The sequence below is a fragment of the Thermolongibacillus altinsuensis genome (assembly GCF_004341205.1).
GTDB lineage: Bacteria > Bacillota > Bacilli > Bacillales > Anoxybacillaceae > Thermolongibacillus > Thermolongibacillus altinsuensis.
In genome coordinates this window covers 1-115,343 of sequence record NZ_SLUL01000003.1, presented here as the reverse complement: position 1 = coordinate 115,343, position 115,343 = coordinate 1, and the positions used below count along the sequence as shown (strand labels likewise).

The 115,343-nt window shown below is 41.2% G+C and carries 112 protein-coding genes and 3 other annotated features (1 of these 115 running past the window's edge); of the genes, 23 read left to right on the top strand and 89 right to left on the bottom strand.

Features of this window, described 5'->3' with window-relative positions:
* The 16 genes from EDD69_RS03475 to msrA form a co-directional block, all read right to left on the bottom strand.
* Positions 1–95, bottom strand: the 5' portion of a protein-coding gene (locus EDD69_RS03475; protein WP_424565327.1) for a hypothetical protein. 1,099 nt of this gene lie to the left of the window's left edge; only the first 95 of its 1,194 coding nucleotides appear in the window; the start codon lies at positions 93–95; its stop codon lies beyond the left edge, outside the window.
* Positions 96–227: 132 nt separating this feature from the next.
* Positions 228–542, bottom strand: a complete 315-nt coding sequence (trxA, locus tag EDD69_RS03470) for a thioredoxin (RefSeq protein ID WP_132947576.1) — start codon at positions 540–542, stop codon at positions 228–230.
* A 156-nt stretch (positions 543–698) separates the two neighbouring features.
* Positions 699–1,676: an electron transfer flavoprotein subunit alpha/FixB family protein gene (locus EDD69_RS03465; protein WP_132947575.1), complete on the bottom strand. Its 978-nt coding sequence runs from the start codon at positions 1,674–1,676 to the stop codon at positions 699–701.
* A 15-nt stretch (positions 1,677–1,691) separates the two neighbouring features.
* Positions 1,692–2,465 (bottom strand): electron transfer flavoprotein subunit beta/FixA family protein, encoded by a 774-nt coding sequence (locus tag EDD69_RS03460; RefSeq protein ID WP_132947574.1) that lies wholly within the window; start codon positions 2,463–2,465, stop codon positions 1,692–1,694.
* A gap of 59 nt (positions 2,466–2,524) precedes the next feature.
* On the bottom strand, positions 2,525–3,298 hold the full coding sequence (locus EDD69_RS03455; protein ID WP_132947573.1) for an enoyl-CoA hydratase: 774 nt from the start codon (positions 3,296–3,298) through the stop codon (positions 2,525–2,527).
* Between the two features lie 42 nt (positions 3,299–3,340).
* Positions 3,341–3,922 carry a TetR/AcrR family transcriptional regulator gene (locus EDD69_RS03450; protein ID WP_132947572.1) on the bottom strand — a complete coding sequence of 194 codons (582 nt, stop codon included), beginning with the start codon at positions 3,920–3,922 and terminating at the stop codon, positions 3,341–3,343.
* Positions 3,923–4,018: 96 nt separating this feature from the next.
* Positions 4,019–5,695 carry an AMP-binding protein gene (locus EDD69_RS03445; protein ID WP_132947571.1) on the bottom strand — a complete coding sequence of 559 codons (1,677 nt, stop codon included), beginning with the start codon at positions 5,693–5,695 and terminating at the stop codon, positions 4,019–4,021.
* A 199-nt stretch (positions 5,696–5,894) separates the two neighbouring features.
* Positions 5,895–6,302 carry a DUF350 domain-containing protein gene (locus tag EDD69_RS03440; protein ID WP_132947570.1) on the bottom strand — a complete coding sequence of 136 codons (408 nt, stop codon included), beginning with the start codon at positions 6,300–6,302 and terminating at the stop codon, positions 5,895–5,897.
* Between the two features lie 14 nt (positions 6,303–6,316).
* Complete coding sequence (locus tag EDD69_RS03435; RefSeq protein WP_132947569.1) at positions 6,317–8,671, bottom strand: endonuclease MutS2; 2,355 nt, start codon at positions 8,669–8,671, stop codon at positions 6,317–6,319.
* 17 nt (positions 8,672–8,688) lie between these two features.
* Entirely contained in the window at positions 8,689–10,416 is a 1,728-nt protein-coding gene (polX, locus tag EDD69_RS03430; RefSeq protein ID WP_132947568.1) for a DNA polymerase/3'-5' exonuclease PolX, read from the bottom strand.
* A 105-nt stretch (positions 10,417–10,521) separates the two neighbouring features.
* Positions 10,522–11,061 carry a CvpA family protein gene (locus EDD69_RS03425; RefSeq protein ID WP_132947567.1) on the bottom strand — a complete coding sequence of 180 codons (540 nt, stop codon included), beginning with the start codon at positions 11,059–11,061 and terminating at the stop codon, positions 10,522–10,524.
* Positions 11,054–11,329, bottom strand: coding sequence for a cell division protein ZapA (zapA, locus tag EDD69_RS03420; RefSeq protein ID WP_132947566.1), 276 nt, complete (start codon positions 11,327–11,329; stop codon positions 11,054–11,056). Before zapA ends, EDD69_RS03425 begins: the two co-directional genes overlap by 8 nt.
* A 239-nt stretch (positions 11,330–11,568) precedes the next feature.
* The gene (gene pheT / locus EDD69_RS03415; protein ID WP_132947565.1) at positions 11,569–13,983 is read right to left on the bottom strand and encodes a phenylalanine--tRNA ligase subunit beta; all 2,415 of its coding nucleotides are present in this window, start codon (positions 13,981–13,983) and stop codon (positions 11,569–11,571) included.
* A gap of 14 nt (positions 13,984–13,997) precedes the next feature.
* Complete coding sequence (gene pheS, locus EDD69_RS03410) at positions 13,998–15,032, bottom strand: phenylalanine--tRNA ligase subunit alpha (protein WP_132947564.1); 1,035 nt, start codon at positions 15,030–15,032, stop codon at positions 13,998–14,000.
* A gap of 44 nt (positions 15,033–15,076) precedes the next feature.
* Positions 15,077–15,313 (bottom strand) — a binding site (T-box leader).
* Between the two features lie 52 nt (positions 15,314–15,365).
* Positions 15,366–16,121 (bottom strand): TrmH family RNA methyltransferase, encoded by a 756-nt coding sequence (locus EDD69_RS03405; protein WP_132947713.1) that lies wholly within the window; start codon positions 16,119–16,121, stop codon positions 15,366–15,368.
* Positions 16,122–16,124: 3 nt separating this feature from the next.
* On the bottom strand, positions 16,125–16,652 hold the full coding sequence (gene msrA, locus EDD69_RS03400) for a peptide-methionine (S)-S-oxide reductase MsrA (protein WP_132947563.1): 528 nt from the start codon (positions 16,650–16,652) through the stop codon (positions 16,125–16,127).
* Between the two features lie 86 nt (positions 16,653–16,738).
* On the opposite strand from msrA, the gene sspI reads away from it, so the two are divergent.
* Complete coding sequence (gene sspI / locus EDD69_RS03395) at positions 16,739–16,948, top strand: small acid-soluble spore protein SspI (protein WP_132947562.1); 210 nt, start codon at positions 16,739–16,741, stop codon at positions 16,946–16,948.
* A 92-nt stretch (positions 16,949–17,040) separates the two neighbouring features.
* On the opposite strand, the gene EDD69_RS03390 is transcribed toward sspI, so the two are convergent.
* The 12 genes from EDD69_RS03390 to speD form a co-directional block, all read right to left on the bottom strand.
* Positions 17,041–18,126 (bottom strand): M42 family metallopeptidase, encoded by a 1,086-nt coding sequence (locus EDD69_RS03390; protein WP_132947561.1) that lies wholly within the window; start codon positions 18,124–18,126, stop codon positions 17,041–17,043.
* Positions 18,127–18,183: 57 nt separating this feature from the next.
* A complete protein-coding gene (locus EDD69_RS03385) occupies positions 18,184–18,672 on the bottom strand; it encodes a dUTP diphosphatase (protein WP_132947560.1) in 489 nt (162 codons plus the stop codon).
* A gap of 59 nt (positions 18,673–18,731) precedes the next feature.
* On the bottom strand, positions 18,732–19,091 hold the full coding sequence (rplT, locus tag EDD69_RS03380) for a 50S ribosomal protein L20 (protein ID WP_132947559.1): 360 nt from the start codon (positions 19,089–19,091) through the stop codon (positions 18,732–18,734).
* Between the two features lie 19 nt (positions 19,092–19,110).
* A complete protein-coding gene (rpmI, locus tag EDD69_RS03375; RefSeq protein ID WP_132947558.1) occupies positions 19,111–19,311 on the bottom strand; it encodes a 50S ribosomal protein L35 in 201 nt (66 codons plus the stop codon).
* Positions 19,312–19,330: 19 nt separating this feature from the next.
* Positions 19,331–19,876: a translation initiation factor IF-3 gene (gene infC / locus EDD69_RS03370; protein WP_132947557.1), complete on the bottom strand. Its 546-nt coding sequence runs from the start codon at positions 19,874–19,876 to the stop codon at positions 19,331–19,333.
* A 35-nt stretch (positions 19,877–19,911) separates the two neighbouring features.
* Positions 19,912–20,054 (bottom strand) — a sequence feature (ribosomal protein L20 leader region).
* A 120-nt stretch (positions 20,055–20,174) separates the two neighbouring features.
* The gene (thrS, locus tag EDD69_RS03365) at positions 20,175–22,106 is read right to left on the bottom strand and encodes a threonine--tRNA ligase (protein ID WP_132947556.1); all 1,932 of its coding nucleotides are present in this window, start codon (positions 22,104–22,106) and stop codon (positions 20,175–20,177) included.
* A gap of 326 nt (positions 22,107–22,432) precedes the next feature.
* The gene (ytxC, locus tag EDD69_RS03360) at positions 22,433–23,275 is read right to left on the bottom strand and encodes a putative sporulation protein YtxC (protein ID WP_132947555.1); all 843 of its coding nucleotides are present in this window, start codon (positions 23,273–23,275) and stop codon (positions 22,433–22,435) included.
* A 66-nt stretch (positions 23,276–23,341) separates the two neighbouring features.
* Positions 23,342–24,283: a primosomal protein DnaI gene (dnaI, locus tag EDD69_RS03355; RefSeq protein WP_132947554.1), complete on the bottom strand. Its 942-nt coding sequence runs from the start codon at positions 24,281–24,283 to the stop codon at positions 23,342–23,344.
* Between the two features lie 12 nt (positions 24,284–24,295).
* The gene (locus tag EDD69_RS03350; protein WP_132947553.1) at positions 24,296–25,708 is read right to left on the bottom strand and encodes a replication initiation and membrane attachment family protein; all 1,413 of its coding nucleotides are present in this window, start codon (positions 25,706–25,708) and stop codon (positions 24,296–24,298) included.
* 47 nt (positions 25,709–25,755) lie between these two features.
* Positions 25,756–26,226 carry a transcriptional regulator NrdR gene (gene nrdR, locus EDD69_RS03345; RefSeq protein ID WP_132947552.1) on the bottom strand — a complete coding sequence of 157 codons (471 nt, stop codon included), beginning with the start codon at positions 26,224–26,226 and terminating at the stop codon, positions 25,756–25,758.
* 86 nt (positions 26,227–26,312) lie between these two features.
* Positions 26,313–26,711, bottom strand: coding sequence for a cytosolic protein (locus EDD69_RS03340; RefSeq protein WP_132947712.1), 399 nt, complete (start codon positions 26,709–26,711; stop codon positions 26,313–26,315).
* 66 nt (positions 26,712–26,777) lie between these two features.
* A complete protein-coding gene (gene speD / locus EDD69_RS03335) occupies positions 26,778–27,152 on the bottom strand; it encodes an adenosylmethionine decarboxylase (RefSeq protein ID WP_091702459.1) in 375 nt (124 codons plus the stop codon).
* 384 nt (positions 27,153–27,536) lie between these two features.
* Between speD and EDD69_RS15215 the strand changes: the two genes are divergently transcribed.
* Positions 27,537–27,677 carry a hypothetical protein gene (locus EDD69_RS15215; protein ID WP_165871717.1) on the top strand — a complete coding sequence of 47 codons (141 nt, stop codon included), beginning with the start codon at positions 27,537–27,539 and terminating at the stop codon, positions 27,675–27,677.
* Here the strand turns inward: EDD69_RS15215 and EDD69_RS03330 are convergent.
* The 12 genes from EDD69_RS03330 to EDD69_RS03275 form a co-directional block, all read right to left on the bottom strand.
* The gene (locus EDD69_RS03330; protein WP_132947551.1) at positions 27,670–28,701 is read right to left on the bottom strand and encodes a glyceraldehyde-3-phosphate dehydrogenase; all 1,032 of its coding nucleotides are present in this window, start codon (positions 28,699–28,701) and stop codon (positions 27,670–27,672) included. The genes EDD69_RS15215 and EDD69_RS03330 overlap by 8 nt on opposite strands.
* A gap of 118 nt (positions 28,702–28,819) precedes the next feature.
* Positions 28,820–29,425, bottom strand: coding sequence for a dephospho-CoA kinase (coaE, locus tag EDD69_RS03325; protein ID WP_132947550.1), 606 nt, complete (start codon positions 29,423–29,425; stop codon positions 28,820–28,822).
* A 9-nt stretch (positions 29,426–29,434) separates the two neighbouring features.
* Positions 29,435–30,058, bottom strand: a complete 624-nt coding sequence (gene ytaF, locus EDD69_RS03320; RefSeq protein WP_132947549.1) for a sporulation membrane protein YtaF — start codon at positions 30,056–30,058, stop codon at positions 29,435–29,437.
* 114 nt (positions 30,059–30,172) lie between these two features.
* Positions 30,173–30,994 (bottom strand): DNA-formamidopyrimidine glycosylase, encoded by an 822-nt coding sequence (gene mutM / locus EDD69_RS03315; RefSeq protein WP_132947548.1) that lies wholly within the window; start codon positions 30,992–30,994, stop codon positions 30,173–30,175.
* A gap of 14 nt (positions 30,995–31,008) precedes the next feature.
* Positions 31,009–33,636: a DNA polymerase I gene (gene polA, locus EDD69_RS03310; RefSeq protein ID WP_132947547.1), complete on the bottom strand. Its 2,628-nt coding sequence runs from the start codon at positions 33,634–33,636 to the stop codon at positions 31,009–31,011.
* Between the two features lie 187 nt (positions 33,637–33,823).
* Complete coding sequence (gene pnpS / locus EDD69_RS03305) at positions 33,824–35,587, bottom strand: two-component system histidine kinase PnpS (RefSeq protein WP_132947546.1); 1,764 nt, start codon at positions 35,585–35,587, stop codon at positions 33,824–33,826.
* Positions 35,580–36,296, bottom strand: coding sequence for a response regulator transcription factor (locus EDD69_RS03300; protein WP_132947545.1), 717 nt, complete (start codon positions 36,294–36,296; stop codon positions 35,580–35,582). Before EDD69_RS03300 ends, pnpS begins: the two co-directional genes overlap by 8 nt.
* Positions 36,297–36,375: 79 nt before the next feature.
* Positions 36,376–36,843 carry a MaoC/PaaZ C-terminal domain-containing protein gene (locus tag EDD69_RS03295; RefSeq protein ID WP_132947544.1) on the bottom strand — a complete coding sequence of 156 codons (468 nt, stop codon included), beginning with the start codon at positions 36,841–36,843 and terminating at the stop codon, positions 36,376–36,378.
* A gap of 74 nt (positions 36,844–36,917) precedes the next feature.
* Positions 36,918–37,856: a malate dehydrogenase gene (gene mdh / locus EDD69_RS03290; RefSeq protein WP_132947543.1), complete on the bottom strand. Its 939-nt coding sequence runs from the start codon at positions 37,854–37,856 to the stop codon at positions 36,918–36,920.
* Between the two features lie 24 nt (positions 37,857–37,880).
* Positions 37,881–39,155, bottom strand: coding sequence for an NADP-dependent isocitrate dehydrogenase (icd, locus tag EDD69_RS03285; RefSeq protein WP_132947542.1), 1,275 nt, complete (start codon positions 39,153–39,155; stop codon positions 37,881–37,883).
* A 74-nt stretch (positions 39,156–39,229) separates the two neighbouring features.
* Positions 39,230–40,348, bottom strand: a complete 1,119-nt coding sequence (gene citZ / locus EDD69_RS03280) for a citrate synthase (RefSeq protein ID WP_132947541.1) — start codon at positions 40,346–40,348, stop codon at positions 39,230–39,232.
* Positions 40,349–40,629: 281 nt separating this feature from the next.
* Positions 40,630–41,082: a DUF441 domain-containing protein gene (locus EDD69_RS03275; RefSeq protein ID WP_132947540.1), complete on the bottom strand. Its 453-nt coding sequence runs from the start codon at positions 41,080–41,082 to the stop codon at positions 40,630–40,632.
* A gap of 101 nt (positions 41,083–41,183) precedes the next feature.
* Here EDD69_RS03275 and ytvI point away from each other — a divergent pair, with 101 nt between their 5' ends.
* Complete coding sequence (gene ytvI, locus EDD69_RS03270) at positions 41,184–42,299, top strand: sporulation integral membrane protein YtvI (protein WP_132947539.1); 1,116 nt, start codon at positions 41,184–41,186, stop codon at positions 42,297–42,299.
* A gap of 27 nt (positions 42,300–42,326) precedes the next feature.
* Here the strand turns inward: ytvI and EDD69_RS03265 are convergent, their stop codons facing one another.
* The 8 genes from EDD69_RS03265 to dnaE form a co-directional block, all read right to left on the bottom strand.
* The gene (locus EDD69_RS03265; RefSeq protein ID WP_424565326.1) at positions 42,327–42,725 is read right to left on the bottom strand and encodes an FxsA family protein; all 399 of its coding nucleotides are present in this window, start codon (positions 42,723–42,725) and stop codon (positions 42,327–42,329) included.
* A gap of 52 nt (positions 42,726–42,777) precedes the next feature.
* Positions 42,778–44,538 carry a pyruvate kinase gene (gene pyk / locus EDD69_RS03260; protein ID WP_132947538.1) on the bottom strand — a complete coding sequence of 587 codons (1,761 nt, stop codon included), beginning with the start codon at positions 44,536–44,538 and terminating at the stop codon, positions 42,778–42,780.
* A gap of 48 nt (positions 44,539–44,586) precedes the next feature.
* The gene (gene pfkA / locus EDD69_RS03255; RefSeq protein ID WP_132947537.1) at positions 44,587–45,546 is read right to left on the bottom strand and encodes a 6-phosphofructokinase; all 960 of its coding nucleotides are present in this window, start codon (positions 45,544–45,546) and stop codon (positions 44,587–44,589) included.
* 234 nt (positions 45,547–45,780) lie between these two features.
* Positions 45,781–46,758 carry an acetyl-CoA carboxylase carboxyl transferase subunit alpha gene (accA, locus tag EDD69_RS03250; RefSeq protein ID WP_132947536.1) on the bottom strand — a complete coding sequence of 326 codons (978 nt, stop codon included), beginning with the start codon at positions 46,756–46,758 and terminating at the stop codon, positions 45,781–45,783.
* Positions 46,749–47,615, bottom strand: a complete 867-nt coding sequence (accD, locus tag EDD69_RS03245) for an acetyl-CoA carboxylase, carboxyltransferase subunit beta (protein WP_132947535.1) — start codon at positions 47,613–47,615, stop codon at positions 46,749–46,751. The genes accA and accD overlap by 10 nt, the downstream gene beginning before the upstream one ends.
* Before the next feature lie 81 nt (positions 47,616–47,696).
* The gene (locus EDD69_RS03240) at positions 47,697–48,314 is read right to left on the bottom strand and encodes a FadR/GntR family transcriptional regulator (RefSeq protein WP_132947534.1); all 618 of its coding nucleotides are present in this window, start codon (positions 48,312–48,314) and stop codon (positions 47,697–47,699) included.
* Positions 48,301–49,527 carry an NADP-dependent malic enzyme gene (ystJ, locus tag EDD69_RS03235; protein ID WP_279388129.1) on the bottom strand — a complete coding sequence of 409 codons (1,227 nt, stop codon included), beginning with the start codon at positions 49,525–49,527 and terminating at the stop codon, positions 48,301–48,303. The genes EDD69_RS03240 and ystJ overlap by 14 nt, the downstream gene beginning before the upstream one ends.
* A gap of 120 nt (positions 49,528–49,647) precedes the next feature.
* Positions 49,648–52,908: a DNA polymerase III subunit alpha gene (gene dnaE, locus EDD69_RS03230; protein ID WP_132947532.1), complete on the bottom strand. Its 3,261-nt coding sequence runs from the start codon at positions 52,906–52,908 to the stop codon at positions 49,648–49,650.
* Positions 52,909–53,021: 113 nt separating this feature from the next.
* Between dnaE and ytrH the strand changes: the two genes are divergently transcribed.
* Complete coding sequence (ytrH, locus tag EDD69_RS03225; RefSeq protein ID WP_132947531.1) at positions 53,022–53,363, top strand: sporulation membrane protein YtrH; 342 nt, start codon at positions 53,022–53,024, stop codon at positions 53,361–53,363.
* Complete coding sequence (gene ytrI, locus EDD69_RS03220; RefSeq protein ID WP_132947530.1) at positions 53,360–53,860, top strand: sporulation membrane protein YtrI; 501 nt, start codon at positions 53,360–53,362, stop codon at positions 53,858–53,860. Before ytrH ends, ytrI begins: the two co-directional genes overlap by 4 nt.
* Before the next feature lie 24 nt (positions 53,861–53,884).
* On the opposite strand, the gene EDD69_RS03215 is transcribed toward ytrI, so the two are convergent.
* Entirely contained in the window at positions 53,885–54,835 is a 951-nt protein-coding gene (locus tag EDD69_RS03215; protein ID WP_132947529.1) for a DHH family phosphoesterase, read from the bottom strand.
* Positions 54,836–54,936: 101 nt separating this feature from the next.
* On the opposite strand from EDD69_RS03215, the gene EDD69_RS03210 reads away from it, so the two are divergent.
* A complete protein-coding gene (locus EDD69_RS03210; RefSeq protein ID WP_132947528.1) occupies positions 54,937–55,242 on the top strand; it encodes a YtpI family protein in 306 nt (101 codons plus the stop codon).
* A gap of 21 nt (positions 55,243–55,263) precedes the next feature.
* On the opposite strand, the gene EDD69_RS03205 is transcribed toward EDD69_RS03210, so the two are convergent.
* Both EDD69_RS03205 and EDD69_RS03200 read right to left on the bottom strand, forming a co-directional pair.
* A complete protein-coding gene (locus EDD69_RS03205) occupies positions 55,264–56,571 on the bottom strand; it encodes a CBS domain-containing protein (protein ID WP_132947527.1) in 1,308 nt (435 codons plus the stop codon).
* Between the two features lie 89 nt (positions 56,572–56,660).
* The gene (locus EDD69_RS03200; RefSeq protein ID WP_132947526.1) at positions 56,661–57,338 is read right to left on the bottom strand and encodes a metal-dependent hydrolase; all 678 of its coding nucleotides are present in this window, start codon (positions 57,336–57,338) and stop codon (positions 56,661–56,663) included.
* Between the two features lie 109 nt (positions 57,339–57,447).
* Between EDD69_RS03200 and EDD69_RS03195 the strand changes: the two genes are divergently transcribed.
* The gene (locus EDD69_RS03195; RefSeq protein WP_132947525.1) at positions 57,448–58,539 is read left to right on the top strand and encodes a M24 family metallopeptidase; all 1,092 of its coding nucleotides are present in this window, start codon (positions 57,448–57,450) and stop codon (positions 58,537–58,539) included.
* A 23-nt stretch (positions 58,540–58,562) separates the two neighbouring features.
* Here EDD69_RS03195 and EDD69_RS03190 read toward each other — a convergent pair whose 3' ends face one another.
* Positions 58,563–59,321 carry an SDR family oxidoreductase gene (locus EDD69_RS03190; RefSeq protein WP_132947524.1) on the bottom strand — a complete coding sequence of 253 codons (759 nt, stop codon included), beginning with the start codon at positions 59,319–59,321 and terminating at the stop codon, positions 58,563–58,565.
* Positions 59,322–59,420: 99 nt separating this feature from the next.
* Positions 59,421–59,558 (bottom strand): hypothetical protein, encoded by a 138-nt coding sequence (locus EDD69_RS15210; RefSeq protein ID WP_165871716.1) that lies wholly within the window; start codon positions 59,556–59,558, stop codon positions 59,421–59,423.
* A 109-nt stretch (positions 59,559–59,667) separates the two neighbouring features.
* On the opposite strand from EDD69_RS15210, the gene EDD69_RS03185 reads away from it, so the two are divergent.
* On the top strand, positions 59,668–60,123 hold the full coding sequence (locus tag EDD69_RS03185) for a universal stress protein (protein WP_132947523.1): 456 nt from the start codon (positions 59,668–59,670) through the stop codon (positions 60,121–60,123).
* A 24-nt stretch (positions 60,124–60,147) separates the two neighbouring features.
* Here the strand turns inward: EDD69_RS03185 and argH are convergent, their stop codons facing one another.
* Positions 60,148–61,527, bottom strand: a complete 1,380-nt coding sequence (gene argH / locus EDD69_RS03180; protein ID WP_132947522.1) for an argininosuccinate lyase — start codon at positions 61,525–61,527, stop codon at positions 60,148–60,150.
* Positions 61,524–62,732: an argininosuccinate synthase gene (locus tag EDD69_RS03175; protein WP_132947521.1), complete on the bottom strand. Its 1,209-nt coding sequence runs from the start codon at positions 62,730–62,732 to the stop codon at positions 61,524–61,526. Before EDD69_RS03175 ends, argH begins: the two co-directional genes overlap by 4 nt.
* A 329-nt stretch (positions 62,733–63,061) precedes the next feature.
* On the opposite strand from EDD69_RS03175, the gene EDD69_RS03170 reads away from it, so the two are divergent.
* The gene (locus EDD69_RS03170) at positions 63,062–63,376 is read left to right on the top strand and encodes a hypothetical protein (protein WP_132947520.1); all 315 of its coding nucleotides are present in this window, start codon (positions 63,062–63,064) and stop codon (positions 63,374–63,376) included.
* Positions 63,377–63,412: 36 nt separating this feature from the next.
* Here the strand turns inward: EDD69_RS03170 and EDD69_RS03165 are convergent, their stop codons facing one another.
* From EDD69_RS03165 to EDD69_RS03145, 5 genes are all read right to left on the bottom strand, one after another.
* Complete coding sequence (locus tag EDD69_RS03165; RefSeq protein ID WP_132947519.1) at positions 63,413–64,606, bottom strand: acetate kinase; 1,194 nt, start codon at positions 64,604–64,606, stop codon at positions 63,413–63,415.
* Positions 64,607–64,801: 195 nt separating this feature from the next.
* Positions 64,802–65,785, bottom strand: coding sequence for a class I SAM-dependent methyltransferase (locus tag EDD69_RS03160; protein WP_132947518.1), 984 nt, complete (start codon positions 65,783–65,785; stop codon positions 64,802–64,804).
* Positions 65,786–65,890: 105 nt separating this feature from the next.
* A complete protein-coding gene (tpx, locus tag EDD69_RS03155) occupies positions 65,891–66,397 on the bottom strand; it encodes a thiol peroxidase (RefSeq protein ID WP_132947517.1) in 507 nt (168 codons plus the stop codon).
* 94 nt (positions 66,398–66,491) lie between these two features.
* The gene (gene ytfJ / locus EDD69_RS03150; protein WP_132947516.1) at positions 66,492–66,926 is read right to left on the bottom strand and encodes a GerW family sporulation protein; all 435 of its coding nucleotides are present in this window, start codon (positions 66,924–66,926) and stop codon (positions 66,492–66,494) included.
* Positions 66,927–66,937: 11 nt separating this feature from the next.
* Positions 66,938–67,585, bottom strand: a complete 648-nt coding sequence (locus EDD69_RS03145; RefSeq protein ID WP_243643030.1) for a DUF2953 domain-containing protein — start codon at positions 67,583–67,585, stop codon at positions 66,938–66,940.
* Between the two features lie 128 nt (positions 67,586–67,713).
* On the opposite strand from EDD69_RS03145, the gene EDD69_RS03140 reads away from it, so the two are divergent.
* Complete coding sequence (locus EDD69_RS03140) at positions 67,714–68,517, top strand: NAD kinase (protein WP_132947515.1); 804 nt, start codon at positions 67,714–67,716, stop codon at positions 68,515–68,517.
* A gap of 102 nt (positions 68,518–68,619) precedes the next feature.
* On the opposite strand, the gene mbcS is transcribed toward EDD69_RS03140, so the two are convergent.
* From mbcS to EDD69_RS03120, 4 genes are all read right to left on the bottom strand, one after another.
* A complete protein-coding gene (gene mbcS, locus EDD69_RS03135) occupies positions 68,620–70,203 on the bottom strand; it encodes an acyl-CoA synthetase MbcS (RefSeq protein ID WP_132947514.1) in 1,584 nt (527 codons plus the stop codon).
* A 147-nt stretch (positions 70,204–70,350) separates the two neighbouring features.
* Positions 70,351–70,548 (bottom strand): alpha/beta-type small acid-soluble spore protein, encoded by a 198-nt coding sequence (locus tag EDD69_RS03130; protein ID WP_132947513.1) that lies wholly within the window; start codon positions 70,546–70,548, stop codon positions 70,351–70,353.
* An 80-nt stretch (positions 70,549–70,628) separates the two neighbouring features.
* Positions 70,629–71,834, bottom strand: coding sequence for a tRNA uracil 4-sulfurtransferase ThiI (thiI, locus tag EDD69_RS03125; protein WP_132947512.1), 1,206 nt, complete (start codon positions 71,832–71,834; stop codon positions 70,629–70,631).
* Positions 71,834–72,982, bottom strand: coding sequence for a cysteine desulfurase family protein (locus EDD69_RS03120; RefSeq protein WP_132947511.1), 1,149 nt, complete (start codon positions 72,980–72,982; stop codon positions 71,834–71,836). Before EDD69_RS03120 ends, thiI begins: the two co-directional genes overlap by 1 nt.
* A gap of 211 nt (positions 72,983–73,193) precedes the next feature.
* Here EDD69_RS03120 and brnQ point away from each other — a divergent pair, with 211 nt between their 5' ends.
* Positions 73,194–74,540: a branched-chain amino acid transport system II carrier protein gene (gene brnQ, locus EDD69_RS03115; RefSeq protein WP_132947510.1), complete on the top strand. Its 1,347-nt coding sequence runs from the start codon at positions 73,194–73,196 to the stop codon at positions 74,538–74,540.
* Between the two features lie 24 nt (positions 74,541–74,564).
* On the opposite strand, the gene ezrA is transcribed toward brnQ, so the two are convergent.
* A complete protein-coding gene (gene ezrA / locus EDD69_RS03110) occupies positions 74,565–76,256 on the bottom strand; it encodes a septation ring formation regulator EzrA (RefSeq protein ID WP_132947509.1) in 1,692 nt (563 codons plus the stop codon).
* A 200-nt stretch (positions 76,257–76,456) separates the two neighbouring features.
* On the opposite strand from ezrA, the gene hisJ reads away from it, so the two are divergent.
* Together hisJ and EDD69_RS03100 are read left to right on the top strand one after the other, a co-directional pair.
* A complete protein-coding gene (hisJ, locus tag EDD69_RS03105; RefSeq protein ID WP_132947508.1) occupies positions 76,457–77,251 on the top strand; it encodes a histidinol-phosphatase HisJ in 795 nt (264 codons plus the stop codon).
* Between the two features lie 57 nt (positions 77,252–77,308).
* Positions 77,309–77,794 carry a GAF domain-containing protein gene (locus EDD69_RS03100; protein WP_132947507.1) on the top strand — a complete coding sequence of 162 codons (486 nt, stop codon included), beginning with the start codon at positions 77,309–77,311 and terminating at the stop codon, positions 77,792–77,794.
* 29 nt (positions 77,795–77,823) lie between these two features.
* Here EDD69_RS03100 and EDD69_RS03095 read toward each other — a convergent pair whose 3' ends face one another.
* Entirely contained in the window at positions 77,824–79,671 is a 1,848-nt protein-coding gene (locus tag EDD69_RS03095) for a sensor domain-containing diguanylate cyclase (RefSeq protein WP_165871715.1), read from the bottom strand.
* A gap of 379 nt (positions 79,672–80,050) precedes the next feature.
* On the opposite strand from EDD69_RS03095, the gene rpsD reads away from it, so the two are divergent.
* Positions 80,051–80,653, top strand: a complete 603-nt coding sequence (gene rpsD / locus EDD69_RS03090) for a 30S ribosomal protein S4 (RefSeq protein ID WP_132947505.1) — start codon at positions 80,051–80,053, stop codon at positions 80,651–80,653.
* A 39-nt stretch (positions 80,654–80,692) separates the two neighbouring features.
* On the opposite strand, the gene tyrS is transcribed toward rpsD, so the two are convergent.
* The gene (gene tyrS / locus EDD69_RS03085) at positions 80,693–81,949 is read right to left on the bottom strand and encodes a tyrosine--tRNA ligase (protein WP_132947504.1); all 1,257 of its coding nucleotides are present in this window, start codon (positions 81,947–81,949) and stop codon (positions 80,693–80,695) included.
* A 46-nt stretch (positions 81,950–81,995) separates the two neighbouring features.
* Positions 81,996–82,217, bottom strand: a binding site (T-box leader).
* A 141-nt stretch (positions 82,218–82,358) separates the two neighbouring features.
* Between tyrS and EDD69_RS03080 the strand changes: the two genes are divergently transcribed.
* Positions 82,359–83,474 (top strand): acyltransferase, encoded by a 1,116-nt coding sequence (locus tag EDD69_RS03080; RefSeq protein WP_132947503.1) that lies wholly within the window; start codon positions 82,359–82,361, stop codon positions 83,472–83,474.
* Positions 83,475–83,505: 31 nt separating this feature from the next.
* Positions 83,506–86,319, top strand: a complete 2,814-nt coding sequence (locus EDD69_RS03075; RefSeq protein ID WP_132947502.1) for a transglycosylase domain-containing protein — start codon at positions 83,506–83,508, stop codon at positions 86,317–86,319.
* 32 nt (positions 86,320–86,351) lie between these two features.
* Here EDD69_RS03075 and acsA read toward each other — a convergent pair whose 3' ends face one another.
* On the bottom strand, positions 86,352–88,070 hold the full coding sequence (gene acsA / locus EDD69_RS03070) for an acetate--CoA ligase (RefSeq protein ID WP_132947709.1): 1,719 nt from the start codon (positions 88,068–88,070) through the stop codon (positions 86,352–86,354).
* A gap of 166 nt (positions 88,071–88,236) precedes the next feature.
* Between acsA and EDD69_RS03065 the strand changes: the two genes are divergently transcribed.
* From EDD69_RS03065 to EDD69_RS03055, 3 genes are read left to right on the top strand one after another with little or no spacing between them, the layout of a single operon-like run.
* Positions 88,237–88,869 (top strand): GNAT family N-acetyltransferase, encoded by a 633-nt coding sequence (locus EDD69_RS03065; RefSeq protein WP_132947501.1) that lies wholly within the window; start codon positions 88,237–88,239, stop codon positions 88,867–88,869.
* Between the two features lie 20 nt (positions 88,870–88,889).
* A complete protein-coding gene (locus tag EDD69_RS03060; RefSeq protein WP_132947500.1) occupies positions 88,890–89,534 on the top strand; it encodes an acetoin utilization AcuB family protein in 645 nt (214 codons plus the stop codon).
* Positions 89,531–90,706: an acetoin utilization protein AcuC gene (locus EDD69_RS03055; RefSeq protein ID WP_132947499.1), complete on the top strand. Its 1,176-nt coding sequence runs from the start codon at positions 89,531–89,533 to the stop codon at positions 90,704–90,706. The genes EDD69_RS03060 and EDD69_RS03055 overlap by 4 nt, the downstream gene beginning before the upstream one ends.
* Before the next feature lie 35 nt (positions 90,707–90,741).
* Here EDD69_RS03055 and ccpA read toward each other — a convergent pair whose 3' ends face one another.
* Together ccpA and EDD69_RS03045 are read right to left on the bottom strand one after the other, a co-directional pair.
* Positions 90,742–91,740 (bottom strand): catabolite control protein A, encoded by a 999-nt coding sequence (gene ccpA, locus EDD69_RS03050; RefSeq protein ID WP_132947498.1) that lies wholly within the window; start codon positions 91,738–91,740, stop codon positions 90,742–90,744.
* 215 nt (positions 91,741–91,955) lie between these two features.
* Positions 91,956–93,038, bottom strand: a complete 1,083-nt coding sequence (locus tag EDD69_RS03045) for a bifunctional 3-deoxy-7-phosphoheptulonate synthase/chorismate mutase (protein ID WP_132947497.1) — start codon at positions 93,036–93,038, stop codon at positions 91,956–91,958.
* Positions 93,039–93,200: 162 nt separating this feature from the next.
* Here EDD69_RS03045 and pilM point away from each other — a divergent pair, with 162 nt between their 5' ends.
* A complete protein-coding gene (gene pilM / locus EDD69_RS03040; RefSeq protein WP_132947496.1) occupies positions 93,201–95,348 on the top strand; it encodes a pilus assembly protein PilM in 2,148 nt (715 codons plus the stop codon).
* On the opposite strand, the gene ytxJ is transcribed toward pilM, so the two are convergent.
* From ytxJ to EDD69_RS03025, 3 genes are read right to left on the bottom strand one after another with little or no spacing between them, the layout of a single operon-like run.
* Positions 95,343–95,672, bottom strand: a complete 330-nt coding sequence (ytxJ, locus tag EDD69_RS03035) for a bacillithiol system redox-active protein YtxJ (protein ID WP_132947495.1) — start codon at positions 95,670–95,672, stop codon at positions 95,343–95,345. The genes pilM and ytxJ overlap by 6 nt on opposite strands.
* The gene (locus tag EDD69_RS03030; RefSeq protein ID WP_132947494.1) at positions 95,659–95,991 is read right to left on the bottom strand and encodes a YtxH domain-containing protein; all 333 of its coding nucleotides are present in this window, start codon (positions 95,989–95,991) and stop codon (positions 95,659–95,661) included. Before EDD69_RS03030 ends, ytxJ begins: the two co-directional genes overlap by 14 nt.
* Before the next feature lie 12 nt (positions 95,992–96,003).
* Positions 96,004–96,399: a DUF948 domain-containing protein gene (locus tag EDD69_RS03025; protein WP_132947493.1), complete on the bottom strand. Its 396-nt coding sequence runs from the start codon at positions 96,397–96,399 to the stop codon at positions 96,004–96,006.
* Between the two features lie 151 nt (positions 96,400–96,550).
* On the opposite strand from EDD69_RS03025, the gene EDD69_RS03020 reads away from it, so the two are divergent.
* Positions 96,551–97,666 carry an aminopeptidase gene (locus EDD69_RS03020; protein WP_132947708.1) on the top strand — a complete coding sequence of 372 codons (1,116 nt, stop codon included), beginning with the start codon at positions 96,551–96,553 and terminating at the stop codon, positions 97,664–97,666.
* A gap of 55 nt (positions 97,667–97,721) precedes the next feature.
* On the opposite strand, the gene murC is transcribed toward EDD69_RS03020, so the two are convergent.
* The 8 genes from murC to EDD69_RS02980 all read right to left on the bottom strand — a co-directional run bounded on the left by murC (position 97,722) and on the right by EDD69_RS02980 (position 106,276).
* Entirely contained in the window at positions 97,722–99,023 is a 1,302-nt protein-coding gene (murC, locus tag EDD69_RS03015) for a UDP-N-acetylmuramate--L-alanine ligase (protein WP_132947492.1), read from the bottom strand.
* A gap of 169 nt (positions 99,024–99,192) precedes the next feature.
* Positions 99,193–100,302: a nicotinate phosphoribosyltransferase gene (locus tag EDD69_RS03010; protein ID WP_132947491.1), complete on the bottom strand. Its 1,110-nt coding sequence runs from the start codon at positions 100,300–100,302 to the stop codon at positions 99,193–99,195.
* A 53-nt stretch (positions 100,303–100,355) separates the two neighbouring features.
* Entirely contained in the window at positions 100,356–102,833 is a 2,478-nt protein-coding gene (locus EDD69_RS03005; RefSeq protein WP_243643029.1) for a DNA translocase FtsK, read from the bottom strand.
* A gap of 75 nt (positions 102,834–102,908) precedes the next feature.
* Entirely contained in the window at positions 102,909–103,514 is a 606-nt protein-coding gene (gene ytpR / locus EDD69_RS03000; RefSeq protein WP_132947490.1) for a YtpR family tRNA-binding protein, read from the bottom strand.
* Entirely contained in the window at positions 103,511–104,317 is an 807-nt protein-coding gene (locus EDD69_RS02995; protein WP_132947707.1) for a DUF1444 domain-containing protein, read from the bottom strand. The genes ytpR and EDD69_RS02995 overlap by 4 nt, the downstream gene beginning before the upstream one ends.
* A gap of 21 nt (positions 104,318–104,338) precedes the next feature.
* Entirely contained in the window at positions 104,339–104,650 is a 312-nt protein-coding gene (locus EDD69_RS02990; RefSeq protein ID WP_243643028.1) for a thioredoxin family protein, read from the bottom strand.
* Positions 104,637–105,179 (bottom strand): DUF84 family protein, encoded by a 543-nt coding sequence (locus EDD69_RS02985; RefSeq protein ID WP_132947488.1) that lies wholly within the window; start codon positions 105,177–105,179, stop codon positions 104,637–104,639. Before EDD69_RS02985 ends, EDD69_RS02990 begins: the two co-directional genes overlap by 14 nt.
* Positions 105,180–105,199: 20 nt before the next feature.
* Positions 105,200–106,276: a M42 family metallopeptidase gene (locus EDD69_RS02980; protein WP_132947487.1), complete on the bottom strand. Its 1,077-nt coding sequence runs from the start codon at positions 106,274–106,276 to the stop codon at positions 105,200–105,202.
* Positions 106,277–106,573: 297 nt separating this feature from the next.
* Here EDD69_RS02980 and EDD69_RS02975 point away from each other — a divergent pair, with 297 nt between their 5' ends.
* Positions 106,574–106,882, top strand: a complete 309-nt coding sequence (locus EDD69_RS02975; protein ID WP_132947486.1) for a PepSY domain-containing protein — start codon at positions 106,574–106,576, stop codon at positions 106,880–106,882.
* Positions 106,883–106,905: 23 nt separating this feature from the next.
* Here the strand turns inward: EDD69_RS02975 and EDD69_RS02970 are convergent, their stop codons facing one another.
* Positions 106,906–107,745 (bottom strand): YtnP family quorum-quenching lactonase, encoded by an 840-nt coding sequence (locus EDD69_RS02970; protein WP_132947485.1) that lies wholly within the window; start codon positions 107,743–107,745, stop codon positions 106,906–106,908.
* 80 nt (positions 107,746–107,825) lie between these two features.
* A complete protein-coding gene (gene trmB, locus EDD69_RS02965; protein WP_132947484.1) occupies positions 107,826–108,476 on the bottom strand; it encodes a tRNA (guanosine(46)-N7)-methyltransferase TrmB in 651 nt (216 codons plus the stop codon).
* Between the two features lie 74 nt (positions 108,477–108,550).
* Here trmB and EDD69_RS02960 point away from each other — a divergent pair, with 74 nt between their 5' ends.
* Positions 108,551–108,820 carry a YtzH-like family protein gene (locus EDD69_RS02960; protein ID WP_132947483.1) on the top strand — a complete coding sequence of 90 codons (270 nt, stop codon included), beginning with the start codon at positions 108,551–108,553 and terminating at the stop codon, positions 108,818–108,820.
* 1 nt (position 108,821) lies between these two features.
* Here EDD69_RS02960 and EDD69_RS02955 read toward each other — a convergent pair whose 3' ends face one another.
* The 6 genes from EDD69_RS02955 to EDD69_RS02930 all read right to left on the bottom strand — a co-directional run bounded on the left by EDD69_RS02955 (position 108,822) and on the right by EDD69_RS02930 (position 115,195).
* A complete protein-coding gene (locus tag EDD69_RS02955; protein WP_132947482.1) occupies positions 108,822–109,601 on the bottom strand; it encodes a phosphotransferase family protein in 780 nt (259 codons plus the stop codon).
* 107 nt (positions 109,602–109,708) lie between these two features.
* The gene (gene pulA, locus EDD69_RS02950) at positions 109,709–111,862 is read right to left on the bottom strand and encodes a type I pullulanase (RefSeq protein ID WP_132947481.1); all 2,154 of its coding nucleotides are present in this window, start codon (positions 111,860–111,862) and stop codon (positions 109,709–109,711) included.
* 141 nt (positions 111,863–112,003) lie between these two features.
* Positions 112,004–112,957 (bottom strand): NERD domain-containing protein, encoded by a 954-nt coding sequence (locus EDD69_RS02945; protein WP_132947480.1) that lies wholly within the window; start codon positions 112,955–112,957, stop codon positions 112,004–112,006.
* 131 nt (positions 112,958–113,088) lie between these two features.
* Positions 113,089–113,322, bottom strand: coding sequence for a hypothetical protein (locus tag EDD69_RS02940; RefSeq protein WP_132947479.1), 234 nt, complete (start codon positions 113,320–113,322; stop codon positions 113,089–113,091).
* Positions 113,323–113,451: 129 nt separating this feature from the next.
* Entirely contained in the window at positions 113,452–113,991 is a 540-nt protein-coding gene (gene thpR, locus EDD69_RS02935; RefSeq protein ID WP_243643027.1) for an RNA 2',3'-cyclic phosphodiesterase, read from the bottom strand.
* Between the two features lie 28 nt (positions 113,992–114,019).
* Positions 114,020–115,195 carry an MFS transporter gene (locus tag EDD69_RS02930; RefSeq protein ID WP_279388127.1) on the bottom strand — a complete coding sequence of 392 codons (1,176 nt, stop codon included), beginning with the start codon at positions 115,193–115,195 and terminating at the stop codon, positions 114,020–114,022.
* Positions 115,196–115,343 lie beyond the last annotated feature (148 nt).

Below are 115,343 nucleotides of genomic sequence, written 5' to 3'. Positions count from 1 at the left end.
TCAGTTGTTTCTGTTTTTTGTGAATTACAACCCGCTAACACACCGCTCGCGAGCAAAAACATCGCAAATACTGCTTTTAAATGTCTCTTTTTCATATAGGTATCCCCCTTATCCCCACTTTTGATAACGATTTTCATTAACATTTAGAATTATATAGATAACGATTTTCAATGTCAATAAAAATCATAAAAAAACAGCCCAGAACATTTTGGGCTGTCTTGAATAAATTATAGATGTTTGTTTAATAAGCTAACAAGCGCTTCTTTTGGTTGATAGCCAACCGTTTTATCAACCACTTCGCCATTTTTAAATACAAATAATGTCGGAATGCTCATCACACCGTATTTACCAGCTGTTTCTTGGTTTTCATCAACGTTTACTTTGACGATTTTTACTTTGTCGCCTAATTCCTGATCGACTTCTTCCAACACCGGAGCGATCATTTTGCAAGGTCCGCACCAAGGCGCCCAAAAGTCAACAAGCACAACACCTTGACTTACTTCGTTAACAAAAGTTTGATCAGTTGCATTTACAATTGCCATCGTTACTCCTCCTCGTATAATTCATTTAAGTAAGAACAGTATACCACTGAATGTTCAACAGTGCTAATAATTTGCTTCGCTTCTACTATTTCCTACTCAAAAAAATTTATGCTGAAGAAAACGGGCGAAAGCAGAGTGCCTTGCCCGTTTGAAATATTATGAGTGAACTTTTAACTTCTTAAACTCTTCGACTAACAGCGGAACGACTTCAAACAAGTCTCCGACAATTCCGTAATCCGCCACTTTAAAAATATTTGCTTCAGGATCTTTATTAATGGCAACAATCACCTTCGAGTTGGACATTCCTGCTAGATGCTGGATCGCTCCGGAAATGCCGCAAGCGATATAAAGATCTGGTGTAACCACCTTTCCTGTTTGGCCGATTTGCAATGAATAGTCGCAATATCCTGCATCGCATGCGCCGCGAGAAGCGCCAACAGCTCCGCCCAGTACTTTTGCAAGTTCTTTAAGCGGTTCAAATCCTTCTGCACTTTTCACACCGCGTCCGCCAGCAACGATGACTTTCGCCTCTGACAAATCAACGCCTTCAGCTGTTTTGCGAACAACTTCTTTTACAATGGTGCGTAAATCTTTAATATCAACCGCTACATCCGTCACTTCTCCCGTGCGGCTTTCATCTTTTTGCAACGGAGCGATATTGTTTGGACGAACGGTTACAAAAATGAGGCCATCCGTTACAATTTTCTTTTCAAACGCCTTTCCAGAGTAAATTGGTCTTGTAAAAACAATGTTTCCGCCAGCTTCTTCTAATGCGACAATATCTGAGACAAGGCCTGACTGTAGTTTCGCTGCCAATTTTGGCGATAAATCCTTGCCAAGCGCCGTATGGCCAAAGACGATTCCTTCCGGTTTTTCTTGTTCAATGACCGCTTGCAACGCTTGAGTATAGCCATCTGGCGTATAATGCGCTAACTTTTCATGCTCAACGACTAAAACACGGTCCGCTCCGTAATGAATCAATTCAGCGGCTAATGAGCGAACGCTCACTCCGACTAATACAGAAACAACTTCTCCGCCTTCAGCAATCGTTTTTGCAGCTGCAATCGCCTCGAATGAAACGTTTCTTAACGCACCGTCACGCACTTCTGCTAACGTCAACACTTTTCTCGTCATTGTCCCATCCCCCTATTAAATCACTTTTGCTTCTGTATGAAGAAGCGAAACGAGTTCTTTCACTTGGTCAGCAATATCCCCTTGCAAAATTTTTCCTGCTTCTTTTTTCGGCGGCAAAAAGATTTCAATTGTTTTTGTTTTTGCCTCCACATCATCCTCATCAAGATCTAAATCATCTAGCTCTAATTCTTCAAGCGGTTTCTTTTTCGCTTTCATAATCCCCGGTAAAGACGGATAGCGCGGTTCATTTAAACCTTGTTGCGCTGTCACTAAAAGAGGAAGAGAGGTTTCGATGATTTCTTCATCCCCTTCCACATCGCGGACCACTTTAACGTTTGTACCGTCGATTTCAAGCTTTGTAATCGTTGTGACATAAGGGATGCCAAGCAATTCTGCCACGCGCGGACCAACTTGTCCAGACCCGCCATCGATCGCTACGTTTCCCGCTAAAATTAAGTCCGCTTCTTTGTCTTTTAAATACTCTGCAAGCACTTTCGCTGTTGTATATTGATCGCCATCTTCGACGTCATCTTCAATGTTAATTAAAACCGCTTTATCAGCTCCCATTGCTAACGCTGTACGAAGCTCTTTTTCCGCGTCTTCATTTCCAACGGTTACAACCGTTACCTCACCGCCGTGTTTGTCGCGCACTTGAATCGCTTCTTCAATCGCGTATTCATCGTAAGGATTAATGATAAACTCGGCTCCTTCTTCACTCACTTTTCCGTTTTGAATGACAATTTTTTCTTCTGTATCAAATGTTCGCTTCATTAAAACAAAAATATTCATAGACTCTCCCCCCAAATTCGATCGGTTTTAAAAAAATTCGGAAATTTATAAACAAAAAATTATTTACCTTGAAATTGTGGTGTTCTTTTTTCAATAAACGCTGAAATTCCTTCTTTCGCATCTTCGGTAACAAAAACTTGACCGAATAGCTCCGCTTCTTTTTTGACACACTCGTGAAACGAATGAACCTTTGCGGCATTTAACAACTGCAATGTCGCTTGAATCGAGAGCGGACTTTTTCTAGCAATTTTCTCCGCTAACTGCTTCGCTGCTCCCAATACGTTTTCTTCTGGTACAGCAACGTTTGCTAATCCCCATTGCACCGCTTCGGTTCCCGTAATCGGTTCACTCGTCCACATCATTTCAAGCGCCTTTGCCGCTCCGACGTAACGCAACAATCTTTGTGTTCCCGCAAACCCTGGGATGATGCCAAGCTGCAATTCAGGTAAACCAAGCTTAGCGTTTTCAGCAACGACACGGAGATGGCAACTCATTGCAAGTTCCAATCCTCCGCCTAACGCAGCTCCGTGAATAGCTGCAATAATCGGCTTCTTGAACTGCTCTACCCTCTCCATTAACTGTTGCCCGCTCAAAGCCACTTCTGTCGCTTCTTCTTTCGTTTCAATCAATGTAAATTCTTTAATATCGGCTCCTGCACAAAAGAAACGTCCTTCCCCACGAAGAATGATGACGCGCACATGTTCATTCTGTTCAAGTTCATCTAAAACAGACGAAAGCTCTTTCAAAACAGCGGACGAAAGGGCATTTGCTGGCGGTCGGTTAATCGTCACGATCGCAACATACCCCTCTGTTGTTACGTGAAAAAATTCCATCCTTTCTCCCTCCCCAAAAAATGATATACAAAGGTTGCTGCTTTATATGCAACAACCTTTCGTTAGCAACTGATGAACCGGCTTGGCTAAAGCGACTAAATCGTATTTTTGGTCATTCATCACCCATGTTGTCACGGTTTCGTCAATCGTACCAAAAATCATTTGGCGAGCTAAACGCACGTCTAAATCTGGACGAAATTCTCCTTTTTCAATTCCTTCTTGCACAATTTGATCAACGACCTTTAGGTATCCTTTTAAAATTTCATTAATTTTTAGACGAAGCGTTTTATTGGATTGACGAAGTTCAAGTTGAGTCACAACTGCTAAATGACGATCAGCTGCTAACATTTGAAAATGTTTTTGAATCAACAAGAACAACTTCTCCGAAGGACTTGAAATTCCTTCTATTTCCTCCTGAATTTTTTCGATGAAATTCCCCATCTTTTCTTGAAATAACGAAATTAAAATATCCTCTTTGTTTTTAAAATAAAGGTAAATCGTGCCGTCAGCGACGCCCGCTTGCTTGGCGATTTTTGATACTTGCGCTTGATGATAGCCATTTTCCGCAATGACAATGACGGCTGCATCAATAATTTGCTTAAATTTTGGTTTGTCTCTCTTCAATATCATTCTCCCTTTCAAATATGAATGAACAATCATTCATATTTTTATTTTAAAAACGGTCGACGGGCATTGTCAAGAAAAAGATATAGAGGGGTATTATTTTTGTTTCTCTTTCTCTTCTTCTAATAGAGTACGGCGCAATATTTTTCCGACCGCTGTTTTCGGCAGCTCTTTTCTAAATTCATAAATACGCGGAACTTTGTATGCCGCTAAGCGACTGCGCATAAATTGATCGAGCTCTTCTTCCGTGCACTGCTCACCTTCTTTTAGAACGATATACGCTTTGACTGTCTCCCCCCTGTACGCATCTGGAACGCCAATGACGACAGCCTCTTGCACTTTCGGATGCTCATATAACACTTCTTCAATTTCACGCGGATAAATGTTGTATCCACTTGCAATAATCATATCTTTCTTGCGGTCGACAACGAAGAAATATCCCTCTTCATTCATGTATCCTAAATCCCCTGTCAATAACCATCCATCGCGCAAAACAGCCTCCGTTTCTTCGGGCTGATTCCAATATCCTTTCATCACTTGAGGACCGCGCACAGCGATTTCGCCAATTTCGTTTACGTTTGCTTTTTCTCCTGTTTCAAGCGAAACGATCATCGCATCTGTATCCGGCCAAGGTACGCCGATGCTTCCTTTTATTCTTTTTCCATCCCAAATGAAATTGGCATGAGTAACGGGAGAGGCTTCTGTTAATCCATATCCCTCAATGATTTTTCCGCCTGTCACCGCTTCAAATTGTTCCTGCACTTCCACTGGCAAAGGCGCGGAACCGCTAATGCATATTTTGATGGATGAAAGATCGTATTTTTTCAAATCCGGATGATTTAATAAAGCAATATAAATGGTTGGCGCTCCCGGAAACAGCGTCGGTCTTTGTTTTTCGATCGTTTTCAACGTTGTTACAACATCAAACTTCGGAAGCAAAATCATTTTGTGTCCTTCCATAATCGATAAATTCATCACAGCCGTCATTCCATATACATGGAAAAATGGCAGCACACCAAGGATCGATTCATTTCCTTTTTGACATTTATACATCCATTTTGCACACATGAGCGTATTTGCAATCAAATTATGATGAGTGAGCATCGCTGCTTTCGGAAATCCTGTTGTTCCGCCCGTATATTGCAAAAGAGCCACATCTTCAAGCGGATTGACATCGACTGAATATTCCTCAGCATTGGACGTAGCAATCGCTTTTGTGAATAAATGACACTCCCCTTCGTGTTTTACTTTTACGGCAACCGGCTGCTGTTTCTTTTGCACGAAAGGATAAAGAATGTTTTTTGGAAATGGCAAGTAATCTTTTATGCTTGTTACAATGATATGCTTTAAATTTGTTACCGCTTTCATTTTGATCGCTTTTGGAAAAATGAGATCAAGAGTAATGATGATCTTGGCACCGCTATCATTTAATTGGTGTTCTAACTCTCGCTCCGTATAAAGCGGATTGGTCTGCACAACGATGCCGCCAGCGAATAAAACCGCATAATAGCTGATGACCGATTGCGGGCAATTCGGCAACATAATGGAAACGCGATCGCCTTTTTCCAAGCCGATGCGACGTAAATAATGAGCAAGTTTTAACGATTGTTCATACACTTCTTGATAAGTTAGTTCTTTTCCTAAAAAGTGAATAGCCACTTTGTTTGGAAACTGCTCTGCAGCTTCTTTTAAAAATTGTTGTAAAGGCTTTTGCGGATAATCGATGGTATGAGGAATTTCTTGAGGATACAACGCTAACCACGGTCTCTCCATCCCTTCTCCCCCTTTTTGTTTTTTTTGTAAGACTATTTATATTTTATAATATTTTCTGAAATTTTACATCAAAAATTATAAAAGGATGCCTCTAGACATCCTTTTATGCAAAGAAGCTTAAATAAACCACTCCAATCATCAAAAAGATGCCGCAAAGGATGAGCAATACTTTCGCTAACGTTTCCATTTCGTTCTCCCCTCATCGTATGCTTGCTCCAATGACAAAAGATAATCCGATGGAAATGACCATGGAAATAAAGCCAACCGCTCGATTATCATTTGCAATCTCTTGATCGATGTTAAACTTTGGCGTTAAAAATTCATAAATAAAGTAGCCTCCTAGCAGAAGAAGAAAGCCGTAAACCCCCCAGCCAATCATTGACAAGAGCGAATCATGATGGCTAATCGAGTAGCGGAAAATATTTGCAATTCCAAATATTTTTCCGCCTGTCGCCATCGCCACGGCTACATTCCCTTTTTGAATCTCTTCCCAGTTTTTATATTTTGTTACTAATTCAAAAACAGCTAGAAAGACGACCATACATAAAATAACGACGCTAAAGTTCGCTGCAATTTTAACAATTTCATTTTCCCAAAAGGAGTTCATACCATCCTCTCCCATCATTTCAACTCAACAATGGTGACGCCGGTTCCGCCTTCTGTTGCTTCACCAAAGCGGAAGCTTTTGACGGAACGATGGTTTTGCAAATATTGTTGGACACCTTTGCGCAACGCTCCTGTCCCTTTTCCATGAATAATGGAAACGCGCGGATAACCAGCTAACAAAGCATCGTCAATGTATTTTTCAAGACGCAACAATGCATCTTCATACCGTTCTCCACGCAAATCGAGCTCTAATGGAACATGATAGTCTTTCCCTTTCACTGTCGCGAGCGGTTTCGTTTCAATCGGTTTCGGGCGGCTAACGTACTCTAAGTTTTCTTCTTTTACTTTCATTTTTAAAATGCCAATTTGAACGAGCCACTCATCATCCGATACTTTCTCAAGCAATTGTCCCTTTTGATTCAAATTGACGACTTTTACTTCGTCGCCAGGATGCAGCGTTTGTTCCGGCTTTTTCTGTTTTTTCTCTTTTCGCTTTATTTCAATATGAGGAATCGCTTCTTCTAACCGTTTTTTCGCTTCTATTAACTCGTGCTCTTTAATGTTGGCCAATTGCTCTTTTTTCATTTGACGCAATTCGCGAATAATTTGCTCTGCTTCTTGTTGCGCTTTTTTAACAATGCTTTCCGCTTTTTTCTTCGCTTCTTCGAGCCAACGGTCTCGCTGTTCGTTTAATTCAATGATTTGCTTTTGCAGCTCTTTATGAAGTTTCTCCGCCTCTTTGCGGAAATCTTCCGCTTCTTTAAATTCTTCTTCAGCCCGTTTTTTGCTATATTCCAACGAAGCAATCATATTTTCCACTTGGTTGCTTTCCGCGCTTATATACGTTCTTGCTCGCTCAATAATTTGCTCATCCAGACCAAGCCGGCGCGAAATTTCTAACGCATTGCTTCGGCCCGGAATGCCGATCAATAATTTATAAGTCGGGCTTAACGTTTCGATATCAAATTCAACGCTCGCATTAATGACTCCTTGACGATTATACCCATAGGCTTTCAGTTCTGGATAATGCGTTGTCGCAACGACACGAGCACCGCGCTGATGCACTTCATCTAAAATCGCAATCGCCAGCGCCGCGCCTTCTTGCGGATCGGTTCCAGCCCCTAATTCATCAAATAAGACGAGGCTATGTTCGTCGACTTTCTTTAAAATATCCACAATATTTACCATGTGGGAAGAAAATGTACTTAAGCTTTGCTCGATTGATTGTTCATCGCCAATATCGGCATAAACCGCGCGGAAAACAGCTAGTTCAGAACCATCGAGCGCAGGAATTTGCAAACCTGCTTGAGCCATCAATGTAAACAATCCAATCGTTTTCAGCGTAACGGTTTTACCGCCTGTATTTGGTCCCGTAATCACGATGGCGGTGTAATCTTTGCCAAGTTCAATATCGTTGGGAACGACTTCATCGGGCGAGATTAAAGGATGTCGCGCCTGCAACAAACGAATGTAACCGCGATCGTTCATATCCGGCTTTGTCGCCTTGATTTGTTTCGCATATTTCGCTTTCGCAAAAATAAAATCGAGTTCCGCTAGCATGTCAACATCGACGAGAATGGCTTCAGCATCCTCCGCTACTTTCTTGGTCAATTCGACTAAAATTCGCTCCATTTCTTGCTTTTCTTTCACGCGCAATTCTTGGAGCTGGTTGTTTAAATCGACAACCGATTGCGGCTCAATAAAGAGCGTCGCTCCTGAAGATGATTGATCATGCACGATCCCGCCATAAGCGTGACGATATTCTTGTTTAACCGGAATGACATATCGTTCGTTGCGAATGGTAATAATCGCATCGGACAACATTTTTTGCGCCGATGAAGAGCGAATGATGCTTTCTAATTTATCGCGAATTCTTCCTTCCGTCGCACGCAATTGTTGACGGAGAGAACGCAATCGTTCACTCGCTTGATCCATGATTTCGCCGTGGTCGTCAATGCAATGGTTAATCGCTTGTTCAAGCTCTGGCAAGGCGATCATCCGTTCCACATATGGAGCTAAATGCGGCAATGCGACATCGTCAAGAAGCGATTCGATAAATTTTTTCATTTGTCTGCTCGCATAAATCGTGCTCGCCACATCTAGCAACTCATGTGGGCTTAACGTTCCGCCAATTTTTGCTCTTTTCACGCTCGCGCGGATATCAAAAATCCCGCCGAGCGGAACATGTCCGCGCAGGCGAAGAACGGTAGCCGCTTCATCCGTTTCTTCTTGCCAGCGGACAACTTCAGCGAAATCGGTAGATGGAACAAGCTTCTCCACTTTTTCTTTCCCCAATGATGAAGCAACATGTTCCATCAACTGTGCTTTAACTTTATCAAATTCTAATATCGTTAACGTTCTCGGGTGCACGCTCAAAACCTCCATACTTATGAATTTACATGATGACGCTGCAAAAATTGCTTTAATTGTTCAAGATCCCATGTATTAATGACCGTTTCTTTTCGAATCCATCCTTTGCGCGCAAACGCGACCCCAATTTCCATATGATCGAGCATTTGAATGTTGTGCGCATCGGTGTTGATCGCGATTTTCACGCCTGCCTCTTGCGCTTTTTTTAAATATTCGTATGTTAAATCAAGGCGATGGGGATTCGCGTTTAGCTCCAACGCTGTATCCGTTTCTTTCGCTAACTCAATCAACATGTCGATATCGACATCATACCCGTCCCGCTGACCAATTAATCTTCCTGTCGGATGGGCAATGAGATCCACGTGATGATTCATAAGCGCTCTTTTTAATCGTTCCATAATCACTTCGCGCGGTTGCGAAAACGCCGAATGAATCGAAGCAATGACAAAATCAACGCTTTCAAGCACTTCGTCATCATAATCTAACGTGCTATCTGGTAAAATATCCATTTCAATTCCAGATAAAATAACAAAATCATCGTATTTTTCATTTAAACGGGCAATCTCTTCTTGTTGCCTTTTTAAACGTTCGACCGTTAATCCGTTCGCCACTTTTAAAAACTTGGAATGATCGGTGATCGCGATATAGCGATAGCCTTTTTTCCGGCACGCTTCCGCCATTTCAGCAATCGAAAATGCTCCATCGCTCCACGTTGAGTGCATATGTAAATCGCCTTTGATATGCTTGAGCGAAATAAGCGAATCATCTTCCGTATATCGATCCACTTCGCTCCCATCTTCGCGCAACTCCGGCGGAATGAACGGAAGGCCAAAATGGGCAAAAAACGCTTGCTCTGTCGGAAATGTGATGATTTCACCTGTTTGGCTGTTTTCAACGCCGTACTCGCTAATTTTTTCACCGCGTTCTTTGGCGATTTGTCGCATGCGAACATTATGTTCTTTTGATCCGGTAAAATGATGCAAAGTCGTTGCGAATTGTTCAGGAGTGACAAGACGAAAATCAACGTTGACAGGATAGTCATATTTTAGTTGCAACGATACTTTCGTTTCGCCGTTCGCGATCACATCACATACGTTTTTTAACTGCAGCAATTGTTCACGGACAACAGTCGGTTCATTCGTCGCAATAATAAAATCCAAATCTTTGATCGTCTCGCACATGCGGCGTAAACTGCCCGCACGAGAAAAGCGAACGATTCCTTTTATGTTGTCCAATTGGCGCTCGACCTCTTCTGCAACCGTCAACATAAACGCAAGAGGCAAACGATCCGGCCGAGCATTCATAGCCTCGAGCGCCGCTAAAATTTTTTCTTCCGTTTTGGCGCCAAAACCGGATAATTGACGCACTTTCTGCTCGATACAAGCCGCTTTTAACGTATCGACATCCACGATTCCTAACTCTTGATACAGCTTCGCAATCTTTTTCCCGCCAAGCCCCGGCAGTTTTAATAGCGGAAAAAGGCCGGATGGAATTTCTTCTTTTAATTGCTCAAGAACGGTCGATCTTCCTGTCTCGATCCACTCTTGAATAACCGCCGCCGTCCCTTTTCCAATTCCAGCAATCGATGTGAAATCGCCAATATCCGTTAACGCTCGCTCATCACGTTCAAGCGCTGCTGCCGCTTTGCGAAACGCTGAAATTTTAAATGGATTCTCTCCTTTTATTTCCATATACAACGCAATCGTTTCTAATAACTGAACGGCCTCTTTTTTATTTCTTTCCATACATGATCATCCCCTAACATATACGATTGACCCATCGAAATGATCCAAAAATTCAACAAAAAGGACAAAAAACTTCTCCGTAAAGAGAAGTTTTACAGCGACCCATTAAGCGATATATTGCACCCACATTTTTTTTACGACATCTGACAAGATCGGCGTATGCTTGACGATGATGCTTGCCATAAACGAATCGCGCAGCGGCTCCTGAATGCTTTCAATCGGAATGAGTGCTCCAACGTAAAGAAGGAGAAACAAAAGCAAATACACTTCTAAAAAGCCGAGCGCTCCTCCCGCCCAGCGATTGATGCTTTTTAGAACCGGGAGTTGAGCAACAAAATCAAGCATAGAACCAATCAAATGCATCACAATTTTTGTGACAAAGAATAAAAGGGCAAACGCAATTGCTCGATAATACGCTTCGTCTAAATTTGTGCTCTCAATGAGCAATTTCACTGTTTCGCCATCGCCAAAGCTTGGATACGGAACCCATAGTTTCAACCGTGGAGCTAATTCTTTATAATTCATGTAAGCGACAGCAAAGGCAACGATAAATCCTGTCATATGAATAAACTGCAAAATAAATCCGCGCTTTAAACCGATCATAAATCCCATCAAAAGGATGAAAAGTAGAAGTAAATCAATCATCCTTGCGCTCATCCTTTTCTTTTTTTATTTGTTGCATAAGTCGATCATACTCTTCTTTTAATTTTATGTATTCATGAACAACGTTGACAGCCGTTAAAACAGCTAATTTGCTCGTATCGAGCGTCGGGTTTTTTGCGCTAATTTCACGCATTTTATCATCGACAATCGAAGCCACTAAACGAATGTGGCTTGAACTTTCGGTCCCAACAATGGAATATTGCTGTCCATATATGTCAACTGTAACTCTCGTTTTCTGTTGTTCTGTCAAAGCATTTCCCCCATTCGTCCTATCTCCCACTTCGTCAAAATTCTATCTTTTATCATATCACGAATCGCGATGACATGAAAAGACGCGCGCATCGATGACGATCGCTAAAATGAAAAAAGGTTTGGAAGCAACCTAACGGGTTCGGTTTTGAAGTAGAAAAATTAAAATGGTATTATAATTGAAAGAGGCTGACTCAAAACATCGCCTTTGAGCGATGTTGAGTCAGCCTCTTGCTTTTTTTATCCGCGCAAGGTCGCGCCGAATTGTTGTTCAACAGCTTTGATGACTTGTTCGTGAACGGCGGTTACTTCTTCGTCTGTTAATGTACGTTCCGGATCATAATAACGGAGGGAGAAGGCAATCGACTTTTTGCCGTCTGGCAGGCGATCGCCTTTGTACACGTCGAAAATCATTACTTCTTTGAGCAATTCGCCGCCCGCTTCGATAATCGCTTGTTGAATGTCGCCGGCAATGACGTGCTCATCAACGACAAGCGCAATGTCGCGCGTAATGGACGGGAAGCGCGGAATTGGCGAGTAACGAATCTCTTCGACTTCCGTATTGAGCAAGTCCGTCAATGCCAATTCGAATACGTATGTTTCTTTTAAATCATATTCTTTTTGCACGGTTGGATGCAATTGACCGACAAAGCCGATCGTTTTTCCGTCAAGCAAAATGTCTGCCGTACGGCCCGGGTGCATGCCGTCGCGTTTCGCTTGTTTATATGCAATGCGTTTTTCTAGGCCAAGCAACGCAAATAACCCATCTAAAATTCCTTTCACGACATAGAAATCAACCGCTTTTTTCTCGCCTTGCCATAGGTTCGCATGCCATACGCCTGTCAACGCTCCGGCAAGTCGTTCTTTCTCTTGTGGTAATTCGTTTTCGTCGTTTGCTAAGTAAACCGCTCCTGTTTCATACACCGCAACGTTTTCGACTTGGCGGGCACGGTTGTAGCTGACGACTTCCAATAAATGCGGAATTAAGCTTTGGCGAAGGACGCTGCGCTCTTCGCTCATCGGAAGCGCCAAGCGAATTGGTTTGGCGGTTTCTAACGCAAACATGGTCGCTTTCGCTTCGCTCGTTAACGAATACGTAATGGCTTGGAACAAGCCGACATCTTCTAAATAGCGACGCACCTGGCGACGTTTCGCTTGATAAGGAGTTAGTTTGCCCGGTTTGGACTCAGCAACCGGCAATGTCGCTGGCAAACGGTCATAGCCGTACAATCTCGCCACTTCTTCGATGATATCTTCTTCAATGGAAATATCGCGGCGACGCGATGGAACAGTGATCGTAAACGTTCCGTGATCTTCGGTAAAGGCAAATTGTAAATTCGTTAAAATCGTTGAAACTTCCTCTTTTGTAATGTTTGTACCAAGCACACGATTGATGCGGTCAAGCGTAATCGTCACTTTCACTTCTTCTTGCTTGAGCGTATTCACTTCGACAACGCCGCCAACGACTTCCCCACCAGCGTACTCAGCCATTAACGCCGCTGCCCGATCTAACGCTTCTTTTGTGCGCGCTGGGTCAATTCCTTTTTCAAAACGCATGCTTGCTTCGCTGCGCAAGCCATGGTCTTTTGACGCTTTGCGAACCGTTGCGCCATTGAAATACGCTGATTCAATAAATACCGTTGTCGTGTCGTTGCGCACTTCGGAATTCGCTCCACCCATAACGCCCGCAAGCGCCACTGGCTCTGTTCCGTTTGTAATAACGAGATGGTCTTCTGTTAACGTTCTTTCAACATCATCAAGGGTCACGATCGTTTCGCCAGCTTTCGCGCGGCGCACGACAATTTCTTTTGAACCGAGGCGATCATAATCAAACGCATGAAGCGGTTGGCCATACTCAAGCAAAATGTAGTTCGTAATATCGACAACGTTGTTATGCGGACGAATGCCGGCCGCCATTAAGCGCGTTTGCATCCAAAGCGGCGACGGACCGATTTTGACGTTTTTGACGATGCGTCCTGCGTATAGCGGATTGTCTTCCGCCGCTTCGACGCGAACAGAAATGTAATCATGAACGTTTTCTTCATTTTCATGAAGCTCAATCGCTGGCAGCTTCACGTTTCTTCCTAAAATTGCCGCCACTTCATAGGCAACGCCGATCATGCTTAAGCAATCTGCACGGTTTGGCGTTAATCCCAACTCTAGCACTTCATCATCTAAGTTTAATAACTCCAATGCATCCGCACCAACTGGCGCATCGCTCGGGAAGACGAAAATGCCGTCTGCGTATTCTTTTGGCACAAGTTTAGACTCAATGCCAAGCTCTTGCAGCGAACAAATCATTCCGTTTGATTCTTCGCCGCGCAGTTTCGCACGTTTAATTTTGAAATTGCCCGGCAGCACCGCACCGACTTTCGCAACAGCAACTTTTTGTCCTTTTGCCACGTTTGGAGCCCCGCAAATGATTTGCACCGGCTCGCCTTCGCCGATATCGACGAGACATTTGCTTAATTTATCCGCATTTGGGTGTTGTTCGCGCTCAAGTACATGCCCGACAACAACCCCTTTTGCTCCTTTATTCAATACTTCCACGCTTTCAACTTCGATGCCGCTTTTGGTAATTCGATCCGCTAGTTCTTTTGCCGTGATGCCTGTTAAATCGACATATTCTTGTAGCCATTTATATGATACGAACATGGATAACCCTCCCTTTACACACGATTGAATTGTTGTAAAAAGCGAATGTCGTTTTGATAGAAATGGCGGATGTCATCGATGCCGTATTTCAACATCGCAATGCGCTCTGGTCCCATTCCAAACGCAAAACCTGTATATTTTTTCGAATCAAAGCCAGCCATTTCTAATACGTTTGGATGCACCATGCCGGCGCCTAAAATTTCAATCCAACCGGTTCCTTTACACACATTGCAGCCATGCCCGCCGCAGTTGAAGCATGAAACGTCCACTTCCACAGACGGCTCTGTAAATGGGAAAAAGCTTGGACGGAAGCGAATGTCGCGATCTTCTCCAAACATTTTGCGCGCAAACTCGCGAAGTGTTCCTTTTAAATCGCTCATGCGAATGTTTTCATCAACGACAAGACCCTCAATTTGCGTAAACTGATGAGAGTGCGTCGCATCATCGTTGTCGCGGCGATACACTTTTCCCGGGCAAATGATTTTCACCGGACCGCGTCCTTGATGTTTTTCCATCGTGCGCGCTTGAACTGGCGACGTGTGCGTGCGCAGCAAAATTTCTTCCGTAATATAGAACGAATCTTGCATATCGCGCGCCGGATGGCCTTTTGGCAAGTTGAGCGCTTCAAAGTTGTAATAGTCTTTTTCTACCTCTGGACCTTCGGCGATTGTATAGCCCATGCCGATAAATAAGTCTTCAATTTCTTCAATCACGCGTGTAAGCGGATGAGGATTGCCGCGGCGAATCGGACGACCTGGAAGCGTGACATCAATCGTTTCCGCCGCTAACTTTTTCTCGACTTCTTCTTGTTCGAGCTTCGCTTGCTTTGCTTCTAATGCGGTTTGAATCGCTTGACGCACTTCGTTCGCGAGCGCTCCCATGATCGGGCGCTCTTCTGGCGATAATGATCCCATGCCGCGAAGCACTTCCGTAATCGGTCCTTTTTTGCCGAGATAAGCGATACGAACATCGTTAAGTGCTTTTAAATCGCTTGCTTGTTCGATTTTTTCAAGCGCTTCTTGTTGAAGTTGGTGTAAACGTTCTTTCATCTGCATTTCCTCCTTTTTTCTCAAATAAAAAACTCGCCCCTCAAGCAAGGGACGAGTGAAATCGCGGTACCACCCTTATTAACAGCGCAAAAAGGCGCTGTTCACTTCATTGCGATAACGGCGTAGACCGGAACACCTTTACATTCTGCGGACGCAGAATGGTCCAAGTGTCAACTCCAGAGGTGAATTCACTTGCTTCTACCATAAAAACGCTCTCAGTCTATGGCGTTTTCTCCCTGGATGGCGAGTGGCAAGCTACTCTTCTCTTTCATCGTTTTTTCCCTTATTTAACTATTTTTATATTATAGGCAAACTAAACAAGCGTTGCAACCTTTATCCGCGCAAGTGATAAAGCAAAATTCCGGTTGCTACGGCGACGTTGAGCGATTCCGCTCGTCCGTAAATCGGAATGTATAAATTTTTTGTTGTCATGTCCAACAGTTCTTTGCGAACGCCGCTTCCTTCGTTACCGACAAGAAGAGCAAACGGCTCCATCGGCGGCACATTCCGGTAATCTTCGCCGTTTTCTAACGACGTGCCGTAAATCGAAACGTTTTGCGATTTTAATTGTTCGATCCATTCTTGCAAGTTTCCTTTAAATACGGGAAGATGAAAAAGCGACCCTTGCGTTGCCCGAATGACTTTCGGATTGTACAAATCGGCGCAGCCTTCTCCGAGAATGACCGCATCCATTCCAACTGCGTCGGCGGTGCGAATCATCGTGCCGATGTTACCCGGATCTTGGACCGCATCGATCATTAACACATTCGCACGATTCCAATTAATTGGTTTATGAACCAATTGTTTACATACAGCTACAATTCCTTGCGGCGCTTCGGTATCGCTTATTGCTTGTATAATTTCTTCCGTAACGAATGTCATTGGAATGTGATCGACATTCCAGCTTGAAGGTATTTCTTTTCCCTCATCAACAATCAGTTCAACAATATGTACATCGCTCTTTAACGCTTCTTCGACTAAATGAAATCCTTCAATGAGAAATAATCCTGTTTTTTCTCGTCCCTTTTTCGTTAAAAGCTTTTTCCATTCCTTCACTTGTGGATTTTTTGTTGATTGGATTCGTTTCAACATTCACTGCCCCTTTATGCCCCAATGTTTAGCAATAAATTCATCGCGTCCGGAAGCTGCGCGGTCTTCTTTGTAATGCTTCGGATTTTTCTTATGGTAGTTTTGATGATATTCCTCAGCAGGATAAAACGTCGTTGCCGGCAAAATTTTCGTTACGATCGGTTTTTGGAATTTTCCGCTCTCTTCCAACGCTCGTTTCGATGCTTCCGCTTTTTTGCGCTGTTCTTCATTATGATAGAAAATCGCCGTCCGGTATTGCGGTCCGCGATCATGAAATTGGCCGCCGTCATCGGTTGGATCGATTTGGCACCAATACAACTCAAGCAGCTTCTCATATGGAAATACATTTGGGTCAAATGTAATTTGTACCGCTTCGTAATGCCCGGTCGTCCCTGTTTTCACTTGCTCATATGTAGGATTTTCAACATGTCCTCCAGTATAGCCTGAAACGATGCCATAAATTCCATCGAGCTCTTCAAACGGAGTGACCATGCACCAAAAACATCCGCCTGCGAATGTTGCTTTTTCCATTTCAACCTCTCCTCCTACAATGAATAGTACTTTTCATTATAGCAAAAACTAATCGCGCAATACATAAAAGAATGGAGTGAATGAACGTGAATTTAAATTTGCGCCATGCGGTTATGAGCAACGTCGCCAACAACACAAAAGAGCAATTAGAGCACACGATTACCGATGCGATTCAACAAGGAGAAGAAAAATACCTTCCGGGACTCGGCGTCCTTTTTGAAGCGTTATGGAATCATGCTGATCAACAAGAAAGAGACATGATGCTATCAACATTAGAACAAGCGGTAAAGCAATAACCCATAAGAAAGGTAAGTCACTGTTTTCATGACTTACCTTTTTACATTAAAACAAATATAACCAAAAAAGTCGGCATTCACCGACTTTTTTATTAATCAAACGTAATCTCCTTCACTTTTTGCTCATCTAAACGCTTAATGACTTCGACAAGCAGTTTCACCGTGTTTTCATAGTCATCGCGGTGAAGCATCGCCGCGTGGGAGTGAATGTAGCGCGTCGGGATGGCGATCGTTAATGCTGGAACGCCGCGCATCGTCATATGAATGGCCCCCGCATCGGTTCCTCCGCCCGGCATCGCATCGAAACGGTAAGGAATGTTCATTTCTTCAGCGACATCAATCACAAATTCACGCAATCCTTTATGGGAAACAAGGGAGGCATCGTATAAAACGATATGTGGACCTGCGCCAAGTTTGCCCATCGCTTCTTTTTCGGAAACGCCCGGCGTATCTCCGGCAATGCCGACATCGACGGCAAACGCAATATCCGGCTCAATCGCATAAGCAGACGTTCTTGCGCCGCGCAATCCGACTTCTTCTTGAACCGTGCCGACGCCGTAAACCACGTTCGGATGCTCAACATCTTTTAGTCGTTTTAAAACATCGATTGCGATCGCGCAGCCGATGCGGTTGTCCCATGCCTTCGCCAACAGCATTTTTTCGTTATTCATGACGGTAAATTCAAAGTATGGAACGATTGAATCGCCCGGACGAACGCCCCATTCCATCGCTTCTTCACGGCTTGATGCGCCAATGTCAATAAACATGTCTTTGATTTCAACTGGCTTTTTGCGCGCTTCCGGAGGTAAAATGTGCGGCGGTTTGGAGCCGATGACGCCCGTAATGTCTCCTTTTTTCGTCATGATTGTGACACGTTGGGCAAGCATCACTTGGCCCCACCAGCCGCCAAGCGGTTGAAAGCGAATAAATCCTTTGTCATCAATTTGTGTCACCATGAAGCCGACCTCGTCTAAATGGCCAGCGACCATCACTTTCGGGCCATCCGCTTTTCCAACTTTTTTAGCAATTAAGCTGCCAAGGCCATCCGTTGTGATTTCGTCCGCATAAGGAGAAATATATTTTTTCATCACTTCGCGCGCTTCACGTTCGTTGCCTGGCACACCTTTGGCATCCGTTAACTCTTTTAACATCGTTAACGTTTCATCTAATTTCACCATCTTTTTCACTCCTCTCTATGTAAGACAAATCCATTATACTAGAATAAACAAAATTCGTTAATAATTCTGATTTTGGCGCTCATGATTTACTTCGTTTTTGGCGATGTACGCTTGTTCCACTTCATCTAAGGTAAAGCAAAGGGCATGGGCTAACTGTAAGTAAGTGTCCAATAACGATTGATACGACTCAAGAGATAATGCGCGTTCAAATTGATGAACGGCTTGAAAGACGCATAAAAACTGCTCGACAAGCGGTTTGCTTTCTTGAACGTCGATGAGGTGAACGTGATCGGCAAATTTTAAGTCAATACCTAGCGATAAAATAAAGTGTAACCCATCTACATACTCTTCAATCACTTTTTCTCTAGGTGCAGGCGGCTTCGAGCTCCAAAATTTAAAGCAGCGCGTCTCATTGGCGAGTTCGCCAATTTCAACGAGCAGGGCTAATATTTTTTTGGATACTAAATTTTCCCCTTTTAGCTGTCGCTTTGTTTCGATTCGTTCGTCTAATTGTTTTTGCATCATGAACAAACGCTCTAAATTCATCGCTCGTTCTCCCCCTTACAAAAACGGGCTGTTCTTTCAAAAAGAACAGCCCATTTTGATTACTTATTTAAGTTTTCTTTTGCGATATTTGCAAGCTGTGCGAATGCAGCTGCGTCGTTTACCGCTAAATCCGCAAGCATTTTGCGGTTTACTTCAATACCTGCTAGCTTTAAGCCATGCATAAAACGGCTGTAAGAAAGACCGTTCATGCGAGCGGCTGCGTTGATACGAGTAATCCAAAGCTTACGGAAGTCGCGTTTTCTTTGACGACGGTCACGGTAAGCGTACATTAAAGATTTCATTACTTGTTGATTTGCAACTTTATATAAACGATGTTTAGAACCGAAATAACCTTTCGCTAGTTTAATGATTTTTTTACGACGTCTGCGTGTTACTGTACCGCCTTTTACACGTGGCATGTTGTTTCCCTCCTAGAAATTATTTTACGTTATCTAACAATTGACGAATGCGTTTGAAGTCACCTTTTGATACAAGCGTTGCTTTGCGAAGTTTACGTTTTTGTTTTTGTGTTTTGTTTGCGAACAAGTGGCTAGTAAATGCGTGTGAACGTTTTAATTTACCAGTACCCGTCTTTTTGAAACGCTTTGCTGAGCCTTTGTGAGTTTTCATTTTTGGCATAAGGTGTTCCTCCCTTGTTTTATTTGTCGTTTTTCGGTGCTAAAACTAAAAACATGCTGCGACCGTCCATTTTTGGCGCGGATTCGATTGTGCCGATATCAGAGCAAGCTTCCGCAAAACGATCTAACACGCGTTGCCCAATTTCTTTATGAGTGATGGCACGTCCTTTAAAGCGAATCGTCGCTTTTACTTTATCTCCTTTTTCAAGGAACTTCCGCGCATTGCGAAGTTTCGTGTTAAAATCATGCTCCTCGATCGTCGGACTCAAACGAATTTCTTTGACGTTGATCACTTTTTGCTTTTTGCGCGCTTCTTTTTCTTTCTTTTGCTGTTCGAAGCGGAATTTACCGTAGTCCATAATACGGCACACAGGTGGTTTGGCATTTGGAGCCACCATCACTAAGTCAAGGTTCATTCTCGCTGCGATTTCTAACGCTTCTTGTTTTGTTTTAATGCCGAGTTGTTCTCCATTTGGATCGATGAGACGAACTTCGCGCGCCCGAATGTTTTCATTAATGATAAAATCTTTGCTAATAACTAGCCACCTCCACGGTTTTTTGAACACATTTCTTGCTTGTAGCGACTTGCAGAGAGCACTCGACAACAAAAAAAGTGTGAGTGCATACCACACCCACACTTTACGAATCAAGCGACTAAAAAGCGATTCGCCGTTTTGCATCGTAAAACCTGTCGACTGCCGATGGCGTCAATCAGGTGAGAAGCGGGTGCTTCTGCTTGTTCCACAAACAAGTATTTGATTTCACCTTAACATATATATCACAAGCTTCATGCTTCTGTCAAGATCTCTTATCCATTCGCAACAAAGATAACTATAACAGACCTATGCCGAAAATGCAATCTTTTTATTTTCGGACTTCTGCCTTCAACGCATCAATGAAGGCATCAAGTGCCATCGTTTCGCTTTTTTGCTCGCCATATTTGCGAACGTTCACCGCACGCTCTTTCATTTCATTGTCCCCGACAACGAGCATATACGGAATTTTTTGCATTTGCGCTTCCCGAATTTTATAGCCAACTTTTTCGTCGCGCTCATCGACTTCAACGCGGAAACCAGCTGATTGTAATTCCCGTTTCACTTCATATGCATAATCGAGATGAACCGCTGGTGAAACCGGAATGACTTGGACTTGAACAGGAGCTAACCATGTTGGGAACGCCCCTTTATATTCTTCAATTAAAAAGGCAACGAAACGTTCCATCGTTGAAACGACACCGCGATGGATGACGACTGGACGATGCGGTTTTCCATCTTCGCCGATGTACGTTAAATCGAAACGTTCTGGCAATAAGAAGTCAAGTTGAACGGTTGATAATGTTTCATCTTTTCCAAGCGCTGTGCGCACTTGCACGTCTAATTTCGGACCGTAAAACGCGGCCTCGCCTTCCGCTTCATAATACTCTAAACCTAACTCGTCCATCGCTTCTTTTAACATGCTTTGCGCCTTTTCCCACATCGCATCATCGTCATAATATTTTTCTTTGTCGTGCGGGTCGCGGTAAGAGAGACGGAATGAGTAGTCGTTTAATCCAAAATCTTTATATACCTCTAAAATTAGGTTTACGACTCGCTTAAATTCGTCTTTAATTTGGTCTGGACGAACGAAAATGTGCGCATCATTTAACGTCATGCCGCGCACGCGCTGCAGCCCTGTAAGCGCCCCGGACATTTCATAGCGGTGCATCGTTCCCAGTTCGGCGATGCGAATCGGCAATTCGCGATAGCTGTGAATTTTATGTTTATACACCATCATATGATGCGGGCAGTTCATCGGACGAAGAACGAGCTGCTCGTTGTCCATTTCCATTGGCGGGAACATGCCGTCTTTATAGTGATCCCAATGGCCAGATGTTTTATATAATTCCACGCTGCCGAGCACCGGTGTGTAAACATGTTGATAGCCGAGCTCGATTTCTTTATCGACAATATAGCGTTCAATGACGCGGCGAATTGTCGCTCCTTTTGGCAACCAAAGCGGCAATCCTTGTCCAACTTTTTGCGATGTTGTAAACAAATCAAGTTCTTTTCCTAATTTGCGATGATCGCGTTCTTTTGCTTCTTGAAGCAGGCGAAGATATTCTTCTAAATCTTCTTTTTTGAAAAAGGCTGTTCCGTAAATGCGCTGCAACATTTTGTTTTTGCTGTCGCCTCTCCAGTAAGCTCCAGCGATGCTCAACAGCTTAAACTCTTTGATTTTTCCAGTTGACGGAACATGAACCCCGCGGCAAAGGTCAAAAAATTCACCTTGCTCGTAAATCGAAACAACTTCTCCTTCTGGAATGTCCTGAATTAACTCCAATTTTAAATTGTCGCCAATTTCTTCATAACGGCGAATCGCTTCTTCGCGACTCACTTCTTTGCGCACAATTTCTAAGTTTTCTTTTACGATTTTTCGCATTTCATTTTCAATTTTTGGCAGGTCTTCTGGCGTTAACGATTCTTCCATGTCAATATCGTAGTAAAAACCGTTTTCGATGACTGGACCAACGCCGAGTTTGACATTTTTATAAAGGCGTTTAATCGCTTGCGCCATTAAGTGAGCAGTGCTATGGCGTAAAATTTCAAGCGCCTCAGGCATGTCTTGCGTAATGATCGTAATCGCTCCGTCCTCATAAATCGGTGTGCGCAAATCAATCATTTTGTCATTCAATTTTCCAGCAATCGCTTTTTTCTTCAATCCTGGGCTAATCGAAGCGGCGATTTCTTCTGTTGTCACACCTTTTGGAAACTCCTTCACCGCTCCATCTGGAAATGTAATTTTTACTACATCTGACATGAACGTTTCACTCCTCCTTGAAAGATAAAAAATAAAAAAACTCGCCCCAAAACAAGGGACGAGTTGATTTCGTGGTTCCACCCTTCTTCCCATTCGCCGCTAAAGGACGAAATGGCTCGATTTCGATAACGGTGCTAGCCGTCAGCAATTACTAAACGGGCGTCATCGTCCCATTGTTCACTGCTGAAGTTTAGAGGTGGTAAGTGTATTTTTCGTGTTAGGAAGGTTCCAGCCAATGCCTTCCCTCTCTGGAAACCGTAAAAATACACCCATGTCCTCATCATCACTTTTCACTTTATTCACCTATGTATGTGATTATACGAAGATTAGTCGACAAAATCAAGCTTTGCAAAAAAAGTTATCGGAAAAAGTTGAACGCGCTCTTGAAATACGTTTTGAACCGTTTGGATGATTCCATCATCGACTTGGTTCGTATACAAACGAATGACCGTTGGGGCGATCGAGACAAGAGGCGCTAGCACAAAACTATCAATGTACATCGGTTGGCTTACCATCAACCGGCGATCAATTAATCCCTTTAACTGTGTCGGAGCAATTTCTGAAAACTGTTCATCAAAAAAGTGAAACGACTCATTCTTATGTAAAAGATGAATAACATCCATTTGCGGTGAACGATTCGCCACGATCTCTCGCAACATTTGTACAAAATTTTGATATTCCTGCTCAAGTTTATATTCATCGATCGCTAGTTCAACGTAATGCACCAATCGATCATAATATTCTTTCAACCGAAATTTCACAAACGATTCAAACGAAAACGAAAGACCATCATGCAGAAACTCCCGCAGCGACCGCTCGATCAACTGTTCTCGAGAATGCAAACATTTTTTGCCCATTCGATAATCATACCGCTCCCCGTCAATGAAAGAATGAGCGAGCTGCAAAATTTGCTGCTGCTCTTCTTCATTTTCATAATAAAACGAACGGGTAATGATCATTAAAAGCCAGCGACTCTCAAATAGCCTAACGATACATTTCGTAAAAACAGGGATGAACAATGAGTGAATGCATTCCGATGTCCCTTCATGAAAATAAACATTCACTGCGTTCTCATCATATGTAAGTCTCCAATGGTGTTGCGGAGATTTCATCATCTCATCAAATAATTTTTTTGCATCATCTGCTTCTTGGAACAAAATATTAATCAACGGTGCTCCCCCTTTTCCGACCATGCTTGTTTTATATATATGGAGAGAACCGTTGATTTAGAATAATTATTCAGCCTCGATTCTTCTGTTTTTTCCTTTTACTTCAACGACGGTAGCTAAATATATAATTCGTTCAATGATTCTTGTTGCCTTCACTTGTTCTTCTTCCCCGCGTTGCGAATGTGCTAAGTGGTGAGAAAGGCGGTTTAAATCAAAATTGGATGTGAAGAAAGTAGGCAAGTTTTCAAGCATGCGATATTGCAAAATCGGTCCAAGCACTTCATCGCGCCACCAGCTAGACATCAGTTCTGCACCGAGATCATCAAGCATAAGAACAGGAACTTTTTTAACATAATCCAATTTTTCATTGAACGAGTCGCTTTGTAAAGATGTTTTCAACGAACGTGAAAACTCTGGAACGTAGATGAGCAGCGACGGTATTTTTCGTTCAGCTAATTTATTAGCAATGGCACCAAGAAGATACGTTTTTCCGACACCAAAGGAGCCATACAAATAAAGCCCTTTCATTTTCTTTCCAACTTCATATGTTAAAGCGAACTTCTCTGCCATATCGATGGCTTTAATTCGCCCAAGATCATCCGTTGCCAAGTTAGAAAAGGAGGCTCGTAAAATTTCGTTAGGAATAAACATTGTTTGAATCAGTGATTCTTGCTTTTTTCGTTCATCATATTGAATTTTTTGTGCGCAGCGTTCATACTGAAGCTCAATGCTTTTTCCTTGCAAAACAAGGTGAGGATGGTAGCCCTTTAATAAATTAGGGCATTTTTCAAGCGTGGGGCATTGCCGGCAGTTGTGACTTTGCATCGCAAATTCATAAAGCTTCACTAAGTTGCGTTCAATCATTTCCTCTGTAACTTCCGCTTGATGTTCACGTAAAAATTGCTGAACATCCTGATTGTTCAGCACTTCCTTTTTCATTGCTTCATATCGCTGCTTAAAATCGGTTCGATTCATAAGCTGATGAATCGTTTCGCGAATTGGTTTCATTGTTCACACTTCCTAACTATTCGGCGGATTTTCACGATATTTTTTCAAACGTTCCTCGAGTTCTCGACGTTTTTGTTCAAGCGCTTCTTCCGATTCCGTTTGTCTGTTTTCAAACTGAGAATAATCCGTTTTTAACCAATCCGGTAATAATTCTGTACGAATCGGTTTTCGTTTCGCTTTCTGCCCCTTTTCCTTTTCACTCATGAACTTTTCATATTCACGCGCTTCTTTTTTCGCTAATTCCATCGCTTCTTTAACGGTACGAACTTTTTTTCGCGCCCAGGAACTAGCGATTTTTTCAACATATTTTTTTGGGAGCTTCATATCTGTCCGCAACATGACATAATAAATTAAAACGTTCACCACGCCTGGAAGAAGCTTTTGTTTAAACATAATTTCTTCAATCATTTGCAAATCAGCTAATGCCGGTTCAGCTCCTCCAGAAAACTCCATTAGCAACTGCCGCGGTGAAATCGTTTCGAGTTGTTTGATCAAATACTCTTCTTCATTTTTTGGCTGAACGTTTGCCATGGTTCGTTCCGCTAACGGTTGCACGCGGTCACATAGGTTCGGGAGCGCTTCTCCCCGTTCAAATTGATACCATTCACGCGCCGCTTTCCGTAACGCATCTATATCAATTTGTTCAGAAGGATCAATGACGCTCATGATAATTTTTTGCATATCGATCGGACCGATTCCATACAAAAAAGCAAGTTTCTTAATCGCTTCTTTTACCTTCTCGGTAATGGCTCGACGCGGCACAAGATGATTCGATAAACCTGCATAAAAAAGCTCAAAATCAAATACGTCATCTTCGATGACATATTCTCCTCTTTGATTGTTGATATATTCGCGTTCACTCGGTAACAACAAATCCTCTCTTGCTTCGTCATTCATGGCGCTAACCATTTGTTCAGGATGAACAGACGAAAATACTTCATTGAATGAACGCGTCACCGGCACAAAATTGCTGCGGTCAATCGCAAAATCAGAAAAGAATTTCTTCAACTTATGAAATTTTGTTTTTCCAACGCGATTATACAAAAATACGTTGAGCACACCGTCTGAAAAAAATTGTTCCGGTGTCAATGGCATTTGCAGTTCATAAATGAACAATTTGTTTTCTTCTTTTTTGTTTACATATGTTTTCAACAACCCGATTCCTTCTAGCTTTAAGCGCTCAACATAAATTTTTGGCAAACTGCATTGCATAATGGCCATCAAACTATGATGGGTCGCTTCTTCACTCCATAACCGCTGTTGTTCCAGTTCACTCCACAACGTCATATATAAGCTGTAAGCTTGCGAGCCAATAAGCGGTTGATACAAAAGAGTGACCACTTTCCGATCCAAATCGCTGAGCACACCATTTGAACGAACAATGTAACGGTCGACAGCTACCAATTCCTTCCAATAATACTCCATATTCTCGACCTTCCAATGTGCATAATGTGAAAAAAAGAGCTTACACGCTAAGCCCTCTCTCCTTGTTCTTTTTTAATTAACTCTTTTAATTCCTCGATAAACACATTTAAATCTTTAAATTGTCGGTAAACCGAAGCGAAACGAACATACGCCACTTCGTCTACTTTTGATAGCCGCTCCATCACCATTTCACCGATTGTTTCACTTTTCACTTCAGATATTCCGCGATTGCGCAATTCGCGCTCAATTTGTTGTGTAATCTCCTCAAGTTGTTCGAGCGCCACCGGACGCTTTTCGCAAGCTTTAATAAGCCCCCGCAAAATTTTCTCACGGCTGAACTCTTCGCGCGTTCCTTCCTTCTTCACGACAATCAAAGGAGTTTCTTCTACTTTCTCAAACGTTGTGAAACGAAAATGACAACGTTCACACTCACGTCTTCGCCGAATCGACCGACCTTCTTCGACAGGACGAGAATCGAGCACTCTCGTTCCATTATGTTGACAGGATGGACACTTCATCAAACCAGCTCCCGTTCAAAAATATAGTCCTTTACCATTTATAGTACTCGAAAAAAAGCAATGTGTACAAGAGAAGTTGCAAGAAATTATGTTCCGCTGTACATACCAGATCCAATATACGGAAGGCGTTCATCTAGTTTTTGGTACAGCTCGATAACGAGATTGCGACTAAATCCAAAATCAATCGGGAGCCACTTTGTCTCCGTTGTGACCGAAAAGTCGATCGCTGTTTCAAAAGGGCGAACCGAAATGACTGTTACAACCACAAACGCTTTCTTCCCGCGATGCACCGAAAAGCTGATTTCTCCTCGCTCTTCTGAAACAGAAAGCAATTGAAAACCAGGAAGTTTTTCGATTAACTCTTTGATCGTTTTAACTGCTGTTGCGTGCGTCGTTTTATAATAACGGCTTTTCAATTGTTCGTCTGGATGACGCTCATGCGTTTCGCAATGGTTGGAAAACAAATGTTTTAACTTTTGCACGATTGGTCTCCTCGCTTTGCAACCATGATAAAAAAGAGGTGCAGAATCTACACCTCTTTTTAACACATATTATAAAGCTTTTGCTTGCTTAATTTCAATTGGACCCATGCCACGAGGCAATTCAATTGTTTCGCGCGTTTGCGCACCTAAAGCCTCCGCAATATAATCAGCGGCAATGGTTGGATCTAAGTCTCCGCAAGTGTACACGTCAATGCTCGCATAACCATGTTCTGGGAAGCTGTGAATCGTTAAGTGCGATTCAGAGATAATGACTACTCCGCTAACTCCTTGTGGCGCAAACTTATGAAATGCTACCTCACGAATTTCAGCACCAGATTTCAATGCTGCGTCCACAAATGTTTTTTCAATGAATTCCATGTCGTTCAGCTTATCAAAATCGCATCCCCAAAGTTCTGAGATAACGTGACGACCCATTGTATCCATCAATCATGTCCCCCTTAATCATAATTTTTAAAACAAAAATGATCATGAAATTCTTTTGCTTTCTGGCATGTATAACTACCACGGGGGAAAGTTAGTCCAAAGAGGTCCTAACCCTTTAAGTAGTCACATTACCACGCTTTTAAGAAGTTCACGAGACATAGTATACTTTGTTTGTATTTTTTTTGCAACATTCTTTTTTTATTTTTTTATAAAATGGGGGTTTTTTTTCAGATCCTCGCTATATAAATTCAAGTTGTGTTTCCGACATGCCTCATCATGAAAAGATGATCGCTTTTCTGCCATAGGCGGCAAGAAAAATCTTGCCGCCCAGCATGCTTCTAGCATGCCGGTCCCGAACGGAAAACGCATAGCGGACAAATTCATTTGTCAATGACGTTTTCGTTCGGGAAAGTGGCAGAAAAGCTTGTTTATGTCGGAAAATTCAACTTATCAATTATTGTGCCAAAGGAAAAGGATATTATGAAAAATAAGAAAAGCGCTGATTTCCCAGCGCTTTTTACATGACAGGCACTTCTACTTTTTCTGCCATTTTTTTTGCGACTAAATTAGCCAAATCAACGACGCGGCATGAATAACCCCACTCATTGTCATACCAAGCTAACACTTTCACTTTGCGATTTTCCATGACGATCGTGGATAATCCGTCAATGATCGCTGAATGTGGATTTGTGTTGAAATCAATGGAAACAAGCGGTTCCATTGTCACATCTAAAATTCCTTTTAACGGACCTCTTGCGGCCTCCATAAATGCTTCATTAACCTCTTCTACCGTTACATCCTGTTTCAAGTCGACAACTAAGTCCACTAATGATACGTTTGGCGTTGGAACACGAAGCGCCATTCCATGCAACTTTCCTTTTAAATGCGGCAACACTAATGCTAACGCTTTTGCGGCTCCCGTTGTCGTCGGAATGATCGATTGACCGCACGAACGAGCGCGGCGTAAATCTTTATGCGGATTATCGATATTTTTTTGATCATTTGTATACGCATGAACCGTCGTCATTAAGCCATTTTCAATTCCAAACTTCTCATCCAAGACTTTGACAACAGGCGCTAAACAATTGGTCGTACAAGAAGCGTTCGAAATAATGAAATGTTGATCTATATCAAGAACATGCTCATTGACGCCAATGACAATCGTGACATCTTCATTTTTACCTGGTGCCGTTAAAATCACGCGCTTGGCTCCCGCTTCTAAATGCATGCTCGCTTTTTCTCTCGAATTGAATTTTCCAGTCGCTTCAATAACGATGTCAATATCTAATTCTTTCCATGGAAGCTCTCGTGGATCGCGTGAACTGAGCAATTTGACTTTTTTTCCGTTGACAAGCAATCCGTCTTCAAGCGGAGTGACATCCCCATCAAATTTTCCATGGTTGGAATCATATTTTATTAAATGAGCTAACGTTTCAGCAGGGTAGCTCGCATTAATGGCAACAATTTCGAGATTTTCTTCATTAATCGCTTTTCGGAACACCATTCTCCCGATGCGTCCAAATCCGTTAATTGCTACTTTCGCTTTCATTAATATTACTCCCCTCAAATATATGTTATACTATTTATCTGAACAATTCACAATTAGTATAACATATTTATATCGTTTGTGCTATTAAAAAATAACCTAAAACACAAAAAATGGTGCCCTATTTTTTTAGGACACCCCAGCGAATAAGAAGATCATGTAGTTGTTGTTGCGTTTCTTCAATCGTACCGTTGTTGTCAATGATCGCATCGGCTTTTTTCACTTTTTCTTCAAGCGGCATTTGCGAACGAATTCGTGCCTTGGCCTCTTCAACAGAAAAACCGTTTCTTTTCATTAGACGTTGTAATTGAATCGCTTCATTGACATATACAACGATAATGCGATCAACAAGATGCTCTAATCGGCTTTCAAATAAAAGAGGAATATCAAGAACAATCGTTTGTTTTCCTTGTTGGATGTAGACCTCTTTTTGTTGTAGCATCTTTTTCCGCACAATTGGATGCACAATTTCATTCAGCAACTTTCGTTTATTTTCGTCATGAAAGACAATCGAGCCGAGCTTAAGCCGATCAATCGTTCCATCCTTTTGCAAAATTTCTTTGCCAAACGCTCGAATAATCGGCTCATACGCTTCCCCATCGATCGCCGTCGCTTTACGGGCAATCTCATCCGCATCAATGACAGGAATATGTAATTGACGAAGCATCGCCGCAACGGTGCTTTTGCCGCTTGCGATGCCACCTGTTAATCCAATGGTCAACACCATATTTCTCACCTACTTAAGTTTAAAAATACCAATTAAAATGAGCAAAATTCCTGGCAAAAAAGAGTATTTTTGCAACCAAGCATATTTAGCAAATGCTTTTCCCGTCTTAAGACCGCTAAGCAAAAAACAAAAGCTGAGCAGCGCCACGAGCGAAGCAGTAGAAAGCAACGAATAATTCAAAAGAGCAGCGCTGACTCCCGCCCCAAACGCATCTAGCGAAAGAGCGAGCCCTAAAAAAACAGCTTCTATTCCCGTAATGGTCCCCGATCGATCAAAATCAGCAATCGTTGGTTTACGTAAAATATGAATGACAATCCCTAATGAACGAATTTCTACATTGATGAGCAGCTTTTCTTCTTTTTCTTCTTTTTTGAAAAAAAATTGAACAATGATCCATAATCCAAGAATAATAAGCAAGGTCCCACCAATCATTTTTGCAAAGGCTGGAGAAAAAAGATGGTTGATGATCTTCCCGATTCCCATCGCAGCGAGAAGCGTAATAAACGAACAACTCGAAATAACGAGCAATGATCGAATCGGGATCGATACTTTTCTCATCCCATATGTGAAACCGACTGTAAATCCGTCTATACTAACCGCTAATGCTAGTAAAAAAAGAGACCATGTCACCATGCGATCAGCTCCTTCCCACTACAGCTACGATAGTATATGGAAGGAGCCTAATTTATGTTCATGGTGAAAAAAGCATCACATGTTGAACGGAAATTCCAATGTTTCGCTGTTCATCTATGATTGGCATTTCTTGCAATAATGCGTTCCTCGGCCAGCAACGATTATTTTTTCAATCAATTCACCGCATCGTTTACACGGCTCATTTTTGCGGCCGTACACATACAGTTCTGTTTGAAACGTTCCTTTTTTCCCTTGCGTATTCACATATGTTCGAATCGTACTTCCGCCTTTTTCAATCGCTCCTTGTAACGTCGAAATGATTTCTGCATGCAGCTTGGCAATTTCCTCATCCGTCAATTGATGGGCTCGTCGCTCGGGATGAATGCCTGATCGAAATAGCACCTCATCGACGTAAATATTTCCAAGTCCTGCAATCACCGTTTGGTCGAGCAAAACCACTTTCATTTTTCGATTTGTTTTTTGAAGACATTGTTTGAACTGCTCGATTGTAAATGTATGAGAAAACGGCTCCGGACCTAATTGGGAGAGAGGCAATTGATCATCCTCTTCTCCTTTTTTAAATAAATGCATCGTCCCAAACTTGCGTACATCGCGATAACGAAGCTCTGTTTCATCCGTAAAAGAAAAAATGATATGCGTGTGAACATCGCGCAGTGCACCCTTCTGTTCGTGAAGGTAGCGTCCTTCCATTCGCAAATGGGAAACGAGCACAACATCGTCAAAAATAAATTTCAAAAACTTCCCTTTCCGTCCAATTTCGCGGATCGTCTGTCCTTTTAATTGCCGGATGAATGATGGAACATCCGGACGTTTCACAATGTTTGGCCAAAAAACAGATACATCTTCAATCGTTTTTCCAACTACAAGCGGAATAAGGGTTTGACGAACTGTTTCAACCTCTGGTAATTCTGGCATTTCACCACTTCCTTTTATTTTGCGTCATACCATGTAGGTCCAAAATGATAATCGACTTTTAACGGAACTTTTAATTCAATCGCATGCTCCATCACTTCTGGAACAATTTCCTTCAACTTTTCAACTTCTTCTTGCGGCGCTTCTAAAATTAATTCGTCATGCACTTGCAACAAAATCCGCGCCTTTAACCGTTCTTTTTTAAGGCGATTCGCAAGATCAATCATCGCTTTTTTAATGATGTCAGCCGCGCTTCCTTGAATCGGTGTATTCATCGCTGTTCGTTCCGCAAAGCTGCGCAAATTAAAATTTTTGCTCGTAATGTCTGGAAGGTAGCGTCGGCGGTGCAACAATGTTGTCACATATCCTTTTTGTTTCGCCTCTTGGACGATGTCCTCCATGTACTGTTTTACGCCAGGATAGCTTTGAAAATAACGTTCGATAAATTGCGCGGCCTCTTTTCTTGTAATCCCTAAATTTTGGGACAATCCATAATCGCTAATGCCGTACACAATGCCGAAATTCACCGCTTTTGCTTGGCGGCGCATGTTTGATGTCACTTCTTCTTGGCGGACATGGAAAATATCCATCGCCGTTTTTGTATGAATATCTAAATCTTGCTTAAATGCCTCAATTAAATTTTCATCATTAGCAATATGCGCTAAAACGCGCAATTCAATTTGCGAATAATCGGCCGCAAAAATAACCCAATTTGGTTCTGATGGAATAAACGCTTGGCGAATTTTTCTTCCTTCCTCTAAACGAATCGGAATGTTTTGCAAGTTAGGTTCGGTTGAACTTAACCGTCCTGTTTGCGTTAATGCTTGGTTAAAGATGGTATGCACTTTTCCGGTATCCGGGCGAATGACTTTGATCAATCCTTCAATATACGTAGATTGCAATTTTCCGAGTTGGCGATAATGCAAAATTTTCCCGATGATTTCGTGCTGATCGGCTAATTTTTCTAACACATCGGCGGAAGTAGAATAGCCTGTCTTAGTCTTTTTAATCACCGGAAGTTGCAATTTTTCAAATAAAATGACCCCCAATTGTTTTGGGGAATTAATATTAAACTCCGTTCCTGCCAGTTCATAAATTTCCTGTTCAATTTGCTTTAGCTGCTCTGTAAACTCTTCGCCCATCGCCTGTAAACGGGCTACATCCACACTTACACCATTGAATTCCATCTCCGCTAAAATAAACGTTAGCGGAAGCTCTAAATTAGTGAACAATTCGTACTGCTCATTGCTCTTCAATTCGTTAATAAACGTCTCCTTCAATGAAGCAATCGCTTTCGCTTTTCGAACAAGATGTTCGGCTAGCACCTCTTCACTCGGAACCGCTTGCTTCGCTCCTTTTCCATAAATCGCTTCATCGCTTTGTACATCCGTATATTGTTTTGTTTTCGCAACGGAAGCAACATCATCGGTTGATTCTGATGGATTAATCAAGTAAGAAGCAAGCAACAAATCAAAATCAATTCCCTTTAGGTTGATTCCTTGCCACTTCAATGACACAATCGCTCTTTTGGCATCAAATACACTTTTTCGGCATTCCTCGTCTTCAAGCCACTGTTTAAACGCAGCGGATTTCATTGCTACATCGGTAGGAATAAAGAAGTTTCCTTTTTCATTGACGATCGCAAAACCAACAATCGGAGCTTGATGATAATTGCTTTCGATCACCTCAACAACAAGGGCGCAATCATTTGTCAGCATATCATCTGTTACTTCAGTAACGGTTGTGTATGTAATTTCGTTTAATGGCTTTTCTTCCTTCTCGATTTTCCCCAATTTGTCCATCAAAGAAGCAAATCCTAGTTCTTTAAATAGCGCAGCGACTTTATTCACATCGTATTCTTTCCATTCTAAGTCGTCTAACGTAATCGTCAGCGGCGCATTGCGAGAAATGGTCGCAAGTTGTTTGCTCATCAATGCCTGCTCACGATATTGTTCAAGATTTTCTTTTAATTTTTTTCCTTTGATTTGCTCAATGGAACGCAAAACATTTTCAACCGTGTGAAATTCTTTCAACAGCTTTAACGCCGTCTTTTCCCCGATCCCCGGCACTCCTGGAATGTTATCCGAGCTATCGCCCATCAACCCTTTTAAATCAACAATTTGCTCAGGAGTAAGACCGTATTTTTCAAATACCAATTCAGGCGTATAACATTCAATGTCTGTAATCCCTTTTTTCGTAATATGAACTTTTACTTTTTCCGAAGCTAACTGAGTTAAATCACGGTCCCCCGAAATAACGATCACATCGAACCCTTCTTTTTCTGCTTGAGCGGCAAGCGTGCCGATGATATCATCCGCTTCATAGTTTTCTAACTCATACGAACGAATTTGATAGGCATCTAATAACTCGCGTAAAAACGGAAGCTGCTCCGATAATTCAGGCGGTGTTTTTTGCCGCCCCCCTTTATAGTCATCGAACACTTCATGACGAAATGTCGTTTTTCCCGCGTCAAATGCGACAAGTAAATGCGTCGGTTTTTCTTCTTCTAAAATTTTCATTAACATCATCGTAAAACCGTAAATCGCATTTGTATGAATGCCTTTTTCATTATTTAATAACGGCAGCGCAAAAAACGCGCGATAAGCAATGCTGTTGCCGTCAATCAGCACTAACTTCTTATGCAACACAAAAACCTCCCTCATTCTCTGTTGTTTCTATTTTAACATGATCAAGGCAGAAAAAGAAAAAAGACGAGAACAAACGTTGTTCTCGCCTTTCCAGGATTGGCTCCTTGGATGAAGGGGTTTTCAACCATTATGCTACCAAAATTTTATTAATAGACAGTAAAATGTCTGTAAACGTATTGTAAAACTATGATTGAAACGCATCTTTTTGGAAATGAACCGTAAAGGTTGTCCCGCTTCCTACTTTACTTTTTACAGAAATATACCCATGATGCGCTTCGACTAAATGTTTTACAATCGCCAAACCTAATCCTGTTCCGCCAGAGTTTCGACTTCGCGCTTTATCGACGCGATAAAAACGTTCAAAAATGCGCGGAATTTCTTTTTGGTCAATTCCGATTCCTGTATCTTGAACGTGAACAAGAACCTCGTCATCCCTGCTTTCAACCTTTACTTTTACTTCTCCGCCTTTTGGTGTATAAGCAATGGCATTGTTAATTAAATTAATAAAAATTTGTTTTAAGCGGTTTAAATCTCCGTACATATAAAACAACTTTTGCTCTGCCTCTAACTCAAGCTTAATTTCTTTATCGTTCGCCTTCGCTTCGAGCATGACGATTACTTCTTGCAACACTTCCGTCAAATTAACAACCGAAATATTTAATTTAAATCCTTGTTGCTCAATTTTGGATAGGTCGAGCAAATCTTGAATTAAATTTTGCAGCCGTTCACTTTCTTTCAAAATAATGGAAAGAAAATATTCAAGTGCTTGTTCATCTTTCATTGCACCATCTAGCAATGTTTCTGCAAAGCCTTTAATCGATGTGATCGGCGTTTTCAATTCATGCGAAACATTCGCGACAAAGTCTTTGCGCATTTGCTCTAATTTTTTCAATTCGGTAATATCATGAAAAACGAGGATAATCCCCTTCCACTCATGATTGGTGCCAATGATCGGCGCACCGTACACCTCAAAATGCTTTCGTTCAATATCGATCGGAAGAAGCATTTGCTTTCTTACTTTTACTTCCGTCATAAAAATTTCTTCAACAAGATCAATGATTTCTTTATGTTCAAACGCTTCATAATATAATCGATTTAAATAATCGGATGGATTGATATGGAAAATCTCTTTATACGCTCGATTGACAAGGTTAATGTACCCGCGCTGATCAATCAAAATAAGCCCGCTTCCCATGTTTTCAATTAACGTTCGCAAACGATCTTGCTGCATCTCTTGGGTTCTAACCATATCTTGCAAGTTTTTCGCTAATACATTCAACGATTGACTAAGCATCCCTGTTTCATCTAAATGATGTTCATACGTCCGTGCCTTATAATTTCCTTTCGCTAATTCCATCGCTACTTTCGTCGCTTCTTCAATCGGCTTTGTATATTGATTCGTGATTTTAATGCCTAGAAAAAGAATGATCATAAATGCAGTTCCTAAACTGCTAATTAATAACATCCAAATTTGCTCATGTACTTTTTGAATCGAATATACCGGCAAACTTAACACAATTCTTCCTGCTTTTTTTCCTTCTTGAAAAAAAGGAACGGAATAATAATACACCTCATGCTCTTCTTCGACCATGAATGAACGATCATCCTCTTTTTTCAATAGCGCTTTTAACATTTTTTCATGATCGTCATCATCAATCGAAACATGCTTCCGTGTGTCAAACAAGATCGTTCCTTCATCATTCAAAATGATCACGCGAGCTGATAGCGTATCGCTAATCGTGTCAAGTTGCTGTTGAAACGCTTCGTTTTCTAAAGATTGACTCTCCATATACAAGGCAAGAAGCTTGGCCTCTTTTTCAACACGTTCATTAAAGGTATCCATATAAAAATTTTTAAATAACTGCCCTAGCAATAGCCCGAGTCCAATAAGCACAGAAACAATAATAGAAACAAGCCCAAAAAGAAGGCGTGAGCGAAATTTATTCATCGCCTTTTGGCTCCTCAAGCTTATAACCTAACCCGCGGATCGTTTTAATATAAACCGGCTTTTTCGTATCTTTTTCAATTTTCTCACGCAAATGGCTAATGTGAACATCTACGATGCGAGTATCCCCAACAAAATCGTAATTCCATACTGCGCTCAACAACTGGTCGCGCGTTAACACCCTTCCTTTATACTTTGCTAAATAAGCAAGAAGTTCAAATTCTTTCGGAGTTAATTCGAGCCGTTCATCAAGAAAATAAGCTTCATAACGGTCAGGAAATATTTTTAATTGACCAACCACAAGTGAATCTGTTTCGTTTTCTTCCTTTCCTTCTTTTTCGTACATTTTCGTACGACGCAAAATCGCTTTGACTCTTGCTACAACTTCACGCGGACTAAACGGTTTGGTCATATAATCATCTGCGCCAAGCTCCAAACCAAGCACTTTATCAAATTCATCATCTTTCGCCGTAAGCATTAAAATCGGGGTCGTAATTTTTTGTTGCCGCAATTGTTTACAAACTTCGATTCCGTCCAACTTCGGCAACATTAAATCAAGAATGATTAAATCTGGCTGATGATGAACCGCCATATAGAACCCTTCTTCTCCATCATTCGCAGTCATGACGGTGAAACCAGCCTGCTTCAAATTGTACTCCAACAATGTCACAATGGACTGTTCATCATCCACAACTAACACGTTTTTTCCCATACGAGCCCCCACCATCTCATAAAATATTCTGTCACTATCATAGCACAAAAAAAGAAAAAAGGGATGCGCTCATCCCCTTCTAAAAATTATCTAATGCTTTTTCATTTGCAAACGGATATGGCGGAACGACGCGCAACGTTCCTTGAAGCACTTTGTCCCGATCGCGAAAAGCAGAAACCGCCATCTCAATTTGATTATTCTCTTGATCGACTTCCGTCACTTCAAACAAAAATTCCACATGCTCATAATGATAAACAGGTTGGATAAATTGCAGCGATTGTTCAGCAATATGACTTCCCGGACCCGGTAAATATTTTGATATCGCTGAAGTGATAATCCCATTTAACATAATCGCCGGAACAATCGGTTTTTTTAATGGTGTTTGCGATGCATAATCGTGCTGAATGTATAACGGATTCGCATCATTCGTCAATCCTAAATACAACAACAAATCTTTATCTTCAATCGCTTCTGTCAACGTTAATTTTTCACCGACGCTGATTTCTGATACGTGCCTCCCGATTTTCCTTTTTTTACCTAAAAACATCCAACTCCCCCTTTGTTTGACCGTGCGAGGATAGACAAAAATTCGGGGAGTCCCCGAATTTTTGCTTCTGACGATTATTCTAATACTTTCATTACGTTTTTAACCGATTCTACGGATTTAGCAAGGGCGGCTTTTTCTTCATCTGTCAATTCCAATTCGATGACTTGTTCGATGCCATTTCCGCCTAAAATCGTTGGCACACCTAAATAAATGCCTTCGTATCCATATTCTCCTTCAAGATAAGCGATCGCTGGAAGAATGCGACGTTGATCTTTAATGATCGCTTCAACCATCTCGACAAGCGATGCTGCAGGAGCATAGTATGCACTACCGTTTCCTAATAAGTTCACGATTTCACCGCCGCCTTTACGCGTACGCTCCACAATTGCATCAAGACGCTCTTTCGGCAATAGTTTTTCAAGCGGAATGCCGCCTGCATATGAATAGCGAACGAGCGGAACCATATCATCGCCATGTCCACCTAAAACGAAGCCGGTAACGTCCTTCACAGAAATATTTAGCTCTTGAGCAACGAACGTACGGAAGCGGGCTGTATCTAACACTCCAGATTGACCGATGACGCGGTTTTTCGGAAAACCAGACTCTTTATAGACCGTGTACGTCATGGCATCCACTGGGTTTGTAAGAACGATAATATAACAATTTGGTGAATATTTAACAACTTCCTTTGTAACAGCTTTCATAATTTTTTGGTTCGTTGTCACTAAATCATCGCGGCTCATTCCCGGTTTACGCGCAATTCCTGCCGTAATGACGACAATATCCGAATCAGCTGTATCCGCATAATCAGATGTGCCGATAATGTTTGCATCAAATCCTAATACAGGACTTGATTCGAGCATATCAAGCGCTTTTCCTTTTGTTGGATTTTCCAATTGCGGAATATCAACAAGAACGATGTCGCCTAACTCTTTTTGGGCTAAAATGAACGCCGTTGTCGCTCCAGTAAATCCTGCACCAATGACCGAAATCTTTTTTCGCTTCATTTTCATTTGATCCATCCCCTTTTTTTGTTTTTATTCTCCCATATTGCGAATGAGCGCGTCAGCAAATTCAGAACATTTCACTTCTGTTGCACCTTCCATGAGACGAGCAAAATCGTACGTCACAATTTTTGCAGCGATTGTTTTTTCCATCGCTTCAATAATGAGCTTCGCTGCTTCATTCCATCCAAGATGCTCAAGCATTAACACACCAGATAAAATAACAGAAGAAGGATTTACTTTATCTAAGCCGGCATATTTCGGCGCTGTTCCGTGTGTTGCTTCAAAAATGGCATGCCCTGTTTCGTAGTTAATGTTGGCTCCTGGCGCAATGCCGATACCGCCCACTTGAGCCGCTAATGCGTCAGAAATATAGTCACCGTTTAAGTTCATCGTTGCAACAACATCGAACTCGCGCGGACGTGTTAAAATTTGTTGCAAGAAAATATCGGCAATGACATCTTTAATGATGATTTTTCCAGCTGCTTCTGCTTCCGCTTGCGCTTTATTTGCCGCTTCTTTTCCTTGCGTTTCAACAATGCGATCATATTCTGCCCATGTGAACACTTTATCGCCAAATTCTTGTTCTGCTACTTCATAGCCCCAGTTTTTGAACGCACCTTCTGTAAATTTCATGATGTTTCCTTTATGAACAAGCGTCACTGACTTGCGGCCATGTTCAATCGCGTATTTAATCGCTGCGCGAACAAGTCGTTTTGTTCCCTCTTCTGAAATCGGCTTAATTCCGATTCCCGATGTCTCAGGGAAGCGAATTTTGCGCACGCCCATTTCATTTTGCAAGAAGTTGATCAGCTTTTTAGCTTCTTCTGTTCCTTTCGCATACTCAATTCCCGCATAAATATCTTCCGTATTTTCACGGAAAATGACCATATCTGTATCCTCTGGCCGCTTAACCGGAGAAGGAACGCCTTTAAAGTAGCGAACAGGACGCAAGCATACATATAAATCTAATTCTTGCCGAAGAGCAACGTTCAATGAACGAATTCCGCCGCCAACTGGAGTAGTTAACGGACCTTTAATCGCAATTATGTATTCACGGATCGTATCAAGCGTTTCTTGCGGAAGCCATTCCCCTGTTAGTTTGAATGCCTTTTCACCTGCAAGGACTTCCTTCCAAACGATTTTACGCTCTCCTTTATACGCTTTTTCAACAGCTGCTTCCAACACGCGAGAAGCCGCCGCCCAAATATCCGGGCCTGTCCCATCCCCTTCAATAAAAGGAATAATTGGATAGTTTGGAACGTTTAATACCCCATTTGTAACCGTAATTTTTTCTCCTTGAATCACGATAACAACCTCCAAATTATTTTATTGATAAAAAGGTGAGAAAGGTGTGCTCTCTCACCTCTTGTTAGCGATCATTACCCTCTTTGCTCGATTGGCACATACGTTTGTCTCGTTGGTCCTGTATACTCGGCACGCGGACGAATGAGACGGTTATTTTCGTATTGTTCTAAAATGTGAGCCAACCATCCTGACATGCGGCTAATTGCAAAAATTGGCGTAAACAAATCATGATCAATTCCTAAGCTATGGTAAACAGAAGCTGAATAGAAGTCGACGTTTGGCGGCAACGACTTCGCTGACGTAACAATTTCTTCAATTTTTACAGACATTTCGTACCAATGAGGTTCGCCTGTTAATTTCGTTAGTTTTTCAGACATTTTTTTCAAATGTTTCGCACGTGGATCACCGTTACGGTAAACGCGATGACCGAATCCCATAATTTTTTCTTTATTCTTCAATTTATTTTGAATATAAGGCTCTACGTTTTCTACAGAACCGATTTCAGTAAGCATTTTCATTACCGCTTCGTTTGCCCCTCCGTGAAGCGGTCCTTTCAATGCGCCAATGGCTGCAGTAATGCCGGAATATACGTCAGATAAAGTTGCGACACAAACGCGCGCTGTAAACGTGGAAGCGTTCAATTCATGATCAGCATGAAGCACAAGCGCTTTATTAAATGCTTCCACCGCGATATCGTTCGGTTCTTGTCCCGTTAACATGTACAAGAAATTAGCCGCAAAACTTAAATCTTGGCGAGGTTCAACAGGTTCTAATCCTTTGCGAATGCGTGAAAACGCTGCGACAATCGTTGAAACTTTCGCTTGTAAGCGAATCGCTTTGCGATAATTCGCCTCTGCATTCATCACTTCTGCTTCTTCGTCATACAATCCAAGCAGCGAAATCGCTGTGCGGAGCGCTGCCATTGGATGGACCTTCTCGATTGGATACATTTTAAAATGATCGAGCACTTCTTTCGGTACAGAAGCATTTTCCGCAAGCTGCCGTGTCAGCGTTGCGAGCTCCTCTTTATTCGGAAGTTTGCGATGCCAAAGAAGATAAATCACTTCCTCAAACGTTGCATGCTCTGCTAGATCATCGATGTTATACCCTACATATGTGAGCGTATCATCAATGATGGAACTGATGGTTGATGTTGTTGCCACTACCCCTTCGAGACCGCGAGTAACTGTCATTCTTTCATCTCTCCTTTTTCTTAAAATTCCCCTTTGCCCATTTTGGTTGACGAGTCGCTGAGCGATTGCTCAAAACGATTGAATAAAAATACAAAAGAAAATGCTTACATTTTGTAATATATTCAACTCATCGTTTGATGAAAAAGCGATGAGAAGAATATGCTTGCCAATCAAACAAACTTTTTCTAACATGTTCCCGTCTCTATTATAAACAATTATCAGACTTTTGTGAACTAAAAGAAATTATAATTGCAAAAATATTATAATAAAAAAATGATGATTTAGAAAAAATCAATGACTTTCATGACGATATAGGCGATGCCAGCGCCGATCAACGGACCGACAGCCACACCGTTGAATAAAGATACAGCGAGAATGGTTCCAAACACTAAAGCAGTTGTTATATGCGGGTCTTTCGCGAGCAGTGTCACCCCGCCTTTCGCTAACAGCGCAACGGCCACTCCAGATAAAAGAGCAATCCATGCGTATGCCGATTTAGTTGCGTGAGAAAGCTCTTTAAAGCCAATCTCTCCAGAAGCGATTGGCACTAACACAGCAATCGTAATGATCGTCACTCCCAAATGAATTCCTTTTGACTGCAAGTACGGAAAAAGTTTTGTATCCAAACCAATTAGCTTAATAGCTAAAAGAACAATTACCGCAATGATCAATGATTGATTTTTAGCAATCATCCCGATCATCAGCAAAATAAGTAAAAATAAAATAGGCTGCATGAAAAATCCTCCTCGCTATTTTCGAAACTTTTCCTTATTTCCATTCGTATCAAAATGTGTAGTATAATTAATGATAGCATGAACGATTTGGAGGTGAAAAATTGTCGAAACATTATCTGTATAGTTCTCTTCGTTTCATCTTGGTGGTTGCTATTGCCATTTTCGGCTTTATTAGTCTTTACTACATTTCAACGTTGACGTATCCGTTTCTAATTGCGTTTGCGATCGCTTTTTTCATGAATCCGCTCGTCGATTTTTTTGAACGAAAAGCAAGAATGCCGCGTTCATTAGCGGTTATTTTTGTTTTAATTCTTCTTCTTGCAATCGTTGCCGGACTTGTTACATTGCTTGTTGCAGAAATCGTTTCCGGAACGCAATATTTAGCGACTGTTATTCCAGATCATTTACAAAAATTAGTCAGTTACATTGAACAGTTTGTTGCTAGCCAATTAATTCCGCTTTATAATCAATTGGCGACCATTTTCAAAAGTTTAGATACAACACAGCAAGATACCATTATGACGAATATCCAATCCGTCGGAACAAAAGTAGCAACAACAGTCGGGCGATTTATCGAAGATATTTTACAAAATATTCCTGTTTTACTTGGTTGGTTACCAAATTTCGCAACCGTTTTTATTTTTTCATTGCTTGCTACTTTTTTCATTAGCAAAGATTGGTATCGATTGCAAGCCATGTTTCAAAAGATATTACCAAAAAAAGTACAAATGAGTGGAAAAACGATATTTGCCGATTTGAAAAAGGCGCTGTTCGGCTTTGTAAAAGCACAAGTAACCCTTATTTCCATTACGACGTTAATCGTTTTAGTCGGTTTGCTCGTTCTTCGTGTCGAATACGCCATTACCATTGCTTTAATTATTGGAATTGTTGATATTTTGCCGTATTTAGGAACAGGAGCAGTATTTGTTCCATGGATTATTTACGCAGCGATGAGCGGCAATGTTCATCTCGCAATTGGCCTTGGCGTTCTTTATTTAGTCGTTCTCGTCCAAAGACAAATTATGGAACCGAAACTTTTATCTTCAAATATTGGGCTTGATCCGCTGGCGACATTAATTGCTCTATTTGTTGGTTTTAAGCTAATAGGCTTTCTCGGTTTAATTGTCGGACCTGTTTTGCTTGTGATCATTCGCACTCTGCATAGCGCCAATGTCTTCCACGATGTTTGGAATTTTATCGTTGGAAAAAAAGCATAAAAGTCCTTGCCGTTCATGCAAGGACTTTTATTTTCGAATATACACCCACGTTCGTGTATAAAAAAACCATTTAAAAAAGCGAGTCAAAACTGGTTTTATTCGCTTGCGCGTCACTGGAAACAAAAGAAGGAACCCAACGGTATCTGTAATAAATCCGGGCGTCAACAACAAAATGGCACCGATCAAAATGCAAACCCCATCCAATAGTGCATCCCCTGGAATTTTCCCGCTCATCCATTCACGTTTTGCACGTTCAAGCGTGCGCCAGCCTTGTCGTTTGGCAAGAGCGGCACCGATGACTCCTGTCGCCACAATCAGTGTAAACGTTGGCCATATTCCCAATACATTTCCTGATAAAACGAGAAGAGCAATTTCTAACGCAGGAATGATAATAAAAAGAAATAAAACGATGTTGCGCACACGCATCCACTCCACCCATTGAAATAGAAAAAGAAGAGGCTGTACTCAGCCTCTTTTATTATAACACGCTCGCATGTCCTCGATAAATCGCACCGAATCCAGCATCAACTGTGATTTCTTGACCGTCTTTTAACAATGAAGTTGCATGTTTAACCCCGACAATAACCGGGATGCCTAAACTTAACCCCACAACAGCTGCGTGGCTCGTTAAGCCTCCCTCTTCCGTAATAATCGCAGCCGCTTTTTCTAATGCTTTCATCATATCCGCATCTGTTGCCGGTGTAACAAGAATGCCCCCGTCAACCATCTTTTCTAGCGCTTCCGCCGCATTTTTAGCAATGATGGCTTTACCAAATGCAGACTTCCGCCCAATTCCTTGTCCTTTTGCGATGATGTCACCGATCACATGCACTTTCATCAAGTTTGTAGAGCCTGTTTCACCAACTGGAACACCGGCTGTGATCACAACTAAATCGCCATGTTTCACAATTCCTGTATCGACTGCCGCTTCGACAGCGATATCAAGCATTTCATCTGTCGAACTTGCTTGCTGTGCTACTTGTGGATAAACGCCCCAAACAAGCGACAATTTTCTTGAAACAGACTCATCAGAAGTAACCGCAATAATTGGCGCTTTTGGACGATATTTTGAAATCATTCGCGCTGTATAGCCGCTAACAGTTGGTGTCACAATCGCAGCTACATCTAAATTTAATGCCGTATGAGCAACGGATTGACCGATTGCATCCGTAATGGTTTTGCCGCTTTGTTTGCTTTGTTTCGTTAACAGATCGCGATATTGCAACGCTTGCTCCGTACGTAAAGCGATGCGATGCATCGTTTGAACCGCTTCAACTGGATAAGCACCTGCTGCTGTTTCCCCAGACAACATAATCGCATCCGTTCCATCGAAAATGGCATTCGCAACGTCGCTTGCTTCTGCGCGTGTTGGACGAGGATTGCGTTGCATCGAATCTAACATTTGCGTCGCAGTAATAACAGGCTTTCCTAACGCATTGCATTTTTTAATCAATTCTTTTTTCACAAGGGGCACTTCTTCAGCTGGAATTTCAACTCCTAAATCACCGCGTGCCACCATTAATCCGTCAGATACTTCGAGAATTTCATCAATGTTGTCAACGCCTTCTTGGTTTTCGATTTTTGAAATAATTTGAATGTGAAGGGCATTGTGCGCTTCCAATAACTCGCGGATTTCAAGCACGTCAGAGGCACGACGAACAAACGAAGCGGCAATAAAATCGATTCCTTGTTCAATGCCAAAACGAATATCAGCTGCATCTTTTTCTGTAATTCCAGGTAAATTCACTTTAACTCCAGGGACATTGACGCCTTTTTTGTTTTTCAACACGCCGCCATTTAATACTTTTGTTTTAATTTCCTTTGCCTCTTTATCAATCGCGATGACTTCTAATCCGATTAAACCGTCATCTAATAAGATGGTGGAACCGACTTCCACATCGTCGATGAGGCCTTCATACGTAATGGAGAATTTCTCTGGAGTTCCTAACACTTCTGTCATGGAAATCGTCACTTCAGATCCTGCTTTTAATTCGATCGCACCGTTTTCCATATTATGCGTCCGAATTTCAGGACCTTTTGTATCAAGTAAAATCGCAACGGTTTTTCCTGTTATTTTTGCGGCTTCACGAATGTTGCGGATTCGTGCTGCATGTTCTTCATGGCTGCCGTGCGAAAAGTTTAAACGCGCAACGTTCATTCCCGCTTCAATCAACTGAACAAGTTTCTCAACACTTTCGCTAGCTGGACCAATGGTACAAACAATTTTTGTTTTACGCATAACAATCCTCCTACATTTCAACATGGAAACGATACCATAAATTTTTCATTAAATGGAAAGCTCTTTCGATAATTGATACATTTTTTGATCAATAGTATGTTTTTGAGCCAACGCTTCAATAATATCGTGATCCACTAACTTGTTGTTTTGAATTCCAACGCAACGGCCACCTTTTCCTTCAAGCAACAATTCGACAGCGCGAGCTCCTAAACGGCTTGCAAGCACTCGGTCAAACGCAGTCGGTGATCCACCACGTTGCACATGTCCTAATACAGTTACACGCGTTTCAAAGCCTGTCGCTTCCTCAATGCGCTTACCAAACTCCACGCCGCTGCCGACACCTTCAGCAACGATAATAATACTATGTTTTTTGCCGCGTTCATGTCCGCGTTTCAAACGGTTAATAATATCATCCATATCGTAATCTGCTTCTGGAATTAGAATGCTTTCTGCTCCTCCGGCTAATCCTGCCCAAAGCGCAATATCGCCTGCAAGACGTCCCATTACTTCAATGACATATGTACGTTCATGAGATGTCGCTGTATCACGAATTTTGTCAATTGCATCAATAACTGTATTTAATGCTGTATCGAAGCCGATCGTAAAGTCAGTACCTGGAATATCGTTATCAATCGTTCCCGGAACGCCGATGCAAGGAAAGCCGTGCTCCGTTAGCTTCTTCGCTCCTTGATAAGAACCGTCTCCACCAATGACAACTAATCCTTCGATTCCATGCTTTTTCAACTGCTCAATCCCTTTTAGTTGTCCTTCTAGCGTTTTAAACTCTGGGCAGCGCGCTGTATAAAGCATCGTTCCGCCGCGGTGAATAATATCGCCAACATCGCCAACTTCTAGCTTTTTAATGTTTCCGGCAATTAAACCAGCATATCCATGATAAATGCCATATACTTCAACACCATGATAAATCGCCTTACGAACAACCGCGCGGATGGCTGCATTCATGCCCGGTGAGTCGCCACCGCTCGTTAGCACGCCGATTCTTTTCATCGTTCTCTTCACCTCTTCTATAAAAAATAAATCCAACCATACACCGTTTATAAGAGGTATGACCTCTTACTTTAAAATAACATGAAGGAAAGATGAACACAATACATAATGAAAGGTTTCACAAAACGTTGCATTTTTTCATCCATAAAGAAGTGTATCCAAAAAAGAGTGATTTCATGTAGGAGGAATAAGAAAAAGGTCATCTACTATACTACGATGACCTTGAATGCAAAATTAGCGAACGTGGATCTGTTCATTCATGAATGCAAATGTTCCAATTCTTTTATACTTTTCATAACGCTGCTGAATGAGCGTCTGTTCATCAAGCTTTAGTAATGTTTTTAACGATTGTTTTAACACTTGATCGATTTTCTTTGCCTGCTCATCAACGTCTCGATGTGCTCCGCCACGCACTTCAGGAATAATTTCATCAATGACGCCAAGTTGTTTTAAATCTTGCGCTGTAATCTTCATGGTCTCTGCTGCTTTTTTGGCAAGGGAAGCATCTTTCCACAAAATCGCAGCTGCTCCTTCCGGCGAAATGACGGAATAGGTCGAATTTTCAAGCATATGAATATAGTTTCCGACTCCAAGCGCCAACGCTCCTCCGCTTCCCCCTTCTCCGATCACAATACAAACGATTGGGACTTTCAACCCAGCCATTTCAAATAAATTGCGCGCAATAGCTTCGCTTTGTCCGCGTTCCTCTGCCGCTTTTCCTGGATACGCTCCCTTCGTATCGATGAAGCAAATGATCGGGCGTCCGAATTTCTCAGCCTGCTTCATGAGGCGCAGCGCTTTTCGATATCCTTCAGGATGCGGCATCCCAAAATTGCGGCGAATATTTTCTTTTGTATCTTTTCCGCGTTGATGACCGATAACGGTGACAGGCAATCCATCGTATTTGGCGATCCCGCCAACAATCGCTTCATCATCTCCAAAACAACGATCGCCATGACATTCGAAAAAATTAGTAAATAGCCGCTCAATGTAGTCGAGCGTGGTTGGCCGGTTTGGATGACGAGCAATTTGCACCCGATCCCATGGACTTAAATTTGCATAAATTTCATTTTCTAATTTCTCTAATCGCGCTTCTAATTTCGCAATTTCATCAGAAAAATCAACCTCTTTATTTTTCGTAAACTCTTTTAATTCACTAATCTTTTTCCTCAATTCGACAAGAGGCTTTTCAAACTCTAATTCTAAAACCATTGTGCTTCACCTCTCGATTGGTGAATATCTAATATATTGGTTAGCGTTTCTTTCAATTCATGACGTGGAATGACCGCATCCAGTTGCCCATGCTTTAACAAAAACTCTGCTGTTTGAAAATCCTCCGGTAATTCTTCACGAACGGTTTGCTCGATAACCCTTCTTCCCGCAAAGCCTATTAAAGCACCCGGTTCAGCCAAATTGTAATCGCCAAGCGAAGCAAAGCTCGCCGAAACGCCACCTGTCGTTGGATGAGTCATGATCGATATAATGAGTCCACCTTGCTCGCTAAACATTTTTAATGCTGCACTCGTTTTAGCCATTTGCATTAAACTTAGCACGCCCTCTTGCATACGTGCGCCACCCGATGCAGTAAAGATAATAAAAGGAACACCTCGCTCCATTGCTTTTTCAATCGCACGCGTAATTTTTTCACCAACAACCGAGCCCATGCTTCCCATACGAAAGCGAGAATCCATCACCGCGATGACAACAGGGAAGCCGTTAATCGTTCCTTCGCCAGTGACAACCGCCTCATTTAGTTTTGTTTTTAAACGATCCTCCGCTAATTTTTCCGTATATTGAGGGAATTGCAAAGGGTTTTCAGAAATCATGTCAGCATCATACTCTCGGAAGCTTCCCTCATCTAAAATGCTCGCAATTCGCTCAGGCGCTGACATCGGATGATGATACCCGCAAGAAATGCAAACACGTAAATTTTTCACTAGCTCTTTCGTATACATAATTTTTTTACAACGAGGACATTTCGTCATAATTCCCTCAGGTACATCTTGCTTTGCCTGTTCAGAAGGAATGGTTGCGTACTTTTTCTTTTTCGAGAACAGTTCTTTCAGCAAAGTATTCTCTCCCTTACATAAAATTTTCAGCGATCATTTCTACTTTAAACGAAAATGGAGGACGCTGTTTGTAAAAGTGTGTCATTTCGTTTTCGACAAATTTTGCACAACGAATTGCTCATAAAGTTCAAGCGCCTTTTCGCTCTGGCGCTGCCCTAGCGCCAAAAGCATTCCCTCGTAAAATGAAGAAGGGAAAGAAACATCTGCTTCCACGCACGTAAAGAAATCGTTTAATACAAGCCAAATACGCAACAACAAATAATTATCTGTCGCTTCAACGATCCATTTAAAAAACGATTCGTAATCGACCTGTTCCTCTGTAACGATTTGGTGCATTTTTTGCCATTTTTCATCGGTCATTCGCATGCAGGCTAACGACAAACACATTTTTTCAAACAATATTTTCGTTTCCTTTAAATCGTCTTTTTCCCTTTTTCCTTGTAAAATAAACGTGCCCAATAAATGAATCAATTGGTGATCCCCAAATTCTTTAATAAACGTACCTTCCCCGCGCCTTGTTTCGATAAGACCTAACAGTTCAAGCGCTCGCAACGCTTCGCGGACGGATGAACGTCCGACCTGCAATCGGTCGGACAATTCTCGCTCGGATGGAAGCCGATCGCCCGCTTGAAGCCCGTCTTCTTCAATAATGCGTCGAATTTGCCATAAAATTTCAATATAAACCTTAGACGTTGCCAATGTCACCCTCACTCACAATCGTTGAAAGTGTTCGTGTTTTTTCTTCCACTTGTTTCGGATCGACATGAATTTGAGCTACTCCAGTTTCCATCGCCGCTTTTGCAACCGCAGCTGCAACCGCTGGAGCCACGCGTGGATCAAACGGAGCCGGAATGACATAATCGGACCGTAGTTCATCTTCAGCAATTAAATTCGCAATGGCTTCGACTGCAGCGATTTTCATTTCTTCATTAATTTGTTTTGCACGCACATCTAGCGCTCCGCGGAAAATCCCCGGAAAAGCTAGGACGTTATTGACTTGATTCGGATAATCAGAACGGCCTGTTCCGACCACTTTTGCCCCAGCTGCTAACGCTTCTTCCGGCATAATTTCCGGAACAGGATTCGCCATGGCAAAAATAATCGCATCTTCATTCATGGTTTGTACCATCTCAGTTGTAAGCGCCCCTGCTACGGACACGCCAATGAACACATCCGCTCCTTGAATCACTTCAGCAAGTGATCCGCTTATTCTTTCAGGGTTTGTCCATTGGGCAATTTCTTCCTTCACCTCGTTCATCCCATATGGACGCCCAGCGAAAATAGCACCTTTTGAATCGCACATAATCATATTGCGAACGCCATAGCGGTGAAGCAATTTAATAATGGCAACTCCGGCTGCTCCTGCACCATTGATCACCACTTTAATTTCTTCCATTTTCTTTCCAACTAATTTTAAAGCATTCACAAGCCCTGCAACCGTAACGATCGCTGTACCGTGTTGATCATCATGAAAAACAGGGATGTTCATTTCCTTCTTCAATCGTTCCTCAATAATAAAACAATTCGGAGCAGCAATATCTTCTAAATTAATGCCGCCAAATGTCGGTTCAAGCAATTTGACCGTTTCAATGATTTGCTCTACATCTGTTGTATTTAAGCAAATCGGAAACGCATCGACACCTGCAAAACTTTTAAATAAAACCGCTTTTCCTTCCATGACCGGCAGCGCAGCCTCAGGACCGATATTCCCTAAACCAAGAACCGCTGTGCCGTCTGAAACAACGGCTACCGTATTTCCTTTTAGCGTGTAATCATATACTTTGCTTCGCTCGCGATGAATTTCTTTGCAAGGCTCAGCGACCCCTGGAGAATACGCTAAACTTAAATGATGAGCATTTTGCAGAGGAACTTTTGTTTTCACCTCAAGCTTTCCTTGATGACGTTCATGCATATGTAACGCTTCTTTAAACAATGACAACTGAATCTTCCTCCTTACACAGTGACAACCAAACTGGTCTGACCACCTAACTTCTATAAAAATATAACAAAAAGTGAAAATAGTAAAGCGATTTTATTTTAACGCCACATTCCCTTCTCCTAATAACGCTTTTAATTGTTCAAGGCATTGTTCATCGGCGTGAACTGCATATTCATTTGGGAGTTGAATTTTTCTTCTTTCTTTTTCGTAATATAAAATGACAGGGGTGTGACCGTGATGTTTTTTCAATATATTTTTTAGCTGATGTAAAACATTTGAAGAAACATGGTGTTCATCAATTTTTAAATAAAGGATGGCCGGCTTCATGGCTCGTTGAACAATCAAATGAATTCCATTCGGCCGCCACTCTAATTTTCCTTCTAAATAAACGACTTTCCCCTTTTCTAATACATGGTGAAAGCGATCATAGCAATTTGGAAACACAACGGCTTTCATTTCTTCACTGTCATCATGGATCTTCAAAAACGCCATTTCCTCTCCTTTTCTTGTTCGCGTCCGGTTCACTTCCTCAATATAAACAACCATTTTTCCATACGTTTCTTTCGCCGAAACCCATTCATAGATCGGCTTTGCTCCTAAAAGAGCAAATAAATGTGAAAAGGCTGCAACAGGGTGTGGAGATACGTACGTACCAAGGAGCTCTTTTTCATATTTTAATTTTTCATTCACGGAAAGCGGCGGCGCTTCCACATATTTCGGCTTTAAAGTAAGCGAATCTACCGTCGCCAAAAGTTCAGCATGCTCGATCGCCACATCGATGCTTTGCTGTAACGTTGCACGATCAACGCCGAATTCATCAAAGCAGCCCGCAAAAATAAGCGCTTCAATCATTTTTTTTTGCGATGGTTGAACGGCAAGCCGAATCATAAAATCAAAAAAATCGTGAAATGGCCGTTTTTTTCGCTCTTCGATCACTTCTTTTATAAACGAATAGCTTACATGCTTAATCGCCAATAAGCTATAACGAATCGCTCCTTGCTCAACTAAAAAACGATATCCGCTTTGATGAATGGACGGCCGTAACAGCGCAATGCCTTTTCGGCGAATTTCGTGAATAAGTTCTGTCATTCGCTCTTTATTGCCAACCGAGTTCGTCAACAACGCCGCATAAAAATCACAAGGATAATGCGCTTTTAAATAAGCAAGCACATAGGAAATTCGGCTGTACGCAACCGCATGGCTTCGATTAAATCCGTAATGAGCAAAGCGAACAATAAGTTTATACAATTGTTCGGCAATCACATGGCTATATCCTTTTCGAATGCATCCTTCAATAAAATGTTTTTTCTCATGAACAAGAAGATGAACATCTTTTTTGCTAATCGCTCGCCGCAACAAATCTGCTTCGCCTAATGAAAACCCTGCCATTTTCTCAGCTATTTTCATAATTTGCTCTTGATAAATCAACACTCCATAAGTTGATTGTAAAATTTCTTTTAAGTCATCGTGAAAATAAGTCACTTTCTCTTGTCCGTGTTTTCTTTTGATATAAAGCGGTATTTGCTCCATTGGTCCCGGGCGATAAAGGGCATTGACAGCAACAAGATCTTCAAACGTCGATGGCTGCAGCTGCCGCAAAATTCGTTTCATCCCTTCGGATTCCAACTGAAAAACGCCGAGCGTATCTCCTTTGCTTAACAATTCATACGTTTTCGCATCATCATGAGGAATATCATTGATATTTAGACGCTCTCCCGTCCGCATTTCAATGGATTTTAACGCTTGCTCCAAAATGGTTAAGTTTTTCAACCCAAGCAAATCGATTTTCAACAATCCAATTTCTTCAAGATCATCCATCGCATATTGAGTGACATACATCGTCACTTGTCCGCTTTGCACAGGAACAGCTTCAACAAGCGGTTGAGCACTAATCACAATGCCAGCCGCATGGATGGAAGTATGGCGCGGCAATCCCTCAAGTTTCATAGCCGTTTCAATGAATTTATTTTTTGGTAACGCATGCGCAAATGATTTCAATGAACCATCGCTCTCGGGGATTTTTTTTAACAAACCTTGAATTTCTTCTAATGAAACGTCCAAAACCCGTCCGACGTCGCGAAGCGCTGAGCGGGCACCGAATGTCCCAAACGTAATAATTTGGGCGACATGCTGCTCACCGTACTTATTTTGAATGTAACGAATCACCTCTTCACGCCGATGATCTGGAAAATCAATATCAATATCAGGGAAAGAGATGCGGGCTGGATTTAAAAACCGTTCAAATAAAAGGTCGTATTCAAGCGGATCGATTTGTGTAATTTCAAGCGCATACGCAACAAGTGAACCTGCCGCTGAACCGCGGCCTGGCCCCGTTAAAATTCCCTGCTCGCGCGCAAACTTCATAAAATCGGCAACAATTAAAAAATAGTCGCTAAATTTCATTCTTTTTATGATTTGCAGCTCGTGCTCCATTCGTTTTATATAGCGTTCGGACGGCTGAGAGAGCCGTTTTTTTAATCCTTCCCAACACCATTCAGCCAAATAATCATCCGCTGTTTTCCCATTCGGAACCGGATAACGCGGCAACATCATTGTCCCTAAATTTAGTTCTACGTCACACTGTTCCGCAATTTTGATTGTATTTTCTAACGCTGATGGAATGCGCTCAAACAACCGTTCCATTTCTTGAATCGACTTTAAATAGTATTCGTCATTAGCTAAACGCGGACGATCAGGATCGTTCACTTTTTTTCCGTGCTTCATTGCCAGCAAGCAGTCGTGGGCAAATGCATCTTCACGATCGAGATAGTATACATTATTCGTTGCGACAAGCGGGATGCCGCATTCGACGCTAAATGATGGCAACAATTCAAACAACTGAAGTTCTTGCGGAAGTCCGTGGTTTTGTACACCAAGATAGAAATTTTCACGTTGAAATAATTCTGTGTACAGATGAACCAATTTTTTTGCCTCTTCAAAATAACCGCCAAGAACCAGCGTTTCGATTCGACCTTTCCATCCCGATGTAACGGCAATTAACCCGTTTGTATAATGAGCAAGCTGTTCATGCGAAATAGCCGATTTTTCATTCGTTTGAATGAGGCTTGAAATTTTTAGCAGATTCTTGTATCCTTCGTTATTTTTCGCCAGCAAAATAAGCTGATCGTTTTCTCCTTCTTCATCGAATAGATCAGCAATCATCCCGATAATCGGTTTCAATTGATGTTTTTTACATTCCTTATAAAAAGCAATCGCTCCGTATAGAACGTTCTCATCTGTCAGCGCTAATGCAGGAAAGCCAAGTTCTTTTGCTCGTTTTACTAATTCATCCACTTTGACTGTGCTTGTTAACAAGCTGTAGCCGCTCCGAACTTGAAGATGGACAAAAGCCAACGTTCTTCCCACCTTTTTCTCCAATTTTCTTCATTATAGTCAACAACAAAACACGAAAGCAAAACATACTTGTTCTTTTCGTCCATATACATAATACAAAAGGGGATGAGACAATGGAGATAAAAACCGCGTTTTTGCCCGCGTTCATTCAAAGTTATTTTATCGCGTTGGGAGTATTAATCGGAGGCGCATTGATCGGAGGATTCGGGGCGTTCTTATCCGGTGAACCTCCTTTGACAATGATCTACCGTTTTGCAAACAGCTTAAAAATTTGGGCGCTCATTTCGGCGATTGGCGGCACGTTTGATACATTTTACAGCGTCGAGCGCGGATTCTTTCAAGGCGAAACAAGAGACGTCATTAAGCAATTTTTACTTATTTTATCCGCTACAGGGGGTGCGCAAACAGGAATGACGATCATTCGCTGGTTTACACAGGAGCACGTATCTTCATGAGAATTCCGCCATACTATCGCGACCGCAATTGGCAACGTTTTTTCGTTGGGTTGGCGATCGGTGCCGTCATCAGTTGGTTTGTTTTTTTGCAAATATTCGGAATTCTGCAAGAAGAACAAGTGCGAGAATTGGCGAAACAACAAGATTTAATCAGTGATTTGCAAAACGATTTAAAAATTTGGCAACAAGATTATGTGCAACTGAACAAAGAAAACAAGAAAAAGTTGACGATCCAAACGATTAACGTGCATATTATGAACCACGAACAATATGCGCTTGATTCTTACACCCGTTTTCGTATCGAAGAGAGCATAAAAAAAGATATTCACTACTTAATTGCCAAGGATATTGAAACAGTTTACAAAAGTAAAGAATTGCTGAAAAAAGCCATCGAAAATAAAACATACATCATTGACGATCGCAATTACCGTATTGAAATTGAAACGATTTTATTTTTCACAACGCTTTCGATTGAATTAAAAATAAAGCAACAATAGGCTCCTTGCAGAAGCAAGGCACGCCTATTGTTCCGCTTTGCAAACCGCTTCTAAATCCGCGAGAACTTGTTCCACTTCATCCCATGAATAAATGGATGCCCCTGCCGCAAGCGGATGCCCGCCACCGCGATATTTCTTCGCTACTTCATTGATAACTGGGCCTTTCGAACGAAGACGAACACGAATTTGATCATCTTCTTCGACGAAAAACACCCACGCTTTAATTCCTTCAATATTTCCAAGTATGCTCACGAGCTGCGATGCTTCGGAAGCTGATGCGCCATATTGTTGCAAAATGCTTTTTGAAAGCACCATATGAGCGACTCCGCTTGGTGAAAGCTTGAAATTTTGCAGCACATACCCGCTTAAATGAGCAATATTTAATTTTGTACGATACATGTTTTCGTATAAATCGACAAACGAGAAGCCGTACTCAATTAATTCACTTGCGTATTTAAATGTTTTCGGATTCGTGCTTGGAAAAAGAAAACGCCCTGTATCTCCAACGATCCCTGCGTAAATGAGCCGAGCCGCCTCTTTCGTTAAAACAAGCCCGTGCTCTTTTCCGATTAAGTAAAATTCATAAATCATTTCACTTACTGAACTCGCACTTGTATCTACCCACAAAATGTCTCCATACGGATCTTCATTCGGATGATGATCAATTTTAATCAATTTTTTGCCAAGTCGATAACGTTCATCACAAATGCGCTCTTGGTTTGCTGTATCACATACAATGACAAGAGCATTTTCATACGTTTCATCTGGAATCACGTCCATTTTGCGTAAAAATAGTAACGATTCTTCGTCTTTACCGACCGTATAGACGTTTTTATCAGGAAATGACGCTTTTAAAATTTCCGCAAGCCCTCCTTGTGATCCGTACGCATCTGGATCTGGGCGAACGTGACGATGAATAATAATCGTTTCAAATTGTTTAATCGTTTCAATAATTTCCAATACTTTTCTTTCCATTCCAATTCTCCCTTTTTTATTCAATTAAAACATATTTTTTTATGCGTAGAAAAGATGTAAAATGATACATGGACATTTTTTGACGCGGAGGAATGTTGATTATGCCTGTTCTTGTTATTTTGATTATTTTTTCTCTTTCTTTCTACGTTTATTATAAAATCAAATATTTTCGCAGCAGACGGCCAATTGAACGGCAGTGGATTTCAGCCAAATCAAGCATCGCACTTGGCTCATTTGTCTTTTTCTTTGCGTTGAATCAATTTTTCTTACATCGAACAACGGTTTCTTTTATTGTTGGGATCGTTTTCTTACTTGTCGGCGGCGGAAGTATTTGGGCCGGCTATCGCGCTTACAAACATTACCTTCCTCTCGCCATTAAAGAGGCGGAAGAAGCTCAAACAAAATGAGGCTGCGATCAGGCAGCCTTTTTATCTTTCAAGAAGTTGACACATCATTAACGCTTTTCCAACAACGGTTCCTTCGTTATATACTTCAACATCCACTTTTCCAAATTTGCGACCAATCTCTAACAACTTCGGCTTTATTTCAATCACGCTATCAATTTGTACAGGCTTAATGAAATAAATGGTAATATTCTCGACGACTAAATCTCCCCGCTTATGCAAGCGCAATGCGCGCGTCGCTGCTTCTGTCACGATCGTCGTAAAAACTCCGTACGATAACGTCCCTAAATAATTGGTCATTTGCGGCGTAATATTGCAACGGAAAACTTCTTCGTTTGTTTGGTTTAAAAATTGACTCGTGACAATATCGTCGATTGTTTCACCGACTTGCGGCTGTCTTTGCGTCATTTGAAGCGCCTTTAACACATCTTGACGACTAATAATCCCTTGCAATCGATTGTACTCATCGACAACCGGCAATATTTCAATTCCTTCCCATACCATCATGTGAGAGGCCGAAGCAACCGATGTTTTTCCGCTAACGGTAATGGGGTTTTTCGTCATCACTTTATCAATCGGCACATCGCGCTCATATCCCATAATATCTTTTGCCGTGACGATTCCTTGCACTTTTAATTGCTCATCGATGACTGGAAAGCGGCTATGTTTTGTTTGTTGATTCAGTTCATACCAGCGCTGAACACAATCGGTAATATATAAATAAGCTGTTTTTTCAAACGGCGTCAAAATATCTTCAACAAGAACGATTTCCTTTTTAATTAATTGGTCGTAGATGGCGCGATTGATCATCGTTGCAACCGTAAACGTATCATAGCTCGTTGAAATGATCGGAAGTTGCCGTTCATCGGCTAATCTCTTCACATGCTCTTCCGTATCAAAACCGCCCGTAATTAGTACGCCTGCTCCTGCTTCAAGAGCTAGTTCATGCGCTTTTGTCCGGTTCCCGACGATCAATAAGTTTCCTGCGCCTGTATAGCGCATCATCGCTTCTAGCTTCATCGCGCCAATGACAAATTTGTTGAGCGTTTTATGTAACCCTTCACGCCCTCCAAGCACTTGTCCATCAACGATGTTGACCACTTCTGCATACGTCAATTTTTCGATGTTTTCTTTTTTCTTTTGCTCGATGCGAATCGTTCCCACACGTTCAATGGTGCTGACGTATCCTTTATTCTCTGCATCCTTAATCGCGCGATATGCCGTTCCTTCGCTCACGCCCATCTCTTTCGCAAGTTGACGTACCGATATTTTCTCTCCTACAGGAAGGCTTTGAATATATTGCAAAATTTGTTCATGTTTTGTAATCGTCAAGTTTATCCACCCTTTAATCGATGATTTACTACTTTCATTATAAGGGTGTCGATTCGCCCATTCAATGAAGCATTGCACAATTTTATGCTTTATAGCTCGATGCTTTCACCGACATTCAATACTTTTCCAACGCCTTCGAGCATCGCTACAAAACGATGCGGGTCTTGCTCGATGACTGGGAACGTATTATAGTGAATCGGAACAACCGTTTTTGCTTTTAACCATTTTGCCGCAATCGCTGCTTCTTCAGGCCCCATCGTAAAATTATCCCCAATCGGTAAAAACGCCACATCAATGTCATGCAATTCACCAAGCAATTTCATATCAGAAAACAAGGCTGTGTCCCCTGCGTGATAAATCGTTTTTCCTTCCGCTGTAAACATGATGCCGCTTGGCATGCCTGTATACACAATTTGCTTATTTTCTTCCACATAACTTGAGCCGTGAAACGCTTGTGTTAATTTCACCTTTCCGAATTCAAAGGCAAATGAACCGCCTATATGCATTGGATGAACGTTAACGCCTTGCCAGCTTAAATACGTCGCTAATTCATAAGGTGCGACAACTAATGCATTATTGCGCAGAGCGAGATTGACAGTATCCCCAACATGATCGTTATGACCATGGGTAAGCAAAATAACGTCCACTTTCACATCTTCTGCTTTTAAATCCGTTTTCGGATTTCCTGTAATAAACGGATCGATCAAGATCGTTTTTCCATTTGTTTCGATTTTGACAACAGAATGGCCGTGATACGTTAACTTCATTGCAAAAACCTCCTCATTTTGTTTTTATTATATAACGTTTCTTCATTTGTTTTCTATTTCCTTCTTTCTTGTTGCGTGGTAATCTTGATAAAGAAAGGATGTGAATAAAATGGAGAGAGTTAAAAAAATTCAACATTGGTTAAAAGAAAATGATATTTCATGGGCTTTTATTACATCAACTCCAAACGTCTTTTATTTCAGCCATTTTTACAGCGATCCTCACGAACGTTTATTAGCCATCGCCATTTTTCAAGAAGAAGAACCGATTTTAATTTGTCCGCAAATGGAAGTCGCTCAAGCCAAACAAGCAGGATGGGCTTATGAAATCATCGGTTATGACGATACTGAAAACCCGTGGGATCTTTTACAAAAGCGCATTGCTAAACGAGAGATCGTCACCGAACGGATTGCGATTGAAAAAGAACACATGACCATTGCTCGATTAGAACAATTGCAAGCGCGTTTTTCAAACGCATCGTTTATCGATATAACCGAAAAGGTTCGATCCATTCGAATGATTAAAGATGAAAACGAGCTTCGGATTTTGCGCCAAGCCGCTGAATTAGCAGATCTTGGCGTCGAAATCGGCGTTCGTTCATTAGCAGAAGGCAAAACGGAATTAGAAATTGTAGCGGCAATCGAATACGAACTTAAGAAAAAAGGAGTTCGCTCCATGTCGTTTGCGACAATGGTTCTCACAGGAGAAAATAGCGCGGCTCCTCACGGCGTTCCTGGAACAAAAACCATTGAGCGCGGCCATTTTGTTTTATTCGATCTTGGCGTTGTGCTTGATGGGTATTGCTCCGATATTACAAGAACGGTCGCATTCGGTTCAGCAACTGCACAACAAAAGGAAATATACGAAACCGTTTTAAAAGCGCAACTGGCTGCCATTCACGCTTGTCAAATCGGTCAAAAAATTGGCCAAATCGATAAGGCAGCGCGAACAATCATTGAACAAGCCGGATATGGCGCATACTTCCCGCACCGCGTCGGCCATGGGTTAGGAATCGATGTCCATGAATATCCTTCTATGAACGAAACGAACGAAATGACGCTTGAAAAAGGGATGGTATTCACCATTGAGCCGGGCATTTACGTTCCTTCTATTGGCGGCGTGCGAATCGAAGATGATATTTATATGACTGAAAATGGTCCGATGATTTTGACTAATTATCCAAAAGAACTACAAATTATTTAGGCTGTCTGAACGACAGCCTTCTCCTATCGATAACGGTGAATAACGTCAACTCCCCCTGTCACTTCAATGATCGCTCCTGTAATCATATCCGAATCTTCTTCGCATAAAAAATCGATCACACGCGCAATATCTTCTCCTGTTCCTGAACGGCCAACAGGAGTAGCGGCATCTTTAAATTGGCGCGAATAGGCAATCGTTGCCTCTTTCATGTCTCCTAAAATATTTCCCGGACAAATCATATTTGCGGTAATTCCATATTCCGCCTCTTCAAGCGCAATCGTTTTTGTCAGCGAAACAAGGCCTACCTTTGCTGCACTAAAAGCTGCGCGAGTGACCCATCCAGGAGCATGTTCGGCTCCTTGAAAACCGTATGTAATAATACGTCCGAAACGTTGTTTACGCATAATCGGAATGGCTCGTTTAAAAAGATGAAACACTGCGCTTAAATTCCCTTCAATCATCTCATACCATTCTTCATCTGTATAATCCGCTAACTTTTTTCTTTCAAAAATATACGGACCTGCGTTATTAATTAAAAAATCAATTCGGCCAAAACGTTGAACCGCTTCATCGACAAGGCGAATTAAATCTTCCTTTTTTGTCACATCCCCTTGAACAAATTGAAGCCGATCTTCCGCATGCCGATAAGCTTCTTTTAATGACTTTACCGCATTTTCATCACTTCGATAGTTGACGGTTACCGAATATCCTTTTTCAAGCAACCGTTCTGTTACCTTCCTACCAAGCCCCTTCGTTCCAGCCGTAATAAGGGCATGTCGCACAAGTGATCCCCCCATACAACATCATTATTTTTTATCGTACTACAAAATGGCTCAGGAAAACACGTTTCACGCTCTACTTTATAAATGAAAAAAGAGGCTTTATCGCCTCTTTTCCTCGCCATCATCCGTTCTTTGCTCGATTACTCCGCTTGCGTAAGCATTTGTAATTTGTTCGTTAATTTCAGCTACTCCTTCTTCGTCGTAATACAATATTTCCTTCTCTTCTTTTTCACGCATGTTTTTTCTCCTTTTCCAGAAAATTTTCGACAATCAGTAGTTTTTGTTTTGATCAAAATGATATACTTAAATTGGGGAAAAATTTTTTTCTTGGGGGAGTGTGGAAACAATGAATACAAAGTACAAAAAAATTTTAGTCGCTGTTGACGGTTCAAAAGAAGCGGAATGGGCGTTCAAAAAAGCGATCGAAATTTGCAAACGAAATGATGCAAGCTTAGTTCTTTCTCATATTATTGATGTCCGTTCCTTTGCAACCATTGAAGCATATGATCGCTCAATTGCCGAGAGAGCAGAAAAATTTGCCAAAGAGCTGTTAGAAGAGTACAAAAAGCAAGCGCTTTCATCCGGAGTCAAAGAAGTTGTTACAGATATTGAATACGGTTCACCAAAAGTAAAAATCGCAAAAGAAGTGGCACCAAAATACGAAGTTGATTTAATCGTTTGCGGTGCAACGGGAATGAGTGCTGTTGAACGTTTCCTCATTGGAAGCGTTTCCGAACATATTACGCGCTACGCCAAATGCGACGTTCTTGTTGTACGCACGCCAAAAGAATTTGAAGAATAAAATGAAAAAACTCCGTAGTTGATGCTACGGAGTTTTTAATTTTTGCTTCGCTTTTTCAATCGCTTGACGCACTTCGGCAAAACCGGTGCCCCCTGCGCTATTGCGGCGATTGACAGCCGTATATGGACGGAGCGCTTCATAAATATCTTCTTCAAACAGCGGTGATGCTTCTTTATAAACGGAAAGCGGTAAATCTGCTAAAAATCCCCCTTTTTCAATGCACGTTAGCACCAATTTTCCAACGATTTCATGAGCCTCGCGGAACGGTACTCCTTTTTTCGCTAAATAATCTGCTAATTCTGTCGCGTTCGAAAAATCTTGTTTTGTCGCTTTTTCCATGACGTCTGTATTTACTTTCATGGTCGCGATCATACCGGAAAAAATTTTAAGGGAGCCGATTACTGTTTGAACGGTATCAAACATTCCTTCTTTATCTTCTTGCATGTCTTTGTTATAAGCAAGCGGCATTCCTTTCATGACGGTCAATAAAGCAAATAAGTTTCCATACACTCTTCCTGTTTTGCCGCGAATGAGTTCCGCCATATCCGGGTTTTTCTTTTGCGGCATAATGCTGCTTCCCGTTGCAAATGCATCATCGATTTCGATAAACTGAAATTCTTGACTTGACCAAAGAATGAGCTCCTCACAAAATCGCGATAAGTGCATCATGAGTATCGAACTATTGCTTAGAAATTCAATGATAAAATCACGATCACTCACCGCATCGATGCTGTTTTCATAAATGCCATCAAACCCGAGAAGTTCAGCAGTGAGATGGCGATCAATCGGAAATGTCGTACCCGCTAACGCTCCAGCACCAAGCGGTGATTTGTTAATTCGCTTTAAAGACTCCGTAAATCGCTCGCGATCTCGCTCCAACATCCAAAAATATGCCATTAAATGATGAGCAAACGAAATTGGCTGAGCCCGCTGCAGATGCGTATAGCCGGGAAGAATCGTTTCCACATGCTCCTCTGCTTTTTCAATAATGACCGTTTGCAATTGTTTAATCAATTCAATGATTTCGTTCACTCGCTTACGCAAATATAAATGCATATCGGTTGCCACTTGATCGTTGCGGCTTCTCGCTGTATGCAGCTTTCCACCAACCGGACCGATTTCGTCAATGAGCATTTTTTCAATATTTAAATGAATATCCTCATAAGCAACCGAAAACTCGAGTTGTTGTTTTTTCGCTTTTTCCAAAAGCGTGAGCAATCCTGCTTTAATTTTTTCGACATCTTCCTTCGGCAAAATGCCGCATTTTCCAAGCATCGTCACATGAGCAATGCTTCCTTCGATATCTTCTTCGACTAATTGTTGATCAAAATGAATCGATGCACCAAATTCATCGACCCATTCCTCTGCCGTTTTCGTAAATCGTCCTCCCCAAAGCTTTTTCACGCGTTCACCTTCTTTTTATTGTTCACGATGCTATACACTTTTGTCGGTAAGCCAAATAGAGAAATAAACCCGACAGCCGCTTGATGGTCAAACTCATCTTCTGCCGTATAAGTCGCCAATTTCTCATCATACAACGAAAACTCAGATTTACGTCCTTCAACAATGGCGTGTCCTTTAAACAATTTCACACGCACAACGCCTGTCACGTTCTTTTGCGTTTCTTTCAAAAATGCTACCAACGCATCTTTTAACGGCGAGAACCAAAGACCGTTATAGATCACTTCTGCTAACTTCTGCTCAATAAGCGGTTTGAAGTGCGCCACTTCTTTTACAAGCGTTAAGTCCTCCAACTCTTTATGTGCTTTTATTAATGTAATCGCTCCAGGACATTCATACACTTCACGCGATTTAATGCCGACAAGGCGATTTTCGACATGATCAATGCGCCCAACACCGTGCTTTCCAGCGATCGCGTTCAACTCAAGAATAAGCTGAGCGAGCGAATATTCCTTTCCATTCAATGTTTTTGGTACACCTTGCTCGAAGCCGATTTCAATGATTTCCGGCACATCTGGTGTATTCTCAAGCGCAGCCGTTAATTCATATGCTTCTTCCGGAGGAGCCGCCCATGGATCCTCTAAAATGCCGCATTCGTTGCTTCTTCCCCACAAGTTTTGGTCAATCGAAAACGGGCTATCCAAATCAACAGGAATTGGAATTCCATGTTTCTTTGCATACTCAATTTCTTCTTCGCGCGACCAGCTCCACTCACGTACAGGAGCAATCACCTCTAAATTTGGATTCAACGCTTGAATCGAGACTTCAAAACGCACTTGGTCATTTCCTTTTCCTGTACAACCGTGCGCAACCGCCACAGCTCCTTCCAATTCAGCCACTTCTACTAATTTTTTAGCAATGAGCGGGCGGGACAACGCGGAAACAAGAGGATATTTTCCTTCGTAAAGCGTGTGCGCTTGAAGGGCAACGAGCGCATATTCATTCGCAAACTCTTCTTTAGCGTCAATGACATACGATTTTACCGCTCCGACTTTTAGCGCTTTTTCTTTAATAAATTCAAGATCTTTTCCTTCACCAACATCCAAACAACAAGCGACAACATCGTATCCTCTCTCTTGCAGCCACTTGATCGCCACCGATGTATCTAAACCGCCAGAATAGGCTAACACAATTTTTGGATTTGCCATGTTTCTTTCCTCCTTAAAGAATAAAAATACTTAATAATTAATAATTATTCATTTAAATATATTACCAATTTATCAGCTATTTTCTTTTTTTTCAATAGTTATGATAAAAAATTTTAAAATTGGCTTATTTTCTTTCTTTTTAGTAAAATAGTGAATATATGATAAGCTTAATTTTCCGACATGAACAAGCTTTTCTGCTTCTAGCATGCCGGGGCGGCAAAATTTTTCTTGCCACCTATGGCAGAAAAGCGGTCTTCTATTCATGATGAGATATGTCGGACTCAACTTGAATCTATAAAGTAACCAAAGCAAAAATGGGGGAAACCTAGATGAAAGGCTGCTTTATATACGATGAACGTTTAGGAATCCGTTTGCCAAAATTGGAGAAAGAGTGGGAAACATATTCCAAGCAAGAACAAGAAGAAATTTTACTAGAGTGGGAGACGATTCGCGGGAAAATTCCTGATCGAATTGTTGAACTAGAAAAGTTAATTAATAAAAAACAAGCACAATTAGGCGAAGAAAGCGATTTTATTCGTTCGTGCGCATTAAATTCCGAAATCGCTGAACTCGCTTCGATCATCAACGATTTATGGATTTGGTATCGGATGAATCAAACCGTTTCAGGGCGGATACATCAATAAAAGAAAAAGCTCTTCCAAAAACGGAAGAGCTTTTCCTTACACTAAATTCGCTAATCTTACGACGTCGCGTGCAATCATGACTTCTTCATTCGTTGGGATGACAAGCACTTTTACAGGAGAGTGCGGATAGCTAATGAACGCTTCTTTGCCGCGCACTTTGTTTAAAGCTGGATCCCAGTAAACGCCCATAAACTCAAGTCCGCGCAATACTTTCGCACGAACAACTTCGCTGTTTTCACCAATTCCGGCAGTGAAAATAATCGCATCGACACCGCACATGCGCGCTGCATAAGAACCGATGTATTTATGGATGCGGCCTGCAAATACTTCAAGCGCTAACTCCGCTCGTTCATTTCCTTCTGCCGCCGCTTTCTCAATGTCGCGTAAATCGCTAGACAAGCCAGAAATACCAAGCATTCCGCTCTTTTTATTTAAAATATCAATGACTTCTTCAGCTGTTTTTCCTGTTTTTCGCATAATATACGGAATTAATGCAGGGTCGATGTTACCAGAGCGCGTTCCCATCGCTACACCTGCAAGCGGCGTAAAGCCCATTGACGTGTCAATTGATTTTCCGCCTTCAACAGCTGCGATGCTCGCTCCGTTTCCTAAGTGGCAAGAAATTAAGCGAAGCTGTTCAATTGGGCGCCCGAGAAGTTCAGCAGCGCGCTGCGTTACATATTTATGTGACGTTCCATGGAAACCGTACTTGCGAATACCGTATTTTGTATAGTACTCGTATGGCAAGCTATATAAAAACGACTTCTCTGGCATTGTTTGATGGAATGCCGTATCAAACACCGCTACCGCTGGAACGTTTGGCAATACTTCGCGAAACGCTTTAATTCCAACCACATTCGCTGGGTTGTGCAACGGTGCTAAATCAGAAAGCTCCTCGATTTCTTTTAACGTTTCATCTGTAATTAAAACAGAGTCGCTAAACTTTTCTCCACCGTGAACGACGCGATGGCCAATTCCTTCAATTTCATCAAACGACTGAATAATTCCTAATTTAATCAGTTTGTCAAGCAGCATTTTGACCGCTACTGCGTGATTGCGAATCGGTGTTACTTCTTGAATTTTTTCGCCGTTCACCGTGATATTAAAAATAGCATCTTCAAAACCGATGCGCTCAACCAATCCTTTTGTTAACACTTCTTCACTTGGCATGTCAAACAATTGAAATTTTAGCGAAGAACTACCCGCATTAATGGCAATGACTTTTGGCATCGTTTAAAACAGCTCCTTTAAAATCCTTCACGTTTATATTGTATGCAAATAATCAAAATTCATCTGTACCTTTCTCATTTTACGGGTCGTTTATTGTCATTTTCAAGTGCATCGACCTTAAGAAAACGCTTTCTTTACATATTCGTTATATTCTGAAGTTTTAAAAAAACAAGCTGGTCATAAAGCCAGCTTGTTTTACCGTTCTTCGCTAAACCATTGATCGATTTTATGCATCATCGCTTGCATCGCTTCTTTGTTTGAAAAGCGCGGAAGCTCAGCAAGCAACGCTTTTTTCGGTGCTTTTGCGTGTTCTCCTTTTTTCTGTAAAATAAAAATGCTTTTTGCCGCTTTTTCATTTTTAAATAACGACAGCGGAAGCTGCAATAAACCTTGAATGAACGTTTCTTCCTTGATCAGTTCGTGCAATTTCCCCGATTGGTCAGTTGTAAATAATGAGTTCGGAATAAGGAAAAATAAATAAGCCCCTTCTTTCGCATAGCGAATGCTTTGTTCAATAAATAAGTAATGAGCATACGAATGACCTTTCTCCGCTTTTAGCCGGAAATGAGAAGCTTGTTCATCATTTGGATAGTACCCAACAGGCAAATCACATACGATGACATCGGCGGGATCGACAAACAGCGGCCGCAAGCTATCTTGATGAAACAATTGAATCGGATGTTTTTGTAGATTCGCGTTCACATAAGCAAGCTGCAACAATAAATCATCCACATCGACACCATAGCTTTTTACCTGTTTTCCCGATAATTGATTGATGACAGCGGTTAATAAATTCGCTGTTCCGACTGCAGGGTCAAGAATGGATAACGTAAAATATGTTTTTGTAAACTTATCAACTAAATATCCAATGAATAAAGCGACCGCATCCGGCGTCATTTGGTGATGCGGTTGTGTATGTTCTTTCATGCCTTTTAAAACCGCTAACTGAAATGCCTTGCGAATTTGCTCGTTTGTAAAGCTTTCTAGCTGAATGGATTCATACTCTTTTTTTAGACGTTTTTTTGAAAGTTCGCTTACTTCTTCTTGCAACACGTCTCCGTGAAACAAATTTTCTCCTGTTTCAGCTACCGCTTCTAAATAAGAACACTTTAATTCTTCTTGCAACACTAACGCTGTATGATCAAAAACGGTAAATAATCGTTCAATTGGAGAACTCACCAGTTTCTCTCCTTTCTTGACAACATGTCCGAAACTTTATTTTATTGAATTTCAACGAAAAAGGCTATCCCTTTTTTCGAGATAGCCTACTATCCAATATGGCGTTTATTGCCCGCTTGCTGCTTTCGCTGCTTCAATTGCCGCTTCGTAGTTTGGATGGTTCGTCACTTCTGGAACGTATTCAACGTAAGTAATGCGATCGTTGCGATCAACGACAAAGACCGCACGCGCAAGCAAACGCAATTCTTTTATAAGAACGCCGTACGCTTGCCCAAACGATACGTCGCGATGGTCGGACAACGTTTGTACATTTTCAATTCCATTCGCTGCGCACCAACGCTTTTGCGCAAATGGCAAATCAACGCTAATCGTTAACACTTTCACGCCATCTAGTTTAGCGGCTTCTTCGTTAAAACGCCGTGTTTGCGCATCGCATACTCCTGTATCGATGGATGGCACAACGCTAATTAAACGGACAAACCCTTTTGTATCAGCCAACGTTACTTCAGATAAATCGTTTGCCAATACTGTAAAGTCAGGAGCAACATCTCCTACTTTCACTTCATTTCCAACTAACGTAACAGCATTTCCTTTGAATGTAACATTCGCCATGAATAAGCCTCCTCATAAAATTATGTATAGATAAAATTATGTATAGACCCATCATAACGTTAATATCAAAAAAATTCAATTATTTATAATGAAACTAAATATCAAAATCAATCTCTTGCTTTTCTTTTAGCTTTGCTTCTTGCTTCTCTTTTTTGTTAAACATCTGTTGAATTTTTTCAATTGCCTGCGGAGCAAGGTCAAGAATTTTTTCATATAAGTGTGTGCTTTCATCGACATGAAGAAGTTTCACACCTGAAGCGTTGACAATTAAAAAAGCGATTGGTGTAATCGATACACCTCCGCCACTCCCTCCACCAAACGGATGATTGTCTTTCTCATTTTCTTTTACAGTTGCTGGCATAAATTCCGTACCGCCCGCCGCAAAGCCAAATCCAACTTTTGAAACAGTTAAAATCACGCTTCCGTCTGGCGTTTCAACCGGATCACCAATAATGGTATTGACATCGATCATTTGTTTTAAATTTTCCATTGCTGTTGTCATTAGCCCTTGAATTGGATGCTCACTCATCGGACTCCCTCCTAATAGCTTTCGACTTTATTCGCTGACCATGAGCGTATTTTCCAATGTTTTACGATTCGTAGTCCTGCTAATATAGCATATCCGATTCGAAAGCGAATCATACATATAAACTCTGTGCGTGATATCGCCGCTTGAAAGTGCGGAATAAGCTCAATGGAGGGGGAAGCTTCTAATCTCATATACTTGCTGATGATTCCAATGATTCCATATTTTAATGACCAACCTAACCCGACCAACATTCCTGTTTTCGCGGCATCTCCCGTACCCACATGAGTATGCCATTGAAATTGTGTCACCGATACATTGGAGAGAAATTTTTTGATGGTCACATTCAAATGAACAATTTGTTCGATTTTTTCTTTTACTTTTTTTAGCATTTTGATCGTATCTTTAGGCGTATATGTTTTCTTTTTATCTTTTCCACCGCTTTGTTTTTGTTCCGTCACAACGCCAACGGTTTGTGAAGAAAGCTGAATAAGCGGAACGCTTACTCGATAGCGAATAAGACCGAAAAATGTTCGAAATGTTATCCGTAATTGATCATCATCGTTTTCATGTCGAAATTGAATCGTAATTCGTATATTCATGAATGAAATCATAACAATAAAAACGAGTAAAGAAAGTATTACGATCAAAATCGTCTTCACAAACGTTACACGCTCCTTCCTCATGCCATTTTCGACAAAAATAAAGAAAAATAAACGAATCAACTCGCAACCAATTGAAAATAGATGGTAAAATAAGAAATGATTAGACTTTCACGGAGGTGTCGAATATGACCGAGCGCCGCAACAAAATTTATTTTTTTCACAAACACGACGATGAAACAACGAAGCAAGTTCAGCCTCTTATTCAACTAGCCAAACAGTATGATTTTAATGTGGTTGATGACTACAAAAAAGCAAACATTATCGTCAGCGTTGGCGGAGACGGAACGTTTTTACAAGCCGTCCGTAAAACCGGTTTCCGCGATGATTGTTTGTACGCCGGCGTATCCACTCTTGGTTCTTTAAGTATGTATTGTGATTTTCACATTCATGATACCGAGAAAATGATCGAAGCAATGACAAATGAGCAAATTGAAGTTCGAAAATACCCGACCATTCAAGTATCCGTTAACGATTCGATTTCATTTTATTGCTTAAACGAATGTTCGATTCGCTCAAGCATTATCAAAACATTCGTCATGGATGTGTTCATTGACGATCTTCATTTTGAAACGTTTCGCGGCGATGGAATGATTATCGCTACACCGACAGGGAGCACTGCTTACAACAAATCCGTGAATGGAGCGGTCGTTGATCCGATGCTTCCGTGTTTCCAAGTAAGCGAGCTTGCGTCATTAAACAATAACCGTTACCGTACGCTTGGATCTTCATTCATTTTAAGCGGTCAGCGAAAGCTTACATTAAAACTCGCTCAAGACGGAAATGACTATCCAATTATTGGAATGGACAACGAAGCATTAAGCATTCAACATATTGAAAAAATCGAAATTACATTAAGCGGCAAAGTCATTAAAACCGTTAAATTAAAAGACAATTCTTTCTGGGAAAAAGTCAAACGAACATTTTTATAAAGAAAAGAGGCTCCATCCGCCTCTTTTCTATCATCATCACATTCAGCAGTTTTTTGACTAATGAAAAAAGCTGTCCAAAAAATTTGGACAGCTCTTTCCCCACTATTTTTGCATCGCTCTCATTTCTCGTTCACGCAATTCAACCCGACGAATTTTTCCAGATGTCGTTTTTGGAAGTTCACTGACAAACTCAATTTTACGCGGATATTTATATGGCGCTGTTAGTTGTTTCACGTGTTCTTGCAGCTGCGGAATCAAATCTGGATCGTTCGCATCGACTCCCTCGCGCAAAACGATAAACGCTTTTACAACATGACCACGAATTTCATCCGGGCTTGCGACAACAGCACATTCTTTCACGTATGGGTGCTTGACGAGCGCATCTTCCACTTCAAACGGTCCAATCGTATACCCCGAGCTAATAATAATATCATCGCCGCGACCTTCAAACCAAAAATAGCCATCTTCATCTTTCTTAGCCTTATCTCCTGTAATATAATAATCGCCACGGAATTGCATCGCTGTACGCTCCGGATCTTTGTAATAACCTTTGAATAAAGCCGGCGTTTCGACATGAACAGCGATATCTCCGACTTCACCAACAGCGCAAGGTTCGCCGAATTCGTTAATAATTTCAACGCGATTTCCTGGCGTTGGCTTGCCCATCGATCCCGGTTTAATTTTCATTCCTTTCACGACACCAACGAGAAGCGTATTTTCAGTTTGTCCATATCCGTCACGAACTTGAACGTGAAAATATCGTTCAAATGTATCGATAACTTCGCGGTTTAACGGCTCACCAGCCGAAACAGCACTGTGTAAATGCGGAAGTTTATATTCCCCTATATTTGGAACTTTTGCCATTAGACGATATTCAGTCGGCGTGCAACAAAGAACGTTAATATTATGTTTACTTAATAGTTGTAAATACTTCTCAGGCTCAAAGCGTCCGTGATACACAAAACCGGTGGCACCTGAACCAAGCGTGGATAAAAACGGACTCCATACCCACTTTTGCCATCCTGGACTTGCCGTCGCCCAGACGATATCTCCTTCTTCGATGCAAAGCCAATTTTTAGCTGCTGTACGCAAATGCGCATATGCCCATCCATGCGTATGGATCACTCCTTTTGGATTTCCTGTTGTTCCTGATGTGTAAGACAAAAATGCCATATCATCACGATTGGTTTTTACCGCTTCAAACTCTTCGCTTTTGTTTTCCATTTCATCTTGCAAATCAATCCACTGTTCAGAATGGCCGCCAATCGAAAACTTTACAATTCGTTCCATCCCTTCAATTTGAGAAAATTGCTCGATATACGGAAAATAAGCAATAACACCCTTCACATCTCCATGCGAGATGCGATATTGCAAATCTTTCGTTCGCAGCATTTCAGAGCTTGGAATGATGACTAAGCCGGCCTTAAGAGCTCCTAAATAAACTTCATACGCTTCAATTAAACGCGGAAGCATAACAAGAACTTTGTCACCTTTCGCTAATCCCGCTGACACGAAAGCGTTTCCAATTTTGTTTGCGTTTTTGATCAATTGTTCATATGTAATTTCTTTCGTTTCCCCAACCTCATTTTCCCATTTCAGCGCAATCCGGTTTGGGTCATGGGCATACTTTTCAATCTCGCTTGTCAAATTATACACTTCTGGTGCAATTAAATCTTCTCGGCGCATCATTCTCTCCCCCTTGTAATCTTTTCATAAAAATTATACAAAAAAGTCTAAATTTTTTGTATAATTTTATAAGAAATTTAAAAAAATTATTAAAATAAAGAAAAACCGACGGGATCGACCCGCCGGCAAAATCCATTGATCTATTTGTTATCTTTGAAATGTTCCGCCTAATTGTTGTTCCGCCATTTGAACAAGACGCTTTGTAATCTCACCGCCGACAGAACCATTTGCTCGCGCAGTTGCATCTGGACCAAGTTGTACACCGAACTCTTGAGCGATCTCATACTTCATTTGATCAAGAGCTTGTTGCACGCCAGGGACGAGTAATTGATTTTGATTTGCCATGTGTTTTTCACCCCCTTGTGCCTATAGAGTGTGTCAAACAACATGGCAACATGCATAAAGGAATGTGGTAATTTTTACGATCAAAATAAATCATTCAACTCTTCATGAACCAAATCATTTTCTGTTATTGTGATCGTTTCTGTTTTTTGAACAGCTTCAGCAATCATGTCATCAAGCGTCAAAACCTTTTCGTACTGGATGACCTTTTCTTTTTTCGGTCTCGTCTTTGGAGCTTTTGGCGTGAAAATTGTACAACAATCTTCATAAGGTCGAATCGAAATTTCATGCGTTCCGATGCGTTTGGATATATCAATAATTTCCGTCTTATCCATCGCAACCAGCGGACGAATAATTGGGGTTGTTGTCACATCATTAATGACATACATGCTTTCAAGCGTTTGGCTTGCCACTTGTCCTAAACTTTCACCTGTTACAATCGCCAATCCCTGTTCCTTTTTGCGAATTTCATCCGTAATTCTCAACATCGCTCTTCTTGTCGAAATAAGTGAATAATTTTCAGGCACTTTTCTATAAATCTCTTGCTGAATATCGGTAAACGGAACAATATGCAAACGAATCGTTCCACCGAATGTTGTCAATCGCTTCACTAAGTCAATGACTTTTTGCTTTGCCCGTTCACTCGTAAATGGAGGACTGAAAAAATGAACGGCTTCAATTTCTAATCCCCGCTTCATCGCTAAATATCCGGCAACGGGGCTGTCGATTCCACCTGAAAGCATAAGCATTGCTTTCCCGCTCGTTCCAACAGGCAATCCACCTGCACCTGCTACATCGGCACACGTAATATACGTTCCTTCTTCTCTCACTTCCACCCGAACGTCAATATCCGGATTATGAACGTCCACTGTTAAATTGTCCGTATTTCGTAAAATATGGCTGCCAAGTTCATAATTTAATTCATTGCTGTTAAGCGGGAATCGCTTATCTGCGCGTCTTGCCGATATTTTGAATGTCTTTCCTTCATACGGGAGTTCCTTAACAAAAGAAAGTGTCGCTTCTTTTATTTTTTCTAAATCACTTTCCGTTTTTAACGCTAAACTAAATGACTGAATACCAAAAACGTCCTTTAACCGTTCTATAATTGGTTCATGAGGTGCATCATTTAAACGAATATACATGCGATCGCGCGTTTCTTCAATGCGAATCGTTGGAAAATCTTTAAGCTTTTTTGCGATGTTTCGCTTCAAACGATAAATAAATTGTTTACGGTTTTTTCCTTTTGTTGACATCTCACCATAACGAATTAAAATACGGTCGTACTTCATCACATTTCCCTCGCTACTTCTTGTAATTTTTTTAGTGCATGTTTTATTGCTTCAATAATAAGTGATAATTGTCCACGATGATTTTCATACGACAAGCTGATTCGTATTGAACTTTCAGCCCGTTTCTGGTCTGCTCCCATCGCTAATAACGTCTTGCTCGGTGCCTTTTTGCGCGAAGAGCAAGCTGATGTGGTTGAAACATAAATTTGTTGCTTTTCTAATTCATGAACAAACACTTCTGATTTTAGACCATTTATAGAAAAATTAACAATATGCGGCGCTGAATGATCCACTGGTGTGTTCACTTGAATCCCTTCAATTTTAGATAGTTCGGCAATTAAAAGACGTTTCATTTCATTCAATTCTTGACGCGCTTTTTCATACTTTTCAAAAGCGAGTCGCAATGCTTTCGCCATCGCCACAATTCCAGCCACATTCTCCGTACCAGAACGAAGCTGCATTTCTTGAGCGCCACCTGCTAAAAGAGGCGATAACTTAACGCCTTCACGCACATATAAAATTCCTGCACCTTTTAAGCCATGAAATTTATGAGCTGACATCGTACATAAATCAATATTCGCTTTCTTAAAATCGAGCGGAACTTTCGTTACCCCTTGAACATGATCTACATGAAAGAAAATTTTAGGATACTTTTTTAATGTCGCTCCGATTTGCTCAATTGGTTGAATGGAACCAATTTCATTGTTTACGTGCATGATCGAAACGAGAATGGTATCCTCGCGAATCGCTTTTTCAACATCCTCAACAGAAACAATTCCTCGTTCGTCGACAGGCAAGTACGTCACTTCAAATCCGAGCTGTTCAAGCTGTTTGCATGCTTCTGCCACAGATGGATGCTCAATGCTCGTTGTGATGATATGGCGACCGCGATGACGATGTTGCCATGCAATTCCTTTAATCGCCATATTGTTGCTTTCCGTTCCGCCTGATGTGAAAATGATTTCCGTTGCTTTCACATGCAGCAAACGTGCAATTTGCTCACGTGCTTGGATCAATAATCGCTCTGCTTGCATTCCTAATTCATGTAACGAAGATGGATTGCCAAAATAATTCGTCGCAACCGCTGTAAATGATTCAAGCGCTTCTGGGAAAACTTTTGTTGTGGCACTATTGTCTAAATAAATCATGATTGCAAGCCTCCATTAAAAACAATGGTCATATAGAAATAGCCTTCTTAATATTATCACATTTTTTGCGAACTTATATTATCACACATTTTGCAAAAAAAGAAATAATCAAAGAATATTTAAAAAAGTTAAACTTTTTGTAAAAACAACAAAATTCCTATTTTGTATGATAGTATAGATAATGTCAAAAAGACATCGCAGGAGGTAGAACATGAATCGAACATTATCTTTAAAAGAAGTCGTTGCCATTGGTTTTATGTTATTTGCTCTATTTTTCGGCGCCGGCAATTTGATTTTCCCAACCGCTCTTGGCCAAGCTGCAGGAGAAAACGTTTGGAGCGCCATTGCTGGATTTATTACCACAGGAGTAGGACTACCGATTTTAGCCGTTAGTGCAATCGCTCGATCTGGAAGCGACTTACAATCCCTTGCAAGTCGCGCCCATCCATTATTTGGGGTTATTCTTACCGCAACCACGTATTTAGCCATCGGGCCTTTTTTCGGCATTCCACGCACGGGAACGGTTTCTTTCGAGATTGGAATTACACCTTTTCTTCCAGAAACCGTCGATCGATCAGCGATGATGGCGATTTATACCATCGCCTACTTTGCCTTGTCGCTTTGGCTCGCTCTCAATCCATCCAAATTGGTTGATCGCATCGGAAAACTATTGACACCGCTTTTATTGATTGGACTTGTTTTATTTTTTATGAAAAGCATATGGACGCCGATGGGACCTTTTCAAGCTCCAACCAAAGCGTATGCAGACGCTCCTTTTTTCAAAGGGTTCATTGAGGGATATTTAACAATGGATGCGATTGCCGCATTAGTATTTGGGATTATCGTCGTTAACGCCATTAAAGAAAAAGGCGTTTCCAATCATAAAACGGTGGCAAAACTTTGCATTCAATCAGGAATAGTGGCAGCGATCGGTTTAATATTCGTTTATTTCTCACTTGCATTTATTGGGGCTTCAAGCGTGGAAGCCATCGGATATAAACAAAATGGCGGAGAAATTATTAGTCAAGCGGCTACTCATTTGTTTGGACAAGCCGGAACCGTCATACTATCCATTGTCATTATGCTCGCATGTCTCACAACGTCAGTGGGTCTTTTATCTTCATGCGCGAGTTATTTTTCGAAAATTTCGCCAAAACTAAATTATAAAAAACTTGTCATATTGATAAGCATCTTTAGCGCACTGATTGCTAATGTTGGCTTAACACAATTGATTAAACTTTCGATCCCTGTGTTGATTACCCTTTATCCACTATCGATCGTTCTTGTTGCTCTTTCATTTTTACATGAGCATTTTCACGGCAGACAAGAGGTGTATATCGGAGCGTTGTTTAGCACATTCATCATTAGTATCGTTGAAGGATTCAACGCAGCCGGCATCGATGTCACGTTTATTTTACGTATATACAAAGCCGTTTTGCCGTTATTTGAACAAGGAGTTGGTTGGTTCATTCCTGCAATCATCGGTGGTTTAATCGGCTTTGCGATTGCGCAGTTGCGAATGAAATCAACACCTCAGCAACAACGAAAAATCGGATAAAAAACGAGTGAAAGGTTCTCCCCTTCACTCGTTTTCTTTTAGCAGCGCTTGAATGCGTTCAAAAGCGCCACGTTCAACTTGTTCAACCGCGGCAATCGCTTTCTGTAATGCAAGTTCGTACTCATAATTTCGGAATAACTGTTCGGCTTCTTCTAATTCTTCCGTCACCTCTGGATAGCGGCTACGATAGCGATTGCCATACTGGATCACTTTTTCCACTAATTCAGCTTGTTCAATCATTTCTTTCGTTTGCTCGCATATTTTTTGTACGAGTATCGTCGCTTCATCTAACGTTTGATTGACCGCTTCCATGTTCAACGGCTTCTCATCTAACTTTAACGAAACGCGAGTCAAACTTTCACGCGCTTCACCTAATTGAAGCGTATACGATTGCGGCAATCCTGGCAGCTTGCTCTTTTTAACAAGACGCAATGCTTCAGATAATCTTTTTTTCATTTCAGCTAACTTTTCACGAGCAGCTAATTCATCTTTACGCAGTGCATACAATAGATCGCGAAACTGCTTATGCTGTTCTTTCACCGCTTGGATTTGTGCCAATATTTCTTCTAACTCTTCTTGAACGAATGAATGTGCCAATCGTTCTTCTAACAGTTTCGTTTGAATGAGCATAAATCGCTTCATTAATTGCTGAACTTGTTTTTCGATTTGGCGATATTTTTCAAGGTCGCTTTGCGAAAGCTGGTAGCTTTGCTGCACAAATAACGTTTCATCTCGCGTTTCTTTCGTTTCTTCTTCTAATTGATAAAGCGTTTGCTCAATGTTTCCGATTTCGTTTTGGACGAATTGTTGAGCGAGCACTTCCTTTTCAAGCAAGTCGTACAACGTGTCTATATCATCTTTTATTTCGGCAAGCTCTTTTTGCGCTTCATGCAACGCTAACGTTTCAATAAGCATCATACAATGCTCTAATTTTTGACGAATTTCTTCCACTTCTTTTTCGATCGGAAGATGGTCTAAAATATATCCTTTTTCCAACATTTCACGGTAACCGTCTAAAATATTGTCTAATTGCGCTGGAATTTCTACTTGACAATCGCTTAGAAGAAGCGGAATTTGTTCAATTAGCTCGTTCAATTCATTTAACTCGTTATTTATGTAAAGCACAACTTCACGAGCAGCTAAATAGTTTCCCTCTTTTGTTAACTCTGTAAACTCATGAAATTTCTCCTGCAATTCGTTTACGCGCTGTTCCAACGACATTTCTGCATTGCCAAATGAATGACGATGGGTGAGCAACGCTTTTTTTACTTGTCGATACAGTTCCTTCAATTGTTCAATTTCCGTGCGGTTTTTTTCCTCGCTGCCGATCAATTCTTGAAGCTCAACAAGAATTTGCTGGATTTCCTCTTCGATTTTCCTTAACTGCTGTTCCGTTTTTAAAAGTTCGGCTTTCGCTTTCACAAAACGATATTTGACAATTTCTTCTTCAATGTCGATCAATTTTTCCTCAATGTCCGGCAACTTTACGGCTACAATTTCATCCCACTCGTTGCGCCATCGTTCAAATAATTGCTCCGTTTCTCCCATCAAGTTTAACGATTTTACTTTTGACAATTCTTCAGGGACTGGGCGATTCATCAACGCAATCTTCCATTCTTCTAACCGATCAATTTGTTTATACAACCGCTTTCGATAAATGTAGCTATATGTAATTACTCCAGCAATCAGGAGCAAGATCATAATCACCAATTTCATAATAAGCCTCCTTGCTGTCCTGTTCATAAAATTCAATATGAGAAGGCATTTTTCTTTTCAATGATTTTATGATACCATGTTAACAACATTTTTTGAGCAAAAATTTTAATTTTTTTTCCAAAAAAACTTGATTTTTGTCGTATTTCATCTTTTTTTATCGAATATCCCCATCCCTTCGCGCAATATAAGGAGGTTTTCAAATGAGAGACGGTCATATCCATACGCCTTTTTGTCCTCATGGGAGCCAAGATTCGTTTGAACAATACATTGAACGTGCCATTGAGCTCGGATATACAGAAATTTCTTTTACCGAACACGCACCTCTCCCGGAAGGATTCATAGATCCCACCCCTTATCAAGATAGCGCAATGCGAAGAAGTGAACTAGAGTCGTACTTATCAATTTTGAACACGTTAAAAAAGAACTACCATTCCAACATTCAAATCCATATTGGTCTAGAGATCGATTTTATTGTCGGTTATGAAGAAAAAACCAAAAAATTTTTAGACGAATTTGGTCCGTATCTCGATGACAGCATTTTATCCGTCCATTTTTTAAAAAAAGACAACCGTTATTTTTGCCTTGATTACAGCGCGCAAATGTTTGGAGAAATCATCAATCTATTTGGATCGGTAGAAAACGTGTACGAAGCTTATTATGATACCGTGCTAACGTCGATTCAAACCGATCTCGGCGCTTATAAACCGAAGCGAATCGGTCATATCACGCTCGTTCATAAATTTCAAAAAAAATACCCTTGCGCCAAACCGATGCGCGAAAAAATTTTGCTTATTCTTGATGAAATGAAAAGGCGGCAATTAGAACTTGACTATAATGGCGCAGGTGTCAATAAACCGCTTTGTCAAGAACCTTATCCGCCAAATTGGGTTATCGTCGAAGCGAAAAAACGGAACATTCCGCTCGTCTATGGATCGGATGCTCACCGCGCTTGCGACTTACACCAAGGAATCGAAAAGATGATTGATTTGACATAATCCAATGATGCTTTTACAATAATTTCTAACATTTCATGAATAAAGGAGCGATGTTTCTTGTTTCATGTTCAAGCTTATACAGGGACAAAAGAAGAAAATTATGAACTTGTCATTAAACAGCTTGAAGCCTTAATTTCAGGGGAAAAGAACATCATTGCCAACTTGGCCAATGCTGCCGCCTTACTCAATCAGTTTCTAGACAATATCAACTGGGTCGGTTTTTATTTGACAGAAGGGGATGAACTTGTTTTAGGACCGTTTCAAGGGCTCCCCGCTTGCGTCCGAATCCCATTTGGAAAAGGGGTATGCGGCACCGCTGCGCAAAACAAACGAACTGAGCGAGTAGCGGACGTACACTTGTTTCCTGGACATATTGCCTGCGATGCTGCTTCACAATCTGAAATCGTTGTTCCGATGCTCAAGGACGACACAGTCATCGGCGTGCTTGATATCGATAGTCCTATAAAAAATCGCTTTGATGAAATCGACGAGCAGTATTTAGAAAAATTCGTAAAAACGTTAGTCCATCATCTTTACATATAAAAAAGAGGCTGGTCATAACCGCCTCCTTTTTAATACTCTTGAACAACCACGCGATTTTTTCCTGTTCTTTTCGCTGTATACAACGCCTCATCAGCACGATTAAATAACTCTTTGACCGAATCTGAACGATTCTTTTTCCAATATGAAACACCACACGAAATCGTGACAGGCGGGTTTGTTTGCTCTCTTACTTTTTGAACGAGACGATTGGCAATGGAAATCCCTGCATTTAACGATACTTTCGGCAAGTAAACAGCGAGCTCTTCTCCTCCCCAGCGCGCACCAATATCATTTTCACGAATATTCGCTTTAATGATATTGGCAACTTGAATAATAATTTCATCTCCGATCTGATGTCCGTACGTATCATTGATCTTTTTAAAATTATCAATATCAATTAAAATAAACGTCCCCAATCCATCTTCTTCCATCGACCGTTTAATACGCTCATCCAAGTAATGCCGTGCATATAAATTTGTCAGACGATCGGTGATGACCATTCTCTCAAGCTCTTCGCGAAGCACTGCGTTTGTAAACGCAAGGGTAGAATGATGAATTAATGATTGAAGCAACTTAAACATATCAAAAGAAAAATGGTACGCCTCGCGATGAAGAACAATGGCCACTCCTTTCATCATTCCGCGCATCATCGGAACAGCCATCAGTGAACGAAAAACGACTCCACTTTGCACATTAATTTTTGCATCGCCTAAAAACAGTGTATCACGCGAACATTGAATTCGATGCAATACAAAATCAATGTATGCTTTGGCATCTCGAGAATGAAAAAACGGTGTACTTCCAGGCAATATCTTTCGTTCGTTCCCTTGAATCATCACAAAGCCGACTTCTTCAGCTGCAAAAGAAGTTTTAATTTTTTCAACCATAAACTGCAATGCATCTTGGAAACGCAAATTCGTATTTAAGTGATGAATCGTTTCATTAATAAGTTGCAAATCAGCGACTAATCGCTTTGATTGTTCATATAACTTTGCGTTTTCTAAAGCACTTCCTGCCGTATTGGCCAGCAAAGAAATAAAACGAATTTCACTTTTTGGCAAAACCATAATCGTTGGAGCAATCATTTCAATGACTCCGTAAATCCCTTGCGCTCCTTTAATCGGCGCATAAATAATAGACTTCTTGCTTGCCAAGGAATCTTCTAGCTGAATTTGCCCTGTCACGTATGCCTGCATGGCTCCCATATGTTCATCTTCATTTTCATATGAAAGAAGCTTAATCGGCAAATCGCGATGAGTGCTGCTATCGTGTGAAAGAAATAAATGGCAAGTAAACGACGGATACACTTCTTTTAACGTGCGAACAATTTCTTCAAGCACGTCGTCAATGTTCATGGATGAGTGAATCTTTGTTGCCGCTCGATGCAATTGTTCATATCGTTTCTCTTCATTTAAAATTTGTGAAATTTTTCTGATTTTGTTGAAAATTTTCGAAAAATCTTTTTGGATTTTTCCAATAAACTCATCCCTAATGAACCAATCTTCAGGAAATTGAAAGCGGATTAATCCTAAAGAATCTTCTGAAAAATACAAACTGAACTGAACCGTTTTTGTTCCATCTCCATTCTCCGTAACGAGCACTTCATCTAACCCCTTTTTCAGTCGTTCGTCAAAAGGGATTCCATATCGTTCAGGATTTGACTGAATGGAACGATTGGTTGTCGCTTCTGGGTGAAAGATCTTTTTTAGCGGATTTAATAAATAAAATGTGACTTCAAGGAGCTTAAACTCTTCTTTTAAAAGAACAATCACTGCTTGCATCACGCGAGAAAGGTCACTAAAATCTTTTTCACCTAAAAACCAATCAAAAAGCTTTTGCTTAAAAGATGCATACATATCGTGCTCTTGAACATTCATTTTTTCCACTCACCCGCACATAATTCCTCTCTTTTTATGACTATATACATAAAAAAATGATATTTTTTGTCATATTTATAAATCAGATGACCTATCTCATTATATCATATCACATTCTCTTGCCTAAATACTATATATAAAAAAATGTTGACTATGACGTTAAAAAAAACTATAATACCCTTTGTGTAAAATATTGCAGCCTTTGTGCTCACATTTATATGCTCATTTTGTTCCCCTTTAGAAGTGTTTTCTTCTAAATGGCGGTGTATCGTGTAACTCTCTGCTGCTAGAGCGAGGATACATGAAAACAAAATGGCTATAATTGGTGAAGCACGACTGTTTTTATTTTACCAAAAATAAAAACAAAGGAGGAGCATTCATGGCTCGTTATACAGGTCCAATGTGGAAAATTTCACGCCGCCTTGGTATTTCTCTAAGCGGTACAGGTAAAGAGCTTCAAAAACGTCCTTACCCACCAGGTCAACATGGTCCAGGTCAACGCAGAAAACTTTCTGAGTACGGTTTACAATTACAAGAAAAACAAAAACTTCGCCATATGTACGGAGTAAACGAACGTCAATTCCGCAAAACGTTCGAAGAAGCTGGCAAAATGCCTGGTAAACACGGCGAAAACTTCATGATTCTTCTTGAGTCTCGTTTAGATAACCTTGTTTACCGTTTAGGCTTTGCTCGCACTCGCCGTCAAGCTCGTCAATTGGTAAACCATGGCCATATTTTAGTTGATGGCAATCGCGTTGACATCCCATCTTATCGCGTAAAACCTGGTCAAACAATCTCTGTTCGCGAAAAATCTCGCAATCTTCAAGTGATTAAAGAAGCTCTTGAACTAAATAATTTCGTGCCTGACTATTTAACTCTTGACGCTGAAAAATTAGAAGGTACGTACACTCGTTTACCTGAACGCTCTGAATTACCTGCGGAAATCAACGAAGCATTAATCGTTGAGTTCTATTCTCGTTAATCAAAAACATCCCCTCTCGCGATGGAGAGGGGATGTTTTTTAGTATTTAATTAAATAATATTTCTTTTTCCCGCGCCGAATGATCGTGAATTTTCCATCAAGACGATCTTCGTGTGTGAGCACTTTGTTCACATCTTGCACGCGTTCTCCGTTTACATAAATCGCGCCGTTTGTGATATCTTCGCGCGCTTGACGCTTCGAAGGACAAATTCCACTCATCACAAGCAACTCTAAAAGCGCAATTTCTTGTTCGCTACATTCATATGAAGGCACATCTTTAAAGCCTTGTTCAATTTCCTTCGCCGTTAGCTGAGCAACGTTTCCGCTGAAAAGCGCTTCAGAAATTTTGATCGCTTGTTCGAGCGCTGCTTCACCGTGAACCAAACGCGTCATTTCAGCTGCTAATGCTTTTTGTGCTGCCCGCTTTTCTGGCGCTTCAAGCGTTTGCTTTTCTAATTCATTAATTTCCTCATGTGATAAGAACGTGAAATATTTTAAATATTTCACAACATCACGATCATCCGTATTAATCCAAAATTGATAAAACTCATACGGTGTTGTTTTTTCTGGATCAAGCCATACAGCTCCGCCTTCTGTCTTTCCGAATTTTGTTCCATCTGCTTTTGTCACAAGGGGAACAGTCATTCCATATGCCTTTGCATCCTCTTCTGTTTTACGAATGAGCTCTAATCCCGCGGTAATGTTCCCCCATTGATCACTGCCACCAATTTGCAGCTTGCATCCGTACATTTGATATAGTTTTAAAAAGTCGTACGATTGTAAAATCATATAGCTAAACTCAGTAAATGAAATTCCTGTCTCTAGGCGTGACTGAACAGATTCTTTTGCCAGCATATAGTTCAATCCAAAATGTTTGCCGACGTCACGTAAAAATGTAATGACATCTAAAGAACCAATCCATTCATAATTGTTTGCGATAATCGCTGGATTCTCTTCTCGTTCAAAATCAAGAAAGCGCGCCAGTTGTTCTTTAATGCGCTCACTGTAATGAGCAACCGTTTCTTTTTCATTCAGTTTTCGTTCTGCTTTTTTGCCGCTCGGATCCCCGATTAATCCGGTCGCCCCACCGACAAGAGCAATCGGTTGATGTCCTGCTTGCTGGAAACGACGCAACATTAAAATCGGTAACAAATGACCGATATGCAAGCTATCTGCCGTTGGGTCAAAACCACAATACACTTTCACTTTTTCCTCGGATAGCAACTTAGCTAGTCCTTCTTCATCCGTCACCTGATTAATGAGTCCGCGAAATTGTAAGTCTTTTAAAAGTTCCATGCTTACCACCCCTCCATTTTGTTAAATAAAAAAACTCGCCCCAATACGAAGGGACGAGTTGTAATCGCGGTACCACCCTACTTAGAGAACAAGACGTTCTCTCACTCATTGAGATAACGGTTTTCACCGTCTTTTGCTACTTGGCCAAGCCGTTCACAAAAGATGCTCCAGGACGTAATTCATGTTTATCTTTGCGCTGATTCGCACCAACCATCAGCTCTCTGAAAGCAGGGAGATAAACACTACTTCTTCCCTTCATCGCCCATTTATTCATATGTCGATATAACATCTTTTATCATAAATTCCTATCCATTGTCAAACCTTTCAACAAAAATAAACAAAATCCCATTTTATTAGACAAATTTATGGTATAATATGGTTTAAACATGTTAACGAAAAGAGGGGCAAGATGAAAAGATATCTAGAGGAAATTCAGATGGCTAGAGTATATGCGATGTTTGCGGTGTTATTTGTTCATGTTACTTCACTTGGTTTTGCCAAAACATCGCCAGATTCATTTGTTTTTCCCTTTTATGTACTGCTCAATGTATTAGGAAAAATCGGAGTCCCTACATTCCTTTTATTAAGTAGTCTTGTTTTATTTTACACATACTATGAAAAGCCAATCAACCGAGTTACTATACAAAAATTTTATAAAAATCGCTTATTGTATATTCTTGTACCTTATCTATCCTTTTCTGTGATTTATTTTTTTGTTAAATTTTTTCTCGATCATGCACCAGTTTCTTTTAACGATTTCATCATTCAATTAAGCAAATCGATTGCATTCGGAACGGCTTATACTCATTTGTATTTTATTGTCATCCTTCTTCAGTTCTATCTCATTTTTCCGTTTTTGCTTTGGTTATTTCAACGTTATCCCTTTTTTAGAAAACATGCGATTTGGATCGGAATTCTTGTTCAGTTTCTTTGGGTTTATACAAACATGAATTATTTGCAAACCCCAAGAAAAGCGAGTATTCTCTTTTCGTATGCCTCGTTCTGTTTGACTGGCGCGTATTTAGCCATTTATTACGAAAGAATCTACAATTGGATAAAAGATATCAAGAGAAGCATTCACTATATTGTTGTGAACTTTATTTTATTTGGGTTTGTTTGGGGAATTTACTCTTTTCTCATTTATGACATTCAAACAAAACGTCTAATCGTTTCATCGTTGGTTCATGAAGTATTTTGGAGTGGATTTGGATTGATCAGTGCAACTTTTATTTTGACATTATCTATCTTATCATATGAACAGATTTCATCCAAGTCGAAAAAACATTTCTTAGAATTAGGGGAGTTATCATTCGGTATTTTCATGATCCATCCTCTCATTTTATTAGTCATGAGACAACTATTATCAAGCGGATCTCCTTTCGTTTTCCATTCTTGGCAAATCATTTCGGCTGTCGTCATGTATTTTGCAAGTTATTATATTGTAAAATGGATTTTACTTTATGTGCCACATTCATGGATTTTATTTGGAAAAAGCTCGTTAAAAAACATGCTCATTCATCATTAAAAACCATTTTTGTTGCTGATCGGAGGATGCTATGAATAAAAAATGGAATCGACCTTCCCTTCAGAAAATAATACATCATTTACGCATTACATACGAAGTTTTTTGGAATTTATTTTTAATTTTTATCGTTGTCGGAATTTGTCTCTTTAGTTTTGCCTTCGGCGTGGGAGCAGGCTATTTTGCTTCGCTTGTGAAAGATGAGAAGCCCCTCCCTTACAAAGAAATGAAAAGAGACATTTACAACTATGAGGAGACAACTCATATTTATTTTGCCAACAATCAATATCTCGGTCATTTTCGTTCAGATTTAGAGCGAGATGAAGTCAAACTAGACGAAGTTTCGCCTCACCTCGTTCATGCCGTCATCGCTACAGAGGATGAACATTTTTATGAACATAAAGGGGTTGTTCCCAAAGCAATTATTCGTGCATTATATCAAGAAGCGACCAACTCCGCTATGCGAAGCGGCGGAAGCACATTAACACAGCAACTTGTAAAAAATCAAATTTTAACGAACGAAGTGTCCTTTGAACGAAAAGCAAAAGAAGTATTGCTGGCATTGCGGCTTGAAAAGTTTTTCTCTAAAGAAGAAATTTTAGAAGCGTACTTAAACGTTGTTCCGTTTGGGAGAAACGCATCCGGGCGGAATATTGCTGGCATTCAAGCAGCAGCAAAAGGAATTTTTGGTGTCAATGCGAAAGATTTAACGTTGCCGCAGGCTGCTTTTTTAGCTGGGTTGCCACAAAGCCCATTCCGCTACACGCCTTTTACAAGCGATGGAGAAGTAAAAGATGATCTGTCTCCTGCTCTCAACCGAATGAAAACGGTATTAACACGAATGAAAAAAGCAGGCTACATTTCAGACAAAGAATATAAAGAAGCATTGCAATATGATATTACCAAGGATTTCATTTCTTCTTCTCCTTCACCAATTGAAAAATATCCTTGGCTTACATTCGAAATTGAACGCCGAGCAAAGAACATTTTTATCGATCTTCTTGCCAAAAAAGACGGTTATGAAAAAAAAGATTTATTGTCCAATCAAAATTTATATAACGAATATGTCAAAAAGGCAGAAAAACAGTTGCGACAAAACGGTTATACCATCTATACAACCATCGACAAAGATATTTACGAGCGAATGCAAGCGGTCGTTGAAAAATATCCTTATTTCGGCAGCGATATTACCGTTCGTAAAAGGGATGAAAAGACAGGACAGTTCATATCTGTACGCGAACCTGTCGAGGTTGGAGCGATGCTCATCGAAAATAAGACTGGGAAAATTATTAGTTTTGTCGGCGGAAGAGATTATAAACGTCAACAGTTAAATCACGCAACACAAGCGTACCGCTCAAATGGTTCAACGATGAAGCCGTTACTCGTTTATGCCCCAGCGATGGAAATGGGAGTTGTCCAACCTGGGTCAGTCGTTCCGGATATTGATCTGGAAATTCGTACATCAAAAGACGTGTATAGACCGAAAAACGCAGATGGCAAAACACATGGGTTAACGTCGATTCGCTATGCGTTGCAAAGGTCATATAACATCCCGGCTATTCGCACGTACATGCGCATTATTGACCAACGCCCTGTCTCGTATTTAGAGAAAATGGGCTTTACAAGTTTAACCCAAGAGGATGCGACAATTCCATCATTGGCGCTTGGAGCGTTAACAAAAGGTGTGACCGTTGAAGAAAATGTGAACGCTTACGCTACTTTTGCAAATGGCGGAACATTTATTGACGCCTACTTGATCGAAAAAATTGTCGATAAAAATGGAAACATCGTCTACGAACATAAAAGTCAACCTGTCGACGTGTTTTCACCGCAAACCGCTTATTTAACGATCGATATGATGCGCGATGTCATTCGTAACGGAACGGCGTCTTACTTGAAAGGGAAATTAAAATTTTCCGCCGATTGGGCGGGAAAAACAGGAACGGGACAAGATACAAAAGACGCTTGGTTTGTCGCTACAAATCCAAATGTGACATTTGGCATTTGGATGGGGTATGATACACCAAAACCTTTAGAAAACCGCTATAAAGGATTAACATACGGACAGCGCAACTTGCTTCTTTGGGCGCAATTGATGAACGCTGCGTACGATGTTCGCCCAGAACTCATCGCTCCAAAAGAACGATTTAACATGCCAGGTGGAATTGTTCGCCGTTCTTATTGTGCTATTTCAGGATTGCTTCCATCCGATTTATGCGTAAAACACGGATTAGTTAAAAACGATTTATACAATGCAAAATTCGTTCCAAGAAAAGTAGATTCCTATTTGTTAAGCAGTACGTTTGTTGAAATAAATGGAAAACGTTATATCGCACTTCCTTCAACACCAAAAGAGTTTACAAAGGAAGGAGTGATGATTGACGAAACGCTATTGGAAGAATGGGGAATTCAACACTTAAACGATTTTAGCAAGCTCATTCCGCAACGCGAACAATGGGGGCAAGTGCTTGTCGCTAAAAAATTAGAAGAAAACGGAAAGAAACCGGATCCCCTTTCGTTAAAGCTGAAAGGAAACACTCTTAGTTGGAATCAACATGATGAGCAAGACGTCATTGGCTATCGTTTGTATCGCGCTGATTTTGATGGTGCTCCATTCCGTGTTATTGCTTCCATTCAAGCAGGCCAATCTTTATCGTTTACCGACTCATCTCTAAACGGAATTTACTATGTAACCGCTGTCGATATTGGGGGATTAGAATCGAATCCATCAAACATTGTACGGAAAACCCAACAATCGAGCACCATTCCTTTACCAGAACCTGTCGAACCACAAAAAGAGCCCAAACAGCAACAAAATCCTGAACAACAAGAATCTGAGCAGCAATAAAGGGATTTGCCAAGCGCAAATCCCTTTTCACATTAATCCTCCATAGTCGATAAATCCCCTGTTGGCAAGTTCAACTCCCACGCTTTTAAGACGCGGCGCATAATCTTTCCGCTTCGCGTTTTCGGTAACTTGTCGCGAAATTCAATTTCACGCGGCGCAGCATGTGCAGCCAATCCTTTTTTGACGAAGTTTCGAATATCTTCAATTAATTCTTCGGAAGGCTCGTACCCATCGCGAAGAGAAATGAACGCTTTAATAATCTCACCGCGCACCGGATCTGGCTTTCCGATTACCCCTGCTTCGGCAACGGCAGGATGTTCGACTAGTTTACTTTCCACTTCAAACGGACCGACGCGTTCACCCGCTGTCATAATGACATCATCGACTCGCCCTTGGAACCAGAAATATCCATCTTCATCCATATAGGCAGAATCCCCAGACACATACCAGTCACCTGGCAAGAAATACGACTCATATTTTTGCGGATTGTTCCAAATCGCGCGCATCATTGATGGCCAGCCTTTTTTGATTGCTAAGTTTCCCATTCGATATGGCGGAAGCTCATTTCCTTGATCATCGACAATTGCTGCTTTAACGCCTGGAATCGGTTTCCCCATCGATCCCGGCTTAATTTCCATACACGGATAGTTACAAATCAGTTGGGCTCCTGTTTCTGTCATCCACCACGTATCATGAATGCGACAATTAAACACTTTCATTCCCCAGCGCACAACTTCTGGATTCAATGGTTCACCGACGCTTAAAATATGGCGCAACGAACTTAAATCAAATTTCTTGACAAGCTCGTCCCCTGCACCCATCAACATACGAAACGCCGTTGGAGCGCTATACCATACGGTAACACCGTAGTCTTCAATCGTTTTATACCACGTTTCTGGATTAAAGCGACCGCCAAGAATGACGTTCGACGCTCCGCAAAGCCACGGACCAAAAATGCCGTAGGATGTTCCTGTTACCCAACCTGGGTCTGCCGTGCACCAGTATACGTCATCTTCTTTTAAGTCTAATACCCATTTTGCTGTCTGATAATGTTGAATCATCGCATTGTGGACATGCAATACCCCTTTTGGCTTTCCAGTGGAACCAGAAGTGTAATGCAAAATCAAACCGTCTTCACGGTCCACCCATTCAATATCAAAATGTTTGCTTGCCGCCTGCATCCGCTTTTTCAAATCAAAAAACGGCCCTTCTTCCTTAATGTCTTCGCCGACTAAAAACACATATTTTAACGCTGGCAATTCATCAACAGGAACGCGCGGAAGAAGCTCAGGGGTCGTAATAAGCACTTTCGCTTCGCTATCCTCCAGACGATCGCGCACCGCTACTTCCATAAACGCTTCAAAAAGCGGACCGACAATCGCACCTAGTTTAATGGTCCCTAACACAGAAAAGTATAGTTCTGGAGAACGCGGCATAAAAATAAAAACACGATCTCCTTTTTCAACATTCGCTACTTCTTTTAATACGTTTGCTACTTTATTCGAAAACTCTTTCATTTCTTTAAACGTATACTTTTCTTCCCTTGTTGCATCACGGTAATAAAGCGCCACTTTGTTTTTGCGAAACGTTTCGACATGGCGGTCGATCGCTTCATATGCCATGTTCACTTTTCCTGTTTCATACCAAGAAAAATTTTTTTCTGCTTCTGACCAATCAAATGTTTTGTACGTCTCTTCGTAGTTTTTCAAATTGAAATCCCCTTGAATGACTGGTAGCGCTTCCACTTTTATCATTCCCAAACTCCCCCTTGTGTAAAGTCTTTACATTTGTATTATATTATAACATTGTCAATTTCTCAATTTTTAAAAAATTTAAATTTGTATATATTGTGAAAACGCTTTAAATTTTATTTTTTTATGTATAATGGAAATAAGATCATATGTAGGTGGTGAATGAATGGAACATAAAAAAACATATAACGCCAAACAGTTAAAAACACCGAAAGGAACGCTCATTATTGAAGGTCCCATTCCGCCAGAAAAATTAGCGAGCTACGAATTTCATCATGACTTAACCGCCTTTCGCCAGCCAGAACAACAGCATAAAGCGCTCATTGAAATCGCAGCTCTTCCTGAAGGAAGAATCATCATTGCTCGACACGGTCAAACCATTGTTGGATATGTTACCTTTTTATATCCAGATCCTCTTGAAAGATGGTCGCAAGGAAATATGGACAATTTAATTGAGCTAGGCGCCATTGAAGTCATCCCCGATTTCCGCGGATATGGCGTCGGGAAAAACTTACTAATCGTAGCGATGATGGATGATGCGATGGAAGACTATATCATTATTACAACGGAATATTACTGGCATTGGGACCTAAAAAGAACAGGGCTAAATGTATGGGAGTATCGAAAAGTAATGGAGAAAATGATGAATGCAGGGGGACTTGTTTGGTATGCGACGGATGACCCAGAAATTTGTTCGCATCCAGCCAATTGTTTAATGGCTCGAATCGGCAAACGTGTCGATCAAGAATCCATTCAAAAGTTTGACCGACTTCGCTTTATGAATCGGTTTATGTATTAACAGACAAGGGGGATGGGAAAATGATTGTTGAGCAAATTATGAAAACGAATGTCATTACATTAAAAGCATGGAATACAATCGCCGATGCAATGAACATCGTAAAGCAAAAAAAAATTCGTCATCTTCCAATCATCGATGATGAAAACCATGTCATTGGCATTGTAACCGATCGTGATCTCCGCGATGCAAGTCCGTCCATTTTCCATGCAAATGAACATTTAGAAGACTTGCAAAAACCGCTTAGCACCATTATGAAAACAAATGTCATCACTGGACATCCGCTTGACTTTGTCGAAGAAATTGCTGCACTCTTTTACGAGCACCGCATTAGCTGTTTGCCCATTGTGAAAGAACAAAAACTCGTTGGCATCGTGACAGAAACCGACTTGTTGTACACGCTCGTACAATTAACTGGCGCTCATCAGCCGGGATCACAAATTGAAGTAAAAGTGCCGAATCGAGCAGGAATGCTTAGTGAAGTTGCCTCTGTTTTTCAAAAAAGAAATATCAACATTTCGAGCGTGCTCGTTTATCCTGATCAAGACGAACGTTACAAAATTCTCGTTTTCCGCATTCAAACGATGAACCCGATGGCGATTATTTCTGATTTACGAACAGAAGGTTACCACGTTTTATGGCCGAACCTGCCGGGGGTTTCATCATGAGCAAAAACAGCGTATTCGTCTACTCTGATGCATTTCAAACATATAAATTCCACGATCGCCATCCCTTTAATCAATTACGTGTCAAATTGACATACGATTTATTGCGAAAAATAAACGCGCTTGACGATGCGCAAATTGTTGAACCGCGCATGGCAACCGATGAAGAACTAGCTCTTGTGCACGATCGCGATTATATCGAAGCTGTAAAAATGGCAGGAAAGGGGAAACTCTCTGAAGAAGTCGCCTTAAATTACGGCCTCGGTACAGAGGATACACCCATTTTTCCAAATATGCACGAAGCGAGCGCTTTGCTCGTTGGCGGAACGCTTACAGCGGTCGATTATGTGTTATCTGGAAAAGCGAAGCATGCGTTAAGTTTAGGCGGCGGACTTCATCACGGTTTTCGAGGCAAAGCCTCAGGATTTTGCATCTACAACGACAGTTCTGTCGCGATTAAGTATATTCAAGAAAAATATCAGCTTCGCGTCCTCTACGTGGATACAGATGCCCATCATGGCGATGGCGTTCAGTGGACGTTTTATGATGATCCAAACGTCTGTACATTTTCCATTCACGAAACAGGCCGTTATTTATTTCCTGGAACAGGAAACGTTAATGAACGCGGACAAGGAAAAGGATACGGTTATTCTTTTAACATTCCTGTCGACGCTTTTACTGAAGATGAATCATGGCTCGATGCTTATACGCAGGCGTTGCGCGAAATTGCCGATTTCTTCAGACCAGATGTCATCTTAACCCAAAACGGTGTAGACGCTCATTATTACGATCCGCTTACTCACTTATCAACCACAATGCGCATCTATCGCGAAATTCCAAAACTTGCGCATGAAATCGCTCATCAATATTGCGACGGACGTTGGATTGCCGTCGGTGGTGGCGGGTACGACATTTGGCGGGTCGTTCCGCGCGCTTGGGCGTTGCTCTGGCTTGAAATGACTGAACAATCAAACATTTCTGGACCTTTACCGAAAGAATGGATTGATGAGTGGCAAAAGCATTCTCCAGTTCCGCTCCCAACGGAATGGGACGATCCAGATGATTTATATCCGCCTATTCCACGTAAAGCTGAAATTACGGAAAAAAATGCGCAAACTGTGATGAAAGCACTTCAACCAATTCGAATCAACAAACAAAAGCTGAATTTATTGTAAAACAAAAGAGGCTTTTTGAAAGCCTCTTTTTACTTTTACTTCGTCGATTCACGGTATTCAATTCGGTGTGGCAAAACAACGATGTGGTTATCGACACGTTCTTTATTCATATATTTTGTAAGAAGGCGCATCGCGACAGCTCCAATATCATACATTGGTTGAACAACCGTCGTTAACTTTGGACGAACCATCGTCGCTAAACGCGTATTATCAAATCCGACCACTTCTAGCTGTTCTGGAATATTTACACCACGATCTTGCGCACCATGAATGACTCCGAGCGCCATTTCATCTGTACCAACAAAAATGGCAGTTGGCTGTTCAGCTAATTCCGCAATCTTTTCATAAGCCTCTATTCCAGAATCGTATGTGTAGTCTCCTTCGACAATCAATTGTTCATCGTAAACAATTCCTGCTTCTTCTAATGCCCGGCGATAACCAGCCAGTTTTTTCAAACCATTGATCGGATCGTTCAATGGCCCTGTTACGTAGGCAATTCGTTTATGTCCTTTATCAATCAACATTTTTACCGCATCGTATGCTGCTTGTTCATAATCAATATTCACAGACGGAATGATGTTATTTTTTTCGATTGTCGCCGCTAATACGATCGGAACAGGCGATTTTTTAAATTCTTCCACATGCTCCTCGGTAATATCTCCGCCCATAAATAAAATACCATCTACTTGTTTTGCGAGCATTGTGTTTAATAAGTGCAATTCCTTGTCTTTATTTTGGTCGGAGTTGCTTAAAATAATGTTATATTTGTACATCGTAGCGATATCTTCGATTCCTCGAGCCATTTCGGCAAAGAAGATGCTCGAAATATCAGGAATGATGACACCAACAGTTGTCGTTTTTTTGCTCGCAAGCCCTCTCGCAACCGCATTTGGACGATAACCTAATCGTTCAATAACTTCCAATACCTTTTTTCGCGTTGATGGTTTGACGTTTGGATTGCCATTCACCACTCGCGAAACCGTTGCCATTGACACATTGGCTTCACGTGCCACATCATAGATCGTTACATTCATCGTATGTACACTCCTTTTTTTCTTATTTTTCATCTATTATCAATCGGCGATTCGCATATACAACAAATTTATGTAGAAATATGATACGATACATTATAGGCAATAAGCAACGTTTTCACAAATAATTTGCAAATGTTTTCATAAATTTAGATGAAAAAAGCTGACTAGCTCGATTACATGACAGCAATGAGCTCAGTCAGCTTCCTTTGATTCATTTATGCTCTTACCATTTGTTTTTGAAAAGCTTTTAATTCCTCCATAAATTCATGGAACTGTTCAATATCCATCTGCTGAGCGGAGTCGGATAGTGCAACAGCTGGATCAGGATGCACTTCAGCCATGACGCCGTCCGCACCGATGGCCAATGCTGCTTTTGCGCACGGCAATAATAAATCTCTTCTTCCTGTCGAATGCGTTACATCCACCACAACAGGTAAATGCGTTTCTTTTTTCAAAATTGGAACAGCGGAAATGTCAAGCGTATTGCGCGTCGCTTTTTCATATGTGCGAATGCCGCGTTCGCACAAAATAATTTGACCATTTCCTTGTGACATAATGTACTCGGCCGCATTGATAAGCTCTTCAATCGTTGCCGCTAAACCGCGTTTCAATAGCACAGGTTTATTCACTTGACCTGCTGCTTTTAACAGCTCGAAGTTTTGCATGTTGCGTGCTCCGATTTGGATCACGTCAATATAATCTAACGCTTTTTCAATATCGGCTGGAGTGACAATTTCACTAATAACCGCTAAATCAAATTCATCGGCAATTCGTTTTAAAATTTTTAACCCTTCTAGCCCTAATCCTTGGAAATCGTAAGGAGATGTACGCGGTTTATATGCTCCCCCACGCAACAACTTTAATCCATGCTGTTTGATTGCTTTCGCTACCTCAGCCACTTGCTCGTAGCTTTCAACGGCGCATGGCCCCATGATAAAATATTGCTTGCCATCACCGATTTTTTCGCCTTTTACATCAACAATCGTATTTTCTGGTTTTTTCTTGCGTGAAACGAGCAGCGCTTTACGATGGTCATCTTCTTGCAACTCTAATCCTGCCTTGAAAATCTCTTTAAAAATATGTTTTAATGTCGCCGTTTCAAACGGCCCATCATTATGTTCAAGAATTAAATCAAGCATTTTTCTTTCGCGAACCGGATCATAAAAATACGTCCCTTGCGCATCTTTAATTTTTCCGATTTCTTGGACAAGTCGACCGCGCTCGTTAATCAGTTTTAACAACTGCAAGTTCAACTCGTCAATCTTTGCCCTCAATTCATCTAATCGTTCGTTGCTCATCGATCTCATCCTTTCTTTATATATGCTGAAAAATATGGTACATTTCTATATAATTAGAGATTATTATAAACGAAATGGATAAACTTGTCACCCCTTTATTTATTAAACGCTTTTAAGCGATAAAGCATTTTATGATTCTTTAAAAAAGAAGGTGAGGCGTTCTTGATTTTCGCATTAGACATCGGTACTCGCTCAGTAGTTGGAATTATTTTAAAGGAAGAAGAGGGACATTATCAAGTAATAGATATCGTCATCAAAGAACATGAGGAACGCGCCATGCTAGATGGGCAAATTCATGACGTGCTAGCCGTCGCCCAAGTCATCACTGACATTAAACAAACATTAGAAGAAAAACATGGCCCGCTTAAGCGAGTATGCGTTGCCGCAGCAGGACGAGCGTTAAAAACAGAAAAAGCAAAAATATCCATTTCGATTGTTGGAAAGCCGCTGCTTACAAAAGAAGATGTCACTTATTTGGAATTAGCCGCTGTACAGCAAGCACAAGCTTCCCTTGCCGCTCAGTCGACAACAGAAAAAAGCCATCATTATTATTGCGTCGGCTACTCAGTCGTTCGTTATGAAATTGACGGTGAAGAAATCGGCAGTCTCATTGACCAACAAGGAGAAGAGGCAAGCGTGGAAGTCATTGCGACGTTTTTACCGAAGCTTGTCGTCGAGTCGCTAATGGCTTCCTTGCAGCGTGCTGGACTTGAAATGGAAGCGTTAACGCTTGAACCGATTGCCGCCATGAATGTTTTAATTCCACCGACGATGCGTCGCTTAAATGTCGCCCTTGTCGATATCGGAGCTGGTACATCCGATATTGCCATTACGGATCTTGGTACGGTCGTCGCTTACGGAATGGTGCCAATGGCTGGTGACGAAATTACCGAAGCGATTTCTGACCATTATTTGCTTGATTTTCCGCTTGCCGAACAAGCCAAACGCGCATTACATACAAACGAAACGGTCACCATTACCGATATTCTCGGATTTGAAACGGAAGTGCCGCGCGAAGAAATGATTGCGGCCATTTCTGATGCGATTGATCGTCTTGCCAGTGCAATTAGCGAAGAAATTTTAAGATTAAACAATCAAAAAGCTCCGAAGGCCGTCATGCTCGTCGGCGGTGGAAGCTTAACGCCAGAGCTGCCAAAACGATTAGCTGAAAAATTAGGACTTCCTGAAAACCGTGTCGCTATTCGCGGCATTGATGCTATTCAAAGATTATCCATCGACAAAGAGGAAATGAAAAATCGTCCAGAACTCGTCACACCAATCGGCATTGCGATCGCCGCTAAACAGTCGCCGATTCAGTACATTACCGTCCATGTCAACGAACAAGTCATTCGTCTATTTGACATGAAAAAACTAACCATTGGTGACTGTTTGCTAGCCGCCGGCATTCAAATCAATAAGTTATACGGCAAACCTGGGATGGCTTGTGTTGTCACACTAAACGGCAAAGTCATCACCTTGCCAGGAACATATGGTGAACCACCGCTTATTTTGAAAAACGGGGTACCTGCATCGTTCGATACCGAAATCGTGGACGGCGATCGGATCACGGTCGAAAAAGGAAAAGACGGTTCCCCTTCATCGATTTGCTTAAGCGATTTACTCGAATCTTTGCCGACGAAACGTGTCATCATCAATCAAAAAGAGTATACTGTTCAAGCAACTGTTTATCAAAATGGGCAACCTGCATCCTTAGATGCAAAAGTGAACGATCGTGATGAAATCGTCGTCCATATGCCTGAGACGATCGAACAGCTTCTTAAAGCGACAAACAATATTCATTTGCTTCATGCACTGCAGCCGTTTACCTTTCAACTAAATGGGAAAACAATCGAATTACATGAATGGGCAGGGAAAGTTTATCGTAACGGAATCGAGTGCAAGCCGTATTCTTCCTTTGATGATGGCGACAACATTGAAATTATAAACGCAACTGAACCAACCGTTAAACAATTTGCTGAGGCAAAGCAAATTCAACTTTACTATACCATCCCAATTCTATTTAACGGCAAAATGCTTTCCTTAACCAAACCCGTCGCCGAACTGCACCGTGACGGACAGCCATTGCATGAAGATGATCTCATTCATCACGGCGATGAATTAGAACTGATTGAACATAAGATCGAGCCATTTATTTTTCAAGATGTGTTTAAATATGTGCAAGTAGACATCCCTGCAACATCGTCAATGAAATTTACTCTTTTAAAAAACGGAGAACCGACTACCTTTTACGACCCTCTTGCTCCAGGAGATCGACTAGAAATTGTTTGGGATGAAAAAAAGCAGCTATGATTCATTCATAGCTGCTTTTTTCATTTGTCCGTATGTGATATTCCAATGGGAAGCGTGCCATTGAACGCGATCATCAGCAATAAAAAGCACTTGCGGAGACTCATGTTTAATTTGAAATGTTTCCGCAATATAATTCGATAACGGGCGCGCTTCTTGGACATATAAATAATACGTCTCGATGTCTGAATGATCTTTGGCAAAGCGTTCAAATTCACCCCATGCATTTTGGCTAATCGGACACGTTAAGCTATGCTTCATGAGCAAAAACGGACGATTTTGCTTCTGAATGCTCTCAAATTGTTCAATCGTTTCAAGCTTTTGCACGTTCGTCACCTCGCTGTTCAAAAAGCTGTTCAGCATCAGCGACCGCTTGTTCCGTTTCCTTTAATAATTGTTCAACATCATTGACATTCGGAATCGGAATGGAAATGCTCGGCGAGGAAGACGCTTCCTCTTCCTGTTTTTCATTCTCGAATAAGGTTGTTACTTTTTGCCTCACTGCTTCTTGCATATTTTTTAGATCTGTTCGTTTTATTTCATCCAACCATTGCTTTCCGCGTTCACTTGATAAAAAGAGCGCTGCTGCCGCTCCCGCGATTCCGCCAACAATAGCTCCGAATAGAAAAGAACCATTTTTCGCCATGAATAGCCCCCCTTATTTATTCTTCTTTTCCTTCCATTTTTCCCATATTTCTAATAATGCATTTCCCCATTGCACCACTTGGGCCACTTTTTGTTCATTTGCCGTTAATTTTTTTGTCAATGAGTCATTGAATGTTTGAACGGTTGCCCCTACTTGCTTAACAGCATCAAATACAGCATTGAGGCTCTCGACTTTTTTCTGCACATCATCGGCAACGGCGTTTGTCTTATGTAATAATTGTGTCGTTTCCGTTCCGATTTCATTCATTTGTTTTTCAATTCCCTCAATCGTTTTTGTTAAACTTTGCAGCATCCCTTGTACCGTTTTTAATGTTTTGACGAGATAAATCACTAAAATAAAAAAGGCGATCGCAATGAGAGCTACGCTTAAATATAAAATGACGTTCATGTATGTAACTCCTTTCTGCCACATTCAATGTAACATTCGACAAAAAACGAAAAAATCCTGCAAAAAATGCACTCATCAATAAACCATTCAACAAACTCCTTCGAATCGGTTACAATAAAAACGTACATACTTTTGAATGGAGGAATCGATGGTGAAAGATCCACGCATTGAAAAACTTGCAAAAAATTTAATTAACTACTCTCTTCGCCTGCAAAAAGGCGAGAAAGTGTTAATCGAAAATTTTGGATTGCAGCGAGAACTCGTCATCGCTCTCGTCCGCGAAGCATATGCAGTTGGAGCGTATCCATTCGTTTTGCTAAAAGATCATCAAGTGGACCGCGCTCTTCTTCTCGGCGCACAAGAAGAACAATTCGAGATGATGGCAGAGTTTGAAGCGAATGTCATGAAACAAATGGATGCGTATATCGGCTTGCGCTCAGGGGATAACATTAATGAATTCGCTGACGTTCCAGACGATAAAATGAAAATTCACGGCAAAACGATCGGCCAAAAAGTGCACCGCGAGATTCGCGTGCCAAAAACGAAATGGGTTGTTCTTCGCTATCCGAACCCATCGATGGCACAATTGGCGAAAATGAGCACGGAAGCATTTGAAGATTTTTACTTTAACGTTTGCAACCTTGACTACAGTAAAATGGATAAAGCGATGGACCCGCTTGTTGAACTAATGAACAAAACAGATCAAGTGCGCATCACCGGTCCGGGAACCGATTTAACTTTCTCCATCAAAGGCATTCCAGCGATTAAATGTTCTGGCCAAATGAACATTCCAGATGGAGAAGTATACACGGCTCCTGTTCGCGATTCGGTTAACGGTACGATTACGTTTAACACGCCATCTCCATACCAAGGATTTACGTTTGAAAACGTCAAACTGACATTTAAAGATGGAAAAATTATTGAAGCCACTGCAAACGATACAGAACGCCTTAACAAAATTTTGGATACGGACGAAGGCGCACGTTACATCGGTGAATTTGCAATCGGCGTGAATCCATATATTCAATACCCGATGCAAGATATTTTATTTGACGAGAAAATTGACGGCAGCTTCCATTTCACTCCTGGCCAATGCTACGATGAAGCTTACAACGGCAACCACTCCAATATCCATTGGGATATGGTAATGATTCAACGCCCTGAATACGGCGGCGGTGAAATTTACTTTGACGGCGTGCTGATCCGCAAAGACGGACGCTTCGTCATTCCAGAGCTAGAGCCATTAAATCCAGAAAACTTAAAATAAAATAACATAAATCAACAAACTGAAATGAGGCAGGAGATGTTCCTGCCTCATTGTTTTATGCATGAACCGTTTGTTCATACGCCTCTTGAAATTTTTGGATATCTCCTGCTCCCATAAAAATAAGAACCGCACCTTCATGCTCTTTTAGCATCGCAATATTTTCTTCATCAATTAAGCGTGCGTTGGCAATTTTGGCACGTAAATCTTCAATGGATAATTTGCCATGATGTTCGCGCGCTGAACCAAAAATATCGCATAAATATACTTGATCCGCTGTCTGCAAACTTTCCGCAAATTCGTTTAAAAATGCTTGCGTACGCGTATACGTATGCGGCTGAAAAATAGCCACAATTGGACGATCCGGATATTTTTGTCTTGCCGCATCAATCGTTGCCCGAATTTCCGTCGGATGATGCGCGTAATCATCAATTAAGATTTGATTACCAAGTTGTTTTTCACTAAAACGACGTTTCACACCTTGGAATGTTTTAAGACGTTCTTGAATAACCGCAACATCGATTTCCTCATAATGGCAAAGAGCAATAACCGCAAGCGCATTCAATACGTTGTGATCGCCGTGGCGCGGAATTTCGAACGAAGCAAAAAACGTGTTGCGGACAAATACGTCAAACGACGTTCCTTCCGTTGTTTTTACGATATTGCGCGCTTGAAAATCATTATCTTCGCCAAATCCATAAAATAAAACAGGCACTTTTGCTTGAATTTTTTGTAGATACTCATCATCTCCACAGGCGATAATTCCTTTTTTCACTTGAAGCGCCATTTGTTGAAAGGCAGAAAAAACATCTTCAATATTTGCAAAATAATCAGGATGGTCAAAATCGATGTTCGTCATAATCGCATAATCTGGGTAATAAGAAAGAAAATGGCGACGATATTCACATGCTTCAAATACGAAATATTTGCTTCCCTCTACTCCTTTTCCAGAGCCGTCACCAATTAAATATGAAGTTGGATATGCCCCTTGCATCACATGCGCCAACATCCCTGTTGTCGACGTTTTTCCGTGCGATCCCGTAACCGCAATGCTTGTAAACTTTTGCAAAAACTCTCCTAAAAAGCGATGATAGCGGATGACAGGAACACCGAGCTGATGAGCTGCTTCAATCTCTTCATGAGTATCCGGAAAAGCATTTCCTGCAATTACGACATACCCTGGCTTTATATTTTCTTTATTAAATGGTAAAATCGGAATTCCACGTTCTTCTAACGCTGCTTGCGTAAAAAAACGTTTTTCAACATCAGATCCTTGCACCGTATATTTCATGTCATGAAGAACTTGCGCGAGCGCACTCATTCCTGTCCCTTTAATTCCAACAAAATGGTAAATAGTCATAAAAAAACCTCCACCAACAATCGTTGATCTGTAACACAGTATATGAAACTCATCTATTTTTGCCATCGTCAAGCTATGTAACAAGGTCCATTATACCATTGTTTGCGAATCATGATAAGAAATTTAGAAAAGGAAAACTGATAGAAGCCCCTTCTATCAGTTTCCCCTGTTACTCTCCAGTATACTCCACTTTTTCTAAGCGTGGATTTGGACGATATCGTCGACCTGCTTTTGCTTGATGTTTTCCATTTAGCAAAACATTGTCACCCGTAAAGCCAATATGCACTTTTAAAAGGCTGCTGCCGACTCCATACATATCGACAGGAACCCCTTGCTTTTCAAATTCAATGATGCGCTGTTCATCAAATCCGCCGCTAACAACAATTTTGACGTGATGGAATCCTTCGCGATCAAGTGCTTCACGCAACGCAAAAATAAGCGGTGGATTGACTCCGCGCGGATCGAACGTACCGAGAATTTCAGGATTGCGAATGAAGTACTGGTCGATCATCGTCCGTGACGTATCAACGCGCACTCCTTTTAATTTTTCGCCAAACTCACGCGCTACTTTAAGAGCATCGGTAATACAATCGTTGTTATAATCGACTAACACGATTAAATCATCATCTGGATATTTCTCGTGATACGCCTTCGCCGCTGCGACAACATCACCATCGAACAATTGAATGAGCGCATGCGGCATCGTTCCCATTCCTGCTTTTCCCCACCATTCATTCATCGCGTGCGTTGCTTGCGCTGTCGAGCCACCGATAAACGCAGCGTATCCATCTCCGGCTTGCATCATAAAATGATCATCACGATCTCCCATGAAAATAATCGGCTTTTGTACGCCGGATAAGGCTGCTGCTTTCACAACGTTATATACGTTTGTCGCCACCGATGTACGGCGGGCTAAAATTCCATCGATAATTCCTTCTAAAAAGCCAAAGTTTTGATAAGGACCTGTAATGGTTAACACCGTTTCAAACGGACTGATTTTATCGCCATCTTTCAATGAATAAATCTCCAGTTTTTCCGGCTCATCCGCAAACGTATGCAAAAGAGCGATCACTTCATCCGTTCCGCAAAGAACGGCATGGTGCTTTTGGAAAAACTGCATCGTCACGATATTATCTGGTCGAAACTCTTTCACAATTTCTCGCGTCTTTAAAAAATATACAGCCGAAAACCAACCATCTCGAACTCGTTCATCAAATTTAAACGTTTTATTCGTCAACCGTTTAATCTTCCCTTGTAGCTTTAATTCAATCTCCTTCATCCTTAAAAGCTCCCTCACCACATTGTTTCTTCATCATTTAAGAATAGCACGTTTCACGAAGATGGACTAGTATCTTGCAGTTTCACTAACTCTTCTTCACTAATGAGCACATCCCGAGGCTTGCTGCCACGCGCAGCCGACACAATTCCTCTTTGTTCCATCATTTCAATTAATCTTGCTGCACGGTTGTAGCCAATTCGAAAACGACGCTGTAAACTCGACGTCGAAGCGCCGCCTTGTTGAACGACAAATTCGCATGCTTCATAAAATAGTTCGTCTTCTTCCTCGGTTGAAGAATGTTGCTGTAACAGATCCTCTTGATTAAACAAATACGTCGGCTCCATCTGTTTCCGGACATGAGAAACTACTCGTTCAATTTCCTCATCGGAAACGAAATTCCCTTGTAAACGAATCGGTTTAGCTGTTCCATTTTCAAGAAACAGCATATCGCCCCGACCGAGCAATTTTTCAGCTCCATTTGTATCAATAATCGTGCGTGAATCGATTTGTGAAGAAACCGAAAAAGCAATCCGCGTTGGAATGTTCGCTTTAATGAGTCCCGTAATCACATCAACAGAAGGACGTTGCGTTGCCACAAGCAAATGAATGCCACATGCTCGCGCCTTTTGCGCAATGCGACAAATCGCTTCTTCAATATCGGCAGGGGCAACCATCATTAAATCCGCTAGCTCATCAATGACAATAACGATATAAGGCAAATGATGTTCACGTTTTTGCGTTTTTTGAACAAGTTCATTATATTTCGTAATATCACGAACCCCTGCATGAACGAAAAGTTCATATCTTCGCTCCATCTCTTCTACCGCCCATTTGAGCGCCGCTGTTGCCGCTTTGACATCCGTAATAACCGGACTGACAAGATGCGGAATATGGTTGTATGGAGCAAGCTCAACCATCTTTGGATCAATGAGTAACAACTTCACCTCATGCGGTGCTGCTTTGTATAAAAGACTGATCAGCATCGCATTAATACATACGCTTTTTCCTGATCCCGTCGCTCCTGCAATTAACCCGTGCGGCATCTTTTTTAAATCCGTCACAATCGGTTTTCCAGAAATATCTAACCCTAAAGCAACGGTCAGCGGAGAAGATGAACGTTGAAAGGCTTCACTTTGTAAAATTTCACGAATGAAGACAGGACGGCTTTTTCGATTTGGCACTTCGATTCCGATTGTGTTTTTCCCTGGAATCGGTGCTTCGATGCGAATATCAACAGCCGCTAAATTTAATTTAATATCATCCGCTAAACTTGTGATTTTATTCACTTTTACTCCGAGTTCTGGCTGAACTTCAAAGCGCGTCACTGTCGGTCCTTTCGTCACACGAACGACCGTTGCACCAACATTAAAGTTTTTAAATGTTTGATTTAAAAGTTCCTTTTGTTGTTCCAGCCATTCTTCATCATCTTCAGCGAAAAACGTTGGCATTTGTAACAGTGATAAAGAAGGAAACTGATAATGATGTTGTTCTTGATGTTCTTGATGTTGTTCTTGATGTTCTTGATGTTGTTCTTGATGTTCTTGATGTTGTTCTTGATGTTCTTGATGTTTTTGCTGTCGTTCTTGCTTTTCTCTCAATTTTTGCCAATCTTGTTTGAGCATCATGACGTTGTATGGAATTCCCGTTCGGCGACGTTCTCGTTCCCCTTCGTCATGGATTCGTTCGCTTTGAATAGATGAGACGATTGGTTGCTTTTGTTTACTTTGCTCTTGTTGTACTTCCGTTTGCTTTGGATCATTCTGTTCTTGTTGCACTTCGGCCTGTGTTCGATCATTCTGTTCTTGTTGTACTTCTTGTACTTCGATCGGCTTTCGATCATCCTGTTCTTGTTGTACTTCTTGTACTTCTTGTGCTTCGATTGGATTTCGATCATTCTCATCATCGTTGAAGCGAACTACTTCTTCCTTGCGTTCTTCCATTGGTTGCTCGTCGTCATGTTCGTTCCCTTGCTCTGCTTGCTCATCCGTTTCTACTATTGGTTCAAGTGTCACTGCCGTCTCTTCATTTGGGTGTTCCATATCCACATGCTTGTTTTCATCAACGTCATGCTTGAGCGTATCTTCTTGTTGCGTCAATGGCAATGTCGATGGCAATTCAAACTCAACCGTTTCTTTCGTTTGTTCACGAACGCGGCGCTTATAACCGTAAATCGGCGATGGAACGTCAGAAGGACGAAACGGCCGCTTTTCTTCTTTTCTTTCTCTCGGTAAAACCGTTGATTTTCGCTTCGGCGAAATCGGCTCGTATCGTTGTTCATATGGTTGTTCATATCGTTGTTCATATCGTCGCTCATATCGTTCATCGCTGTCCATCTTCCGAATCTGCTGCGATGATGGCCGCTTCGGCTCATCTGGGATAAGCGGAAAACGGAACTTTCCAGTCGGGTACTGATAAACGACTTTCGTTTCGACTTCTCTATATTCGTTTTCTTTTTCTGTTTCATTCATCGTCTGTTTTCGTTGTAAATCCTCCCCAAGCAAATACCGAATCAATTTTTTAAACCAACCCATCGTTCCCTCACTCTTTCGTTTTACATTACAACTCTTCTATTGTATCACAAAAAAAGCTGACTGCCGCAATGGAAGTCAGCTAAAAAATGGTTGACCTACTTCGTATTCGTCACCTAAAACAAGAATGCCCTTTTCTTGTGGAGCATTCGGCAAGTTTAATTCGCGAGCAGAGCAAATCATTCCATAAGACGGAACGCCGCGCAGCTCCGCTTCTTGAATGACAAGACCGCTCGGCATAACTGCCCCAATTTTAGCAACAACAACTTTTTGACCAGCCTCAACGTTTGGTGCTCCACAAACAATTTGCAATGTTTCAGTTCCGACATCAACTTGGCAAACACTTAATTTATCCGCATTCGGATGCTTCACTTTTTCTTTTACATAACCGACAACAAATTTCGGTGAAAAATCAGCCTTCACTTTTTCTGAGAAGCCGTTTTTCGCCAAAATATCATTAATCGCGTCAACAACCTCTTTATTTAATTCAACAACTCCATTGCCTTCAAACGGATAATACGTCGATGCATTGAAGATGTTATAACCGACTGTTTCACCTGTTTCTTCGTTAAAAATGCGGGCAACATCTCCCTTTTTTTCAAATGCACGCTTTTCAGGACTTACGCTTTTCAATACTACTAACAGCGTATCACCAATGCCTTCACGATTATAAAATACGTTCATCTGTCAACATCCTTTCTGCGATTTTTTCCGAGAATAAAGATCGGTTCAAGTTCTCCATTTTCATATAGAAACGAAAGAGCCGTAATCGGCACGCGGCCGCTTGCAAAAAAACTCATTGTCAGCTGCGCAAGTACATCATAGCCGATTTCATTTTCAATGTCAGCAATGATGAGCACATCTTGATGCGGAACAGCTAAGACCATCGTTCCTTTTATTTTTTCAGAAAAATTTTTTAAAAACGCATCATTTAAAATACGGCTCGCATCATAGCCATCGTTTGTGTTTACAAAATAAAACGTATTTCCCGCTACATGATCCTCTTTCACAGGAACGTCTAACGAGCGCACATTAAAACGGGCGATTTCTTTTAAACGTTGAACGTCCCATTGTTCTTTTTCCACCATTTTCTGATCAATCAACCGATAAGTTTTGCCTAAATCTAAGGCATAATAAATGCGCGTTTCAGCTGTATGCTCATCGTAAATAAGCGGAATTCCCTCACTCGTTTCAAGAGGAAATGACGTTGAACGAATAACAGGATAAATATCCTTTTCTTTTCCAGATAACGTCCATTGTTGTTGAAAGGCTGTTAATGTTTGCTCAACGTAATAGACGACCTCATCAATGGCCGCTTCCTTCTCTGTTTCCCATTTAGCAATAATGCTTGGCAATGAAATGGTGACCCCTTTTTTTGTTTCTGCATCTTCAACGCGCAACGTATCTTTTTTCGGATCAAAATGGAAATGCCACGAACGATTCGCCAGCCGTTCCTTAATTCGTTCGCTCATTTGCCTGCTGTTCATTTTCATCTCATCGCCCTCGCATCATAAACCGCGGATAAATTCAGCAATTTCTTCTTTCGTTTTTCGATCTTTGCTGACAAAACGGCCGAGTTCTTTGCCGTTTTCATAAGCAATAAAGCTCGGAATTCCGAATACGTTATGCTCCGTAAATAGATCTAGCAATCGATCCCGATCAACCGCATAAAACTGATAGTCAGAAAACTCCGCTTCAATTTCTGGTAAAACCGGTTTTAATACTTGGCAATCAGGGCACCAATCCGCTGTAAACATCATAATGACTTTCCCGTTTTGAATCACTTCATTATACTGCTCAATCGTTTCAATTGTTTTCATATTCCTTTTCATCCTTTCGTATGAGAAATTCGTACTGGCCTGCTAAAAGCTTAACGATGTGCACATACATTTCCGTCCGATTGACAAATCCGTTTGTAAAAACACCGATCGCCCCTTCGTTCGTGCGAATGTTTCGTTTTCCTGTATATTCATCCATCACTTCCGCTAATTCTTTTCCATTCATCAATTCGTCTGCGACTTCGGAAGGAAGCGGAATGCGCGCACCGCTTGCAACGACGACAATACCGGAGCGATCAACAAGCGCTCCCCAATTGCAAAGCCACATCGTTTTATTTTGGTCGACGACAACGCCGCCTTCTAAGCCGATGCCGATATCAGCATCTTCTTTTATTACTATATTTTTAGCTCGATTGATAGCTCCTTGCAATGTTTCTTCATCCGAAAATGGTTGATTGGAAACACCGGAAGGGACATTACTAAAAACAAATTCATACGCTTCTTTTGGAAAAACGGCTTGTACAGCGGCGATTTTCGTTTGATTGCGTGTACCGATCGCAATTTTTTTCATCTTTTTCCGTCCTCCACAGATCAACTGTTGGCACGAATGGCATCGACTGTTGAGCGATCACATTGTTTCACAAGTTCAACCAACAGCTGCTTTGCTGCCGCATAATCATCCACATGAATGATCGATGCATGCGTATGAATATAGCGAGCACAAATACCGATGACCGCTGATGGCACACCGCTGTTGGCAATATGTACTTTTCCGGCATCTGTTCCCCCGCCAGGCGAAACAAAATATTGATATGGAATGCCGTGCGTTTCAGCCGTATCTAAAATAAATTCGCGCATGCCGCGATGTGTCACCATCGTCCGGTCATAAATGCGAACGAGCGCACCTTTGCCAAGATGGCCAAATTCTTTTTGATCGCCTGTCATATCGTTAGCTGGACTTGCATCTAACGCGAAAAAGATATCTGGCTGAATCATGTTTGCCGCCGTTTGTGCCCCGCGAAGCCCAACTTCTTCTTGCACCGTTGCACCGGAATATAAAATGTTCGGCAACGTCTCATCTTTTAACTCTTTCAACAATTCAATGGCTAATCCGCAACCGTAGCGGTTATCCCATGCTTTTGCTAAAATTTTCTTCTCGTTCGCCATTGGAGTAAACGGACAAATCGGCACGATTTGTTGCCCAGGTTTAATGCCCATTCGTTCTGCATCTTCCCGGTCATCTGCTCCGACATCAATCAGCATATTTTTGATCTCCATCGGCTTATTTCGTTGCTCTTCTTGCAATAAATGCGGCGGAATCGAGCCAATAACGCCAACAATCGGACCATTGTCCGTTATAATTTGTACACGTTGCGCCAATAATACTTGGCTCCACCATCCCCCAAGCGGTTGAAAGCGAATCATGCCATTGTCGGTAATCGCTGTGACCATAAAACCGACTTCATCCATATGACCAGCAACCATGACAACAGGTCCATCTTCTTTTCCACGCTTCACTCCAAAAATGCTGCCAAGTCGATCTTGCACGACTTCATCGGCATATTTTGAAAGCTCTTGACGCATAAAATGCCGAACAGCATGTTCATTTCCTGGCGCTCCTGGAAGCTCCGTTAACGTCTTAAACAGCTGCAACGTTTCTTGATTCATCTTTTATACCCCTTTCCCGTTCGCTATTAGCAGGCGCGTTGATTAACCAATAAAAAACATCGCTTTTCTGCCGAAGTCGGCAAGCATTTGCTTGCCGCCCCTGGCATGCGATACGCACGGCAAAAAAGCATGAATATATATTCCTGCACAAGCTTATTTTATCGCCATCATTCGTCCTTTAGTAGTAAAATAATGGATCATCAACACTCGTGTGCTATTTGTCATTTTATCGAATTTTACTCATGGTTTCCACTCCGACAATTAGGTATACTATAAAGAAAAAGCGGAGGAATCAAAATGAGTTGGAAAAAATTTATCACAGGCATCGCTGTCGGCTTTGCGGCCGCTTATGCGCTAGAACAGTGGCGAAAGCAGACAGTCATTCCATCAGACCAAGCGCTCCAAATCGCGAAAGAAGCATTTAAAAAAAGCGGAAACATTAGCGGTTCGTGGATTCAAACGAACGTCGACTCATTCGACAAAGATGGTTTATCATATCAAGTGTATCGAGGCGGAATTACAAAAACAAACAACTCGGAAACAGAAGCGCACGAATTCATTATGGACGCTTATACAGGAACGATCATTGAAACCCGCAAATTATAAAAAAGCCCGACTCAGGGCTTTTTTCATTGCTTTTTCACGATATCGACTATTTCCCATCGCTCATTCCATTTAATCGCTCGATCATATGCATCGTGATAAAACGTAAACCAAGCTTGCTGCTCAATTCCGTAAGCTAACCATTTTTGCTTGGCAAAAATCGATGTCATCGGATAGTCGTCATACGCCATTACCCATAGCACGTTTTGATGTGCATGCGTCGGCAGTAAATCTCCTAAATGAAGAAGCGTTTCCCCGGCTGATTCAATCACGGCAATCGCATGCCCATCGCTATGTCCGCCCGTATGAACCATTTTCACGCCTGAAATGACTTCCATTTCTTCCGTAAACGTTTTGACTTGCTCGACGATTGGCTCCCAGTTTTCCCTCCAATACGTGTTGCGCGAGCGAATGTTCGGATTGCGCATTTCATTCCACTCGATTTCGGACGCGATGATGTGAGCATTTGGAAACGCCGAGACCAGCTTGTCATTCTCCCATTTTGTTAATCCGCATGCATGATCAAAATGAAGGTGTGTCATTAACACAAAATCAATATCATTCACTGTTAAACCAAGCTGTGAAAGCGATCGGTCCAGCTCTGCTTCTTCTGTCACTCCAAAGTTTCGCTTTTGTTTCTCGTTTAACTTTCCACGTCCAATCCCTGACTCAATCAATATATTTTTTCCATCCACTTGTACAAGCAGAGGATCGGTCCGCAACTTAATTTGATTGTTTTCGTTGCAAGGATATTTTTTTGACCAAAGCATCTTGGGGACGACTCCAAACATGGCTCCTCCATCTAAATGGATCTCCCCTCCGTTTAACCATGTAACCGTTACATCGCCAATTTTTAATTGCTCCACTTCTCTCTCCCCCATCTCCGTCATCACGTATATTGTAACATTTCAAGAATATTCAGAAAAGAAAAATAACCCATGCTCCATTATTGCATGGGTTTACGGTACTTCGCTTCACAGCGATAAATGCGATTTCCTTTCTCTGCAAACTTTTGTTCGTATTCTGTCATAATATTTCCTTCAAAATCGCTATTGTGCAAATCAAGGCTTACGTTTTGCAAAACGAGTCCATATTGCGAAAAGCTCACTAATGAATACTCAAACAATCCTTGATTATCCGTTTTAAAATGGATTTCTCCTTCATCAACAAGGATGTTTTCATATAGTTCTAAAAACGTTTTATACGTCAAGCGCCGCTTTTCATGGCGTTTTTTTGGCCATGGATCAGAGAAGTTTAAGTAAATGCGCTCCACTTCCCCTTTAGCAAAAATATTCATCAAATCTTTCGCATTCACATTTAACAAACGTAAATTCGGCAAATCGTTTTCAATTAATTTATCTAACGCTGAAACAATCACGCTTTTATACAGCTCAATCCCGATGTAGTTCACGTCAGGATGAGCTTTTGCCATTTCGGTAATAAATCTTCCTTTTCCTGTTCCGATTTCAATATGAATCGGATGATCGTTTCCGAATAATTCATTCCATCTTCCTTTATATTGCTCCGGATTCGGAATGACGTATTGCGGATAAGCAGCAATCTTATCTTTAGCCCACGGCTTATTTCTAAGACGCACGTCTCTACCTCCATTTCTCTCGTATAAAAAGGGCTTCAATGCTTATATTAATAATAAAAAAAGGGGAGAAGCACATGACGATTAACCACGAACATCAACTAATTGTTTTAAAGGATCTGTTATCTGATCATCAAGCCGATCGGTTAGGAACTGTATCAGAATGCGAGCAAATTGGACGGCTTGCTAAATCATTGCTGGCCAATGATGCTGTTCATTCCCGCTTGAAAAACACGCTATCTGACATCTATACCTATAGCCAAAACGGAAAAAATGCAACCGATCTGTCGTCACACATTGAAGAACACGAACAGCAATTAGCAGAATGGATGAATGAACTGACATAAGTTATTCCGTCAGCACTTTTTCAAGGAAATGTAGCGATTGCTTCATTTCCTTTTCTACGTTGCGCTGCTCATACCAAATGAGCAACGTAATCGTTTGCGCAATCGCATACCACTTCATGCGCAAGTGAAGCTGTTCATCAAGCTGTAATCCGTACAATTCTAACCATTGTCCCCACTGTTCGCGCGGAATGTAGGCATAAAGCAACATCCCGATATCAATCGCAGGATCGGCAATCATGGCTCCATCCCAATCAATTAAATAGAGCTGTTCATCATCCGTTAAGAGCCAATTATTATGATTAATGTCACAATGACAAACAACTTTACGATCAAATGAAATATGTGATACATATCGCTCTAAAAAATCGAACGCTTGCGAAATAAGTGGAAGATGCAATAAATCATTCGAAATTTTTCTTTTTAACTCATCAAGCATCGCTTCTGGCAAAAGCGGTTTCTTTCCTAACCGTTTCATCATCGCCAAAAGCTCATTTGACTCATGAATTTTTCGCAACAATTGCGCCACTCGCTCACTGTTCATATCATGCGGTTTTAGTTCCCGGGCGTTTAACCATTGCTGCGCTGTAATGACATCACCGTTTTCCATTCGCTTCGTCCAAATCAATTTTGGAACAATTCCTTCGGCCGATAAAACGGCAAGAAACGGAGATGAATTTCGCTTCAAAAACAGCTTTTTCCCTTCATGACGTGCAATATATGCATCCCCAGTGGCACCGCCAGCAGGGATTATTTCCCACTCCTTACCTAGTAACTGTTCCAAGTGAGCTCACCTTTCGACTTAGTCAAAATAAAAAGACAGCTCCCCCTGAATTTTTATTTCAGACAATTGCTGTCTTACTAGATTTTATCTTTCTCATCGTTTCTTCGTCAACCTCGAATTAACACCCATGTACCAATTCCATTTATTTCAATAAATTGAGACAGTGAATACCGTTCGTCTACGCCGCTTTGTTGAGAATCACACACAACACTCCATTGACCATCAGGGAGAGAAAACATTCTTTTTTCTTCTTTATTATGATGGATGACAATGATCTGTTTCCAAGGGCCGTATGCATCAATATCGGCAAGTTGATAGGCAATCATGGAACGAGGGACATCATCAAAAAAATTTACATGCCGGCGAATCTCACCAGCCGTACGAAAACGAAAAGCGCCATGCTTTTTTCTTAAGGCAATCAATCCAGCTATATAGCACACATCTTCTTCACATTCGCTTTTTCGCTGCCAATCGATTCGATTAATCTCATCTGGAGCATTATAGCTATTTTCAATGCCACGTTTTGTGCGATAAAATTCTTGACCGCTATGCAAAAAAGGAATCCCTTGCGCCAATAAAACAATAGACGTCGCTAACTTTTGTCTCTTTTTTCTTATTTCTTCGCTTTCATCGGCATTGGCGATCTTCATTTTATCCCAAAACGTATGATTATCATGACACTCAACATAGTTAATCGTTTGAATCGGTTCATCAAACCAACCTTTTCTCGTTTCATCGATGTAGACACTTCCGATAATGACCTGTTTTACAATTTCATTGTATTGATCGCCCCCAAGCGCAAAGCCACGGTCGAGCGGTTGAAACGTATTCCCTTTCACACTATCGCGAAATCGATCATTAAAATGGGCGATGCGCGGCATGAATGTCGCATTCGTGATCGTTGCTTTTTGTTCATGCGGAAGCGGGGTCGGCAAGTCCCATCCTTCTCCGAATAAAAGAACGGACGAATCGATCGCATCAACGGCACGGCGAATGCTATTCATTGTTTCAATATCTAAAATTCCCATTAAATCAAATCGGAAACCATCCACACCGTATTCCGTCAGCCAAAAACGAATGGAATCCACAATGAACTTCCGAACCATTTTTCGCTCTGAAGCGATATCATTCCCCACTCCTGTACCATTGGCTGGCATTCCGTGAGCATCATAACGAAAATAATAACCAGGGACAATCTTTTCAAACGAAGACATTTCGCGAATATACACATGGTTATACACAACATCCAAAATGACGCGAATTCCTTGCTTTTGCAATGTATGAATCGCTTTTTTTAATTCGATGATGCGTGCGTATGGATCATCGGGATCGGTTGCATAGCTTCCTTCTGGAACATGATAATGAATCGGATTATAGCCCCAATTGTATGCAGTTTCCGGCTGTTGTTCATCGACACCTCCAAAATCTTGAACCGGCATCAACTGAACATGCGTCACTCCTAATTGCTTTAAATAAGCGAGTCCTGTCGTCGTTCCATTCGCTCCGATCGTTCCTTCCTCAGTAAGACCTAAATATTTTCCTTTCTTGTGCACACCACTCTCGGGATGAATTGTAAAATCGCGTATATGCATTTCGTAAATAATCGCATCGGTCGGGGAAGTGAGCAGGGGCATCGTTGGTTTGTTTATTTTTGTTTTTTCTAAATCGACAATGACACCGTATTCTCCATTGATCGACACTGCTTTAGCGTAAGGATCAACCGCTTCACGCCACACAAGGTTTACACAAACAAGATACGTGTAATACATTCGCTCCAAATCGCCTTGAACCGAAAGTTCCCAAATCCCCTTTTCCTTTCGGTGCATCGCATGTTTCGTTTCGGCTTTTGCATGCGGATCTATGATTTTTACATACACTTCGGTTGCTGTTGGTGCCCAAAGTTTAAATATCGTACACTCAGGTCGATAAATCGCACCTAAATCGTTCCCATCGTAATAATAAAGTTGATCAAAAAGCTCCGTGCGCATGACCGCACCAATTTGCAAATCCGTTTGTTTTCCCCCCGGTTCATACACGATATGCTTTTTGCCAATATCGATCATAAACGGTACGGGACATTGATATTTGATAAACTGCGAAAACTCGTTTTGAGCACAAATTGTTAAATGATATATGTTTTTTTCTTCATCTTCCAATGTAAACGTACTGACCTCTTCTTGAAACGCCTTTTTCGGCAATAAAATGGTAATAAGATCCATTTCATCTAAATAGGCTTCAAATGTGCGCTTCACTTGCAGCATGTATTTTTCACCACCTTAGACAGGATTGTCGATGTTGCTCAATGTAAAATGTATCCCCCTTCGCCTTCATTCATTGGTTATTTATTATGCCATCAAACTCAAAAACAAAACATGATGTAAAAAAAGGGCTGATTCCTCTTTTCACGAATCAGCCTCTTCTTCCTCTTCAACTTCTTCCCATTCGATTCTGTCATAATAGTGAGCATCACAATAGTGCAAAAGCGCTTGTGCCGCTTTTAATTGCACATGTTTCAGCGGCAAAGTCAGCTGGCGAAGCGAAGAAAACCACATGTCATAATTGCGCCGATCGATGATTTCCAAATCGCTTGGTGCATAGCGATATTCAATGTACCCTTGACGATTGATAATAACCTTTTTTACAGGCATATCAATCGCAAAATGTTCGTATATTTTTTTGACAATTTTTTCTGTTCGGTTAAGAGCAAGAAGCGGATTCAACATCTTCCTTTCTTGATCATTGATCATTTCCGTCCAAAAACGATCCGCCGAACCAACAATAATGTTATCCTTTCGCCCTTCGACAAAGGTTAAGCACCATGTCGTCGTCGGACTAATTAAAATCGTTTCTAATTCTACAGGTGCCTTTTTTAATAAAAAAATTGGCTTATACATGCACAAATACGTATCAGGAAAGCGCTGCAAAAAGTATTTTAAGTAAGGATCGTAATAATATTTTTGATCGACGAGCGATTCTTCCGTCAACGTCGAACTCGCCCAACGAATTTGCAAACGAAACAATTTCTCTAGAAATAAAAATTTTAAATCTTCGATTGACTTTGGCTCCGTTGTGAAAGTAAAAGAAAATTCGCCCTCTTTTTCTTCATTGCTCTGTTCTTCAATTTCTTCATTTGATCTTTTCCATAAATTTTTGATTTTAGAAAAAAGCGAAGTTTCTTGTTCCATCCATTTCCACGAATCGACTTGTTGCATGGAAGCGGAAAGTTGACTGCTTTCCCATGCTTGCTTCACCCGTTCCCATTGCTTTTTCTTTAATCGAATAAACTCGCTCGGATAATGATAAACGTCTAATTCATAGCGCGAAATATAATCTTGAAGTTTAATGAGCTGTCCCACAAGCATTCCTCCAACAACACAAGTCCGTACACATTCAATAATAGTCGACTGAATTTCGTTCTACAATAGAAGCAACAACGGACAAAGAAGCGCCGCAAAGACAGCGCTTAACGTCATCGCCGCTGGGGATGTCACTTTGGAGTGAGCGATCGGATGACGCTCGGTTCTAAGTTCAACCAATAAGCGAGCAAAAATGCTGAATGACCGTGCCGATCTAATCTTCCTATATATGATAAGTTTAATTTTTCGACATAAACAAGCTTTTCTGCCACTTCTCCGAACGAAAACGCCATCAGACAAATGAATTTGTCTGTCATGCGTTTTACGTTCGGAATCGGCATGCTTCTAGCATGCCGGGGCGGCAAGAAAAATCTTGCCGCCTATGGCAGAAAAGTAGTCTTCTATTCATGATGAGATATGTCGGAAACTCAACTTGAATCTATATATTTGCAAAAACGTGAAAACGAATTTCTTCACCCACTGTTTTCCTCACTTTAATCTGAGAGAGAAAAACGTATGAGCGGTTTGTACTTCGGCAATTTGTCTAAATGGGTTTCATACAGTACAACCTCTGTTACGGCAAAGCGAATCGTTTCCCTTATTTTTTCTCTGAATAAATCGTTTTCAATCGATGACTCCCCCATCCACTTTCGCGCCAATGTAATATGAGGAGTAAATGGTCGCTCATCTAACGAAAACCCAACTTTTTTACAAGCTTCATATACATCTTTTTGAAGTTGAAAAAGCCGTTCTTCATGGTGAACCCCATACCATAAAATACGCGAACCAAACGAATGAAGGTTGCTCAACTCAAGCGAGAACTTTTCATGTCTTTTGACGATTTCCGAAACATTTTTACTCACCTGTTGCAATTGCTCTTTCGAAGCACTGCCTAAAAAAGCAAGTGTGATGTGATAATCTTGCGGATAAACCCATGTTTTAAATGGCGCTTCAAGTTGCCGAGCGAATTGCCCTAATCGTTCTTTTACATCATCGGGTATGGAAACCGCCAAAAAATAATGGCGCTTAAGCATTCTCACCATCCTCTCAAAGGATTAGAAATTATTTCCTAATTGTATCAAATTTCATCTTAACATGACAACGATTTTTTCGAGCTTGCCATGCGAATATTATAATGCCTACCAATGTTAAAACAGCAAAAAATAAATAAACGTGCTCAATGCTAAAATGCTCAAAAATATAGCCGCCGACAAACGTACAAAACCAACTGCCAAGGCCGTTTCCAACTGTCGAATAGAGCGAAACGGCGGTTGTGCGTACATGCTCCGGAGTCAAATCACGCACATATTGCAATGCGGCCGGAATAAATAAACCGACTGAAGCTCCTTGAACAATTGTTGTCGCATAAACAACGCTAAGAGGCGGTTCAAAAAAGTAAAGAAGCCAACGTAAACAAGCAAGAATAGACGCAATCAGCAGCACATTCATCATTCCATAACGCCGAATAATCGAATCAGCAAATTTCATAAACGGCGCTTCGCTTCCTGCGGCCAGCAAAAAGGCAAAACCGACTCCTGCTAATGTTCCGCCGAGATCCGTAATAAGAACACCAAAATAAAAATTATTCGCATAAATAGGCCCGAAGACGAGAAAGGTTGTGAACAAAAATAAAAGAAAAGAAGGAATGCGAGCAAGTTCTCTTATTCCCTGACGAATATTCGCTTTGGTATTGGACTGCTCCTTTGGCAACTTCCATGCTAGTAAACTCGAAACAAGTAAAAGCAAGAAAAAGAGATAAAAGATGAAACGAAGTTGAAACCATTCCGCTAACTGACCAGCAATCGGTACCGCGACAGCAAATCCAATCGCTCCCCAAAGACGAATGGAACCGTAATTTTCATTCGCTTTTTGGACATAATGAAGGGTAATGCTATCAGAAAGCGGAACAATGCCGCTTTGCATCACCGCTAACAAAGCCGCGATTACAAGCAACGGAACATAGGAATGGGCGAACGAATACAACAAACCGAAAAGCGCTGTACCAATTAAAGAAATCGATAAAATGAGCACAGGCTTTTGCGTATAATCGCTCACCATTCCCCAAAGCGGCTGAATAAAAATCATCACAATTGGGCTAATGGACATAATCATTCCGATTTCCGTTCCTGATAAGCCAACCACTTCTTTTAAGTATACGGATAAGAGCGGAAAGAGCGAACCAAAGCTAAAAAACATGAGAAAATAAAACGCCTGAAATACATATTTACTTCTATTCAATGCCATCCCCCATATCGTTGTAGAGTAAGAAAAGCACCGTCTAAAGACGGTACTTTTTCTGTGAAAATCAATTAACCATGGCTGAAGCGGTATACCCCACAATCAAATTGGATACCCTATTAATGACCAAAAAAAGGCAATAGGAAAG

What these genes read in the sequence shown, in the direction of transcription:
- EDD69_RS03460 (WP_132947574.1), bottom strand. Translation starts at nt 2,465, where the DNA reads ATGAATATTTTTGTTTTAATGAAGCGAACATTTGATACAGAAGAAAAA.
- EDD69_RS03195 (WP_132947525.1), top strand. Translation starts at nt 57,448, where the DNA reads ATGGAGAGAGTTAAAAAAATTCAACATTGGTTAAAAGAAAATGATATT.
- EDD69_RS03465 (WP_132947575.1), bottom strand. Translation starts at nt 1,676, where the DNA reads ATGACGAGAAAAGTGTTGACGTTAGCAGAAGTGCGTGACGGTGCGTTA.
- EDD69_RS03445 (WP_132947571.1), bottom strand. Translation starts at nt 5,695, where the DNA reads ATGGAGAGACCGTGGTTAGCGTTGTATCCTCAAGAAATTCCTCATACC.
- thpR (WP_243643027.1), bottom strand. Translation starts at nt 113,991, where the DNA reads ATGCTTAAGCGCCATTATTTTTTGGCGGTTTCCATACCCGATGATGTA.
- mutM (WP_132947548.1), bottom strand. Translation starts at nt 30,994, where the DNA reads ATGCCAGAATTACCAGAGGTTGAAACAGTTCGTCAAACCCTTATTCCG.
- EDD69_RS03385 (WP_132947560.1), bottom strand. Translation starts at nt 18,672, where the DNA reads ATGAATTTAGAGCGTTTGTTCATGATGCAAAAACAATTAGACGAACGA.
- ystJ (WP_279388129.1), bottom strand. Translation starts at nt 49,527, where the DNA reads ATGCATGAACGTCATCAAGGAAAGCTTGAGGTGAAAACAAAAGTTCCT.
- ytrH (WP_132947531.1), top strand. Translation starts at nt 53,022, where the DNA reads ATGGAGATAAAAACCGCGTTTTTGCCCGCGTTCATTCAAAGTTATTTT.
- EDD69_RS03010 (WP_132947491.1), bottom strand. Translation starts at nt 100,302, where the DNA reads ATGAAGGAGATTGAATTAAAGCTACAAGGGAAGATTAAACGGTTGACG.
- EDD69_RS02975 (WP_132947486.1), top strand. Translation starts at nt 106,574, where the DNA reads ATGAGTTGGAAAAAATTTATCACAGGCATCGCTGTCGGCTTTGCGGCC.
- hisJ (WP_132947508.1), top strand. Translation starts at nt 76,457, where the DNA reads ATGAGAGACGGTCATATCCATACGCCTTTTTGTCCTCATGGGAGCCAA.
- thrS (WP_132947556.1), bottom strand. Translation starts at nt 22,106, where the DNA reads ATGTCAGATGTAGTAAAAATTACATTTCCAGATGGAGCGGTGAAGGAG.
- brnQ (WP_132947510.1), top strand. Translation starts at nt 73,194, where the DNA reads ATGAATCGAACATTATCTTTAAAAGAAGTCGTTGCCATTGGTTTTATG.
- pheT (WP_132947565.1), bottom strand. Translation starts at nt 13,983, where the DNA reads ATGTTCGTATCATATAAATGGCTACAAGAATATGTCGATTTAACAGGC.
- EDD69_RS02995 (WP_132947707.1), bottom strand. Translation starts at nt 104,317, where the DNA reads ATGAACAGCAGGCAAATGAGCGAACGAATTAAGGAACGGCTGGCGAAT.
- nrdR (WP_132947552.1), bottom strand. Translation starts at nt 26,226, where the DNA reads ATGAAGTGTCCATCCTGTCAACATAATGGAACGAGAGTGCTCGATTCT.
- ccpA (WP_132947498.1), bottom strand. Translation starts at nt 91,740, where the DNA reads ATGAATGTAACGATCTATGATGTGGCACGTGAAGCCAATGTGTCAATG.
- tyrS (WP_132947504.1), bottom strand. Translation starts at nt 81,949, where the DNA reads ATGGAACTTTTAAAAGACTTACAATTTCGCGGACTCATTAATCAGGTG.
- EDD69_RS03045 (WP_132947497.1), bottom strand. Translation starts at nt 93,038, where the DNA reads ATGAGCAACGAACGATTAGATGAATTGAGGGCAAAGATTGACGAGTTG.
- pulA (WP_132947481.1), bottom strand. Translation starts at nt 111,862, where the DNA reads ATGCTGCAAGTGAAGCGCACATTTGAAGCCTATTTAGATGAAATGGAT.
- accA (WP_132947536.1), bottom strand. Translation starts at nt 46,758, where the DNA reads ATGGTTTTAGAATTAGAGTTTGAAAAGCCTCTTGTCGAATTGAGGAAA.
- citZ (WP_132947541.1), bottom strand. Translation starts at nt 40,348, where the DNA reads ATGACAGTTACTCGCGGTCTCGAAGGGGTAGTGGCAACAACATCAACC.
- EDD69_RS03200 (WP_132947526.1), bottom strand. Translation starts at nt 57,338, where the DNA reads ATGAAGTTAACGTATCACGGCCATTCTGTTGTCAAAATCGAAACAAAT.
- murC (WP_132947492.1), bottom strand. Translation starts at nt 99,023, where the DNA reads ATGACTATTTACCATTTTGTTGGAATTAAAGGGACAGGAATGAGTGCG.
- EDD69_RS02980 (WP_132947487.1), bottom strand. Translation starts at nt 106,276, where the DNA reads ATGAATCAAGAAACGTTGCAGCTGTTTAAGACGTTAACGGAGCTTCCA.
- thiI (WP_132947512.1), bottom strand. Translation starts at nt 71,834, where the DNA reads ATGAAGTACGACCGTATTTTAATTCGTTATGGTGAGATGTCAACAAAA.
- EDD69_RS03350 (WP_132947553.1), bottom strand. Translation starts at nt 25,708, where the DNA reads ATGGAGTATTATTGGAAGGAATTGGTAGCTGTCGACCGTTACATTGTT.
- EDD69_RS03330 (WP_132947551.1), bottom strand. Translation starts at nt 28,701, where the DNA reads ATGAAAGCGAAAGTAGCAATTAACGGATTTGGACGCATCGGGAGAATG.
- EDD69_RS03030 (WP_132947494.1), bottom strand. Translation starts at nt 95,991, where the DNA reads ATGGCGAAAAATGGTTCTTTTCTATTCGGAGCTATTGTTGGCGGAATC.
- EDD69_RS03080 (WP_132947503.1), top strand. Translation starts at nt 82,359, where the DNA reads ATGAAAAGATATCTAGAGGAAATTCAGATGGCTAGAGTATATGCGATG.
- ytpR (WP_132947490.1), bottom strand. Translation starts at nt 103,514, where the DNA reads ATGAACGTATTTTATAATCGTGAAGGCATTGGTGATACGCTGTTAGTA.
- EDD69_RS03120 (WP_132947511.1), bottom strand. Translation starts at nt 72,982, where the DNA reads ATGATTTATTTAGACAATAGTGCCACAACAAAAGTTTTCCCAGAAGCG.
- EDD69_RS03455 (WP_132947573.1), bottom strand. Translation starts at nt 3,298, where the DNA reads ATGGAATTTTTTCACGTAACAACAGAGGGGTATGTTGCGATCGTGACG.
- trxA (WP_132947576.1), bottom strand. Translation starts at nt 542, where the DNA reads ATGGCAATTGTAAATGCAACTGATCAAACTTTTGTTAACGAAGTAAGT.
- tpx (WP_132947517.1), bottom strand. Translation starts at nt 66,397, where the DNA reads ATGGCGAATGTTACATTCAAAGGAAATGCTGTTACGTTAGTTGGAAAT.
- dnaI (WP_132947554.1), bottom strand. Translation starts at nt 24,283, where the DNA reads ATGAAACCAATTCGCGAAACGATTCATCAGCTTATGAATCGAACCGAT.
- EDD69_RS03185 (WP_132947523.1), top strand. Translation starts at nt 59,668, where the DNA reads ATGAATACAAAGTACAAAAAAATTTTAGTCGCTGTTGACGGTTCAAAA.
- ezrA (WP_132947509.1), bottom strand. Translation starts at nt 76,256, where the DNA reads ATGAAATTGGTGATTATGATCTTGCTCCTGATTGCTGGAGTAATTACA.
- pfkA (WP_132947537.1), bottom strand. Translation starts at nt 45,546, where the DNA reads ATGAAAAGAATCGGCGTGCTAACGAGCGGTGGCGACTCACCGGGCATG.
- EDD69_RS02990 (WP_243643028.1), bottom strand. Translation starts at nt 104,650, where the DNA reads ATGAAAACAATTGAAACGATTGAGCAGTATAATGAAGTGATTCAAAAC.
- EDD69_RS03275 (WP_132947540.1), bottom strand. Translation starts at nt 41,082, where the DNA reads ATGCAGCCTATTTTATTTTTACTTATTTTGCTGATGATCGGGATGATT.
- EDD69_RS03170 (WP_132947520.1), top strand. Translation starts at nt 63,062, where the DNA reads ATGAAAGGCTGCTTTATATACGATGAACGTTTAGGAATCCGTTTGCCA.
- EDD69_RS03295 (WP_132947544.1), bottom strand. Translation starts at nt 36,843, where the DNA reads ATGTTTTTAGGTAAAAAAAGGAAAATCGGGAGGCACGTATCAGAAATC.
- EDD69_RS03210 (WP_132947528.1), top strand. Translation starts at nt 54,937, where the DNA reads ATGCCTGTTCTTGTTATTTTGATTATTTTTTCTCTTTCTTTCTACGTT.
- EDD69_RS03140 (WP_132947515.1), top strand. Translation starts at nt 67,714, where the DNA reads ATGACCGAGCGCCGCAACAAAATTTATTTTTTTCACAAACACGACGAT.
- pyk (WP_132947538.1), bottom strand. Translation starts at nt 44,538, where the DNA reads ATGCGTAAAACAAAAATTGTTTGTACCATTGGTCCAGCTAGCGAAAGT.
- ytfJ (WP_132947516.1), bottom strand. Translation starts at nt 66,926, where the DNA reads ATGAGTGAGCATCCAATTCAAGGGCTAATGACAACAGCAATGGAAAAT.
- EDD69_RS03055 (WP_132947499.1), top strand. Translation starts at nt 89,531, where the DNA reads ATGAGCAAAAACAGCGTATTCGTCTACTCTGATGCATTTCAAACATAT.
- ytaF (WP_132947549.1), bottom strand. Translation starts at nt 30,058, where the DNA reads ATGGTGACATGGTCTCTTTTTTTACTAGCATTAGCGGTTAGTATAGAC.
- pnpS (WP_132947546.1), bottom strand. Translation starts at nt 35,587, where the DNA reads ATGAATAAATTTCGCTCACGCCTTCTTTTTGGGCTTGTTTCTATTATT.
- EDD69_RS03175 (WP_132947521.1), bottom strand. Translation starts at nt 62,732, where the DNA reads ATGGCAAATCCAAAAATTGTGTTAGCCTATTCTGGCGGTTTAGATACA.
- EDD69_RS03095 (WP_165871715.1), bottom strand. Translation starts at nt 79,671, where the DNA reads ATGAATGTTCAAGAGCACGATATGTATGCATCTTTTAAGCAAAAGCTT.
- rpsD (WP_132947505.1), top strand. Translation starts at nt 80,051, where the DNA reads ATGGCTCGTTATACAGGTCCAATGTGGAAAATTTCACGCCGCCTTGGT.
- EDD69_RS03025 (WP_132947493.1), bottom strand. Translation starts at nt 96,399, where the DNA reads ATGAACGTCATTTTATATTTAAGCGTAGCTCTCATTGCGATCGCCTTT.
- EDD69_RS03265 (WP_424565326.1), bottom strand. Translation starts at nt 42,725, where the DNA reads ATGCGTGTGCGCAACATCGTTTTATTTCTTTTTATTATCATTCCTGCG.
- EDD69_RS03005 (WP_243643029.1), bottom strand. Translation starts at nt 102,833, where the DNA reads ATGGGTTGGTTTAAAAAATTGATTCGGTATTTGCTTGGGGAGGATTTA.
- speD (WP_091702459.1), bottom strand. Translation starts at nt 27,152, where the DNA reads ATGGATACAATGGGTCGTCACGTTATCTCAGAACTTTGGGGATGCGAT.
- msrA (WP_132947563.1), bottom strand. Translation starts at nt 16,652, where the DNA reads ATGGAAAAAGCAACATTCGCAGGCGGATGTTTTTGGTGCATGGTCACT.
- EDD69_RS15210 (WP_165871716.1), bottom strand. Translation starts at nt 59,558, where the DNA reads ATGCGTGAAAAAGAAGAGAAGGAAATATTGTATTACGACGAAGAAGGA.
- EDD69_RS03075 (WP_132947502.1), top strand. Translation starts at nt 83,506, where the DNA reads ATGAATAAAAAATGGAATCGACCTTCCCTTCAGAAAATAATACATCAT.
- EDD69_RS03300 (WP_132947545.1), bottom strand. Translation starts at nt 36,296, where the DNA reads ATGGGAAAAAACGTGTTAGTTGTGGATGATGAACAGTCCATTGTGACA.
- mdh (WP_132947543.1), bottom strand. Translation starts at nt 37,856, where the DNA reads ATGAAAATGAAGCGAAAAAAGATTTCGGTCATTGGTGCAGGATTTACT.
- EDD69_RS03060 (WP_132947500.1), top strand. Translation starts at nt 88,890, where the DNA reads ATGATTGTTGAGCAAATTATGAAAACGAATGTCATTACATTAAAAGCA.
- polX (WP_132947568.1), bottom strand. Translation starts at nt 10,416, where the DNA reads ATGGAAAGAAATAAAAAAGAGGCCGTTCAGTTATTAGAAACGATTGCG.
- EDD69_RS03130 (WP_132947513.1), bottom strand. Translation starts at nt 70,548, where the DNA reads ATGGCAAATCAAAATCAATTACTCGTCCCTGGCGTGCAACAAGCTCTT.
- EDD69_RS03065 (WP_132947501.1), top strand. Translation starts at nt 88,237, where the DNA reads ATGGAACATAAAAAAACATATAACGCCAAACAGTTAAAAACACCGAAA.
- EDD69_RS02960 (WP_132947483.1), top strand. Translation starts at nt 108,551, where the DNA reads ATGACGATTAACCACGAACATCAACTAATTGTTTTAAAGGATCTGTTA.
- EDD69_RS03390 (WP_132947561.1), bottom strand. Translation starts at nt 18,126, where the DNA reads ATGGTGAAATTAGATGAAACGTTAACGATGTTAAAAGAGTTAACGGAT.
- pheS (WP_132947564.1), bottom strand. Translation starts at nt 15,032, where the DNA reads ATGAAAGAACGTTTACACCAACTTCAACAAGAAGCGCTTGAAAAAATC.
- EDD69_RS02985 (WP_132947488.1), bottom strand. Translation starts at nt 105,179, where the DNA reads ATGAAAAAAATTGCGATCGGTACACGCAATCAAACGAAAATCGCCGCT.
- coaE (WP_132947550.1), bottom strand. Translation starts at nt 29,425, where the DNA reads ATGGTGTTGACCATTGGATTAACAGGTGGCATCGCAAGCGGCAAAAGC.
- EDD69_RS03425 (WP_132947567.1), bottom strand. Translation starts at nt 11,061, where the DNA reads ATGATTGATTTACTTCTACTTTTCATCCTTTTGATGGGATTTATGATC.
- rplT (WP_132947559.1), bottom strand. Translation starts at nt 19,091, where the DNA reads ATGCCACGTGTAAAAGGCGGTACAGTAACACGCAGACGTCGTAAAAAA.
- mbcS (WP_132947514.1), bottom strand. Translation starts at nt 70,203, where the DNA reads ATGCGCCGAGAAGATTTAATTGCACCAGAAGTGTATAATTTGACAAGC.
- ytrI (WP_132947530.1), top strand. Translation starts at nt 53,360, where the DNA reads ATGAGAATTCCGCCATACTATCGCGACCGCAATTGGCAACGTTTTTTC.
- rpmI (WP_132947558.1), bottom strand. Translation starts at nt 19,311, where the DNA reads ATGCCAAAAATGAAAACTCACAAAGGCTCAGCAAAGCGTTTCAAAAAG.
- EDD69_RS03215 (WP_132947529.1), bottom strand. Translation starts at nt 54,835, where the DNA reads ATGGAAAGAAAAGTATTGGAAATTATTGAAACGATTAAACAATTTGAA.
- EDD69_RS03440 (WP_132947570.1), bottom strand. Translation starts at nt 6,302, where the DNA reads ATGAACTCCTTTTGGGAAAATGAAATTGTTAAAATTGCAGCGAACTTT.
- EDD69_RS03165 (WP_132947519.1), bottom strand. Translation starts at nt 64,606, where the DNA reads ATGCCAAAAGTCATTGCCATTAATGCGGGTAGTTCTTCGCTAAAATTT.